Origin of the sequence: Solirubrobacter phytolaccae (assembly GCF_027587195.1) — a bacterium.
Taxonomy (GTDB): Bacteria; Actinomycetota; Thermoleophilia; order Solirubrobacterales; family Solirubrobacteraceae; genus Solirubrobacter; species Solirubrobacter phytolaccae.
In genome coordinates this window covers 1-106,956 of sequence record NZ_JAPDDP010000021.1, presented here as the reverse complement: position 1 = coordinate 106,956, position 106,956 = coordinate 1, and the positions used below count along the sequence as shown (strand labels likewise).

Genomic DNA, 106,956 nt, shown 5'->3' with positions numbered 1-106,956 from the left:
GTCGCCGCCCGCTGCGGCCGGCGCGCCCTCGCCGCACGGCGGCACCTCCGCGCCCGGCGCGCCCTCGGCCGGCGCGTCACCCACCGACGGTCGCCCACTCTTGCGCGGCCCCGCCATCCGCGAGGTCGCCGTCGCGCTGCTCGTCGCCGACGGTCGCGATGCGCTGCACTACAGGGCGTGGTTCGACCTCCTCACGCAGGCTGGGTATGACGTGGCCGGAAAGGACCCGCTGGCCGTGTTCCTGACGCAGATCACCCGCTCGCCCGCCGTCCGCAAGGGCGCTCGGCCCGGCGAGTACGCGCTCGACAAAGACGCCCGCGCCACGCACGAGACGCGCCTGCGCGCCCTCAACCAGCAGCTCGCGGCGCTGCCGTCGCAGACGACCGATCTGACCGAGCTGCGGTCCCGCCGCGCGCAGCTCACGGCCGAGATCGTCAAGGTCGAGAAGGCCCTGGAAGAGCTGCAAAAGGCCGCGGCATGAACATCCGCCCCGCCCGAGCCGCGGACGCCGAGCAGGTCGCCGCGATCTACAACCACGGCATCGACGAGCGCCAGGCGACGTTCGAGACGCGGGCCCGACGGCCCGCGGAGATCGAGGGCTGGCTCGAGGAGGGCCGACCGTTCCTGGTCGCCACCGAGGACGACCACACGACGGTCCTGGGGTTCGCGCGGGTCAGCCCGTACTCCGTCCGCCAGGCGTACGCGGGGGTCGCCGAGCACGCCGTCTACGTCGCGCCGGACGCGCGCGGCCGGGGCGTCGGCGTGCAGCTGCTCAACGCGCTGGCCACGGCGTCCGAGCAGGCCGGGTACTACAAGCTCACCTCGCGCGTGTTCACGACGAACACCGCCAGCCTCGCGCTGCACCGCAAAGCGGGGTTCACCGAGGTCGGCATCCAGCGCCGCCACGGGCGGCTCGACGGGGACTGGAAGGACACGATGCTCGTCGAGCGCCTGCTCGGCGACGCGGCCCGCCAATAACTACGATTGCCCGCCAGATGCCCTCCGCTCCGCCGCCGGCCGGCTCCAACCCCACCCGGACGCTCACGATCACCTTCGAGTCGGGCAGGCGGCTCGCGCCCGACGCGCTGCGCATCAACCCGGCGGGCGCGACGCTCGAGGTCGACGGCTACTTCCGCGAGCCGCTCAAGCTGACGCTCGGCCAGCTGCACCTGGGCATGATCGACCCCGGGCCGGCCAAGACCAAGGGGGAGAAGGGCCGCTTCGTGATCCTCAAGCGGCTCAGCGCCACGAGCGTCGTGCCGCAGGAGCAGGGCATCGAGGGCTGGCTGTGGACGAGCATCGGCGGCTCCGCGCTGACGCTCCTCGGCGACGAGGACGCCGCGCCCACGGGCGCGATCCTGTTCACCAAGCCGCTCACCCCGGAGCAGCTCAAGCCGACGATGGAGCCGAAGGCGTTCGCGGCGCTCGCCGCCCGCTCCCCGCTCGGCGTCCCCGCGATCCCGGGCATCCTGTTCCGCGCCGCCGAGCCCGCCAAGGCCGAGACCGCCTTCCGCGCCTACGGCCTCCTGCGCCCGCTGACCGACCGCGAGGTGCCGCCGACGATGCGGCGCTCGCTGCCGACCGATCGCCCCGCCGACCCGACCATCCAGGCGCCGGCATCCCGCAGCTCGTCGGTGGCCCCGCCCGGCTTCTGAGAAGCAGCCGAGCACCGGCTACTACCCTCCACGCCCAATGGAGCACGATCCCGGCACCTGCACCGCCTGTCGCGGCAGCGGCGAGTTGATCTCTGGCCTCGGCGGCGAGGAGCACCGCGTGCGCTGCCCGTGGTGTGACGGCACCGGGCGCTTCGACGCCACGCGCGACGCGCAGGCGCCCGCGCGCGAAGGCCACCCGGCCGACAGCTAAAGCGCCGACGTCCCCGGTCGATCTACCGGGGACATGTCGCGTCATCGCCTTCGCGCCGAGGACGGCTTCGGCCTCGTCGAGCTGCTCGTCGTCATCCTCATCATCGGGGTCCTGGTGGCGGTCGCGATCCCGTCGCTGCTCAACCAGCGCGGGAAGGCGCAGGACGCGAACGCGAAAGCGGCGGTCACCACGGCCGCCAAGGCGGCGACCGCGTACGGCACCGAGGCGGGCGCCTTCGACGACGTCAAGCCCGCCGACCTGGTCGACATCGAGAAGTCCCTGTCCAGCGCTCGCAACCTCACGGTCAGCGGCGCGGCGAAGACGTTCACGGTCCAGGTCGAATCGGTCGGGGGCGCCACGTTCTCCGTCTCCCGGGCGGCCGACGGCGTGCTGACGCGCGACTGCGCCCCCGCCGGCACCGGCGGCTGCCGCGCGGACGCCGACAGCGCCGGCAACCGCTGGTAGCTCGGGTCACGGCCCCACTCAACTCCGGTCCCGAATCGGTCGATGAAGGTCAGGATGACCCACCCTCGCAACCAGGACGGCTTCGCCCTCATCGAGGTGATCGTGTCCGCCGCGGTCCTGGCGATCATCGCGCTGGCCGTGCTGTCCGGCATCGACGGCGCCACCGCCTCCACGGCCCGTGAACGCGCCCGCGCCGTCGCCGCTTCGCTCGCGGAGCAGGACCAGGAGCGCATGCGCGGCTACCGGTTCGAGGAGCTCAGCAAGATCGCCTCGCCGGCCCCGGTGACGATCGACGGTGTGCAGTACACGATCACGTCCAAGGCGGAGTGGGTCGCCGACGACGGTGTCGTCGCGGACGAGACGTGCGGCGCCGCGGGCGCCAAGCAGTCCGAGTACCTGCGGATCACCTCGACGGTCGAGTCCGCGATGGTGGGTGCTCGCATCCCCAAGGTGAAGATGGAGTCCCTCGTCTCGCCGCCGGTCAGCGGCTCGCTCGTCGTCAAGCTCGAGGGCGGCGTGCCCGCGCGCATCCCGGCCGGCATCACGGTCACCGCGATCGCGAAGACCACCGGCCGCACGTACACCGCGGTCTCGAACTCGCAGGGCTGCGCCGTGTTCCGCACGATCGAGACCGGCGACTACACGATCCGCCTCAACACGCCGGGCTGGGTCGACAAGAAGCCCGCGCAGCTGTCCGAGAAGACCGCGACCGTCAACTCCGCGCTCATGAGCGTCATCACGATGCCCTACGACCGCGCGATCAACATGCGGGTGAGCGTCAAGACGCTCAAGCCGGGCGTTGCGTTCCCGAACGCGACGACCTACGACTCCAAGACGCTCTCCGTGGCCGACACGTCCGCGGACTCCCCGAACCTGAAGAAGTTCTCGCTCGCCTCGCCCGGCTCGACCCTCGACATCACCAACCAGTTCCCGTTCGGCACGGGGTACAGCTTCTTCACCGGCACCTGCCCGATCCAGAGCCCGGTCAAGACGGGCGACAAGGACTACTTCTCGCTCACCAACAAGAACGCGGTGATCCTGGGCGACCCGGACTCGCCCGTCAAGCCCCAGCTCGCGACCGTCTTCCAGCCGGCGCTGAACCTGCGCGTCCGCGCCAGCTCGACCAACGCGAGCCCGCCGACGTCGACCTTCGACGCCACCGGCATGCGCGTCTACGTCTATCTCCAGCCGATCAATGGCGAGGGCTGCGCGGAGCTGCAGGGCACCGAGCTGGCCATCAAGAACTGGCCGACGACGATCTGGACCACCAACCCGCTCAACGACACGAACCGCAACCGCAACTGGGTCTTCCAGGCCGGCACGAGCACCGAGTTCGATCCGGGACTGCCGTTCGGCACCTACGAGATCTGCCTGCGCGACGGCAACAAGTGGTGGGCGACGGCCGGCACGACCACCGGTTCGCCGGCCAACCCGCACTACGACAACACCAAGACGTCCCGCGCCACGATGGAGATCCCGCCGTCCGGCACGGCCACCAGCGCCTGGAAGGACTCGGCGGCGCAGGCCGGGTGCGGAACATGACCCGCCTCCGCTCAGAGCGCGGCTTCACCCTCCCGGAGCTGCTGGTCACGATGGCGATCGCGATGATCGTCTCGCTCGCGACGTTCACGCTGATCGAGGTCGTCATGAAGCGCTCGGGTGAGGTCGGCGTGCGCGTCGAGACCACGGCCACGGCGCGCACGGCGATGGACCAGATCACGCGCCAGCTGCGCTCGCAGGTGTGCGTGAAGACGAACACCTCGAGCGACGCTCGCTCGCTCGTGGCGGCTTCGCCGACCTCGCTGTCGGTGTACACCGACTTCACCAACGAGGCGCTCGTCAACGGCGCGCTGCCGGCCCCGGACCGGCGTCAGATCGCCTGGGCGGGCAACGTGTTCACCGAGTCGCTGACCAAGGGCACGCGCAACAAGACCACCAACGTCGTCGACTACGGCTCCGCGGCGCCGAGCGTCGTGCGCCCGTTCCTGCAGAACGTGGCGGCCACCGAGTTCGCCGGCGGCGACAAGACCAAGCCGATCTTCTTCCGCTACTACAAGTTTCCCGAGCCGGTCAACGGCGCGTCCACCGTGCCTCCCAACACCACGGCCAGCGTGGAGATCGCCGCCAACGCGAACCGCGCACTGACCGAGGCCGAGCTGCTCAGCGTGGCGAGGATCAGCGTCAGCTTCACCGTGCTGCCCCGCAAGGGCGGCCCCGCGACCGCCGCCACGACCCTCAAGAACGACGTCTACGTCCGCACGGCCGACCCGAACGCCCAGATCCCGAAGCCCACATGCCTGACCTACTGAAGCGCCTCGACGCCCGCGCCGAGCGCGGCTTCTCCATGTTCCTGGTGATCATGGCCATGTTCGTGACCATGATGTTCGTGGCGGCCGCGTTCGCCGCCGCCAACGGCGACCTGCCGGTGGCGGGGGTGGCGACCGAGCGCAAGTCCGACTACGCCGCCGCCGAAGCCGGGCTCGGCTACTACCTGAACCGCCTGCAGCAGGATCCCGACTACTGGACCAAGTGCGACACGGCGCCGCCGAACGCGACGGAGAAGAACCCGGTCAATCAGGTCAACAGCAATCCCCTCAACCTGCGCTGGCGCCAGGTCACGCCGGGGTCCAAGACCGACCTGGACCAGTACGCGATCGAGCTGCTGCCCGTGAGCCCCGCCACGACGTGCGACACGAAGAACCAGGCGACCTTCGTCGACCAGGCCACCGGCACGTTCAAGATCCGCGTCTCGGGCCGCACGAGCGACAAGGCCACGCGCATCCGCCAGATCATCGCGACCTTCCGCCGCGACAGCTTCCTCAACTTCGTCTACTTCACCAACTACGAGAACCGCGACCCGGCGGCCGAGTCCTCGGCGACCGAGCGCCAGCGGCAGTCGACGGCCTGCGCGAACAAGTACCGCTCCGAGCGCGCCGACGACAACTGCACCGAGATCCAGTTCGCGACGGGCGACGAGATCAACGGCCCGCTGCACACCAACGACGAGAGCGTGCTGGTCTGCGGCTCGCCGGTCTTCGGGCGCACCACCAACATGGACGGGAGCAGCCGCGACAAGACGGACGCCACCGAGGTCCGCGGCAACGCGCCGGGCTGGGTCTCCAAGTGCACCGGCAGCAACCCGACGATCAACAACGTCGCGAACGACAACAAGATCGTGTCCAAGGCGCGCATGCTGGCGCTGCCCGAGTCCAACAAGATGCTCATCGACGTCGCCAAGCTCAGCGCGAGCCTGTACACCGGCCTCACGTACATCCGGCTCACCGGCACGACGATGACGATCACCAACAACGGCTCGACGACGACCAAGAACTTCCCGACCAACGGCGTGCTCTACGTGCAGAACGACGTCACGTGCGAGGGGGAGACCCCGACCGCGGCCGACTACGCCAACGAGCCGGCCAGCTGCGGCAACGTCTACGTCAGCGGGACCTACGGGAAGTCGCTCACGATCGCGGCCGAGAACGACGTGATCATCACGCCGACGCAGGGCGCGTCGTCACCCGACATCACCGAGGTCGCGGGCACCGACGCGACGCTCGGCCTGATCGCGAACAACTTCGTCCGGGTCGCGCACCGCGTGGGCTCCAACTGCGGCGCCAACCAGTCGCCGGTCTACAACAACGTCACGATCCACGCCGCGATCCTCGCGCTCCAGCACTCGTTCATCGTCGACAACTACCAGTGCGGCGCGCGCATGGCGGACCTGACCGTGCGCGGCGCGATCGTGCAGAAGTACCGTGGCCCCGTCGGCACGAGCAGCCCGACCGGCTACATCAAGAACTACTGGTACGACGACCGGTTCCGCTACCGCTCCCCGCCGTACTTCCTCACGCCGGTCGCCGCCTCTTGGGACGTCGTGCGCCAGCACGAGGTCGTCAAGGGCAGCTAGCGCGGCCTCACCCGCTCAGCGAATCTCCAAGGTGCCTATCTGCCGGTTCTCGTCGACGAGGACCAGCGGGTAGGCACCGGTCGTTTCCGCCAGCAGGCGGAACTCCGCGGGCAGATCCTGCTCGAAGGGCTTGATCTCCAGATCGCCCAGCGCGACGCTCGCCGGCCCGCGCCCCTCCACGACGATCTCGACATCGTCGCCCAGCACCGCCTCGATCGTCTGCGGCGTGAGCGAGTCGTCGTCGGCGTTGAGCGTCGCGCTGACGTCGAACTCGTCGGGGTCGTCGACGGGCCCGCTCTGCGCGGCCGGAGGCGGGTCGGAATCGGACCGCGTCGGCGATCTGGGCGGCGAGACGGTGACCACGAGCACCATCAGGCCGACGATCGCGAGCACCAAGAGGGTCATCCGTCGGGTCAACACCCCATACGAGCTTAGTGGGGCTTAAGTCGCCTCATCCGGGTGCCGATAGAGGGATTAGCCAGTACCGAGGTGTCAAGGGCAAATCAGTCGTGAGGCTGAGGCGCAAAGCCATCGGGGCTCCAGCGGATCTGGAGCCGGCCGGGCTGCCACTTCCGGCAGAACGGGACCAAGGACCTGGCGAGTCAAAAGCCCTACAGGCCCAACGATCCCTTCAGGAGGGACAACCCACAATGCTTCACAAGCTTCGCGCGCGCATGCAGGACGAGAAGGGCTTCACGCTCATCGAGCTCCTCGTCGTCATCCTGATCATCGGCATCCTTGCCGCGATCGCCCTGCCCGCCTTCCTCAACCAGCGTGAGAAGGCTCAGGACTCCACCGCCAAGAGCGACGTCCGCACGGCCCAGACCGCCATGGAGACGTTCTACACGGACAATCAGACCTACGCCGGCGTCACCGCCACGGGCGCCACGGGCAGCCTCGAGTCGATCGAGCCGGCCCTCAAGAACGCCTACAAGCTCACGATCAAGAGCGGCGACGCCACCACCTACGAGATCTCGACCGAGTCCAAGGGCTCGAACAAGGTCGTCTTCTCGATCAAGAACACCGCCGGCACCGTCACGCGCACGTGCCTCCCGGTGGGCAAGGGCGGCTGCCCGGCCTCCGGTACCTGGTAGTCCCCAGCTCTAGCTGAAGTTCCTCCGCGAAGCGGGCCCTCGGGCCCGCTTCGTTCGTTTAACGCCACGCACCCTCAGGTCCAGGCTGTATCAAGTCTCACGGCGGGTATGACGATGAACAACCCGTGTTCCGTAAAAAGCGTTCCCCCCAGAGCAGCGTCGTCGGGCTCGAGCTCGACGCGGGTCATGTCGCGGCCGCCGAGGTCAGCGTCGATGGCACCCTCACGCTGACCCGTGGCGCGGTCGCCGAGCTTGCGCCCGGCGTGATCCGCGACGGCGAAGTCGCCGACCCCATCGCCCTGGCGGAGGCGCTCAAGACGCTCTTCGCCGAGAACGAGCTCCCCAAGCGGGTCCGGCTCGGCATCGCGCACCAGCGCATCGTGGTGCGCACGCTCGACCTCCCGACGGTGGTCGACGACCCGAAGGCGCTCACCGCCGCCGTCAAGGAGGCCGCGCCCGATCACATCCCGATGCCGATGGACGAGGCGGTCCTGGACTTCCAGTCGCTCGGCACGGTCGACACGCCGCTCGGCCCACGCACCCGCGTGGTCGTCGTCGCGGTCCGCAAGGAGATGGTCGAGCGCGTCGCCGCCGCCGTCGACGGCGCCGGCCTCGAGATCGAGGGCATCGACCTGTCCGCGTTCGGCATGGTCCGCGCGCTCGCGTCCGAGCACGAGGGCGCCGTGGTGTACATCAACGTCGCCGGGCTCACCAACGTCGCCGTCGCCAACAAGGACGGCTGCCTGTTCACGCGCGCGTCGTCCGGTGGGGTGGAGTCGATCGCCAGCGGGCTCGCCGAGCGCCGCGGGCTCACGATCGAGCACGCCCGCGCCTGGATGTCGCACGTCGGCCTGGTCTCACCGCTCGACGGCGTGGAGGGCGACATGGACCTCGTGTCGGCCACGCGCACGGCGCTGACCGACGGCGTGCGCGAGCTCGCCGACGGCATCCGCACGTCGCTGAACTTCTACCGCACCCAGGACGCGGCCGAGACCGTGGAGCTGGGGGTCGTCACCGGCCCGGCGATCGCGATCCCGGGCTTCGTCGAGACGCTCAGCGAGGCGCTGCGCCTGCCGCTGGAGGCACGCGTCGTCGAGCACGCCGACGCGACCGACGACGATGCCGGCCGTCTGACCGTCGCCGCGGGCCTTGCGGTCGCTGAACGCCCGTAGCACGCATCCGGCGCCCCTGTCCGCCACACTGCACGCCGCATGAGCGTCGGTGTGGCGGCGGCGGTGGCCGCGATCTTCGGAGCGATCGTCGGCTCCTTCCTGAACGTGGTGGCCTACCGGCTGCCCCGCAAGGAGTCCCTGCTCCACCCGCCCTCGCGCTGTCCCGAATGCGGGACGCCGATCAAGCCCTACGACAACGTGCCCGTGCTCGGGTGGCTGTGGCTGCGTGGCAAGTGCCGCGCGTGCGGCGCGAAGATCTCGCCGCGCTACCCCATCATCGAGGCGCTCACGGGCGTCCTGTGCGCGCTGTGCGTGGTCGTCTACGGCGCCGACTCCGACGTCTGGGCGCCGCTGCTGTTCGTGCTCCTGCTCGTCCCGATCACGCTGATCGACCTCGAGCACCACATCATCCCGAACGTGCTGGTGATCATCGGCGCGGTCGGCGCGCTCGCGCTGCTGATCGCGTTCGACAGCGACTCCCTCGTCGAGCACCTGATCGCCGCCGCCGCGGCGTTCGCCTTCTTCTTCTTGGCGGCCGTCGTCTACCCGGCCGGGATGGGCATGGGGGACGTCAAGCTCGCGGGCGTGATGGGGCTGTTCCTCGGACGTGCGGTGGCGCCCGCGATCTTCGCCGCGCTGATCGCCGGCACGATCATCGGCGGGGCGATCATCGCCCGCTACGGCATGGCCGAGGGGCGCAAGAAGGGCATCCCGTTCGGGCCGTGGCTGGCGTTCGGCAGCCTGGTGGGCCTGTTCGTCGGCGAGGACCTCGTCGACTGGTACCTCGACACCTTCACGTGACGCGGCGCCGGCCCTAGGGTTGGCACCCCACCTGGGTAAAGGCGGGTCTGCACGCTGCCGATAGTAGGAGCGTGAGAGCCGTCAACCTCCTTCCCCCCGACACGCGCGGCGCGTCCAAGTCTTCCGCCGAGCTTGCTGGCCCGGAGAACAAGGGCGGCGCCGGTGCGTTCGTCGTGCTCGGCGTGCTTGCCGCCTGCGTCGCAGGCGTTGCGGGCGTCGTCACGACCGACAACACCATCAAGCAGCGCAACGCTGACCTCGACGTCCTCGCGCAGCGCCAGCAGGCGATGCAGGCGCAGGTCACCAAGCTCAAGCCGTACGCCGACTTCGACGCGTCCGCCAAGGCCCGCGTGCAGACCGTCCGCGACATCGCCGGCTCTCGCTTCGACTGGGAGCAGGCGCTCCGCGACCTCTCGCGCGCCATCCCGCAGGACGTCACGCTGACCAACCTCAGCGGCAACATCGCGACCGACGCCGGCGGCGAGGGCGGCGCCCTGCGCAGCGCGATCTCCGCTCCGGCGATCACGGTCAAGGGCTGCGCCCCCGGGCAGACGCAGGTCGCCCGGCTGATGGCGCGGCTGCGCGACATCGACGGCGTCACGCGCGTCTCGCTCGCGAGCTCGGTGAACGAGCTCGTCGAGACCCGGAACGACAGCGCCGACGCCTCGCCGACGGACCTGCGCCTCGCGGCGCCGTGCGGCACGGGCGAGAACCCCACGTTCGAGGTCGTCATGTTCTTCGAGGGTGACGCCGCGAAGGTCGCCACGACGCCCGTCACCGCGACCGGCACGGTCAGCGAGACCCCGACCCCGACGCCGACCGCGACGCCCGAGGGCGGCGCGACGACCGACGGCAGCACGACCACGACCACGACGACCACCGACGGGGACTCGAAGTGAGCCGTACGTACAAGATCCTGCTCGTCCTCGTCGTGGCGGTCCTCGCCGGCGGCGGCTACTGGAAGCTCGCCCTGGCGCCCAAGCGCGCGCAGGCGGCCGAGCTCGAGGAACGCGTCAGCGTCGCCGAGGCCCAGCTCGCCCAGCAGCAGGCGCTCGTGAACACCTACCGCGGCGCCCAGAAGGACTACAAGGCCAACTACGAGACGGTCGTCCGGCTCGGCAAGGCCGTGCCGACCGACGACGACACGCGCTCGCTGCTCGTCCAGCTCGACACGTCCGCCAAGCGCGCGGGTGCCGACTTCGACGCGATCAACGTCAACGGCGGAGGCAGCACTCCCGTCGACGGCACGACCCCGGCCGCACCGGGCGCGATCAGCGCCGGCGCGTACTCCGCGATGCCGTTCAGCTTCGGGTTCACCGGCACGTTCGCCTCGCTGGGCGACTTCTTCGCCCGCCTGGAGCGGTTCGTCTCGCTCAAGGGCGACGCGATCGCCGTCAACGGCCGCCTGATCCGCGTGGAGAGCCTGACGCTCGCCCCGGCGGAGGACGGCTGGCCCGGCATGCAGGCCAACATCGGCGCGAGCGCCTACATCGTCCCCGAGACGGCTGACCCCGGCGCCGCCGGCACGACCGCCGCCGCCAACACGTCGACGACCACCACGACCACCACCACGACCGCCTCGGCGGGCGACGGCTCCAGCGGGAGCGAGGCCCGATGAACCTGATCACCGAAACCTGGCGCGGGCTGGTCCGGCGCAAGCTCTGGCCCGTCGCGCTGCTTCTGGTCGCCGCGCTCGTGGCCGTGCCGTTCACGCTCGCCAAGGAGCCCGAGGTCGAGCCGGTGCCCGCCAACGCGGTCGCCAACGCCGACGAGGGGCTCCCGGCCACGTACGTCACCGCCGCCGGTGACGCGGAGGCCGAGGGCGGCACCGACTCCACCGACAAGCGCCGCCGCACGCTCGGCGACGTGAAGGACCCGTTCGAGCCGGCTCCGCTCCCGAAGGCCAAGAAGAAGAAGAAGTCGACCAAGAAGAAGGCGACGTCCACGGCGAAGGACAGCGAGTCCTCGCCGAAGGACGACAGCACGTCCTCCGGCTCCGGGAGCACGGGCGGCGGCACCACGGCGCCGACCGCGCCCGTCGCGACGCCCACCCCGACCGCGACGCCGAACCCCAACCCGGCCAACTCGATCCGCGTCCGCTTCACCAAGGTGGCTGCGGACGGCGGGACCACGACCGAGGTCCCCGTCGCGACGGTCCGGCGCCTCGAGGTGCTCCCGGACGAGGAGCACCCGGTGCTCGCCTTCCGCGGCCTCGAGAACGGCGGCAAGGTCGCGAGCTTCGAGCTCACCGGCACCGTCACCGTCGAAGGCGACGGCGAGTGCGAGCCCACCCCCGAGGAGTGCACGTACCTCAAGCTGCGGGCCGGTGAGACCGCGTTCGTCACGGTCGCCGACAGCGGCAGCGAGGACACCGACGGGCAGTACCAGCTCGACCTCGTGAAGATCAACGCGAAGTCGAAGGCCTCGACCGCGTCGAAGAAGCTCAAGAAGGCCGACGAAGGCGCTCTGCGCACCTTCCAAGTCCTTCGCTAGACCCACCGGCGGGAGCCGATGAAGCGGACGGCGGGCCATCGTGCCCGCCGTCGCTCGTAGGATCTCCGGCGTGCCATTGCACGTCGTCACTGCCGGCGAGTCACACGGGCCGGGCCTCACCACCATCGTGGAGGGCCTGCCTGCGGGCCTGGAGCTCTCTCAGGAAGCGATCGACCGCGACCTCGCGCGACGCCAGCTCGGCCACGGCCGCGGCGGGCGGATGAAGATCGAGAAGGACGCCGCGTCCGTCACCGCCGGAGTACGCCACGGGCGCACGCTCGGCGGGCCGATCGCGCTGCAGGTCGCCAACCGCGACTACAAGAACTGGGAGGAGCGGATGAACCCGTGGCCCGTCGAAGCCGACGTGCCCGAGGTCCATCTTCCGCGTCCCGGTCACGCCGACTTGGCGGGCGTCCAGAAGTTCGGCTTCACGGACGTGCGCAATGTCCTGGAACGGGCAAGCGCCCGGGAGACCGCGGCGCGCGTCGCGGGCGGCGCGCTCGCCAAGGAGTTCCTGCGCGCGCTCGGCGTCACCGTCGTCTCGCACGTGACCCAGATCGGGACGGTGCAGGCGCCGGAGCGCTCGGACCTGCCGGTGCTGGCCGACTTCGACGCCGTCGACGAGTCGCCGGTGCGCTGCCTCGACGCCGAGGCGACCAAGGCGATGGTCAACGAGATCAACGTCCTGCGCAAGAAGAACGAGTCGATCGGCGGGATCTTCGAGGTCTACGCGTTCGGGCTCGTACCCGGCCTCGGCTCGCACGTGAGCTGGACCGAGCGCATGGACGGGCTCATCGCGGGGGCGCTCTTGAGCATCCAGGCCGCGAAGGGTGTCGGGCTCGGCGACGGGTTCGACCTCGCGGGCCGGCCCGGCTCGGAGGCGCACGACGAGATCTTCTACTCCGAGGAGCGCGGCTACTACCGCGAGACGAACCGGAGCGGCGGCATCGAGGGCGGCATGACCACCGGCGAGCCGCTGGTCGCGCGCGTGGCGATGAAGCCGATCCCGACGCTGACCAAGCCGCTGCGGTCGGTCGACATCGCCACCAAGGAGCCTTCGCAGGCGCTGCGCGAGCGCACCGACTCGTGCGTCGTGCCGGCCGCGGGCGTCGTGGGGGAGGCGATGCTGGCGATCGTGCTGGCGGGCGCCTACCGGGACAAGTTCGGCGGCGATCACATCGACGACGTGAAGGCCTCCGTCGCCGCCTACAGAGAGCGGATCGGGTGGAAAGTCAGGCCCTAGTCTTCATCGGCTTCATGGGCGCCGGGAAGACCACCGGCGCCCGCGCGGCGGCCGCCGCGCTCGGCGTGCGCGCGGTCGACACCGACCGCGAGCTCGAGCAACGCCTCGGCACCTCGATCGAGGACTACTTCGCCTCCCACGGCGAGCGGGCGTTCCGCGAGGCCGAGGAGGACGTGGTCGCGGAGGTGCTGGAGACGGTGCCGGCGCCGGTGATCTCGCTCGGCGGCGGGTCGATCGGGAGCGCGCGGGTGCGCGAGCTGCTCGCCCGCCACACGGTCGTGATGCTCGACGTCGACGAGGCGACGGCGTGGCGCCGCGCGGGCGGCAAGAAGCGCCCGCTGGCGCGTGACCGCGAGCGTTTCGCGGCGCTGCACGCCGAACGCGCGCCCCAGTACGAGGCGCTGGCGGACGCGGTGCTGCTGGACGGCGGCGCGGACACGATCCGCCGCGCCGCGGGTGCGCTGCGCCGGATCCCGCCGGGCGTGAAGGTCCTGTGGGCGGTCGCGGGCGAGCACAACTACCCGGTCTACGTGGGCGACGTGCTCGACGGCGCGTTCTGGCCGCTGCGGGGCCGTCGCTTCCTGCTGTCGGACGAGTCGGTCGCGCCGCTGTACGCGGGGCGGGTGCCGGACGCGCACGGCCCGTTCCTGATGCCCGCGGGCGAGGAGTCCAAGACGCTGACCACCGCGGAGGGCCTGCTGCGCGGGATGGCGACGGCCGGCATGGACCACGACGACCACGTGGCCGCCCTGGGCGGCGGCGTGGTGGGCGACGTGGCCGGCTTCTGCGCGGCGGTCTACCAGCGCGGCGTGGGCGTCGTGCAGGTGCCGACGACGCTGGTCGCCCAGGTCGACTCGGCCTACGGCGGCAAGACCGGCGTGGACCTGCCGGAGGGCAAGAACTACGTCGGCGCCTACCACCAGCCGCGCGCGGTGCTCTCCGACCCCCGGGTGCTGGAGACGCTCCCGCGTGAGGAGCTCGCCGCGGGTTGGGCCGAGGTCATCAAGACGGCGCTGATCGCCGGCGGGCCGCTGTGGGCGCGCGTGAAGCGCGGCGCGCAGCCCGTGGACCGCGATCTCGTGCTGGCGTGCGCGCGGACGAAGCTCGGCGTGGTGGCACGTGACGAGCGAGACGCCGGCCGCCGTCAGGTCCTGAACCTCGGGCACACCGTGGGGCACGCGATCGAGACCGCCACGGGCTACGCGCGCTACCGCCACGGCGAGGCCGTCGGGCTCGGGCTGCTGGCGGCGCTGACGCTGTCCGGGCAGGACCGCCTGCGAACGGACGTGTCCGAGCTGCTGGAGGAGCACGGCCTGCCGACTCGGCTGGACGCGGGCATCGACGAGGAGGCGATCCTGGTCGCCGTCCAGCGCGACAAGAAGCGGCGCGGCGGCCGCGTCGGGTTCGTGGTCGTGGACGCGCCGGGCGAGGTCCGCACCGGCGTGCCGATGGAAGAGGAAGCCGTGCGTGCGGCGGTCAAGGAGCTGCGATGAAAAGCCGGGTGCTCGTCATGCACGGGATCAACTTCAGCGCCCTCGACCGGCGCCCGGCCCAGCACTACGGCGGGCTGACCTACGCGCAGCTCGAGCAGCAGATCACGCGCTTCGGCCGTGAGCTGGACCTCTCGGTCAACTGCTTCCAGACCAACTACGAGGGTGCGTTCGTCGAGGAGCTGCACAAGGCCTCCGACTACGCGGACGGGCTGCTGCTGAACCCCGGGGCGTGGACGCACTACGCGTGGGCGATCCGTGATGCGGTCGAGATCGCCGGGCTGCCCGCGGTCGAGGTGCACCTGTCGGACGTCGACGCCCGCGAGCCGTTCCGGCACCTGTCGGTGCTCGAGGGCGTGCGGTTCGGGAAGGTCGCGGGCAAGGGCGTCGACGGCTACCGCGAGGGGCTGGAGCTGTTGAAGGGGGCGTGGGAAGCGTGAGCCGAGCCGATCGCGTTGCGGGCAAGCTGGAGGACGTCGACGCGCTGCTCGTCACCGAGCCCGCGAACCTGCGCTACGTCACGGGCTTCACCGGCTCGAACGGGTTCGCGCTGGTTGGGCGGGACGTGCGCCGGTTCGTCACCGACTTCCGCTACGTGGAGCAGGCCAAGCTCGAGGTGCCGGACTTCGACCGTGAGCTGGGGCCGCAGGAGCTGTACGCGGCGTTGAAGGGCTTCAGCGGGCGGCTGGGCTTCGACGACGCGGACCTGTCGGTCAAGCAGCACCGTCGGCTCGTCGAGCTGCTCCCGGACGTCGAGCTGGTGCCTTCGAGCGGTGTGGTCGAGGAGATCCGGGCCGTCAAGGAGCCGGGGGAGATCCTGCGCATCGCGGCGGCCGCGGCCTTGGTGGACGAGATCTACGGCTGGCTGCTCGAGTACGGGATCGTCGGCCGGACCGAGCGTGACGTCGCTGTGGCTCTGGAGCACGAGATGCGCGTGCGTGGCGCGTCAGGGCCGTCGTTCCCGTCGATCGTGGCGGCCGCCGAGCACGGCGCGCTGCCACACGCCCAGCCGCGCGAGGTGGAGATCCCGCGCGACACACTCGTCACCCTCGACATCGGCGCGGTGCTGGACGGCTACTGCTCGGACTGCACCCGGACGTGGGCGACGGGCGAGCTGAGCGACGCCCTGGCCGAGGCCTACGCGCTGGTGCTGCGCGCGCAGATCACCGCGCTGGACGCGGTGCGGCCCGGGCCGCTCGGGCGCGAGATCGACGCTGTGGCGCGCGACATCATCACCGCCGCCGGCCACGGCGACCACTTCGGGCACGGGCTCGGCCACGGTGTCGGCCTGGTCACGCACGAGGCGCCGCGGCTCGCCCGCTCGGGAGACACGCCGCTGGTGGCCGGCAACGTCGTGACCGTGGAGCCGGGCGTCTACCTGCCCGACGTGGGCGGCGTGCGGATCGAGGACCTCGTAGTGGTCACAGAGACCGGGCGCGACGTGCTTTCGCACACCTCTAAGGAACTACTCACCATCGATTAGGGTGGTCACCCCACCGACCGGCACTCAAGCGGGCCGTCCGGTCGGCCGATATCGAGGTCGATGGTACTTCGACCCCGCAACCGCCTCTTGCGCCGCGCCGTCGTCGTGGTCGCTCTCGGCGCGCTTGTCGTGCCCGCCACGGCGGACGCGGCGGCCAAGAAAAAGACGCCGGCGATCACGAAGGTGACGCCGAAGACCGCCTACGTGGGCACCAAGCTGGTGATCACCGGCAAGAACTTCAAGCGCGGAAAGGGCAAGAACAGCGTGCTGTTCCGCCGTGACGGCGGCAAGGCCCTGTTCGTCAAGGCCGACGTCAGCACGGCCAAGCGACTCACGGTCGTGGTGCCGAAGACCCTCGAGAAGTACATGGTCCAGAAGGGCGGCCAGCCGACCGCGACGCGCTTCCGCGTGCGCGTCCTTTCCGCCAAGCTGAGCCGGTCGTTCACGGCCGTCAAGTCGTCCCCGGTCATCGGGCCCGAGCAGGCGAAGACGTCCGACGTCTCCGACGGCGCCGGCGTCCCGACCACGCCGGACGGCGACTGCGACAGCGACGGCATCAAGAACGGGATCGATCCCGACGACGACAACGACCTGCTGGCCGACGGGCTCGAGCTCAACCTCAAGCTCGACCCCTGCTCCGGTGACACGGACCGCGACGGCGTCGAGGACGGCTTCGAGTACCAGTCGGCGATCGACCTCAACAACGACGACTACCAGTCGCCGAACACCGCGATCCCGCACCCCTACAAGTCGCCGTACCCGAACCCGCTGTTCGCGGACGCCGACAAGGACTACGACGGCGACGGCCTCCAGCTGGCCGACGAGTACAAGCTCTGGAAGTACACCTACGAGGTCAACCGCACGGCCACGCGGACGCTCGCGCCGCTGTCCTACAGCGACGGCGCGCAGTACTCCCAGTCCGTCCTCGCGGGCGGCAACGGTCGCCGCCAGCCGACGATGACCACGGCCGCGTACCTCCCGCCGCAGAACTTCCGTGCCTGGGCCGACACGTACGGCTACGGCACGGCGTGGATCTACAACGTCACGGGCCCGCACGTCGAGGTGCTCCGCGACCTCTACGACATGGACCGCGACGGCGCCGTCACCACCGCCCCGACGGGCGATCAGGAGCGCGCCGAGCGGACCTACTGGGACCTCGACTTCGACACGTACGTCTCCGACGACGAGCGTGACGAGGACGGCGACGGCCTCAACAACTACTACGAGGTCAGCGGCGGCCCCATGTCGCCCGAGTTCTGGAAGGGCTGCTACGCGAAGGAGGGCGAGTACCCGATCAAGTACGTCGGGACCAAGGCCTACGACGCCGACAGCGACGGCGACGGCATCCTCGACGGCGCCGACGACCAGGACTTCGACGACGTCCCGAACATCATGGAGCTCAGCCGCAACATGGCCGGCAACTGGCCGAAGGCGGGCGAGTGCGACCCCGGGGTGACCCCGTACGACCCGTCGATCCCGGTCAAGGCGCTCGTGAACCCGTTCAACCCGTGCCTGCCCGACATCCACTCGCGCACGTGCCAGCGCCACCCGGTGATCGGTGACCGGTACCCGCCGTTCGATCCCGAGTGGGAGCCGTTCGCGCTGAACTAAGCCGTGCTTTCGAGGGCCCGCTCCGTGCGGGCCCTCGTCATTTCGGCCTTGAGCTGTGGGGCGCCGTTGAGCGTCTGGAACACCACGCAGTAGCGCTCGGTGAGCTTGAGCAGGGTGGCGAGCTGCTCGTCGTCCGCGGGCGTGTCCACCTCGAAGCGCAGGCGGATGTCGCTGAACCCGACCGGCGCCTCCCGGTCGACGCCGAGCGTGCCGCGGAAGTCGAGGTCGCCCTCGGCGTACACGTGGCCCGCGGTGATCGGGACGTCGATCGCGGTGGCCACGGCCTGGAGCGTGACGCCGGCGCACGCGACGAGCGCCTCGAGCAGCATGTCGCCGCTGCAGAGGAGGCTGCCGTCGCCGCCGGTGAGCGGATGCAGGCCGGCCTGCGCGATCGCGCGCCCGGTCTCGACGTTGCAGCTGACGCCGTCGCCGACCGTGCCCTTCGCTTTGAGGGTGAGGAAGGCCTCGCTCGGGTCGTCCTTGTAGCGGCTCTTCAGCGGCGCCTGGAGCGCCCTCAGCTCGTCGCGGTTCATGGCCTCAGCGTAAGGGACCACGTCTGCGCGACGTGCTCGTGGCCGTAGGCGCGTTCGGGAGTTGCTTCGGTGAGCGTGAAGCCGGCGCGCTCGTACAGGCGGCGCGCGGGGTGCAGGTTGTCGTTGGTGTAGAGCGTGAGGGTGGCGTAGCCGCTGGCTCGCGCGTGCCGGATGACCGTGTCGACCAGCGTGTTGCCCACGCCCCGGCCGCGCGCCTTCGGCTCCACGAGGAGCGTGCGCAGCCTCGCGGTCGTGTCGTCGTGGTGGACGCAGAGGATCGCGCCGACCTTCGTGCCACCGATCTCAGCCACCCAGGCGCGGTCCGTGTCCGGGTTGAAGTCGGCGGCGATCTTGGCGACGAGCCGCTCGAAGCTCTGGTCGTAGCCGAACTCGCGGGCGTACAGCTCGCCGTGGCGCTGGACGAGCCAGCCGAGGTCGCCGGGCTCCAGGTCGCGGAGTGTCAGCGTCCCCTGGGGCTCGATCGCCGCCTTGAGGCTGCGCATCGCCTGGACGACCTCGTCCGCGTCGGGCAGCTCGTCGAGCACGGCCTGGAGCGTGTCGGCCGACTCCGCGTCCATCTGGGCGAAGCGCTCGGCGCCCGCCTCGGTGAGGGTCACGGTCTGCTTGCGGGCGTCCAGCGGGGATGTGGCCTTGCGCGCGAGGCCCTGCTCCTCCAGCTTCGAGATCACGCGGCTCAGCTGGCCCGGGTCGATCTCCAAGGCCTTGCGCAGCTCGGCGACCTCGGTCGTGCCCTGGCTGAGCTCGTACAGCACGCGGATCTCCGGCAGCGGGCGGGCGTAGCTTCCGCGGGTGAGGCCCATGCGCGCGGTGTAGAACCGGTTGAAGTCGCGCACGGCCTCGACGTGGTCGGTCGTGGCCATGCTTGACAGAGTCAACTATTTGCTTGACTCTGTCAACTGCTCTTGGTCTTCCCAGACCAGCTTCGCGCCGAGGTGGCCGGTGCGGATCGTGAAGCCGACGGCGCTCAGGGCGAAGATCACCGCCAGGACCTTGAGGGTGGTGGCGGCGGCTTTCTGCTTGATGTAGAGCAGGGCGACGAGGGCTGCGGTGAGGAACACCATGCAGAAGCGCACGGTCTCGCCGGCGCCCTCGTGGTCCTTCATCGTCGGGTTGCCTTCGAGACGCGGTTTGGTCTCCAGGAACGCTTCTCCGGCGCCCACCGTGAGCAGCGTCGCGGCGAGCGTGACCACCGCGAAGGTGGCGAGCGGGAGCCCGAGCCAGTGTGGTCTGGCGACGGCGATCAGCGTGGCGATCCCGAGGCACGGCACGAACACCACCGGCACGTGCAGGATCAGCGGGTGCGCCGGCAGGTCGAACAGCGTGGCGATCTGCACCGGCCAGAGCGCGAGGCTCAGCACGGCGGCGACGGCGATGACGGTCTTCCGGGTGCTCAGGTCCATGTGCGCAGGAGAGGCCAGACGATCCGCAGCACGCGGGTGAACGCGCCACGTTGCAGGCGGCTGGCAGTGTCGCACGCGGTGTGGCGGCACGAGTCGTCGGGCACGCCGAGCTTCGCGGCGGGCGCCCCGGCCCGTGCCAGCTCCCGGTGGTCGGAGTTGCCCTCGCCCTGCGGGTCCCGGGCGTACCGGACGCGCCCGTTCCCGGCGTCGAGGATGCGCTGCTCGACGGTCTCCCGCGGTGTGGGCGCGGTGCTGTGGAGCACGAACCGGCTGCCCCGCCCGACCTCGTCGAGGCTGAGCGCGAGCCGCACGTCCTTGAGCCGGTTGGTGCGTCTGAGCCGCTTGACGAGCGCTGACGCCCCGAGGTGGTCCGGCGTCTTTGTGTACGGCCGCTCCTCGGCCCCGGTCGCGACGAGCCACACGTCACACGCGGGCTCCGGCTCCGTGGCCAGGGCCCGTGCCAGCGCGACGAGCGTCCCGACCCCGGACGCGTTGTCGTCGGCCCCGTCCGCGGGCGGCACGCTGTCCGTGTGCGCCATCGCGATCACCAGGCAGTCGCCCGGCGCGTCCCTGATCCCGATCACGTTGCGCGACTGCCCCTTGTCGGGCACCCGGAACCGCTCGTACCCGACCCTGAGCCCGACCGTTCGGAACCGCGCGGCCACACGCTGGTGCGCACGTCGCTCGCTGACGCTCCCGGCCGGCCGCGGCCCTTGCCGGGCGAGGGACACGGCGAAGTTGTAGGCCTCGCTGCCGCTTGGCGCGCTTGCCGCCGCGGCCACGCAGCACGCGAGAAAAGTCGCGATCACGCGTGCAATCTGTCACACACCGGCGTCTACCGGGAGCTCACACGCGCCGAGCCGCCAGGGCCGTTGTTGAGATCCGCATAGACCGCCAGCAGGCCGCCGGTCACCGACGGCCCGAGCCCCGGCGGCTGCAGTCCGTCGAACCGGTTCGCCGCGGACACGTCGTCGATCAGCTCGGCGGGTCCGAACCGTCCGTCGGGACCGGTCACCGACGCGAACACCCCGAGTGGGTCGCCGTGCCCCTCGCCACCGGGCGACTCGCGCAGCCAGCTCACCGCGGCGCCCTCCCCGACGCGGACCAGCGACCCGATCGAACCGGACGCGTCGAGCACCTGCGGCGCGCCCCACGCACCCGACTGGTCCGCGATGCGCACGGTCGGCACGGACACGCCCGGTGTGGCGGGCACCGTCCAGGCGACGATCGGCCGCCCGGTGGCGTCGACCGTCGCCGCGATCGGCCCGCGCGGGTAGCCGACCAGGTTGCCCTCGGCCAGCGACACCGCCGCGCGTGGGCGGTTGGAGCCCACCGGGATGATCGCCGCGGCGGCGTCCACGTGGCCGGTCGGCCCTTCGGTGACGGGATAGGCGCGCCACGCGACGACCACGTTCCCGGGCTCGCCCGTGCCGACGACGATCTCCGTCGGCCGCCGCTGCCCGGCGGGCGGCGCCACAGACGCCTCGGCGGACATCCAGCCGGTCTTCACGTGGATCGCCCGCACCGCGAGGCGCCCATTGCGCGAATAGGCAACGACCGCCCGGCCGCCGGTGTCGATCCCGACGCCGACGATCGACTCGTCGTCGATGCCGGTCGTCGCGATCGTGCGGATGGCCGAGAAGCTCCCGCCGGCCGGTCGCCACGCGACCTGGATCTCGTCGGAACGGCCACGGACGATGTGGTGCCAGGCGGCGATCGCCGCGCCGTCCTCGTTGACTGCGAGCTGGGGTGCCCAGCGGATCGACCGCGGGCCGCCGATCTCCCGCACGCTCCCCAGCCGCTCCAGCCGCGCGTCCCCGATCCGGTAGCCGAGCTGCTTGCGCTCGAGGTTGGCGCGGTCGACGATCCGGGCGTCGAGCGTGAGCACCCGCGAGACCGCGTAGCGCGACGACGCGACCGCGGAGCGCGAGGTCCGCACGCGCAGCGTCTGCGTCCCGTTGAGCGCGACGAGCGTGCGGGAGTCCTCGCCACCGCGCCACCAAACGAGCTGTGGTGCGGCGAGGAACTTCCCGGCCGAGAGGTGGGGGAGGAGGCCGGCTTGGTCGAGCTCGTTCGCCTCCACGCGAGGAGGTAGCTGGGAAACCGGGATCGCGACGGGCGCCGACCACGGCGGCGCTGCCTCGGCCGGTGCGGCCACCACGAGCATGGCGACTGCGGCAGTAGCTACGCTCTTGAGCCGCACGCCGAGCTTGTCCGTGAGGGGCCGAATACCTTGATTTCGACTAACCAGTTTAAGAACGGAAACCATATCGAGGTCGAGGGGACCGTTTTTAAGATCCTCGAGTTCCAGCACGTCAAACCCGGAAAGGGCGGTGCGTTCGTCCGCACCAAGCTGCGCCGGGCGGCTGACGGGGCTGTTATCGATAGGACGTTCCGAGCGGGCGAGAAGTTTCGCCCAATCCACACCGAGGCTCGGAAGATGCAGTTCCTGTATGCCGACGGCACGGACGCGCACTTCATGGACGAGGAGACCTTCGAGCAGATCGCGCTCTCGGAGACCAGCGTTCAAGAGCCGCTGAAGTACGTCAAGCCGAACGAGTCCGTCGACATGCTCTACATCGACGGTGAGCCCGCCGACATCCAGCTCGGCGCGAGCGTGGAGCTCGAGGTCACGCACACCGAGCCCGGCGTGCGTGGCGACACCGCGTCCGGCGGCGGCAACAAGCCGGCGACGCTGGAGACCGGCGCGACCGTCAACGTCCCCCTGTTCGTGAACATCGGGGACCGAATCAAGGTCGACACCCGCTCGGGCTCGTACATGTCGCGTGCGTAGGTCGGAGCAGCGCCGCGCGGCGGTCTTCGCCCTTTATCAGCACGACCTGACCAAGCGCCCGCTCGACGACGTGTTCGAGCGGGAGGCCCTCCCGTTCACCCGGGCGCTGGCGCACGCCACGGCGGACTACGCGGAGGAGCTCGACGGACACATCGCCAAGCACGCGAAGAACTGGTCGCTGGACCGGATCGCGCCGCTGGAGAAGGCGATCCTGCGCACGGCGCTGCTCGAGATGCTCCACCCGGACGTCGTCGACGCCGACACGCCGATCCCGGCGGAGGGCGCGATCGACGAGGCCGTGGAGACCGCGAAGGCGTTCTGCGGGGCCGAGGCTCCGGGCTTCGTCAATGGCATTCTCGCCGCCGTCCTGCGCACTAGCATTCCCGACCCGAATGCCTCAGGACAGTCTTGAGCGTCTGATCGAGCGGCTCGAGCACGCGGCGGTGACGCTGCGTTCGGGTGAGCTGCCGACGGATCGCGCGGCCGCGCTCGTCGAGGAGTGCGCGCGCATGGCGGCCGAGGCGGGCTCGGAGCTGGACCGCCAGGTCCGTGCCGCCGACGTCCCGGTCGCTCCTGGCCAGATGGCGCTCGGGTAGTGGGCTTCCCGGACCACCTGCGCGCCGATATCGAGGGCTACCTCGAAGGGCTGCGCTTCAGCGACGAGCGCGACACGGACGGCCTCGAGGAGGCGATGCGCTACAGCCTCCTCGCGGGCGGCAAGCGCATCCGCCCGGTGCTTGCACTGGCGACCGCGCACGCCGTCGGGATGCCGACCGAGGACGTGCTCCCACTCGCCGGTGCGCTCGAGCTCATCCACACCTATTCGCTGATCCATGACGACCTGCCGGCGATGGACGACGACTCGCTTCGTCGCGGCCGGCCGACGTGCCATGTCGTCTACGGCGAGGGGATCGCGATCCTCGCGGGCGACGCGCTGTACGCCGAGGCGATGCGGCTCGTCCTCACGCAGCAGCACGGAGACCCGACCCGCGTGCTCGAGTGCGTCGCCGAGCTGGCGACCGCGTCGGGCGTCCGCGGGATGGTCGGCGGGCAGTACATCGACGTCCAGGGCCTGATCGAGAAGGGCGACGCGGAGCTGCGCCGGCTGCACGAGCTCAAGACCGGCCGACTGATCCGCGCGGCGATCGAATGCCCGATCCTGCTCGCCGACGATGTCACCCGCTCGACTACACTGGCTGACTTCCGTGCGTTCGCGTCAGAGCTCGGGGTCTTGTTCCAGATCGTCGACGACATCCTGGATGTGACGGGCACCGATGTGGCGCTCGGAAAGCCCCAGGGCAGCGACGAGCGCCACGGCAAGGTGACCTACGTGAGCCGGTACGGACTTGACGGGGCCCGGGCCATGGCCGAAGAATCGCATCGCAACGCACGCGCGGCGCTCGATCGGGCGGCTCCCGACACCGCCGACGAGCTGATTCAGATCACCGATTTCATCGCCACCCGGAGTTCATGACCTCACTGCTGTCCCGCATCGACCGCCCCCAGGACCTTCACGCTCTGTCGGAGGACGAGCTGCAGACGGTCGCGCAGGAGGTGCGGGAGCTCCTGATCGACACGGTCGGGGAGATCGGTGGCCACTTCGGCGCCAACTTGGGCACGTGTGAGATCGCGGTCGCGGTCCACTCGCTGCTGGACTCGCCGAAGGACAAGGTGCTGTGGGACGTCGGCCATCAGGCCTACCCGCACAAGATCCTCACCGGCCGTCGCGACCGGCTCGCGACCATCCGCCAGTACGGCGGCCTCGCCCCGTTCTGCGCGCGCTTCGAGTCCGAGCACGACATCATGGGCGCCGGCCACGCTTCGACCTCGATCGGCTACGCCGTCGGGATCAAGGAAGCGATGCTTCGCGGCGCGACCGAGGACGGCAAGGTCGTCGCGGTCATCGGCGACGGCTCGATGACGGGCGGTGTCGCGTTCGAGGCCGTCTCGCAGGCCGGTGGCCTGGGCACGCCGATGGTCGTCATCTTGAACGACAACGGCATGTCGATCTCGCCCAACGTGGGCGCGCTCTCGCGGTACATGAACCGCGTCCGGCTGGACCCGGGTCTGTGGGAGGCGCGCGAGGGCGTCGAGGAGAAGCTCACGCGGCTGCCGGCGGGCATCGGCGCGGCGTTCGAGCGCCTCGGGCCGCGTTTCAAGGAGTCCGTCAAGGCGTTCTGGGCGCCCGGCCTGTGGTGGGAAGAGCTCGACTGGGCCTACCTCGGCGTGATCGACGGCCACGACGTGCGCGCCATGCGCCGCGCGCTGAAGACCGCCTTCGAGGCCGAGCGGCCCGTCGTCATCCACTGCGCGACCGTCAAGGGCAAGGGCTTCGCGCCCGCCGAGGACGGCGGCCTGGAGGGCATGGAGAAGTGGCATGCCGCCAAGCCGAAGTCGATCTCGCAGCGCCGCCCCGCGCCGTCGCGGCCGTCCTCGACGCCCGCGCCGCCGCAGTACACGACGGTCTTCGGCGAGGCGCTCGTGCGCGAGTGCGAGCGCGACGAGCGCGTGATCGGCATCACCGCGGCGATGAACTCCGGCACCGGCCTCTCGATCCTGCAGAAGGCGATGCCCGACCGCTACTTCGACGTCGGCATCGCCGAGCAGCAGGGCGTGCTGTTCGCGGCCGGCGCGGCGCTGCAGGGCATGCGCCCGGTCGCCGCGATCTACTCGACGTTCCTGCAGCGCGCGTACGACCAGATCGTCCATGACGTCTGCCTCCAGAACCTGCCCGTCACGTTCTGCATGGACCGCGCCGGCCTGGTCGGCGACGACGGCCCGACGCACCACGGCGTGTTCGACATCGCCTACCTGCGCCCGCTGCCGAACATGACGCTCATGGCCCCGCGCGACGAGGCGATGCTCGTCCACATGCTCCACACGGCGCTGAAGATCGACGGCCCGTCCGCCCTGCGCTACCCGCGCGGCGTCGGCGTGGGCGTCGAGCTGCCGGAGTCGCCCGAACTGATCCCGGTCGGCACCGGCGAGATCCTGCGCTCCGGCGAGCGCGTGGCGCTGGTCGGCTACGGCACCGGTGTGCAGAAGGCCCTCGGCGCCGCCGAGCTGCTGGCTGAGCGCGGCCTGGACGTCACGGTCGCCGACGCCCGCTTCTGCAAGCCGCTGGACAAGCTCCTGCTCGCCTCTCTGGCCGAGTCGCACGACCTGCTCGTGACCGTCGAAGAGGGCGTCCTCCAGGGCGGCTTCGGCACCGCGGTCTGGGAGTCCTTCGCCGAGGAGGGCGCCGTCGCGCCCCGCCTCCTGCGCGTCGGCCTGCCCGACGAGTACGTCACCCACGGCGCCCCGGCACTGCTGCACGAGGAAGTCGGCTTCACCGCGGAGGCCATCGCCGCCCGCGTCGAGGCCGCCGTCCTCGACCGCCTCGGCGTCTAGGCCGCCCAGTCGGCACGCAGGCGCAACACGCCCGCGTGCTGGTCGCCCCACGCTGCGCCTGCCCCGCCGCGCCTACGCGCCGCGCCTGCCCGCCCCACCGCGCCGCGCCTGCCGCGCCCGTGCGTGTCCCCGCGGCGCTCCCCGCCGCGCCGTCGCCGTGGCGTTCCGCGCGCCCCGCGTGGGTCACCGCGGCGCGCTCGGGTAGCTCCGCGGCCCCGGGCCTGTCAAGGCGATCGCTGCGCGACGGCTTCGCCGCCCTTCGGGTCGGGCTTGACAGGCCCGGTGCCGCTGCGCTGACGTCCCGATGAGCCGGCTGCGCCGGAAAGCGCCCGCGCACACGGGCCAGCACGCCATTCCCACCCATACGCGAGTCATCCGTCACTTTGGGCCCCTACAGGGCCCCAACTGACGGAGCGCTTCCGTCATCCGTCACTTGACGCCCTCCACGGGCGTTAACTGACGGATCACGCACGAGCGCGCGGTCCGCGCTCGGGCGCAATCCGGCGCAGCCGCTCACCCGCACAAGAGCGCACCGGCCGCGACGGGTCAAGAAATTCCTGGAGCGGCCTCGAGCCCCGAAGCCGCTCGGGCATGAATTTCTTGACGCGACGCCCGACGGTGTGCTCCCCGAGCCACGCAACGCACACCGCGCGCCACCCGAGCTGAACGCCACGCCGCTGACGCGGCCCGCGGCGGTGGCGGCGCGCCTCAGTCCACCGTGATGACTCGGTGCGCGAGCTTCTTCGCGGTCAGGGCCGACGCCGCGGACGCGGACGCGGTCGCCGAGCAGCCGCCGAACCACTTGTCGCGCGCGCCGCGCCACCACTCGCCGGCACCGAGGGCCTCGTCGAGCGGCGAGTTCGCGCAGCGCGAGCGGTGCTTCTTGTTGCCGGCCATGTGGCCGAGCTCATGCAGGAGCACGCTCTCGAGGTCGATTTCGTCGAGCCCCGGGTAGCCCGGGCCTGCGCCCCAGTTCTCGCCGGCGCGGAGCGCCAGGTCCTGCTCGAACACCTGCCCGTTCCGCATGTAGTCCGTCTGGACGCCCAGGGTCCCGCTCGGCACGTCGGCGGAGAACCCGGCCACGCTGCGGCCGTCCTGCACGCCGGCCACGAGCTTCGTCGTCTTCCCGGGCTTGAGGCCCCAGCGCTTCGCGGTGTTGCGCGTCAAAGTCTTGAAGCGGTTCGCGCTCACGGTCGCCGGCAGGTTCGCCGTGGACAGCAGGAAGCCCCGCGAGCCCTTCTTGCCGAACTTGGGGTACAGCGAGCCGCGTCCACGCTCGGTCGCCGGCAACGTCACGGTCAGCTGCTGCACCGGCCCGATCGGCTGGGCGGTGGCGGGCGCGGCGGCGCCCTCGGTGGTGCCCGCACCGGTCGTGCCGTCCGTCGTGACGCTCTCGCCGGTCACGTACGCCTGCCAGAAGTACCGTCCGGGCCGCTGCCGCAGGATCGAGGCGTTCGGGACGCTCCAGACCTGCAGGTCCGCGAGCGCCTGGGTCGCGGGCTGATCCAGCCAGGTGCCCTCGGGCCCGGTCAGCAGGCCGGAGGCGTCCACGTGGTCATTGCCCGACACCCGCACGACGATGCTGCCCTCGGGCGCGTCGGTGCGTACGGCGAACGTCAGCGGCGCACCCCGCGCGATCGACGCGGACGGCGCTTCGTAGTTGAGCTCGTACGCCGAGGCGGAGGCCGGGAATGTGAGCAGGGCGAGACCCACAGCGGCGAGGACGGAACGCATCTCAGTACCCATCGGCCGCCCGCGAGACCGCCTTGAGTACCGTTTGTGCCCGTGCCTCGTGTCCGCCTGGACTCCCTGCTCGCGGAACGCGGCCTGTTCGAATCGCGAACCCGCGCAGCCGCCGCCGTCATCGCCGGTGATGTGCATCTCGGCTCAGGCCGCCGCCGCGCCGAGAAACCGGGCCAGCTCGTGGACCCCGAGGTCGAGATCGAGGTCAGCGGCCCGCCGCCGTTCGTCTCCCGCGGCGGCGTCAAGCTCGCCAACGCCCTCGACACACTCGGCCTGGCCGTCGCCGGCCGCAGCGCCCTCGACGTGGGCGCCTCCACCGGCGGGTTCACCGACTGCCTGCTCCAGCGCGGCACCACGCGCGTCATCGCGCTCGACGTCGCGTACGGCGAACTCGACTGGCGCATCCGCGAGGACGAACGCGTCACGGTGATCGAGCGCACGAACGCCCGCGCCATCACGCCCGACGACCTCCCGTACGCGCCCGACCTCGTCGTCATCGACGTCTCGTTCATCTCGCTGACCAAGGTGCTGCCCGCAGTCCTCGGCACCACCGCGCCGAGGTTCGACTGCCTCGCGATGGTCAAGCCCCAGTTCGAGGTCGGCAAGGAGCGCCTCGGCAAGGGCGGCGTGGTCCGCGACCTCGAACTGCGCCGGGAAGCCGTCCGCACGGTCGCGGCTTCCGTCGAGGTCGCCGTCATGGGCAGCGCGCCCTCTGCCCTCGCCGGCCCCTCCGGGAACAAGGAGACGTTCCTGTGGCTGGCCGAGCCGGGGCGCCCGGGTGCGGTCGAGGAAGTCGACGCCTGGTGACCGCCGCGGTCTTCACCCACCGCCGCCCCGGCGACACCCACGCCGCCGTCGACCTGCTGCTCGAGATCGCCCGCCGGCGGCGCGTGACGCTCCGCCTGACCCACGACGAAGCGGCCAAGCACAAGATCGAGGTCGCCCCCTTCATCGAGATCGTCGACGACCCGGGCGACGACATCGACCTCTGCATCGTCCTCGGCGGTGACGGCACGATCCTCACCGCCCTGCGCCGCTACGCCGGCACCGGCGTCCCGGTCTTCGCCGTCAACTACGGCGAGGTCGGCTTCCTCGCCACGATCGACCCTGACGGCCTCGCGGACGACTTCGAGCGCGCGTTCTCGGGCGAGTACGAGACGATCGAGCTGCCGACGATCTCGGTCGGCCGCCCGGACGGCACCTGGAGCGCCCTCAACGACATCTCCGTGCACCGCAAGGCGGGCCTGCGCGTGGCGGACCTCGCCTACGCACTCGCCGGAGAGGAGATCGGCCGGGTCCGCTGCGACGGCTTGGTCGTCGCCACGCCGCAGGGCTCCACGGGCTACAACCTCGCCAACGGCGGCCCGGTGCTCGCGTGGGGCGTGGAGGGATTCGTCGTCTCGTTCATCGCGCCGCACTCGCTGACGGCCCGCGCGCTCGTCGTCGCCCCCGGCGACGAGCTCACGATCAACAACGCCTCTCGCGAGGAGCCCGTCGAGGTGCACGTGGACGGGCGCCCCACGCTCGAGCTGCAGCCCGGCGAGGACATCCACGTCGCCTTCGGGCTCATGCACGGCACGCTCGCGCAGCTTCCGGGCGCGTCGTTCTACCACCGCCTGCGTGAGCGTTTCGGCCGCCTTGCGCGCTAGCCAGATCAGGACGAATCCCATGGCCGGCAGCATGGCCGAGAAATTGCAACGTGTCTGCGGAGAACTGTGCCGATTCTGCACCAATTCCGGCACAGAACACACGTTCCGTCCAGCGCCGCTGGTACACCCTCAGCGTGCTCCACGAACTCCGCGTCGAGAACCTCCTCCTGATCGAACGGGCCGAGCTGCGCCTCGGTCCGGGGTTGAACGTGCTCACGGGGGAGACGGGCGCGGGCAAGACCGTGCTCGCGCACGCGCTGGATCTGCTGCTCGGCGGCAAGCCCCGCTCGGGCATCGTGCGCCCCGGCGCCGCCGAGGCGTACGTGGAGGGGATCTTCTCGCTGCCTGACGAGTTGCGCGTGCTGCTCGGCGACCGGATCGCCGAGGACGCGGAAGAGCTCGTCCTGGCACGGCGCGTGAGCGCGGAAGGCCGCACGCGCGCGTACCTCGGCGGCCGGAGCGCCACCGCGGCCGACCTGCGCGAAGCGGGGACGGCGCTGCTGTCGTTCTACGGCCAGCACGAGAGCCGCAAGCTGATGCTGCACTCGGCCCAGCTGGAGATCCTGGACGGCTTCGCCGGCGCCGAGCAGGCGGATCGGCGCGACGCTTACCGCGAGACGTACGCGCGTGAGCGGGTCCTCAGCGAGCGCAAGCTGCTGCTGCAGGAGCGCGCGGGTGCGCGCGACCGCGAGCTGGACCTGCTCGAGTGGGAGCTCGGGGAGATCGAACGTGCGGAGCCGACCGCGGACGAGGAGGCGGCGCTCGAGGCCGAGCGCGGCCGCCTGCGGCACGTCGAGGCGCTCCGGGGCGCCGCGGCCATCGGCTCGGGCGCTCTCGGCGGGGACGACGAGGGCGGGGGCGGAGCGGCACTGGCGCTTGCAGCGGCCGCCCAGGCGATGGACGGCGCCGCGGGCGTCGACGACGAGCTGGACGCGCTCGGCGCCCGGGTGCGTGCGCTCGCGATCGAGGCCGAGGACCTGCTGCACGACCTGCACCGCTACGCGGAGGGCGTCGAGGCCGCGCCCGGGCGCCTGGACGAGGTCGAGGAGCGGATGGCGCTGCTCGAGCGCCTCAAGCGCAAGCACGGTGGCACGATCGAGGCGGTGCTCACCTACGCCGAGGAGTGCCGCACGCGGCGCGACGAGCTCGTGGGCGCCGAGGAGGCGATCGAAGAGGTCGAGACCGAGCTCGCGACGGTCCGGGCCGAGCTGGAGAAGCGTGGCCTCGCGCTGAGCGCGGCACGCGAGGCGGCCGGTGTCGCGCTGGCCGAGGCCGTGCGTGAGCGGCTTGGCGCGCTGGCGATGGAGGGTGCGGAGTTCACGGCGTCGCTGTCACCGCGCGCGTACGCGCCCAGTGGCGCGGACGAGGTGGACTTCCTGATCGCCCCGAACCCCGGCGTGCCCGCCGGGCCGCTGCGCGAGATCGCGTCCGGCGGCGAGCTCTCGCGCGTGATGCTCGCGCTGATGGGCGCCGCGGCGGAGGCCGGCCCGGCCACGCTCGTGTTCGACGAGGTGGACGCCGGCATCGGCGGTGTCACCGCGCGCGCCGTGGGTGAGCAGCTGCGTGAGCTGGCGGCCGGCCGTCAGGTGCTCTGCATCACGCACCTGCCGCAGATCGCGTCGCTGGCGGACCGCCACTTCACGATCGTCAAGGACACGTCGGGCGAGACCGCTCGCACGACGGTCACGGAGTTGCGCAAGGCCGAGGTGGTGGGCGAGCTCGTCCGCATGCTCGGTGCCGACAGCGAGGACGTGGCGGCCCGCCGACACGCGAAAGAGCTGCTCAAAGCCGCATGACCTGGTACCCGCCGATCGCCGCTCTATCCTCTCGGAGGCGACATAAGGAGATTTTCTGCAATGCCCGAACCTAGGCCACGAACCCGCTACATCTTTGTCACAGGGGGAGTGGTCTCTTCTCTTGGGAAGGGCATTGCTGCCGCCTCGATCGGTCGGCTGCTCGTCTCGCGCGGGCTGAAGGTCGCGATCCAGAAGTTCGACCCGTACATCAACGTCGACCCCGGCACGATGTCGCCGTTCCAGCACGGCGAGGTCTTCGTCACCGAGGACGGCGCGGAGACGGACCTGGATCTCGGCCACTACGAGCGCTACACCGACGCGAACGCGTCGCGTGCGTCGAACGTCACGGCGGGCGCGATCTACAACTCCGTCATCCGCAAGGAGCGCCGCGGGGACTACCTCGGTGGCACGGTGCAGGTCGTCCCGCACATCACGGACGAGATCAAGCACCGGATCCGGCTGATCGGCGAGACGCAGGACGTCGACGTCGTGATCACGGAGATCGGCGGCACGGTGGGCGACATCGAGTCGCTGCCGTTCCTGGAGGCCATCCGCCAGTTCCCGGTGGACGTCGGGCGGCGCAACACGATGTTCATCCATCTGACGCTGGTGCCGTACATCGGCCACGCGGGTGAGCTCAAGACGAAGCCGACGCAGCACTCGGTCAACGAGCTGCGCCGCATCGGCATCGCGCCGGACATGCTGATCTGCCGTTCCGAGGGCGGGCTGCCTCAGGACGTGCGCAAGAAGATCGCGCTGTTCGCGTCGCTGCCGCCCGAGGCCATCGTCTCCGGCCAGGACGTCGACAACATCTACAAGATCCCGCTCTACTATCGCAACGAGGGCGTGGACTCGTTCGTGCTCGAGCACTTCGGGCTCGAGACGGGGCCGCCGGAGCTGAGCGGTTGGGAGCGGCTGGTCAGCCAGGCCACCGTGGCCCAGGGCAGCCCGCCGGTCAAGATCGCGCTCGTCGGCAAGTACGTGGCGCTCGAGGATGCCTACCTGTCGGTGGTCGAGGCGTTGCGCCACTCGGGCTTCCAGCTCGGGCGGGGCATCGACATCGACTGGGTGGACTCGGAGACGCTGGACGACGGTGAGGTGCGCGCGCGGCTCGCGAACGCCGACGGCATCCTCATCCCGGGCGGCTTCGGCGTGCGCGGGATCGAGGGCAAGATCACGGCGGCGCGGATCGCCCGCGAGCAGAAGATCCCGTTCCTGGGCATCTGCCTGGGCATGCAGATGGCGGTCGCCGACTTCGCGCGCCACGTCGTCGGCATGGACGGAGCGAACTCGACGGAGTTCGACCCGGAGACCCCGTACCCCGTGATCGACCTGCTGCCCGAGCAGAAGGAAGTCTCGGACATGGGCGGCACGATGCGCCTGGGCGCCGACCCGATCAAGCTGCACGAGGGCACTCGGGCGCGCCAGATCTACGGCGAGGCCGTGATCTACGAGCGCCACCGCCATCGCTACGAGGTCAACAACTTCCTGCGCAAGCGCATCGAGGCCGCGGGCCTCGTGTGCTCGGGCACGTCGCCGGACGAGCGTCTGGTCGAGATCATCGAGATCCCCGACCACCCGTTCTACGTGGCGTCGCAGTACCACCCGGAGTTCAAGTCGCGTCCGGAACGCCCGGCGCCGCTGTTCCGGGACTTCGTCGCGGCGGCACTCGGCCGGGCGGAGGAGCTGCGCCCGCACGAGCTCGCCGCCGAGGAGCCGGCCGCCGCGCGGTGAGGCCGGCGAGCGAGGCCGAGAAGGCTCGCCTCAACGAGACGTTCGTAGACCTGTGCCGCATCCTCTCCCCGTCGGGGGAGGAGGCGGCCTGCGCCGAGCACGTCGAGCGGGCGCTGCGCGGCATGGGACTGCAGGTCGAGCGTGACGCGGCAGGCAACCTGCTGGCGCGCCTACGCGGCCGCGGCGAGCGGACGGTCCTGCTGTGCGCCCACCTGGACACGGTGCCGGCGCGCGCGCCGGTCGAGCCGGTGCTCGAAGACGGAGCCTGGGAGAACGCGAACGACGGCATCCTCGGCGCCGACAACAAGGCGGCCGTGGCGATGCTGGTCGAGCTCGCGCGGCGCTGCAGCGTCGAGGGCTCGCCCGTCGGCGTCGAGCTGCTGTTCACCGTGCAGGAGGAGATCGGGCTGCTCGGCGCGCAGGCGTTCGACAAGACGCAGCTCGAGGCCGACTTCGGCTACGTGTTCGACCATGCGACCGCGATCGGCGAGATCGTCACGGCTTCGCCGACGCTGTACCGGATCGAGGCCGAGTTCCTCGGCAAGTCCGCGCACGCGGGCATCCGCCCGGAGAGCGGGCACTCGGCGATCCTGGCGGCCGCCCACGCCGCGGCGCGCATGCCGCACGGGCGCATCGATGCCGAGACGACCGCCAACCTCGGCTACTTCCACGGCGGCGTCGAGTCCACCAACGTGGTCCCAGAGCGCGCCCGGTTGCTCGCCGAGGTGCGCTCGGTCGACCCGGACAAGGCCGAGGAGGTCCTGGCGGGCATCATCGACGCGCTCCACGACGGCGCGAGCCACGGTGACTGCGACGTGGACGTGATCACGTCCAAGCAGGTCATCGGCTACCGCCAGAAGCCGTCCGCGCCGGCAGTCGTCGCCGCCGAGGCCGCGTTGCGCGCCCACGGGTACGAGCCTAAGCGGATCGCCACCGGCGGCGCCTCGGACGCGAACGTCTTCGAGGCTGCGGGCATTCCCTGCGTGAACGTCGCCAACGGCACCGAGCACAACCACGAGCCGACCGAGCGGGTCACGCAGTACGCGCTCGAGGCCATGCTGGACATCGGACTGACGCTGCTCGAGGAGGCGGCCACCGCATGAGCTCAAACTTCGAGCGAATCGCCACCGAGAAGATCTTCGAGGGCAAGTTCTTCGACGTCGAACGCGGCACGTTCCGCCACGAGGACGGGAGCGAGGTCAAGCGCGAGAACGTCACGCACCCCGGTGCGGTGGGCGTGGTCGTGCTCGACGGCGACCAGCTGTGGTTCGTCCGCCAGCCGCGCGAGGCGGTCGGCATCCCGGACCTGCTGGAGATCGTCGCCGGCAAGCTCGACGTCGAAGGTGAGGACCCGCTGGAGTCCGCCAAGCGCGAGCTCGCGGAAGAGATCGGCAAGCAGGCGTCGGAGTGGGCGTCGCTCGGCTCGTTCTTCACCACGCCCGGCTTCACGAACGAGGAGATCCACCTCTTCCTCGCGCAGGGGATCAGCGACGTGGACGAGCGCCCGGAGGTCGAGGAGGACGAGCGCATCGACGTCGAGATCCGCCCGCTGAGCGACCTGGACGACGTGCTGGCCACGAACAAGGACTCCAAGACGCTCATCGCGCTCTTCCGTCTCAGGGACCGCCTGGGACGCTGATTGCAGCGGGAGGGGTCGCCGACGACGCCCCGAAACCGGGAGCGATGGCCGTCGCCGACGCTCCCCTTGCCACGCCTACCGACACGCAACCGTTCGAGCACCTGGTGCTCGACTTCCTCGCCTACCTCGAGTTCGAGCGCGGGCTCTCGCGCAACACGCTCGAGGCCTACCGTTCCGACCTGCTGCAGTTCGGCGTCTACCTGCACGGGCGCGACGCGCTGATCGTCACCCACTCGGACCTGGCGGGCTTTGTGTCCAGCCTCGCCGCCGGGGATGGCGAGAAGCCGCCCGTCGCGCCGGCCACGCTGCAGCGCAAGGTCGCCTGCCTGCGCTCGTTCTACCGGCACCTGCGTCGCCAGAGCCTGATCGAGGCCGACCCGACCGCGAACCTTCGCGCGCCCAAGCAGAGTCGCCGGCTCCCGCACGTGCTCAGCCGCGACGAGGTCGCCAAGCTGCTCGAGCAGCCCCGCGGTACCGAGCCGCCCGCGCTGCGCGACCGCGCGCTGCTGGAGCTGATGTACGCGTGCGGCCTGCGCGCGTCGGAGGCGATCGACCTGGATATGCAGGACCTCGACCTCGAGATCGGCATCCTGCGCGCCCGCGGCAAGGGCTCCAAGGAGCGGATCGTGCCCGTCGGCTCCGCGGCCACGCGCGCGGTCAACGCGTACCTGGGCAAGGGGCGCGGACGGCTCGTCGGCGACCGGCTCGAGTCGCGGCTGTTCGTCAACCACCGCGGCAGCGGCCTCACCCGCCAAGGGCTCTACAAGATCGTCCAGCGGCACGCGGCCACGGCCGGGCTCGCGGACAAGATGAGCCCGCACACGCTGCGTCACACGTTCGCGACGCACCTGCTCGCGGGCGGCTGCGACCTGCGCAGCCTGCAGGAGATGCTCGGGCACGCCGACATCGCCACCACGCAGCTCTACACGCACCTCTCCGCGGACCGCCTGAAGGACGTCTACTTCGACGCCCACCCGCGGGCCAAGATGCGCTGACTGGCAAACTGCTGCCCGTGAACAAACGGGCCTTCGTCATCGTGATCGACGCGTGCGGCGCCGGGGCGCTCCCCGACGCCGGGGACTACGGCGACGAGGGGACGAACACCCTCCAGCACCTCTCGGAGGCCGCCGGAGGCCTCGACCTGCCGGCCCTGCAGGGGCTCGGTCTCGGTGACATCCTGCCGCTCGTCGGCGTGACCCCGTCACCGAACCCCGTGCTCCACGGCCGCCTGCACCCGCTCGGGCCGGGCAAGGACACGATCACCGGTCACTGGGAGCTGATGGGCGTCGTCACCCCGAAGCCGCTGCGCACCTACCCGGACGGCTTCCCGCCGGAGATCATCGACCAGATCCGTGACGCGACCGGGCGTGGGGTGCTCTGCAACCGGCCCTACAGCGGGACGGGCGTGATCGAGGACTTCGGCGAGCGCCACCTCGCCAGCGGTGACCTGATCGTCTACACGTCCGCGGACTCGGTCCTGCAGATCGCGGCGCACGTGGACGAGGTCCCACCCGCCGAGCTGTACGCGGCTTGCGCGGCGGCGCGCGAGATCATGACCGGCGAGCACGCCGTCGGCCGGGTGATCGCGCGGCCGTTCCGGGGCGAGCCCGGCGCCTTCGAGCGCACGGACGGCCGCAAGGACCTCGCGCTCCCGCCGCCCGGTCGGTCCTACATGCAGGAGCTCCAGTCCGCGGGGCAGACGGTGCACACCGTCGGGAAGATCGGGCAGGTGTTCGACAGCGTCGGCGTCGACGTCCAGCACAAGGGCGCGACCAACGCCGCGGCGATGACGGTGACGGCCGAGCTGATCGACACGCTCGACGGTGGGTTCGTGTTCACCAACCTCGTCGAGACCGACCAGGTCTATGGCCACCGCAACGACGTGCCCGGCTATCACCGCGCGCTGCAGGCGATCGACGCCGAGGTCGGGGCGTGGCTGCCGCGGCTGGACCCGGAGCGTGACCTGCTGATCATCACCGCCGACCACGGGTGCGATCCCACGACCCCCGGGACCGACCACACCCGCGAGCACGTGCCGCTGCTCGCCCGCTTCACCAGGAACGGCGGCAAGCGCCACGATGGTCCGTTTGCTGACGTCGGCGCATCGGTGCTGAAGTGGCTGACGGGCCGGGACGCGCCGCTTCCGGGCACCCCGTTCGTCTAAACCACCGAACTCGCGTCCGTTGTCGCGTCTGAACTCGCGAAGACTCGGGAACTCACTCACCGTGCGTTCACTGCTTGACACTTCGCGCTTGGCGGCAGTGGCCGCCACGACGCTCCTGATCGCGGCCTGCGGAGGCGACGGCGAGACCGCCTCCATGCAGCCGGCCAAGCAGACGTCGAACAAGGCGTCCGGCGAGAACAAGCGCAAGCCCGCCGCCGCCAAGCCGCCCAGCGACTCCGAGCTGCTCAACAAGATGCTCACGGAGCGCGCCTACGCGATCCACACGGGCGACGAGGCCGCGTTCCTGAAGACGTCGACCGGCGCGCAGGTCGCCAAGGACAAGCGCGCGATCTCGGCGGCGAAGCTGCTGCCGCTCAACGACGTCAAGATCGAGGCCGGCGGCACCGAGATCGACGGGGACAAGGGCACGCTGCGCGTCCACATGGCCTACCGGTTCGACGGCGTCGGCGAGTGGTACTGGAAGACCTCCCGCATGTCGGTCGAGAAGACCGAAGACGGCTGGAAGGTCGCGAAGGACCGCCCGTCGTCGGGCACGCTCGCGCCCTGGGAGCACACGCGCTACAAGGCGCGGACGAGCAAGCACTTCCTCGCGCTCGCGCCGGCGACCATGAAGGTCGGCAAGCTGATGCGCGACCTCGAGAAGGGCCGCACCACCATGCGCCGCGGCCTGAAGGGCGTCAAGCTGCCCGACCGCGTGCTGGTGATCGTCAACCGCAACAGCAACGACACGAAGGCGCTGACGAAGGACTACAAGACGCTGAGCGCGGTGGTCGCGATCGCCGAGGCGCAGGTGTCGACCGACGGTCCGGCCCGCAAGGTCTCCGAGGTCAGCGGCAACCGCGTGTTCGTGCTCTGGCGCTCGTACGGCAACCGTCCGCCGAAGGCCCGTCAGCGCGTGATCGCCCATGAGCTCGCCCACGTCGCGCTCGTCAAGCGCACCGGCGGCCGGGTCCCGGTGTGGCTGTCCGAGGGCACCGCGATGTACGCCTCAGGTGACACGAACCGTGCGTCGGACGCGGGCGCGTTGCTCAGCGGCGGCGTGCTGCGGGACTCGTCCAAGCAGAAGCCGGCCGAGCGGGCGCTGTCCCTGTCGCGGCTCGCCAAGCCCAACTCGATGAACCGCATGTCCTCGATCTCGATCTCGTTCGCGTACTCGTACTCGGCGGCGGCGGCCTACGCGATCGCCAACAAGTACGGGCAGGGCGCGCTGCTGCGCCTGCACGCGGCGTTCAACAACGAGAAGATCAAGGGCAAGCCGGGGCGCGCGCTGACCAACAAGGTCTTCAAGAAGGTGCTCAAGAAGTCGCTGAGCCAGGTGGAGGCCGAGGTCGAGGCCTACGCCCGCACCAAGAGCCCGTTCTAGTCTGCTCGGGCGATATGCCCGAGCTCCCCGAAGTCGAGACGATCCGCGGCCATCTGGCGCCCCACGTGGAAGGGCGCGTGCTGGAGACGGTGGAGGTGCTCGACGAGCGCTGGTCGCGGCCGCTCGCTCCCGCTGAGCTGGAGGCCGCGGTCCAGGGCCGGCGCGTGGAGAAGCTCGGCCGGCGCGGCAAGTACCTGGTGTGGGAGCTCGAGGACGACGTCTTCCTGCTCATGCACCTGCGGATGACCGGGACGTTGCTGCTGAATCCCGAGCCGCTCTCGCGACACCCGCGCGTGCGGTTCGAGCTCGGCGACCAGGTGCTGGTCTTCGACGATCCGCGGCGATTCGGCACCGGCGAGCTCGCGCTCGGCCCGGAGGCGCTGGCGGCGTTCTTCGACGCCCGGCTCGGGGTGGAGCCGCTGGAGCGCCTGTTCACGGCGGACCATCTGCACGCGCTGGCGAAGACGTCGCGCGCGCCGGTGAAGGCGTTCCTGCTCGACCAGAAGCGCGTGGCCGGTGTCGGGAACATCTACGCCGACGAGGCGTTGTTCCGCGCGCGGGTGCATCCGCTGCGGCCGGCGAACACGCTCACCCGCGCCCAGTGCGCGGCGATCCGCGACGGCGTCGTGGAAGCTCTGATGCTGGGGCTCGAGTCCAAGGGCGCCACGATCGACGACTTCCGCGACCCGTACGGCGTCAGCGGGACCTTCCAGGACAAGATGCTCGTGCACACCCGTGAGGGCGAGCCGTGCCCGAACTGCGGGAGCACGGTGCGCAAGCTGCGGGTGGCGGGGCGCGGGACCTACGTGTGCGAGCGCTGCCAGCGCCGCCCGCGGGTCAAATAGTCCGCAGGTACTCGGGGCCTTCGGCGGTCTCGACGATCGCGAAGCCGAACGACTCGGGCTCGATGTCGTCGCGGCGACCGAACGTGCGCACGGCGTCGCGGAGCGTGGGCGGCGCGCCCGCGGCCACCACGTCGAACACCTCGCCCGGCTCCTCGCCGAGGCGGCGCGCGCAGTGGTGGTACGGCGCGAGCGTGAGCATCAGCTCGCGCGGGTCACGCAGGTACTCGTCCTCGCCGTCGAGCAGCCGGTTGAGCAGCTCGACGGTCAGCGCGCCGGGGTTGCCGGAACGCAGGACGCGGGTGGGCCCGGCAAGCCGTTTCAAGCGGTGGGGACGAACTCCGACAGCTTGCCGGCCTTGTCGAAGGCGACGAGCTCCTGATAGCCGCCGATCGACGCGCCGTCGATTACGACCTGGGGGAACGTCATCATGCCCGTCAGACGCACGAGCTCCGCACGACCCTCGGGGTCCTTGGCGAGGTTGATCTCCTCATAGGGGACGCCGCGCTTGGCCAGGAGGGCCTTCGCGACGCGGCAGTAGCCGCAGGGCTCGGTCGTGTAGACGGTGATCTGGCTCATGGCTTCAGAAAGTATAGTGCGATAACCGGATCGGTAAAAACCGAAGGAATCGTCCTCCGCTCGATCCGTTTCGGCGAAGCGGACCGCATCCTCCACCTGTATACCCCGGAGCGGGGTCGAGTGAGCGTGATCGCGAAAGGTGTGCGCAAGGCGAAGTCCCGCTTCGGTGGTCGCTTGGAGCCGTACTTCCGCCTGGACCTCGTGCTCTATCAGGGCCGGAGCGACCTGATGACGATCACCTCGGTGGAGACGATCGCCGCCCATCACCGGCTGCGCGAGGCGCTCGCCCCGCTGGACGGCGCGGCCCGCGCCTGCGAGGCCGTGGCACGGATCTTCGACGACGGCGAGCCGAACCCCGGCGTCTACCACCTGCTCGCGAACGAGCTCACGCTGCTCGACCGCGAGCCGGCGCGCGCGGGCCGCGCGAACTCGCTCGCGTTCCGGCTGAAGCTGCTCCTGGCCGCGGGCTTCGCACCGCACCTGGCGGGCTGCGCGTCGTGCGGGGAGAACGAGCACCTCGTCGGGTTCTCCGGCGCGGCCGGCGGCGTGGTCTGCGGTGCCTGCGAGGCGAGCTCGTTCCCGCTCGACGAGGAGGCGCACGCGTTCATGGTCGCCGCGCTCGGGCGGCCACTGGCCGAGACGCCGGACGCGCCACCGCTCGCGCTCGCCCAGGCCGAGCGGGCGATCACCGACACCCTGGAACACCACGCGCACCTGCGCCTACGGCCGGTGGGCGCGCGTTAGCCGAGCGCCGCGACGAGCCGGCGTGCGGCGGGTGACGGACGTCCCACGGGCCAGAGCACGAACAGCGGGAGCGTGAAGCCGCCTTCGATCGGCAGGCAGACGACGCCCGGTGGGATCGCGGTGCCCTCGGGCATCAAGTAGGCGGCGTGCTCGGCGACGAGCTCGGTCAGGATCACACCCGTCCCGGTGATGCGCGCCTCGACGGGCACGGCACCCGGCACGCGCGCGAGCAGCAGGTCGGTGAAAGGCGTCCCCGGCGGGCTGGGAACGAGCAGGCGCTCGCCGGCGAGGTCGGCCAGGGCGACCGCCTCCTGCGCGGCGAGCCGGTGCGTGGCGGGCAGGCAGCAGACCATCGTCGACGGGCGCAGCTCCTGCGTGCTGATGGTGTCGTCTTCGAGCCCGCGCGCCCGGGTGAGCGCGATGTCGATGTCTCCGGCGCGCAGCAGCGTGCGCAGCTGCCCGGGGCGGACCTCGTGGAAGGCTACGGCGACCCGGGCGGAGTCCGCGCGCAGGGTGCGGGCGGCGTCGGTCCGGTCCGTGAGGCCGATGGCCGGCGAGACCCCGATCCGGATCGTCCCCGACAAGCCCGCTTCGATGTCCCGCACTTCCGCGAAGGCGACTTCGGCCCGCGCCAGCAGATCGCGGGCCGACGCGAGCAGCGTGGCGCCCGCGGGTGTGAGCCGCATCTCGCGCGTGGTCCGCTCCAGCAGCACGACCCCCAGCTCCTCCTCGAGCGCCCGCACGGCCTTCGACGCCGCCTGCTGGCTGAGTCCGAGCTCCTCGGCCGCCCGCGTGAAGCTCAGCGCCTCCGCGACCGCCGCGAACGTGCGCAGCTGGGCCAGCTCAGGCATTCACCACCGCCGGTGGGAGCTTCACACCCACGCGTTGTTGGGAAATCCGGGCCAACGAGGGCATCATGGCAGTCAGTCCTTCCCTCCGACCACGAGGTTCCAGATGACTCCTTCCGTCCCCACCGGCGCGTCGGCCCCTGCCCGCGTCGCGATCGTCACCGGCGGCTCCCGCGGCATCGGCCGAGCCGTCGTCTCCCGGCTCGCCGCCGACGGCTACAAGGTGGTCGTCGGCTACGCCGGCAACGCCGACGAGGCCGAGGCCGCCGCCCGCGAGGCGGGCGACGCGATCGCCGTCCAGGCCGACGTCGCCGACGAGACCGCCGTCGCCGCGCTGTTCGACGCGGCCGAGACGACGTTCGGCGGAGTGGACGTCGTCGTCCACGCCGCCGGCCGGATGACGCTCTCGCCCGTCGCCGAGCTCGACCTCGACGAGCTGGACGCGCTGCACCGCACGAACATCCGCGGCAGCTTCGTCATCGCGCAGCAGGCGGTGCGGCGGCTGCGTGAAGGCGGCGCGCTGATCACGTTCTCGAGCTCCGTGATCGCGCTCGCGTTCCCAGGCTACGCCGCGTACGCCGCCAGCAAGGGCGCCGTCGAGGCGATGACCCTCGTGCTGGCGCGCGAGCTGCGCGGCCGCGACGTGACGGCCAACACGGTCGCGCCCGGGCCCACCGCCACGGCGCTGTTCCTCGACGGCAAGGACGAGGAGACGATCGACCGGCTCGCGAAGCAGCCGCCGCTCGAGCGCCTGGGCAAGCCCGAGGACATCGCCGGCGTCGTCGCGTTCCTGGCAAGCCCTGAGGGTCATTGGGTCAACGGCCAGGTCGTCCGCGCCAACGGCGGGATCGTCTGATGGACATCCTCGTCACCGGCGCGTCGAGCGGGTTCGGCGCCCTGACCGTGCGCGCGCTGGCCGCACGCGGGCACACCGTCGTCGCGGGCATGCGTGATCTCCAGGGCCGCAACGCGTCCGCCGCGGCCGCGCTGGCGGACGAGCCCGGCGACCTGCGGGCAGTCGACCTCGACGTCACCGACCAGGCGTCCGTCGACGCGGCCGTCGACGGGATCGGACACCTCGACGCCGTGGTCCACAACGCCGGCCACATGGTGATGGGGCCGGCCGAGGCGTTCCTCCCGGAGCAGCTGGCCGAGCTCTACGACGTGAACGTCCTCGGCACCCAGCGGGTGAACCGCGCCGCCCTTCCGCGTCTGCGGGAGCAGGGCAGCGGTCTGCTCGTCTGGGTCGGCAGCTCGAGCACCCGCGGCGGCTGCCCTCCGTTCCTGGCTCCGTACTTCGCGGCGAAGGCGGCCATGGACGCGCTCGCGGTCAGCTACGCGGGCGAGCTGATCCGCTACGGGATCGACACGACGATCGTCGTCCCGGGCGCCTACACGTCCGGGACCAACCACTTCGCGCACGCCGGCACACCCGCCGACGCGCCGCGCGCGGCGGCCTACGACTCCCGCTACGCGGGCTTCATGGACGAGCTCGCGCCCCGACTGGCGAGCCTGACGCCCAGCGACGCCGATCCCGGTGCGGTCGCGGAGGAGATCGCACGCGTCGTCGACCTGCCCTCCGGCGAGCGGCCCCTGCGCACGCACGTGGACCCGACTCGCGACGGCAGCGAGGTCGTCTCGGCCGTCGCCGACCGCCTCCGGGTCGAGTTCTTCCGCCGCGCCGGAATCGCCGATCTCCTCCCCGCCAACGCAGCGCTGTAGACAGGAGCACCGATCATGCCCTTCGCGAACTTCAAGGTGCCGGCCGGCACGCTCACGGCCGAGCAGAAGCACACGATCGTCACCCGCGTCACCGACCTGTACGCGGATCTGTACGGCGACCGCGCACGCGCGAACACGATGGTCCTCGTCGAGGAGGTGACCGACGGCGGGTGGGGCATCGGCGGCGGCGTCCTCACCCTCGCCGACCTCACCGAGCACTAGGGCCCACATTCGCGGCATGTGCGAACACGCGTGCCCGCTGGCACGTTTGTCCGGCCTTGCCATATAGGCTCCGCGCCGATGAGTCGGTTCCGTGTTGTGCTTGCCCTGCTGGCCACCGGGGTGGCCGCCACTGCCGTTCCCACCGCCGCCGATGCGGCGGTGCGGACCTTCCGCTCGCCCTCCGGCAACCTCGGCTGCCAGTTCTACTCCGATGTGGACGTGTCGCGCCAGGTCCGGTGTGAGTGGAAGGGCGGCAACGACCGGGCGATGGTGCTCGACGAGACCCGCAAGGGCAAGCGGATCAAGATCACCGACACCGTGTTCGACCCGAAGGCCAAAGTGCTGGCCTACGGCAAGAGCACGACCTTCGGGCGCCTGAAGTGCACATCGCGCGAGTCCGGCATCACGTGCAAGAGCCTGCGCTCCAAGCACGGGTTCACCGTCTCCGTCCAGAAACAGCGGGTGTTCTGAGCCATGGCCGACGAGCAGCAGTGGGTCTACGACTTCGCCGAGGGCTCGAAGGACATGCGGGAGCTGCTCGGCGGCAAGGGCGCGAACGTCGCCGAGATGACGCGCGTGCTCGGCGCGGACCGCGTGCCGGCGGGCTTCACGATCACGACCGAGGCGTGCGTCGCCTACATGGAGGCCGGCCAGGACGAGCCCGCCGGGATGGCCGACCAGGTCGCCGCGGCGCTCGAGCGCCTGCAGGAGCACACCGGCAAGCAGCTCGGCGACGACGACGATCCGCTGCTCGTCTCCGTCCGCTCCGGCGCCCGCGAGTCCATGCCCGGGATGCTGGACACGGTCCTGAACCTGGGCATGAACGACACGTCGGTGGAAGGGCTCGCGAAGGCCACCGACAACGAGCGCTTCGCGTGGGACTCCTACCGCCGCTTCGTGCAGATGTTCGGCAACGTCAGCCGCGGCATCGACGGTGAGGTGTTCGAGCAGGCGATCGCGGAGGTCAAGGCCGACCGCGGGGTGGAGGAGGACACCGACCTCGACACGGCCGCGCTGAAGGAGCTGACGGAGCGCTTCAAGACGCTCTACTCCGAGCACACCGAGGAGGACTTCCCGCAGGACCCGAAGGAGCAGCTGCGGCTCGCGATCCGCGCGGTGTTCGACTCCTGGACCGGCGACCGCGCGAAGGAGTACCGCCGCATCAACCGCATCCCCGACGACTGGGGCACGGCGGTCAACGTCCAGCAGATGGTCTTCGGCAACAAGGGCGACACGTCGGGCTCCGGGGTCGCGTTCAGCCGCGACGAGGTGACGGGCGCGCCCGAGCCGTCCGGCGACTTCCTGCCGAACGCGCAGGGCGAGGACGTCGTCTCCGGCGCCCGCACACCGCGTGACATCGCCGAGATGGAGGACTGGCTGCCCGACGCCTACGCGCAGCTGATGGACATCCTCCGCACACTCGAGCAGCACTACGGCGACATGCAGGACACCGAGTTCACGGTGGAGGAGGGGCAGCTCTACATGCTCCAGACGCGCGACGCCAAGCGGCCGGCGCAGGCCGCGGTGCGCTTCGCCCGCGACGCCGTCGACGAAGGGCTCCTGGAGCGGGACCAGGCCCTGATGACCGTCGACGCGGAGATGCTGACCGCCCTGCTGGTGAAGACGTTCGACCCCAACGCGGACTACGAGGTGATCACCACCGGCGTGCCCGCCGCGCCCGGCGGCGCCAAGGGCGAGGTCGTCTTCACGGCGCGCGACGCGATCGACGCCGCCGCCGAGGGCCGCGACGTCGTGCTCGTCCGCCCGGACACCAACGCCAACGACGTCGGCGGCTTCCACGCCGCCAAGGGCATCCTCACCAGCCTGGGCGGGAAGGCCAGCCACGCCGCGCTCGTCGCCCGTGGCATGGGCGTGCCGTGCGTCACGGCCGCCTCCGAGCTGAAGATCAGCCTCGAGGACAAGTGCATCCGCGTCGGCGACCGCACGATCGCCGAAGGCGACTTCATCGCCATCAACGGCACCAACGGCGAGGTCACGCTCGACGACGTGCCGCTCGTGGACCCGGCCGAGGACCCGGCCTTCGACGAGATCCTCAAGGCCTTCGAGACCGTGCTGGGCTGGGCCGACGACACGCGCCGGCTTGGCGTGCGGACCAATGCCGACACGCCGGCCGACGCGAAGAAGGCGCGCGAGCTGGGCGCGGAGGGCATCGGGCTGTGCCGGACCGAGCACATGTTCATGGCCGAGGACCGCCAGCCGAAGATGCGGCGGATGATCATGGCCAACACGCGCTCGGCCCGCAAAGACGCGCTCGCGCTGCTGCTGCCGCTGCAGCAGGAGGATTTCGAAGGGCTCTTCGCGGCGATGAAGGGCCTGCCGGTGACGATCCGGCTGCTGGACCCGCCGCTGCACGAGTTCCTCCCGGACCTGCCGGACCTTGCGGCGCAGGTGGAGCGTGCGCGGATCGAGTGCACGGACGATCTGGACGAGCTCGAGGAGCTGTTGGAGACGACCGAGCGCATCTCGGAGGAGAACCCGATGCTGGGCACGCGCGGGTGCCGGCTCGGGATCCTCTACCCCGAGATCTACGAGATGCAGGTCCACGCCATCCTGCGGGCGGCGAAGGCGATGGACGTGCCGCCGCACCCCGAGATCATGATCCCGCTCGTCGACTACGAGCACGAGCTCGAGATCATGCGCGAGCTCGTGGTCCGGGTCGGAGACGACGAAGGGCTGCATGAGGGAGAGGACTACACGGTCGGGACCATGATCGAGCTCCCCCGCGCGTGTTTTGTTGCAGATCGCATCGCAAAATTTGCAGACTTCTTCTCTTTCGGCACAAATGACCTGACTCAGACGGCGCTCGGGTTCTCCCGCGACGACGTCGAGTCCAAGTTCGTGCCGGTCTACATGGAGCGCAAGATCATCGAGCGCTCGCCGTTCGAGACGATCGACAAGCCGGGCGTCGGCTGGCTCGTGCGGCTCGCGGCGTGGGTCGGGCGGGAGGCCAAGCCGGACCTCAAGCTCGGCATCTGCGGCGAGCACGGGGGCGATCCCGATTCGATCGAGTTCTTCCACATGGCGGGGCTCGACTACGTCTCGTGCTCGCCGTTCCGCGTCCCGATCGCGCGGGTGGCGGCCGCGCAGGCGGCGATCATCCATGCCAACGATCGGTCATGGGCTGACGCGTAATCGCAAAGAGTTCGTGCCGACTTTGCGCAATCGTCCGGTGCCATCCACGGAGCCGGTCAGAATGGAGGCGTGAGCGCCCCGACCGTCAGCGACTTCGCCTCCGCCCAGCAGGCTCGGGAGGCCGCGTGGCTGTCGCCACTGGCCACGTTGTCGTATCCGGCGCGGCGCCGGCGCGAGGAGGAAGACAGCGGGGTGCGCACGCCGTTCCAGCGCGACCGCGACCGGATCGTGCACTCCAAGCCGTTCCGCCGGCTCAAGCACAAGACGCAGGTGTTCGTCTCGCCCGAGGGCGATCACTTCCGCACGCGGCTCACGCACACGCTTGAGGTCACGGGCATCAGCCGCACCGTCGCGCGGGCGCTGCGGCTCAACGAGGACTTGACGGAGGCGATCGGGCTCGGGCACGACGTCGGGCATCCGCCGTTCGGGCACATCGGGGAGGACGTGCTGGACCGCGCCGGGCGTGAGCGCTTCGGCCGCGGGTTCCGCCACAATGAGCACTCGCTGCGGGTCGTGGACGTGCTCGAGGACCTCAACCTGACCGATCCGGTGCGGGATGGGATCCTGCGCCACTCGTCCGGCGCCGGCGAGCCCGCCACGCTCGAGGGCAAGATCGTCCGGCTCGTGGACCGGATCGCGTACATCAACCACGACATCGACGACGCGCTGCGAGCGGGCGTGCTGGCGGTGGAGGACCTGCCCGCGCGCGAGATCGCCATCCTCGGCCCGACCGGCCCGGCGCGGATCGACACGCTCGTCAACGACCTCGTCGAGCACTCGGAGGCCGCGGGGGACATCGCGCAGGGGGAGGAGATCGGGCGCGCGATGTACGCCCTGCGCTCGTTCATGTTCGAGCGCGTGTACCTCGGGCCGACCCAGCGCGCGCAGGCCGCTCGGGTCGAGCGGGTGCTGCGCGGACTCTTCGACTGGTACTGCGAGCACCCGGACGAGCTGCCGCCGGGGGAGATGCCGGACCGTGTGATCGACTACTTGGCAGGGATGACCGACCGGTTCGCCATTCGTGCCTGGAGCGAGCGCTTCGTTCCGCAGGGCCTGGCGGCCTGATGGCGCGGTACACCGACGAGTCACGCGAACGGGTCCGCGACGCCGTGGACTTCGCCGAGGTCGTCGGCGCGCGCACGGAGCTCCGGCGGTCGGGCATCGCGCGCTTGGAAGGGCTGTGCCCGTTCCACGACGAGCGCTCGCCGTCCTTCGGCATCAACCCGACGGAGAAGGTCTACTACTGCTTCGGCTGCGGCGCCGGCGGTGACGTCTTCAAGTTCGTGATGGCCACGGAGAACCTGTCCTTCGGTGAGGCGCTGGAGTCGTTGGCCGAGCGCTATCGCGTGCCGCTGGAGCGCGAGTCCGAGGACCCGCGGGAGGCCGAGCGCCGGCAGAAGCGCGACCGGTTGCTGGCGCTGCTCGAGCGCACGGCCGCGTACTACGTGCGCGTGTTGTGGGAGTCGCCCGAGGCGGAGGACGCGCGGGCGTACCTGCAGTCGCGTGGGCTCCAGGAGGGCGCGCTGCGGGCGTTCCGCGTGGGGTTCGCTCCGGACACGTGGGATCGCGTCGTGCTCGGGTCGCGGCGGGCGGGCTACGGCGAGGGCGAGCTGGTGGCCGCGGGGCTGGCCTCGCGCTCTTCGCGCGGCACGCTGATCGACCGCTTCCGCGGGCGGATCACGTTCCCGCTGGCCGACGAGCGCGGGCGCGTGCTGGGCTTCGGCGCGCGGGCGATGAAGCCCGACGACAAGCCCAAGTACCTCAACACGTCCGAGAACGACCTGTTCCACAAGGGGCGGATCGTCTACGGGGCGGACCTGGCCCGCGCGGCGGCGGCCAAGGCGGGGCGCGTGGTGCTCGTCGAGGGCTACACGGACGTGATCGCCTTGCATCAGGCGGGCGTGCCCGAGGTCGTGGCGCAGATGGGTACGGCGTTGACGGACGCGCAGGTGGACGCGATCGCGCGGCTCGCGCCCAAGGCCTTGTTCTGCCAGGACCCGGACCGGGCGGGGCAGGAGTCGGTGGCCAAGGGCATCGCGTCGCTGCGGACCCACAACAAGGGGCGCTCCACCCGGGCGGTCGAGTTCAAGATCGTGCGCCTGCCGCTGGGCGAGGATCCCGCGGACGTCGTCCAGAAGTCGGGCGCCGACGAGATGCGCGCGCTGCTGGAGAAGGCGATCCCGATCGAGCGGTTCGAGGTCGAACGGGCCCTCGAGCAGCGCGACGCGAGCACGGACGAGATGCTCGCGGCCGTCAAGCCGATCATCGCGTCGATGCGGCCCACGATCTTGCGCGATCAGCTCGTGGAGCTGATCGCGAACAAGTTCTCGATGACGTCGAACATGGTCAACGAGCTCCTGCAGGCGCCGGCGACCCAGCAGCCGCCGTTCACGGCCCGCTCCCGCGGCGAGATGCGCGGGCGCGGCGAGCCGGGAAGGGGCGGCAACCCGCCGCGGTCCGGCTGGACGCGCGGGGGCGGACAGCCGCCCCAGGGGCGTCTCCAGGGAGGGCCCGCGCCTCAGGGTGCTCAGGGCGGGCCAGCGCCGGCACAGCACGGTGGCAGCGGTGGACAGGCCACGCCCCCGCACGCGGGGGCCGACCAGCGGGGCGGCGGACAGGCGCCGACGAACCAGCGGGGTGCTGGGCAGCCTCCGGCCGACCAGGGGGCCGGCGGACAGGGCTCGGCGAACCAATCGGGCGGTGGGCAGCCTCCGGCCGACCAGCGGGGCGGGGGACATCCGCCGGTCGACCATCCGGCCGGCGGGCACGATCCTGCGAACCCGGGCGCGGCTGGGCAGCACGCGCCGTCCGGCGCACACGGGCCGTCGGTGCCGGGGCAACCTGGCGCGGCACCCACGGAGGGCGACGCGCACGGGACGCGTCCGACCGGCGCGTCGGCGCTCCCGGGGGCATCGGTGCCGGAGAATCCGGTCTCGGACGGCCCGCCTCCGCCGGAGTGGGACGGCTTCTCCGGCGACGACGACTACGACCCGGGTGCGTTCGGCGCTCCCGGGGAGTGGGCCGACGCTCCGGCCGCGGACCCCGGGCCGGTCGGTCCGCCGCCCGGTGCGTGGGAGCCGCAGCCTCAGGCGACGGGCTGGACTCCGCAACCGCCGGCGCAGCAACAGGGCTGGCAGCGCGAGTGGCAGCCGCGTGGCGGGGGCGGCGGTGGTCGGCGCGACCAGCGCGGCGGCGGTCGGGGCAACTACCGTGGCGGCGGTGGGCGTGACCGCGATCGCTATCGCCGTGACGAGCCGCCGCCCGAGCCGAACGATCCACACGCCGCGATCGCGCGGCGCGAGCGTCACGAGCACGCGTTCCTGGCGTTCTGCATCGCGCTGCCCGAGGAGGGCGAGAAGCGCCTCGCGACCTTCGACGTCGACGACTACTTCTCCGCGCCTGCGACGCGTCACGCCGCCGCGTACCTGCGCGGCCGGCTGCGCTCTCCCACGGCGCACCTGCCGACGGGTGACGAGAACCTCGCACGCGTCATCGCGAAGCTCGTGGTGGACTCCGGCATGCTCGACGCGACGTCCGCGAAGTTCGAGCTCGAGGCGCTGCAGCTCGAGCTGCACCGGATCGAGCGGCGCATCTCGAACGCCCGGGTGAGCGGTGCGACGGGCGTGACCGAGCTCGCCGTGGAACGCGAGCGCGTGCTGACCGAGATCCGCTCCCGCCTCGCCTGAGCTTCCCGTCGATCCGAGCGCGAGAGCGTCGCGTCGTCGCGCCAGGGAGCGGCCCGTTCCCTGGCGGCGGCAAGGGTCGAAGCGGCCAAGTGCGTCCTGCTCCGCGCCGAAGTCGAGAGCGGAACCACGCAACTGCCGTCGCGGTTACTACTATGTGGGCCGCAGCTGCTTGAGCGGCTGTTCGGTCGGGGGTAGCTCAACGGCAGAGCATTCGGCTGTTAACCGAAGGGTTGTGGGTTCGAATCCCACCCCCCGAGCTTGAAAGAGGTCCGCATCGCGAGATGCGGGCCTCTTTTGCGTTCTGGCGCCGATTCGACCTACTACTCCGCAAGGAGTTGGCACATCTGTACGGGAGCCGACGTTAGTTTGCAGGCCTAAACGGCTAAAGAGCACACATTGTCAGGGGATGGGACGTCCCTCGCGCAGCAGTTCGCGCGAAGCCCGTTCCGCAAGTGATGTGTGGGAGGTAGGAATGCGAAAGCAGGCCATTGCGGCACTGCTCACGTTGGGATGTGTCGGCATCCCGGCGGCAGCTCAGGCCCAGGAAACGCCAGCGCCGACGCCGACGCCCCAGCCCGGGGCGGAGAAGTTCGAGAAGGTCACGCTGAACGACTTTCCGGGCGAGCCGATGAACCTCGCGGTGCTGCCGGACGGCCGCGTGCTGCACACGGCGCGCACCGGCGAGGTTCGAATCCACGACCCGAAGTCCGGGCGCAACGTGCTCGCGGTGCGGTTCGAGGTGTACTCGCACGACGAGGAAGGACTGCAGAGCGTCGCGATCAACCCGCGGACGTTCGCGAAGGACAAGTGGGTGTACGCGTACTACTCGCCGCCGCAGAACACGCCGGCGGACAACCCGGCGACGCCGGGCTTCAACGAGGGTGACGCGCCGGATGACGGGCCGCTCGCGACGTTCCAGCCGTTCAAGGGCGTGATCCGCCTGTCGCGGTTCAAGCTCAAGGGCAGCCGGATCGACGTCGGGACCGAGCAGAAGATCATCGACGTGCCGGTCGACCGTGGCCAGTGCTGCCACGTGGGCGGCAACATCGAGTTCGACAACGCGGGCAACCTGTACCTGTCGACCGGTGACGACACGAACCCGTTCTTCTCGGACGGCTACTCGCCGCTGGACGACTCGCCGAACCGCAACCCGGTGTTCGACGCTCGCCGCAGCGCGGGCAACACGAACGACCTGCGCGGCAAGATCCTGCGGATCACGCCGAAGACGGGCAAGCCGGGCTACACGGTGCCGAAGGGCAACCTGTTCCCCAAGGGCAAGGCCAAGACCAAGCCCGAGATCTTCGCGATGGGCCTGCGCAACCCGTACCGCTTCGGGATCGATCCCAAGTCGGGCACGCTCTACGTCGGCGACTACTCGCCGGACGCCGAGAAGCCCGATCCCGCGCGCGGCCCCGCCGGCCACGGGCGCTGGATCATCATCAAGGAAGCGGCCAACTATGGCTGGCCGTACTGCGTGACGCCGACGCTGACGTACAACGACTTCGACTTCGCCACGAAGACCTCGGGCCTGAAGTTCGACTGCAAGGCCGGGCCGACCAACGACTCGGCGTACAACACGGGCCTCACCAAGCTGCCGCCGGTCGCGCGCCCGGACATCTGGTACTCGTACGTCCTCTCGCCGCACTTCCCGCAGCTCGAGGTCAAGGGCCCGGAGGGCAACGGCGGCATCGCCCCGATGGGCGGCCCGGCGTACGAGCCGATCAAGGGCAACAAGTCCGTGTTCCGCTTCCCGAACTCGTACGCGGGCAAGCCGCTCTTCTACGAGTGGACGCGCGACTACATCAAGATGATCGAGCTCAACAAGGTCGGTCGCGTGGACGAGATCGACGGCTTCGCGCCGTTCGTCGACAACCCGATGGACGTCGAGTGGGGCCCTGACGGCTCGCTCTACGTGCTCGAGTACGGCGACGGCTACTTCGCCGAGAACCCGGACGCGCAGCTGTCGAAGATCAACTACGTGCGCGGCAACCGCTCGCCCGTGGTGAAGGTCGCAGCCAGCGTCCACGGCGGCCGTGCGCCGCTCGCGGTCCAGTTCAGCTCGGTCGGCACCACCGACCCGGACGGTGACAAGCTCACGTACGCGTGGGACTTCGACGCCGACGGCAAGGTCGACAGCAGCGCGCCGAACCCGGGCTACACGTACACCAAGAACGGCGAGTACCGCGCGACGGTCAAGGTGACCGACCAGACCAAGCGCACCGCGTCCGCGGACGTGCGCATCCTGGTCGGCAACCAGGAGCCGGTCCTGGAGCTCGTCACCACCCCCAAGGCGAACGACCCGGCCGCGCCGTTCCAGTTCGGCCAGACGATCACCTACGAGGTCAAGGTGACCGACGACGCGGTCGTCGACTGCACGAAGGTCACCGTGGCGTACATCCTCGGCCACGAGCGCCACGGCCACCCGCAGTCCTCGAGCGTCGGCTGCACGGGCCAGATCACGGTTCCGCTCGACGCCGGCCACGCGGGCGCGGCGAACCTGAGCGCGATCCTCGGCGCGTCCTACACCGACGCGGGCGCCGACGGGCAGCCGGGCCTGACCGGCACCACCCAGGTGCAGTTCACGCCGCCGGCTCCCCCGCACGGCGGGAACTAGCCGTCGCGACGGTCGCGGCCCAGCGCTCCAGCTGGGCCGCGGCCTCCGCGGGCCCGGGATGCATCCGCGTCCAGCGCGCGAGCTCGCCCGCCCGCGCACGCAACCCGCGTGAGCGCAGCGCCCGCCGCACGGCCAACCGGACGCCCCAGGGCGTCAGGAAACGCGGCGCGAGCCGCACACCGACGCCCGCCCAGTCCACGCGGGCCGCCGTCTCGGCCATGTCCCCGGCGGCCGGGCAGATCAAGACCGGCACGCCGCTCGCCAGGGCCCGCGCGACCGTCCCGTGCCCGCCGTGGCAGATCACGAGGTCGCAGCGCGGCATCGTCTCGGCGTAGGACATCCACGGCACGAGCACCGCGTTCGCGGGAGCGTCCCGCGGCTCGCTGATCGCGATCACGCGCACCGGCTCGTCCGCGAGCCCGTCCAACACCGCGCGCAGCAGCGACCCCGACGGGTCCTGCGACGTCGAGGTCGCGACGAGCACCACGGGTCCGTCACCGGGAGGCGGTGCCACGCAAGGCCCGCCCGGCTCCCACAGCATTGGCCCGACCACCCGCGTCCACGACGGCCACGCCCGCGGGTACTCGAGCTGCGGGAACGTCCCGATCATCGTCAACCCGCGCGAGAGCCCGGTGTGGACATAGCTCAAGGGCGGCAACCCCAGCCGTGCCCGGCAGTCGTTGTACTCCGCACGCCCCTGCTCGAGCCCGACGGCCACCAGCCGGTCGGTGCGCGTCCACACGGCCCGGCCCAACCGGGTCCGCGGCAGCCGCGCGCCGATCGAGAACGGCGGGAACCCGGGCGGGAGGTACGGGAAGACGTGGGGGACGAGCGTGGCCACGGGGACGCCCTCGAGCTCGCAGGCCAGGACCGGCGCCGCAGTGAGGATGTCGGAAACCGCCACGTCGGGCGCGAACGACTGCACGAACGACCGCGTGGTGAGCGCCGCCCGCGCCGCCGCCTCGTAGGGCTTCAGCGGCACTTCCCGCGTCGGGAAGACCTGGTACTCGGGGGCCGCCGCGAACGTCATCCCCGCCGCCTCCGCGGGCTCGCGCCAGCGCTCCCACGTCTCGATCCCCACCTCGTGCCCGCGCGCGACCAGCTCGGTCCCGAGGGCGAGCACCGGGAACGCGTGCCCCGGGTCCCCGAACGCCCCGAGCAGCACCCTCACGGCAGATCCCGCGCGTAGCCGACCATCTGCAGGCCGACCCACGGGTGCCACTCGGTCCGGCCGTCCCGCTCCCAGCCCCGCGCCTGGTAGAAGCTCTCCGCGGGCGCGCCGTCCGGCGTCCACAGGATCTCGCTGATGTACCCGCGGATGACCATCTCGGCCTCCGCACGGGAGAGCAGCATCCCCGCGAGGCCTTCACGCCAGCGCGAGGGATGCGTGAACACGAGCCCGACGTGCGCGACGTCCGCGGCCACGTCGGACGGCCGGAACGCGACGGTGGCGACGAGCCGGCCGTCCTCGTCGAACGCGCCCTCGATCCACGAGGTCGGCTGCAGGTACTTGTTCGCCCACCCGGTCGGCGCGATCGGCACCGTCCAGCCCTTGGGCGTCCACTCCAGATACGTCTCGTCGCAGGCGCGCGCGAGGTCCGTCAATGCGTCCAGGTCCGCGCCGCCGAGGGCCCGGACGTTCACTCGACCAGCTCGGCGACCGCGCGCAGCTGCGCGACGCGTTCCTCGAAGCTCCAGGCCATGGGGGAGACCATCAGCGTGCCGACCCCGGACTCGCGGTACACGCGCAGGCGCTCCCGCACGACGTCGGCCGGCCCGACGAGCGCGACGGTGTCGATCAGCTCGCCCGGCAGGGACGCGGCCGCCTCGTCCTTCTTGCCCGCCAGGTACAGCTCCTGGACCGTGTCCGCGGCCTCCTCGAAGCCGTAGCGGCGGATCAGCGCGTTGTAGAAGTTCTGCTTGCGCGAGCCCATCCCGCCCGTGTAGAGCGCGACGTAGTGGCGCATCGCGTCGCGCGCGCGCTCCAGGTCTTCGCTGACCATCACGGTGACGGTGGGGACGATGTCGAAGTCCGCGAAGCTCTTGCCGCCACCCGCCGCGGCGAAGCCCTCCTCGAGCAGCGGCCGGAACTCGCCGACGTGCTCGGGGGAGAAGAGCGTCGGCAGCCAGCCGTCGGCGATCTCGGCGGCGAGCGTCGTGTTCTTCGGCCCGATCGCGGCGATGTAGATCGGGATCCGCTCCTGGACAGGCGCGATCGTCAGCTTCAGCGCCTTCCCGGGCCCGTCCGGCAAAGGCAGCTGCAGCGTCTCACCGTCATAGACGACGCGCTCGCGCCGCAACGCCAGCCGGACCACGTCCACGTACTCGCGCGTGCGCTGCAGCTGACGCGCGAACCGCTGCCCGTGCCAGCCCTCGGCCACCTGCGGCCCGCTGGAGCCGATCCCGAGCAGCATGCGACCGTCGCTGAGCTGATCGATCGTCGCCGCGGTCATGGCCGTCATCGCGGCGCTGCGCCCGGGCATCTGGAAGATCGCGGAGCCGAGCTTGATCGTGCTCGTGGCCTGCGCGAGCCAGGCGAGGATGGTCGCGGCGTCCGACCCGTAGGCCTCGGCCGTCCAGACGCTGTCGTAGCCGAGCCGTTCGGCCTCCAGCACCAGCTCCAGCTGCTGCTGGGCCGTGAGCCCGAGACCCCAATATCCGATGTGCAACCCCAGCTTCACAGCTGGGCAAGCTATCAGCGGGCTGCGCCGATCCGGTCCACCAGCCGCAGCAGGTGGAGCGGCGAGAACGGCTTGGTGAGGAAGAGGTCCGCGCCGGCCTCCTGCGCGCCGCGTTCGACCACGTCACCCGAGTCGCCGGTGAGCATCACGATCGTCGCGCTCGCCGTCACCGGGTCGCTGCGCAGCCGCCGGCACGTCTCGATCCCGTTCAGCCGCGGCATGTCCACGTCCAGGAAGACGATCTCCGGGCGCGCGAGCATCGCCCGCTCGACCGCCTCGAGCCCGTCGCCCGCCTCCTGCAGCCGGTAGCCCGAGATGTCCTCGAGCGTGGTGGCGATCAGCTTGCGGATCATCGGATCGTCGTCGACGATCAGGATCGTCCGCGTCACAGCGCACCCCGCAGCCGCGCGAACTGCTCGTCCGGGATCTTGTCGAACGCGTCTACTACCTGCGGGTCGAACTGGGTGCCGGAGAACTTGCGGATCTCTACGCGCGCGTCCGGCCAGCTCGACGCGGGCCGGTACGGGCGGTCCGTCGTGAGCGCGTCCAGCGTGTCCGCCACCGAGAACACGCGCGCGGCGAGCGGGATCTCCTCACCCGCGAGGCCGTCCGGGTAGCCGGTGCCGTCCCAGCGCTCGTGGTGGTGGCGGACGACGAGCTTGCCCTCGCCGAGGAAGTCGACGTCGCGCAGGATCTCCGCCCCGACGACGGGGTGCTGGGCGATCAGCGCGTACTCCTCCTCGGTGAGCTTGCTGGTCTTGAACAGGATCGCGTCCGGCACGGCCACCTTGCCGATGTCGTGCAGCAGGAAGCCGAACTCGATCTGCGGCGACTCCTCGAGGCTGAGCCCGACCGCGCGGGCGAGCTCCATCCCGTAGGCCGTCACCCGCTCGGCGTGCTTGCCCGTGTACGCGTCGCGCGCCTCCACGGCGTTCGACAGCGCGCGCACGGTCGCCCTGTAGGAGCGACGAAGCTCCTGCGCGCGGGCGCGCTCCTGCTTGAACACCTCGCGCAGATCCGCCGCGTAGCGTTCCAGCTGACGCTGTCGGGACGCGGCCTGCTGCTCCGTGCGCTCAAGGCGTGCACGGAGGAGAGGAACGGTCTCCTCTTCAGTACCGGCGCTCAAATCTCCACCATCGGGGCCCGCCAACGCTCGAACTAGCCTACTGAGCGCTGAAACGCAGCGGCGTGAGGGATCTTGCTGTCATCGACACACATACGCATCTGGTGGCTCTCCGTGGCCGTCCTGCTCGTGGTTGTGACCGCGCTGCTGATGCGCGAGCGGATTGTCGAGATCGACGTGAGTGAGACCGCCGCACGGGTCGAGAAGTTACGCGGCTTGCGCTTCGAGGACGCTCCTGTGGCCTTTCGGGTCAGCCAGGAGACTGCTTCCTCCGGCGTCTGGTCGGTGCCGGAAGCGCAACGCGCGATGCTCGAGCTGCTCGATCTGGTCGCTCCAGGCGAGTCCCTGGAGGACGACGGCGGAGTCTGGGGCGCCGCCGTGCACGGCGAGAACTACATCGTCATCGCGGACGACGGGCCGCGGCTCGGGCCGCTCTACGAGTCGATCGTCGCGCACGAGCTGACGCACACGCTCGAGGATCAGCACTTCGGCGCCTACGAGACGGAGGAGATGAGCGACGACGCCGCGACGGCCACCGCCGCGCTGACCGAGGGGACCGCGATGCTGGTCGAGCGCGACTACGCCGACCGCTACCTCGGCGGCAAGCGGCCGGACGACGGCGACTGGTCCGACGGCTGGCTGGGGCGCGAGTACCGGTTCGTGTACGAGGAGGGCGAGCGGTTCGTCGCCGCGCTGCGTGACCAGGGCGGCTGGCCGATGGTGGACCGGGCGCTGGCGTCACGGCCGCCGGAGAGCAGCGAGCAGGTGCTGCACCCGGAGAAGTGGCGCGCGGGCGAGGAGCCGCTGCCCACCGAGACGCCGCTCGTGAACCTCGGCCCGGGCTGGAAGCGCGTGGACCGGGACGTCTGGGGCGAGTGGCGGACGCGCGCGATCGTCGGCCCACGACTCGCGACCGGGTGGGGCGGGGACCAGTTCGAGCTCTGGCGCCGCGGCGACGAGCACACGCTGGTGATGACCTGGGAGTGGGACACCGAGAGCGGAGCCCGCGCGCTCGCCGACGGGCTGCGGGCCCGGCCGTTCATGCGGCGGCCGGGCGCCCAGTTGCGGCACGCGGGCGCCCGGGTGAACTTGGTCTTGGCGCCGTCCGACGCCGTCGCCGCGCGCGTGAGCTAGCGCCAGCGGTGCTTCGGACGGTCCGGCCGGTCCGGTGGCGTCAGGTTGACGACGTCGTCGATCCGCTCGTCCAGGTCGGCCGCGATCTTGTCGCGCTGCGCCTGGGTGAGATGCCCGTCCTTGACGGCCTGGTCGAGCCGCTCGGTCGTCTTCGCCTTCAGCGCGGCCTTGAGCCCTTCGACCGTCTTGCCGCTGGTCGCCTTGGCGATGTCGGCGAGTGACTTGCCGTCCCGGAGCTGCTCGCGCAGCTGCTCCTGCGTGAGCCCGAGGTACTCGGCCGCGCCCTCGGCGCCGCCGAACCCGAACCCGAACCCGCGCGCGCCGGGACCGCCGCCCGGGCCACCCGGTCCAGGTCCGCCGCGTCCGCCCGGCGCCTTCGGGCCGTGCCCGCCGACGATCGGACCGAGCCCGGGGAGCAGCGGCGCACCGGAGCTCAGGCGCTGCTTGGCCGCGTCACCCTGCTCCTTCGTCAGCTTCCCGGCGGCGACCGCCGCGTCGATCCGCGCCTCAGCCGCGCCCTTGAGCGCCGTGTCGAGCTGATCGCGCGTGACATTGAGCCGCTTGGCGACGTCGTCCAGGAACGCCTTCTGCTCGGCGGCCCGGTCGGCCTGCTTCGGCGCCACGGACCCGGACTGGCCGGCGGCGTACGCCCCGCCGCTCCCGGCGAGGACCGCAAGCCCGGCCGCCCCGGCGACCAGCTTGCGCTTTGCGGAGATGGGCATGAGTGAAACTTGAGCACGCCTCCGTCAGAGGAACGTAAGAACGGGGGTAGGCTTTCGCGCCGCGTTCTCACACGCGGGCCGGTAGCTCAGCGGTTAGAGCAGCGGACTCATAATCCGACGCGCGCAGGTTCGATTCCTGCCCGGCCCATCGTCAGTGCACGTGCGGCAGACCGAGCTAGGAACGGGTGAGCCGCTCGTCTTCGATGTCAGGCGCACGCTCGTAGGCCATCATCACGACCTCGTGTCGCGCCTGCGTCGGTGCATCTCGGGCTCGGCACGAAGTCCTGATGGCCTCGAGTTCGTCGTACGCGCCGCGGAGCAGCTCCGCTACGGCTGACCGGCCCTCGTCGTCGAGCAGGAGCGGGCTGCGCGTGAGATGTGCGTCGGCGTCGTCGAAGCTCCCTCCGGCAGCGGCCTGTCGTACCTCGCCGTTGATCAGCTGCAAGAGCCCGAGCGTGAGGCTCCGGCGCATCTCGATCGGAAGCGACTCCCACTCGAATCCGTCGATCTCCGGTGCGATCGTCGCGCGGTACAGGCGGGTGTTCGCGCCGCGTCGTCGTTCTGTGCCGACCAGCTCGGCGTAGCCGTGCCTGACGAGCATTCCGGTGTGGTAGGCGACGCTGTTGACCGGCTCCCCGAGCCGGCGGGCCACGTCACTCGGGCTCACGGGTCCGCTGAGATACTCGAAGAGGAGTCGGTGGCGGAGCGGATGGCTCAACGCGCGTCCGAGAGCGCCAGACATTGCTGAATGGTCGCAGATCACTGATTGGGACCGCCCGTCCGCGACGCGGACGGGCGGTCAGGCGTCGTCAAGAGCCCTTCCACAGGCCGGACTCGTTGATGACCGGATGGTTGATCGCATCGAGGATCACCGTTTCACCCCCTCTCGTGGTTCGCGGACGACGTGTCCTCGGAGCCTGCCGCGGCGAACGCCGAAGACGTAGGGTGATTGGATCACCTGGGCGGACGCGCTACGAGCCCGAACTCTGTCCGTGATCCGCCCGCATCTGAGCAGGCCCCGGTCATGTCGCACCCGCTCTGCGGCGCACGCCGTCGACGCCGCCGCTACCACTCACGGACCCGCGAGCGCGGCCTGGCACTCGGCGGAGATGCCCTGGAGCTGCTCGCGGACGCCGGCGACCTGCTCGCTCACGTTCCCGCCCGAGAACAGCGAGCCGAGGGCGGACAGGTAAGCCTTGCCGCAGTCGGCGGCGATCTTGGCCTTGGCGTCGGCGGCCTGGACCTTCGCCTGGGCCTCGTCGAGGCGCGCCTGGGCGCGGTCGGTGGCGTCCGCGGCGGTGTCGGCGACCACGGTCGCGGCGGCCTGCGCGTCCTCCTGGGCCTGGGTGACGGTCTGCTGGGCGGTCTCGATCTCCTGCTGGGTGGCGTCGACGTCGGCCTGGGCGGTCCCGATCTGCTGCATGAGCGTGTCGAAGCCGGCCTTGAGCGCGGCCGCGACGGTGCCGCCCGACTGCTCGGCCTCGTCGACCTGGGTCTGGAGCGCGGTGACGTCGGCCTGGGTGCTCTCGAGGTCCGAGTCGAGGGAGAGGGCCCAGACGAGCAGGCCCGCGGCGACGACCAGCAGCACGGCGCTGATCCAGATCCACGGGTTGCGGCGCTTCGGCGACGGCGTCGCGGTGGGCGTCGCGGCCGGCTGCGGTTGGGTGGTCGACATGTTCCCGAGGCTGCTCCGCCGGCGCGGGATGCGCCTCACCCGGATCGGATGATGCCCCGCCGGGACCCCGGGGCGATGCTCGGATTCCCGTCTGAGAAGGAGGAACCGGTGACCGAGGAAGCGCTCGAGGAAATGGGCCCGATCGACTACGTCGTGCTCGAATGGCCGGGCCGGCAGCCGAAGGGCGAGGTCGTGCCGTTGCTGATCGACCTCGTCGAGCGCGGGATCATCCGCGTGCTCGACGTCGCGCTGATGATCAAGGCCGAGAACGGCACCGTCGCGGCCGTCGACTTCGGCGCGGACAATGGCGGCAGCGGCGGCTTCGAGGCGTTCGACGGCGCGTCGTCCGGCCTGATCACGCAGGAGGACCTCGAAGAGGCCGCCGAAGCGCTGGCGCCCGGGACCTCCGCCGCCGTGCTCGTGTGGGAGAACCGCTGGGCCGCCCCGGTGGCGGTCGCGCTGCGGCGCTCCGGCGGCCAACTCGCCGCGAGCGGGCGCATCCACATCCAGGCGCTGCTTGCCGCGCTCGAGGAGACCGAGCTCGCCAGCCCGTCGGCGAGCTGAGAGCTAGAGGAGACACGCATGCCCGGACTGCTTCGCGGGATCGCCCGCACCGCCGCCGTCGCCGGCACGGCGACCGCCGTCAGCAACCGCGTCTCACGCCGCCAGGCGAACCGCTGGGCGAGCCAGGGGTCCTATCCGCCGCAGTACGCGGAGGAACCGCCGGCCGCGCCGCCGCCGTCGGCCCCGCCGGTCGACACGGTCGCGCAGCTGCGGGAGCTGGCCAAGCTCCGCGACGACGGGATCCTCACCGACGAGGAGTTCGCCGCCGAGAAGCGCAAGGTGCTGGGCTGAGGCTGTAGGCGATGGTCGGATCTCGAATCACCGACGCGGCGCTGCGCCCGGCGCGCGCGAGCTGGGCGTTCGCCCTCCGGACCGAGCGCGACACGCGCCGGCGCGTGATCGACGGCGGCGGGCGCGTGACGCTCGTGTGCGTCGACACCGCCCTCGGCTCGCCGTACGCGCACCAGGCCGTGACGCGGATTGTCGATAGCGCGCTGGCCGAGCACGTGGTCGCCCGGGCCCTGGACCGCCTGGACGAGGAGCACGCCGCGCAGCAGGTGGCGGACCGGCTGCTGGCCGGCGGCGTGGTCGAGCGACTCGCCGAGCGGGTGCTCGAAGGGCCCGAGCTCGAGCGCATCGTCGAGCAGGCGCTCGCGAGCCCGGGAGCCGCGCGGATGATCGCGCGCGTGGTCGAGAGCGACGTCGTCGAGACCGCCACGATGGGGCTCGTCGAGGACATCGTCGGGCGACTGCGCGAGAGCCGCGCGCTGTGGACGTTGATCGACGACATCGCGCAGAGCCCGGCCGTCCTGGACGCGATCGCCCAGCAGAGCGCCGGCCTCGCCGACCAGGTGGGCGACGAGCTGCGCGAGCGCTCGCGCAACGCCGACGAACGGCTCGAGCGGGCCGCGTGGCGGCTGTTCCACCGCCGGCCCGCGGGCGAAGGAGCGCCATCGACGACGGGCACCGCGTGAACGTCCCGCCCGAGCCCGGGCCGCCGGTGCCGAGCTACGCCGGCCTGGCGACCCGGACGCTGGCGTTCGCGGTCGACGCGCTGGTGATCAACCTCGTCGCGTGGCTCGTGGGCGCGATCGTCGCGCTCGGCCTGTCCCTGCTGACGGTCCCGGACGGGGTGCGGACGATCATCGCCGCCGTCGCGGCCGGCGTGGCGCTGCTCTGGACGGCCGCGTACTTCGTGTTCTTCTGGTCGGGCAACGGGCAGACGCCCGGCAACCGGCTGCTCGGGATCACGGTCCGCGAGGCACGCTCGGGCGAGCCGCTGCGGGTCCGGCGCGCGGCGCTGCGCATGCTCGCGCTGCCGCTCTCGGCCCTCCCGCTGTGCGCCGGGTTCCTGACGATCCTCGTGGACGGCCGGCGGCGCGCGCTGCACGACCGGATCGCCCGGACCGTCGTGGTCTACGTTCCCGCCCGGGCTCCGGCGCCCCCGCGGCGCACCCCGGTGGTGGCGCACGAGACCCACGCGAAGGTATGACCGGCCTCCTGCTGGCGACCGTGACCGCGTCGGTCGCCGTGCAGGTGCCGTGCCGCCGGGCGCGGTCCAGCAGATCGTCGTCAGTAGCCGGAGCGGTCGATCGGCAGCCGCTCGCGCTCGCGCCGGAGGTCGGCCTGGGCCAGGTAGACCTGCTCCGCGCTCTCGGGCGCGGCGCGACGTGTGAGCCAGTAGGCGAGCGAGCCGAGCACGGGGAAGCAGACGATGCACGCCACCCAGGCCGTGATCGCCCAGCCGCCGTAGTCGCGGCCGAACAGGTCGACGATGGAGAGGGCCGCGAGGACGATCAGGAACGGCGTGACGATGATCAGGAACTCGGTCACAGCGTGAGGTTCCGCAGCTGGAACCCGCGCACGATGTCCGTGACGCCGCGCAGCAGCGCCCAGATGCCGGCGACGACGAGCAGCGTGTAGGCCTTCTCGATGAAGAACTGGCCGGCGGTCCAGAAGGCCACGATCATCATCAGCACCCCGGCGATCAGGCTCAGCCACCACAGCGGGTTGCCGGCCTGGACGAGGAACGCCTCGACCGTCCACCAGACGCCGACGAGCAGGAACAGGAAGCCGAGCATGTCGGCGAGGCCCGCGAACGTGGCCTCGGGGTTGACGAAGCACAGGATCCCGGCGATCAGCATCAGCACGCCGAAGACGATCGAGAGCCACCGCAGGTGGTCGGCGACCGCGGCCTGGAGAAAGCTCGTCATGCCGGCGAAGACGAACATGCAGCCGATGATCACGCCGACGGTGGACACGGAGGCCGCGTCGAACTGGAGGATCACGAGGGCGGCGACGATCCAGACCACGCCGGTCATCAGCCACAGCCACCAGAGGTTCTGGGCCTGGAGTTCGAGCGCCTGCGACTGGCCGCCGAGGGCGGCGTCGCCGGCGTGGGGGGAGACGGTCGAGCTCACTCGGGTCGCTCCTTGAAGTGGGTGGTGAACGAGGTCATCGTTCCGCCGCGGCGGGGTGGGCGCACGGGCGCGCGCCAGCCGCTCGACGTGGTGTGCGCACCCGTCCACGACGGGTGTGGCTTCACCCGAATCAGGCGATGCCCACGGGCCGGCGCGGACCTAGCGTCGGGGCATGGAGACATTGGACCACACCCATCGCAGCCCGGTGATCGCGGCGTTCTCGCCCGACACCGGTGCGCGCGAGCCCGTCGAGTTCGGCGTGGCGGCGAGCCGCGTGACGGGTGCGCCGCTCGTGGTCGTCGTCGTGGTCGACACGGGCTCGCTGCACGTGCACTTCGGCGCCGACGAGGCGCCGACGCTTCCGGGCTCGATCGCCGAGTCCGTCCGCCATCTCGAGCACGACCTCGAGCGGCGCGGCATCGTCGCCGAGATCCGTCCCTTCGAGGACTCCACCGCGGCGCGCGGCCTGGCCCGGGCGATCGACGAGTGCTCGCCGGAGCTGGTCGTCGTCGGCTCCACGAGCCGCGCTCCCCGGGGCGCGATGCTCCTCGGCACGACGGCCGAGCGCGTCATCCACGTCAGCGAGAGCCCGGTCGCGGTGGTCCCGAACGGCTACGTGCGGCCCGACGGCGGCGTCGCGACGATCGGGGTCGCGCTGCCCACGCAACCGGAGTCCGACGAGGTCCTGCGTGTGGCCGGCTCGCTGGCGCGCACCGGCGGCGCGAAGCTGCGCGTGCTCACCGTGATCGATCCGCGGCACGCGCAGGAGGAGGCGCACGGCCTGCTCGCCGAGCAGCACCACGAGGTCGGCACCGAGGCGCAGACCGCCGCGCGCATGCGGTTCACGATCGAGGCCAACGCCCGCGCCCGGCTGACCGAGCTGGCGGGAGGCGTGGACGCCGAGATCGACGTGATGATCGACGAGCCGGTCCGCGCGCTCGTCGCCGCGTCCGCGCACCTGGACCTGTTGGTCATGGGCTCACGCGGCCTGGGCCCGCGCCGGGCGGTCGTGCTCGGCAGCGTCTCCCGCCGCGTCGTCGACCGCGCCGCGTGCCCGGTGATCGTGATCCCGCGCGGCAGCGAGGCCAAGGCGGAGGAGCTGCTCGCGGACGCCGACGCGCACGCCCCGAGCGCCACGTGACGTGGGTGGACCCCGGCCCGCCCGCCCGGGGGACGGCGGACGGGCCGGAGGTCAGTGGTGCGCGAGCCGCTCCTCGTGGGGCCCGCGCGCCTGCTCGTCGCGCCGCACGCTGCGCTTCCACAGCGCGTCGAGCACGACGGCGAGCCCGGCCAGCGCGATGATCGCCACGAACGTCGCCGGGTCGTTGCGCAGCGTGTCGGCCACGAAGAAGCCGAGCACGACCACCGCCACGACGATCGCGGTGACGGCGATCACCGGGTTCGCGCCCGTGTCCGCGCGCCGCCGCCACCCGGCGAGCGCGACGAGGACGAACACGCAGAGCGCGATCGCGCTGCCGAGCGAGGCGATCGCCGACAGGTCGACGAGGTTGGCCACGAGCAGGATGAGCGCGGCGGTGAGCAGCAGGCCGATGTGCGCGCCGCCCTTGGTCGCGCGCCCGAACACGGTCGGGAACTGGCCGACCGAGGCCAGCATCCGGGTCAGGCCGCCGGACGCGTACAGCGTGGCGTTGACCGAGGACGTCGTGGCCAGGATCGCCGCGAGCGCCATCATCGTGAAGCCCGCGTCACCGAGCGCGGGGCGCGCGGCCTCGGCGATCGCCGTCTCACCGTGGCGGACGACGTCGTCGACGGGCAGCGTGCCGAACACGCCGAACGCGATCAGGACGTACAGGCCGCCGGTCACGGCCAGCGCGGTGTACATCGCCCGCGGGAGCCCGCGCGCCGGATCGCGCAGGTCGCCCGCCGAGAACGTAATCACGCTGAAGCCCATGAACGCGAAGAACGTCAGCGCGACGCTGGCGACGACGTCGGCGAGCGGGGGATAGCCGCTGAACGCGAGCAGGCCCCAGTCCACGTCGGGGAGCGTGACCGCGATGAAGACCGCGAACACGCACAGCTCGACGATCACGATCGCCGACATGTAGCCCAGCCACTAGGCGATCCCGACCAGCCGGCCGTTGCCGAAGCCTTCGATCAGGTAGGCGATCAGGCCGCCGGAGGACGGGAAGCGCACGCCGAGCTTGACGCCGTGTAGCCGAGCAGGCCCGCGACGATCCCGGCCAGCAGGAACGACATCCACACCGCGGCACCGGCCACCGCGCCGGCCTCGCCGAGCAGGGCGAAGATGCCGGCGCCCACCATCGAGCCGACGCCGAGGAAGATCGCGCCGCGGACGCTCATGCCAGCGCCAGGTCGGCCCGCTCGGACGCGACCGGGTCGGGACGACGCAGCATGCGCATCCCGTTCACGAACCCGAGCAGCGCGGCGAGCAACGGGATCAAGAGCGCGACCTGGAGCGCGAGCGGCCGCGCGTCGTGGTTGATCGCGAGCATCTCCTCCTGGATCTCCGGCGGCTGCCCGCGCAGCTGCGCCTGCAGTTGGGTGTCGCTGAGCACCTGCGCGTCGTCCTGCAGCGCCTGCGCCACCTGCGTCTTGGCGGCGGGCGGCAGCACGGAGCTGTCGTCGGCCATGCGCGTGAAGGTGAGCGAGAGCGTGGCCAGCAGGATCGCGCCGGCGAACGCGAGCCCGAACGACAGGCCGAACGAGCCGGCCGCGGAGTTCACCCCGGCGGCCTCGCTCACGCGCTCGTCGGAGACAGGGGAGAGCGTGTAGTTGTTCAGCTGGGAGAGCAAGAGCCCGAGCCCGGCGCCGGCGACGATCAGTGGCACGACGAGCGCCCAGCCCGATTCCGCGCGCGGCACCACCGGCAGCAGCGCCACCACCCCGAGCAGCAGCAGCGCCCAGCCGCCGCGGATGACCGCCGCCGGCCGCCGGCCGCCCGTCCGCCGACCCGCCAGCAGCGCTGCGGCGAACATCGTCAGCGACAGCGGCGCGATCGTCAGCCCGGTCTCGAGCGCGTTGTACTCGAGCACCATCTGCAGGAAGATCGGCAGCGCGATCATCATCCCGCCGAGCGCGATGTTCTGCAGCATCTGCGAGCCGATCCCGAGCCGGAAGCGGTCCTCGCGGAACAGGTCGGGATCGATCAGCGTGGGGCGGCCCGCGCGGCGGCGGCGCACGAGCCAGCGCGCGAGCGAGACGAGGGCGACGAGCCCGACCGCGATCAGCACGCCGACGTACTCCCCGCCCTCCTGCCAGACGAGGATGCCGACGATCACGCCGCCCATCCCGACCGCCGACAGCACCGCGCCGACGCCATCCACCCTGCGCGGCCCGGTGTACGGCACGTCACCGATCAGCCGCAGGTTCAGGAGCACCACCACGATCACGACGGCCTCCAGCGCGAAGCCGACGCGCCACGACAGCGTCGTCGTCAGCAGCCCGCCGAGCAGCGGCCCGACGGCGGCGGCGATCCCCGAGGCCGCGCCGACGAGCGCGTAGGCCTTCTTCTGCGCAGCGCCCTGGAAGTTGCCGTGGATCAGCGCCTGCATCGAGGGCAGCAGCAGCGAAGCGCCGAGGCCGCCGATCACGGCCCAGAAGACGATGATCGCCGTCAGCCCCTGCGCGAACGTCATCGCCACGGCGCCGGTCGCGTAGCCGAGCAGGCCGAGCACGAACGCGCGCTTGCGGCCGAACAGGTCGGCCACCTTGCTCCCGATCAGGATGAACGCGGCCGACACGAGCGCCTCGAGCGCGATCGCGCCCTGGACACCGCTGACGGTCGTGTCGAGGTCCTCGACCACGCTCGCGATCGACACGTTCATCAGCGATGTGTCGACCACGAGCACGAACATCGCCGCCGCCAGCAGCAGCGCGAGCCGGTTGCTGCCCTGAGCCTGCTCAGCCATGGCGGCGCGCCATGAGCTTCTTCAGCTCGGACGCCGCGACCACGACCAGGCCGGCGCCGATGCAGATCAGCCACTGGTTGCCGGTCAGCTCGACCGTGTCCAGGACCCGGTGCAGGAACCCGAGCTCGGTCGCGAGGATGATCGCGACCACCGACAGCAGTGACGCCTTCAGGAACGTGCGGTCGTCGAAGGTGTCCAGGCTGAAGATCGACTTGCGCTCGTCACGCGCCGTGAACGAGAACGTGAGGTTGGCGATCGCGAACGTCGTCAGCGCCATCGTGCGCGCGACGTCCTCGCCGTGCTCGTGCTCGGCCCACGCGGCCACGGCCAGCGTCGCGGCGCCCATCACGAGGCCGGCGACGACGAACCAGCGCGTGTCGGCGCGACGCAGGATCGGCTGCTCGGGCTTGCGTGGGCGGCGCTTCATCAGCCCGTCCGCGGGCTCCCCGTAGCCGAGCCCGACCGCCTGGAAGATCTGCGTGGTGAAGTTCACCCACAGCGTCTGCATCGGCAGGAACGGGACGCCGGAGACGATGTTCAGGATGCTCGCGCCGAGGAAGGTGACGATCATCCCCGCCAGCGCGCCCATCTGGAAGCGGATGTACTTGACGAGGTTGTCGTAGAGCCGCCGGCCGAGCTCGACCGCCTTGACGATCGTCGCGAAGTTGTCGTCGGTGAGGATCATCGCCGCGGCCTCCTTGGAGACCTCGGTGCCGGTGATGCCCATCGCGATCCCGATGTCGGCGCGCTTGAGCGCCGGGGCGTCATTGACGCCGTCGCCGGTCATGCCGACGACGTGGCCGTTGCGCTTGAGGATGTCCACGAGCCGGACCTTCTGCTCGGGGGTGACGCGCGCGATCACGCCGATGTCGTCGATCTCGGCGTCGGCCTGCTCCTCGCTGAGCTCGGCGAACTGGGCGCCGGAGATCGCGCGGCCGCGGATGCCGAGCTCGCGTGCGATCGCCTGCGCGGTGACGGCGTGGTCGCCCGTGATCATGCGCACCTGGATCCCGGCCGAGTGCGCGAGCGCGATCGCGTCCTTGGCCGCGGGGCGCGGCGGGTCGACGATGCCGACGAGCGCCAGCAGCGTCAGCCCGTCCATCAGCGTCAGCAGGTCGGCGGCCGGGTCGAAGCTCGCCGGCTCGAAGTCCTTGCGCGCGGTGGCCATCACGCGCAGGCCCTGCGACGCCAGGCGCTCGTTCTCGGCGAGATACCGCTGCCGGAAGTCGGCGTCGACGCCGACGCGGGCGAGGTTCGGGTCCAGGTGCCAGGCGGCGCGGGCGAGCAGCTGGTCGGGCGCGCCCTTGACGAAGCAGCGCACCACGGGCCGCCCGTCCTCGTCCGCCATCCGGTGGAACGTGGCCATCAGCTTGTAGGCGGTGTCGAACGGCAGCTCGGCCACGCGCGGGTACTTCGCGCGCGTCATCTCCAGGTCCAGCCCGCCCTTCTCGGCGAGCACCACGAGCGCGCCCTCCGTGGGGTCGCCGATCATCTCGCCGGTGTCGGTGAGGACGGCGTCGCAGGCCAGCGCGAGCGGGAGCATGAATGCCTCGAGGTCGATCTCGGGCTCCCCGGCGACGTGCTTGATCTGGCCCTCGGTCGAGTAGCCCGTGCCGGACACGCGGTAGCGGCGCCCGGGCAGCGTGAGCTCGACCGCGGTCATCTGGTTGAGCGTCAGCGTCCCGGTCTTGTCCGAGCAGATCGCCGAGGTCGCGCCGAGCGTCTCGGTCGAGCGTAGGCGCTTCATGATCGCGTTGGCGTCGGCGAGCAGGCGCGTGCCGCGCGCGAGGATCGTCGTGACCACGGCGGGCAGGCCGGTCGGGATGGCGGCGATCGCGAACGCGACGGCCACCGTGAAGACCTCGGTGAAGCTCTGCCCGCGGATCATGTTCAGCACGACGGACGCCACGAGCGCGAGCCCGGCGATCGTCACGAGCTGCTTGGTCAGCTTCTCCAGCTGCACCGTCAGCGGCGACTTGGACTCGTCCTGGCGCTGGAGCATCCCGGAGATGTGGCCGACCTCGGTCGCCATCCCGGTCGACGTGACCACGAACTCGCCGGAGCCACGCGTGACGTTCGTGTTCATGTAGACCATGTCCGTGCGGTCGCCGAGCGCGGCGTCCGGCGCGGCGACGGACTCGACGCCCTTGGACACCGGCAGGCTCTCGCCCGTCAGCGCCGACTCGGCGACCTCCAGCGTGGCCGCGCCCAGCAGCCGGCCGTCGGCGGGCACGACGTCGCCCGCCTCGATCTCGACCACGTCGCCCGGCACGAGCTGCTCGGCCGGCAGCTGCGCGAGCTTGCCGTCGCGGCGCACGCGCGCCTTGACGATCATCATCTTCGCCAGCGCGGCCACGGCCGCCGCCGCCTTGCCCTCCTGGCTGAGGCCGAGCACGGCGTTCAGCAGCGTCAGCAGCAGGATCATGATCCCGGTCCCGGGCTGCTTGACGGGGTAGATCGAGATGACGCCCGCGGCCAGCAGGACGAGCTGCATCGGGTCGCGGTACTGGCGCAGGAAGGCGTGCCAGCGCGGCTCGGTCTTCGCCACGGCGAACTTGTTCGCGCCGTAGCGCTCGAGCCGGGCGCCCGCCTCCTCGGTCGTCAGGCCCCGCTCGGGCTCGACGTGCAGCTCGTGCACGGCGCCCTCGCGCGTCAGCGCGTGCCAGGTCGGGACTTCGGTCGCGGTGGGCAGCGGCGCGGTCGTGGTCGCCATCTCGTTCCCTTCAGGCCTCGGGGCGCGCAGTCAGGCCGTGACGGGCTCGCCGAGCACGGCGCGCAGGTGTTCCTCGTCCTCCGTGCTGAGCGAGGTCTGGATGACCTCCCCGCCGAACGGGCGCAGGCGGTCGAGCAGCTTGTCCGGCGCTTCGGCGCGCCCGAGCGCGATCAGCGCCGCGCCGCCGGGCACGAGCTTGGAGCCGAGCGTCTTCATGAAGGTGTCGTCGACGCCGACGTCGGAGACCTTGCCGGCCACCGCTCCCGACGCGGCGCCGATCGCCATCCCGAACACGGGCACGAGGAACAGCAGGCCGATCAGGCCGCCCCACAGCGCGCCGCCGGCCGCGCCCGCGCCCGCCGTGCTCATCGCCTGGTGCAACTTGATCTTGCCGTCGGCGCGGTGCTCGACGATGACCGCGTCCTCGAGGGCGACCAGATGCTCCTTGGTCGCCTGCACGAGCTCCGCGCGCACCTGCTCCGCCGTCGCCATGTCGGGATAGGCGATCGCCACGAGGTTGCCCATGCTGCTCAGCTCCTTCGGTCGGTCGGCAGCGGACCACCCGCGCCGGAACGCCCGGATCGTCACCTCGGGGCGGCCACCGCGCCTCACCCGGATCGGATGATGCCCCCGCGCGGCCGCCGCCGGATGCTCCGGGGCATGACCAAGACGCAGACAAGGGTGCCGCCGGCCGAGGCCTCCTCCGCCGGCGCGGCGTGGACCGGCTGGGTCGTGTTCGCCTCGATCATGCTGGCGGTGGTGGGCCTGATCAACCTCGTCCAGGGGTTCGCGGCGCTGTTCAGCGAGGACTACTTCGTCATCCAGAGCGGCAACGAGCTGCTGGTCGGCGACTTCGAGACGTGGGGCATCGTGATGCTGATCTGGGGTGGGGCCCAGGTCGCGGCCGGCATGGGGCTCAACACCGGACACGGCTGGGCGCGCGTGCTCGCGGTCACCGTCGCCTGCGTGAGCATCCTCGTGCAGATCGCCTTCCTCGCGGCGTTCCCGATCTGGTCGCTGACGATCATCGCGCTCGACGTGATCGTCATCTACGCGCTCACGGCACGCTGGGAGGAAGCGCGCGCCGAGTTGTAGCTATCCGTCGGCGAGCGCCTTGCGCAGGTGCTCGGCCTGCTCCGGGGAGAGCTCGGAGCGCAGCATCACGACCTCCGGGCCGGCGAGGCGAACCGCCACCTCGTCGGCCGAGGCGCGCCCGGTCAGCACGAAGATCGCCGACGTGCCGGGCGTGACGTGGTCGCGGATGCGCTTGACGAAGTCGTCGGCGACGCCGAAGTCCTCCAGCGTCCCGGCGACCGCCCCGGCGGCGGCGCCGAACGCCGGGCCGGCCAGCGGCGTGAGGAACACCAGGCCCAGGAGCATGCCCCAGAACCCGCCCCACATCTGACCGGGCGCGCTGATGGCGCCGAGCTCGCGGGTCGCGGGCGTGCGCCGGCCGCGCGGCCAGGCGACCAGCGCCGCGTCGGTCACGCTGACCTGACCGTCCTCGACGAGCTCGCGGAGCTCCCCGAGCGCCAGCGCCGCGTCCTCCGGGCCGGGAAAGGCCCACACCGTCAACGTGTTCATGTGTCGCCGACCAAGCCGGCCTGGCGGCCGCGCTCGACCGCGTCCGAGCGACACGACACGTCGAGCTTGCGGTACACGGCCAGCGCCTGCGTCTTGACCGTGTTGGTGGAGACGTGCAGGCGCTCGCCGATCTCCCGGAACGACAGGTGGCTCGGGAGCAGCCGCAGGATCCGCAGCTCGGCGTTGGTCAGCGCGGGGCCGTCGCCCGTGGCGCTCTCCGCGAACGCGTCCGCACGTTCCCAGCCGTCGTGGATCCACCGCGAGAACCCGTCCGCCTCCCCGCCCGTGGGGGCCAGCCGCGCCGCGCGCGCCAGCAGCCGACGCGCCGTCGGGCCGTCGCTGAGGCGGATCGCGGCGCGGGCGAGCCAGACGTGGGCCTCGCACACGAGCCACGGCGGGAAGTCGGCGCGCGACGCCAGCAGCCGGTCGGCTTCTCCAGCGTCGTGCCGGGCCTGCGCGATCTCGCCGCGGTGGGCGGCGACGACGGCGGAGGTCGCGGCCACGAACGCGTGGATCGCCTCCGGTCCGGTGGGCGGGAGCGTCGTGCGGGCCTCGAGCGCGTGATGGGCGGCCTCGTCCCAGTCCTCGATCTCCGCCGCGACCAGCGCGAGCTGCGCATGCGCGGTGGCCGCGACCGTCGCGACGTGACCGGTCGCGCGGCCCGCGGCCTCGTCGAGGCACACGACCGCGCCTTCGACATCCCCGTCCAGGTGCGCGGCGATCCCGAGGATCAGGAGCGCGAGCGCATGCCAGGGGCTGTCCGCGGGCAGCAGCGCACGGGCGTGGGCGGCGTCCTGCGCGGCCGCCGCGAGGCCGGACGGAGCGAGGCACGCGCGCAGCAGCGCGACCGCCGCGTGGCCGCCGGCGAGCCGGTCCGTCTGCAGCCGGTGCTCGGCGACGGCGACCGCGGCGCACGCCGCCCGGCGCCGGCCCGTGAGCAGGTGGTGGACCGTTGCGGTCAAGGCGAGGCCCGCGTCGTCGGACACGGCGGAGCCCCGGACGGCGCCGAGCCATTCGCCGAGCGGCTCGACGCGTCCGTTCGCCGCCAGCCGCGGCGCGTGCGCCCAGGCGATGCGTCCGGCGAGCCGCGTGTCACCGCAGGCGACGGCGTGGCGGATGGCGAGGCTCGGCTCGCGCTCGCGCGTGAACCAGCGCGCCGCGCGGCGGTGCAGCACGCCCACCCGCTCCGGCTCGTGGACGCAGAGCTCGGCCCGGAGCATCTGCGCGAGCAGCGGGTTCCAGCGGAAGGCGAGGTCCGTGCGGTCCAGCGGCTCGATCGGGACGCCGGAGCGCGCGAGCCGCTCCAGCGTCGCGCCGGAGCCGTGCCCGTCGAGGACGGCGTCGCAGGCGCCCGCGGTCAGCCGGCCGATGATCGAGGTCCGCCGCACGAAGGCGCGCTCGACCGGGGTGAGCGGGGCGAGCACCTCGTCGCGCAGCAGCTCGGCGACCGCGCGGTCGGCGCCGCCGAAGGCCATGATCGCCGCGTCCTGATCCGTGGCTCCGGCGACCGCCGCCGTGGCCAGGTCGACCATCACGGGCCAGCCGCCGGTGCGGGCGAGCAGCCGTCCGAGCCGGTGGCGATCCAGCCGCAGTCCGGCCGTCTCGACGAGCCGCGCGGCTTCGAGCGGGGTGAGCGCGAGCTCCGGGGCTCCGAGCTCGAGCAGCAGCCGCCGCGCGCGCAGCCGCCCGAGCGCACCGGGCGGGCGTGCACGCGACGCGAGGACCAACCGGCTGCCGCGGGGAAGCCGGCAGGCCGTGTTGAGCAGCGCCTGCGTGCGCGCGGGGGAGGTCAGGCGCGTGTCGTCGACGACGACGACCTGGGCCGCCGGCGAGCGGATGACGCCCTCGAGCCGGCGCTGCACCGCGTCCACCGCGTGGTCGCCGGGGCACGCGAGCCAGGTGAACGGACGTGGGTCCCGCGCCGCCCACTCCTCGAGCAGCGTCGTCTTGCCGTAGCCCGCCGGGGCGACGACGAGGACGATCGGCGCGTCGGTCGTGGTCAGCTGACGCACCAGCCGCGTGCGCGGCACCGCACTCGCCGGTAACCCGGCGGCGGGGAGGGCGAGCGGCTCGACCAGGGTCAGCGTGGAGGCGGACACGGCTCCAGCAGCATCCGTCCAGCTGCCCCCGACGGCCAAGGGCGCTCGCCCGCCGACCGGCACGGGCGTAGGCACCACCTCCGCCGGTGTGGTGGGCCGATTCGACCGGATCGCGGCCAAGGTTGACGAAACGCGGCAACGCGCCAACTGGCGTGTAGGGTCCGGCCCATGCCGATCCGGGTGGTGCTCGGCGAGGACAACCTGCTGGTTCGCGAGGGTGTCAAGCAACTGCTCGACATCGATCCCGACGTCGAGGTCGTCGCCGCGGTGGGGGATCTCGAGTCGCTGCGCGAGGCGTGCGACCGCGAGCGCCCGGATGTCGTCGTCACGGACATCCGGATGCCGCCGACGAACACCGACGAGGGCATCCGCCTCGCCGCCGAGCTGCGCGAGCGGTTCCCGGAGACGGGGGTGGTCGTGCTCAGTCAGTACGCCGACCCGATCTACGCGCTGGCGCTACTGGACGGCGGCTCGGCCCGCCGGGCCTACCTGCTGAAGGAGCGTGTGCACAACCGGGCGGAGCTGACGGCCGCGATCCACGCGGTCGCCGCCGGTGGTTCGCTGGTGGACGCGAAGATCGTGGACGCGCTGGTGGCGGCCCGCAGCCAGGCAGAGCGGTCGCCGCTGAACGAGCTCACGGTACGCGAGCGCGAGGTGCTGGTCGAGATCGCGCGCGGCAAGAGCAACATGGCGATCGCGGAGGAGCTGTTCCTGACCAAGCGCGCGGTCGAGAAGCACATCAACGCGATCTTTCTGAAGCTCGGCCTCGCGAACGCCGAGGACGTCAGCAAGCGCGTCAAGGCGGCGCTCATGCTCCTGTCGGAGTCGGGCAGCGTGAGCCGCGTCCCGTAGCGTCAGCGGCGCCGGTGCGCGACCCAGAGGCCGTGCAGCAGGCGCGGCGTCAACCAGTGCTTGCAGATCACGGCCGCGGCGCCGCAGCCACGAGCGACGCGCGACAACGACGCCTGGTCCAGCGTCGACGCGAGCACGACGACCCGCGTCGGGTCGCCGGCCAGCAGCCGCGTCGCGACGGCGACGCCGTCGATCCCCGGCATGCGGACGTCGACGAGGACGAGATCGGGGTCGGTCTCGCGTACGAGCCGCAGCGCGGACTCGCCGTCCGCCGAGGTGCCGACGAGCTCGAACCCGGGCGTCGAGGCGATCAGCGCCGCGGCCGTCGCCCGGAACGCGGGCAGGTCGTCGACGGCGACGACCCGGACGGGCGGCTGCGCTTCGGAGCTGGCCATGGCTGCGAGCAGCGTCCCGGGTGCCGGCGGCCCGGGCAAGGAGGCCTGCACGGCAGGCGCCTGATGCACGCACGAAGGAGCTTCCCCGAGTGGCGAGATCATCCGCCGCGGGCGAGGCGGCGTCGTCCCGCCCAGCGGGACCGTTCATCCCATGGGTTCGATCGCCTCGGGCGAGACGTGAGGTGAGCGCGCTGCTGCCGGCCGAGCGCGGTCCGGCGCCGACGACATCGACCCTGCATCGCCGTCTCGCGGCGACGATCGGGCTCATCGGCGCGGCGGTCTGCGCGGTGTCGGTGACGTTCATCGTGCGCTCCGTCCCGGCGGACGAGGCGGTCGGGCGCGGGACGATCGAGCTGCTGGTGATCTCCGTGCCGATCGCGGCGGGCCTGTACGCGATCCAGGTGCCGGAGAACGTGCGCTTCGGCCTCGCGCTGATCGCCACCGGCTTCGCGTGGTCGCTGACGGCGCTCGGCGAGTCCGAGGCCAGCCTCCCCTACAGCGTCGGCCGCGTCGCGGCGTGGCTCGTGTTCCCGAGCCTGATCTTCCTGATGACGGCCTTCCCCTCGGGACGGGTCACGCGCGGGGTCGACCGCACGCTGTTCCGCGCGTTGAACGGGCTGCTCGTGCTCGGCTACATCGGATCGGCCCTCTTCGTCGAGCACTACCCCGAGCACACGCCGTGGGCGACGTGCCTCCAGGACTGCCCGCCGAACGCGTTCCTGGTGCTGGACAGCGAACCGGCGTTCATGGAGTCCGTCGTGCAGCCGCTGCGCGAGCTGTTCGCGATCCTGCTGTTCGCCGCGGTGGTCGGGTCGATGGCGTGGCGCTGGCGGGCCGCGACGCCGCTGCGGCGGCGCACCCTGCTGCCGGTGCTGCTGGCGAGCGGCGCGTCCGTCGGGCTGCTGGCGGCGTTCCTTGTGGTGCGCCGCTCCGATCCCTCCGCACCGGCGGTCGAGACGCTCGGGCTCCTGTGGGGGCTGTGCGTCGCCGGGCTGGCCGCGGCGTTCTGGGTCGGTCTCGTGCGCCGGCGGCTGCTGGTCGGGGACGTGCTCGCGCGGCTGACCGGCCAGCTGAGCGACGGGGTGGACGCCGGCCGCCTGCGCGACGTGCTGCGGACGGCGCTGTGCGATCCGACGCTCGACGTGCTGGTCGCCGACGGTCCGGTCCGCTGGCTCGACAGCTGCGGTCGTCGCGTGGGACGGCTTCCGGTGGCGGCCGGGCGCGAGCTGACGATCATCCGTGACGACAGCGGCGTGTCGGTCGTCGCGCTCGTCCACGCTCCCGGGCTCCGTGGGGACGAGGAGCTCCTGGGCGCGATCAGCGGCATCGTGCGCGAGGCCGTCCGCCATCACGAGGTCACGACCCGGCTCGCGGCGACGTTGCGCCAGCTCGAGCAGTCGCGCCGCCGGATCGCCGAGGCGGCCGACCTGGAGCGCGCCCGGATCGAACGTGACCTCCACGACGGCGCCCAGCAGCGGCTGATGATGCTGCGGATCCGGCTCTCGCTCGCCGAAGAGCTCCTGCGCACCGATCCCGTGGGCGGTGCCGACGCGCTGCACGAGCTCGGCACGGAGGCCGAGCGCACGCTCGAAGAGCTCCGGGCGCTCGCGCACGGCGTCTATCCACCGATCCTCAGCGACCGTGGGCTCGAGGAGGCGCTGCGCAGCCTCGCGGCGGACGTGACCGTCCCGCTGCACCTGCAGACGATCGGGCTGACCCGGCAGCCGATGGAGATCGAGACCGCCGTGTACTTCACGTGCCTGGAGGCGGTGCAGAACGCGATCAAGCACGCGCCGACGGCCACCGCGGTGTGGGTGCAGCTCGAGCAGCGCCGGACGCTGGCGCTCGAGGTGCGCGACGACGGCCCCGGGTTCAGGCTGCCGGTGGAGTCGCTGGACGGCACGCTGCGCTCGTGCAGCGGGCTGCGCAACATGCGCGATCGGCTCGAGGCCGTCGGCGGGTCGCTGAGCATCGACAGCGCGCCCGGACGCGGCACGCGCATCATCGGGCTCGTGCCGCTCGACGCGCACGCGTCGGTCTAGCTCAGGGCGCGAACCGGTCCGCGATCAGGCCGTGCCGCAGCGCGCGGTCGCTCACGGTCAGCGCTTCGGCGCCGAGCACGTCGAGCACGGTCTGGACGATGCAGGCGCCGGCCAGGATGACCTCGGCGCGGGCGGGCTGGAGGCCGACGATCGACCGGCGCTCCTGCGCGTTCATCCGGCGGAGGCGTTCGATCTGGGCGGCGATGTCCGCGCGGCGCAGGACGCTGCCCTGGACGGCGTCGGGGTCGTAGGACGCGAGCGCGAGCTCGATCGCGACCAAGTTCGTCACCGCGCCACCCATGCCGATCACCGCGGGCGCCGCGGGGCGGCCGGCGAGCCGCTCCAGATCACCCGCGACCGCGACGCACGCCGCCGCGACGACGTCCCGCGACACCGCCTCGTCCAGGTCGAAGCGCTCGGTCAACCGCACCGAGCCGACGTCGACGCTGAACTGCTCCGCGACGTGGCCACCGGCACCGATCGTGAACTGCGAGCTCCCGCCGCCGGTGTCGAAGACCACGAGCGACTGCCGGCCGAGGCCGAGCCCTTCCGTCGCGGCCAGGAACGCGAGCCGCGCCTCCTCCTCGCCGGGGATCACCTCCACGATCACGCCGCTGGCGGCGTGCACCGACGCCATCAGCTCGGACGTGTTGGGCGCGAGCCGCAGCCCCGCGGTGCCGACGGCGGCGATCTCCGTCGCGCCGAGCGCCCGCGCCGCCTCGGCGAGCTCGGTGATCGCGTCGGTCGTGCGGCGGATCGGCTCCGCACCCAGCCGACCGGACTCGTGCAGGCCCTCACCGAGCCGCGTCACCTCCGCGCGGTCCGCGAGCGCGTGCCACTCGCCATCCGCGGAGCGCTCCGCGACGTGGAGCTTGACCGAGTTCGTGCCGACGTCGATCACCGCGTACCGGTGCGCGCCGACGCCGAGCAGCGCCTTGATCCCGCGCGCGACCGACACGTTCCGGCGTCCGGCGAGGCCGAGCTTGCGCACCGCCGCGATCACGCGCCGCGGGTCCTCGCCCTCGATCACGATCGTGCGCGTCGAGTGCTCACCGACGCGAAGCTCGCTCAGCTCGGCCAGGCAGCCGTCAAGCCGATAGTGGGCCCGCCGCTTGTGGACCGGCGCCGCGAGCGCGAGCCGGGCGAGGTCGGCGAGCGCGTACGCGGGCGGACCGGGCGGGGGAGCCGGGGCGTGGAGCGCCTGCAGCACCGACCGCACGTCGGTCGGGGCGAGCGGGAACGCCGCCTTCATCACCGGCCGCCACTGCTCGAGCCCGTCCGCGTTGACGCCCTCGAGCTGCTTGACGTCCATCAGCGCGTCGCGCACCTTCACCGACGCGTCGCTCTCCGGCGAGAGCAGGTACAGCTCGTCCGTCTCGTGCACCCGCTCCGGCGTCCGCGCGGTGAGTGCGGCCTCGGCGGCGCCGAAGCGCTCCCCGAAGCTGCGCCACTCCCAGCGCGGGACGATCTCCGCCGGCACCGCCATCACGCCGCCGGAACCGGCTCGCCGAGCGCGTCGCGCACGCGGGCCTCGTCCTCGCGGCTCAGCGAGGTCTGGATCACCTCACCGCCGTAGCGCCCGATCCGCTCGAGCACGCGCTCGGGCGCCCCGGCGCGGCCGAGCACGATCACCGCCGCGCCGCCCGGCCCGAGCTTCGCGCCGAGCTGCTTGACGAACTGGTCGTCCACGCCGATGTCCGTGACCTTGCCGGCGGCCGCGCCGGTCGCGGCGCCGAGCGCCATCCCGATCACGGGCGCGAGGAACAGCAGCCCGATCAGGCCACCCCAGAGCGCGCCGCCCGCCGCGCCGGCCCCGGTCAGGCTCGCTCCCTGCCGCAGCTTGACCTTCCCGTCACCCCGGTGCTCAACGACCACCAGGTCCTCGAGCGCCAGCAGGTTCTCCTTCGTGGCCTGCACCAACTCCGTCCGCACCGCGTCCGCGGTGGCGACGTCGGGATAGGCGATGGCGACCAGGGTGCTCATGACGTGGCTCCTCCTCGCTGGCTGATCCCCTCCAACCCAACCGCGTCCGCGGGCGCCCTGCATCACCCGATCCGCATGATCTACGGGCGCAGCGACTCGACGTGGCCCTCGGCAACTCGTGGCCGGCCATCGGTGCGGTTGCAGTTTGCGGGACGCTGGACACTTGCCCAGCGTGGACTTCGAAGACCTCTACCGGACGACCTATCCGCGGGTGCTGGCCTATGCCCGTTCGATGGCGTCGCGCGAGGACGCCGATGACGCCGTAGCCGAGGCCTACGCGATCGCCTGGCGCCGCAAGCGGGACATTCCCCGCGGCGCCGAGCTGGGCTGGCTGATCGGCGTCACGCGCCGCGTTCTGGCCAACACCCGCCGCAGCGGCCGCCGCGCCGGGGCGTTGCACGCGCTGCTGGACCTGCAACCGAAGGTGGTCGGCATCGACCCGGCCGACCGCATTGACGACGGCGAGCTGCGTGAAGCGCTGCTCACGCTCTCGCCGCTCGATCGAGAGGCGGTCGTGCTCACCGCGTGGTTCGACCTCTCGAGCGCGGACGCCGCCCGCGCGCTCGGGATCACCCCGGCGGCGTTCCGCATGCGCTCGGCGCGAGCCCGTCGTCGGCTGCGCGCCGCCCTCACCCCGACTGCGAGCAAGGAGCAACCCCGATGGGAAACCCTGTGATCGAGCACCGCCTGCGCGCGAGCCGTCCGGAGGCCGCGGACGTCGACGAGGACGCGTTCGACGCGGATCTCTTGGCGCAGGTCATGCGTCTTCCTGAAACGCCCTCCCGGTCTGTCGGCCGCCGTGTGGTCATCCCCGTCGCCACTGCGGGAGCGACGCTGGCCGCTGCGGCGACGGTGATGTTCGCGGGTGGCCCGGGCGACCTCGGTGGGCCGTCCTCGGCGGTCGCGATCGAGCAGGCGCTGCGCTGGTTCAGCCCGCCGGACGGCACCGTCCTGCACGTGCGCAGCGTCGAGACGCAGGACGGGCGCACGACGACGCGCGAGAGCTGGCAGGACGCGGACACGCCGACGAACAGCCGCGAGATCCTCGACGGCCCGATCCGCTACGAGACCGCGGGCGACGGCCTGTACGACCCGACGACCGACACGATCTACAAGGCCCCCAAGCCGGCGACCAAGGACGACCCCGTGGAGTCGATCGTCGGCGACCCGGTCGTCAAGAAGGTCCGGTTCGGGCTCACGGAGCAGTTCCTGACGGTCACGGGCCGCGGCCGCCACAACGGGCAAGACGCGTGGGAGATCGCCCTGAAGCCGGACGCCGGACGTCCCGTCTGGAAGGTGTGGGTCTCGGCCGAGGACGGCAAGCCGCTCGAGCTGAGCGACCCCGGCCGCGACGCCGGCGAGGCACCGTCCTCGATCCGCTGGGAGACCTACGAGGTGCTCGAAGGCGACGCCGCCGCACGACTGACGACGCTCGAGGGCGCACACCCGACCGCGACGGTCGTTCGCGATCGCGCACGGGTCGAGGCCGCGTTCGAGCGCGTCTATGGGGCCAAGGACGGGCGCAAGAAGTAGCGCCGGCCCTTACGCGACGACGGAGATCTTCCCGCGCTTGTGGGTGCCGAGCGCGCCGAGTGCCTCGCCGAGCTCGTCGAACGCGAACGAGCGGGCGAGCGGGACCTGCAGTCCGTGCTCGTCGATGGCGCGGGCGAGCCGGGCGGGGGCCTCGGGGTCCGAGACGGCCATCACGTTGATCTCGGCGGCGCCGAGCGCGGACACGGTCTTGGCGCCGTCGCGCAGCCCGGGTGCGTTCGCGGCGAGCTGCTCGGGCGAGTAGGAGATGAGGTCGATGAGCGCGTCGGCCTGCGGCGCGGACCCGCGTTCGGGCACTTCGCTTGCTCCGAGCGCCTCGAGGTAGTCGCGGTCGTCCGCGTTGGCGGGAGCGATCACGGTCGCGCCCGCGCGTGCGGCGAGCTGGACGGCGAAGGCGCCGACGCCGCCGGTGGCGCCAAGGATGAGCACGCGCTCGCCGCCGGTCAGCGCGAGCGCCTCGACGGAGAGCAGCGCCGTGATGCCGGCCAGCGGCGCGGCGCCCGCCTCGGTCAGGCTGAGGGACGCGGGCTTGGGGGCGAAGAACGGGCTGAGCGTGATCCGCTCGGCCCACGCGCCCGCTCCGACCGCAGGGTCGGCGTGGGGGACGAACCCGAACACTTCTTCGCCGGTGTCCTCGACGACACCGGCGAAGTCCCGGCCGAGGACAACGGGGAAGGCGTAGTCCGCCATCCCGCGCAGCATGCCGCCGGCGATCGCGGCGTCGACGGGGTTGACCGAGCTCGCATGCAGGCGCACGATGCGCTCGCCGGTGGGGTTGGGGAGGTCGGTGCGGATTCCGGGCGCGGTGTCGAACGCGTCGAGGGTGAAGGCCTTCATGTGAGCGTCTCCAGGAAGTTGCCGACCTTGACCTCGAAGTCGGTGCGGGCGGCGTAGAGGTCGTAGAGCGCGGCGGCCGCGGTGTCGGCGTCGTCGCCCTGCATGAACATGTCGATCGCGAGATGCCCGACGTACGTGTCCGGCGCCAGCGCGAGGTGCAGCGTCTTCGCGTAGGCGCGCAGCGCGGCCATGGCGATGCCCACGTTGGCCGTCATCGGCACGGGCGTGATCGACGACGCGGCGGTGGTGAACAGCAGGGCACCACCGGGCCGCAGCTCCGTCGCGTTGACGGCGGCGATGGCGCCGAGGACCTGGTGCTGGAACGGCGCGAGGACGGCCTCCGGCGTGAGGTCCTTCGGCTCCACGAGCCCGAACGTCGGGGTGGGGCTGTACTCGAGCACGTCGATCGGGCCGATCGAGTGCAGGGCGGCGGCGAGGCCTTCGTGGTCGGTGACGTCGGCGGCGACCTTGCGGGCGTCGAAGTCGAGCTTGGACGGGTCCCGCGAGATCAAGACGATCTCGAAGCCCGCGGTGGCGAAGCGCCGCGCCAGCGACAGGCCGAGGCCCGGTCCGGCGCCGACGATGGCAAGCGTCTTGGACATACGTCAATCGTAGAGCATCCTCCATGATCTACGACCTACAATGAAGCTGTGAGCATCCTCGAGGAGCACGAGAGCAGTCCCGGCCTGCTGCTCGCCCTGCTCGGCTACGACGCGATGCGCCGACTGCGCGCCGCTCACGACGCGCACGGCCTCAAGCCGCGTCAGTTCCAGATCCTCGGCCTGCTCGAGCACGGCGGGCTCAGCCAACGCGAGCTCAACGACCGCATGGGCCTCGACCCCAGCCTCGTGGTCGCGCTGCTCAACCCGCTGGAGGCGGACGGCTTCGTCAGCCGCGAGCGCGACCCGGCTGACCGCCGGCGCCATACGGTGAGCCTCACGCCGGCGGGCGCCACGCTGCTGGTTGCCGCCGGCGAGGCTCAGCGTGCGGTCGAGGACGACCTGTTCGCGGCGCTGGACACGCAGCAGCGGGAACAGCTGCGAGCGCTCCTCCTCGCGCTCAACCAGCCGGCATCCGACTGCGCGTAGCCCGCGTCCCGCGTCCCGCGCTTCAGCTCGTGACGAGCTGTCGCTGCGCCAGCCGCTGCAGCACGGTGACGGCGGCGTCGACGACCTGCGGGTCGAACTGGGTGCCCGAGCAGCGCCGGAGCTCGACGATGGCTTCCGCTGGGGTGCGGCCACGGCGGTACGAGCGGTCGGTGACGATGGCGTCGTAGGTGTCGCAGACGGCCACGATGCGAGCGGCGAGCGGGATCTGCTCTCCGGCGAGGCGGTCGGGGTAGCCGTTGCCGTCGTAGCGCTCGTGGCTGGAGCGGACGATGGTGGCGACCTCGGAAAGGCCGGGAGCGGCGGCGATGATGCGCTCGCCGATGATCGTGTGCTGGCGCATGTACTCCCACTCGGCCTCGTCGAGCGCGCGCGGGGCGTGCAGGATCGCGTCGGGGATCGCGATCTTGCCGATGTCGTGCAGGGCGGCCGCCCGGCGCAGGGCGAGCAGGTCCGTGGGAGCGAGCCCGAGCTCTTCGCCGACGGCTCCCGCGAGGTCGGCCACGTCGTCGACGTGCTCGCGCAGCTCACCGTCGTGCTCGGCGGCGACGCACAGCAGCACGTGGTGCACGGCCTCGTCCACCGTCCGCCGGCCACGTCCCTTGTCCGCGTACATGCGCTGGTCGCAGAGGCGCAGCGCGTCCGCGGCGTCGCCGACGTCCGTCGGGATGGCGACGGCGCCCGCGGAGCAGCTGATGCTGAAGCGCTCGCCCCGCTCGCTGAGCGCGTCCTTGGCCCGCGCGACCAGGACGCGGTCGGGAACGGGTTCGTGCGAGAGCACGCAGAACTCGTCGCCGCCGAGGCGGTAGGCGCTTGCCGCCGGGCCCATGGTGGCGGCGAGGTTGCGTCCGAGCCGCACCAGGAGCGCGTCCCCGGCCGGGTGTCCGAAGCTGTCGTTGTAGGCCTTGAAGCCGTCGAGGTCGAACGTGGCCAGGACCGCGCCGCGGTCCGGTCCGGCGTCCTCGACCGCACGCTCGAGGTCGAGGATGAGCGCGCGGCGGTTGCCGAGACCGGTCAGCGCGTCGGTCAGCGCGTCGTGCTCACTGGCGCGAAGCGTCTGCAGGTTCTCGCGGAACGTCAGGGCGAAGCGGACGACGGCGACGACGATCGTGCCGCAGGCCAGCCAGACCGCCACATGGTTGAGCACGACGTAGTGATCGACCACCAGCACGCCCAGCGCGACGAGCGTGAAGGTCGCCGGCAGGACGAGCAGGCCGCCGCGAAGGCGGCGCGCGTCGAGCCGCTGGGCCGGGAGGCAGGCGGCCAGGCCGATCAGCAGGTAGGCGGCCGGCCAGGTCAGGTCGAGCAGGGTGTAGTCGCGGTACGTGCCCAGCGCGGCCTGGTAGAGGTAGATCACGTCCGCGACGGCCCAGGTCGCGAACGCCGCGCCGAGCAGCAGCCACGAGGCACCCGCGCGGCGTCCCGTCATCGCGGTCACCGCGATCACGAAGGCGAGGAGGCTCAGATCGCCGAGCGGATAGGCGAGGTTGGTCGCGACCGTCGAGAGCGTTCCCTCGGTGCTGGCGACCACCCCGAACACGAGTGCCGCTCCGACCGCGGCGACCGCCAGGCCACAGAGCAGCCCGTCGAGGAACAGCACCGACGACACGCGGCCGGCGCGAGCACGCAGCAGCAGCACGAGCGCCGCGTACGTGGCGGGGAAGATGCTCAGGTAGCCCGCGTCGGCCCACGAGGGGTACGGCGGCGAGGCGAGTCCCTGGAGCGCCGCGAGGTAGTAGATGTCGCCCGCGGCGTAGCCGAACAGCCCGACCGTCAACACGGCCCACGCCGTCCGCTCGGTCCCGCGCGAGGCCCGCACCCGGAGCGCGCACACGGCGATCACGAGGAACTCGACCGCGTTGTAGGCCTTGTCCCACCACCAGGGGAACACAGGTGGGATCACGCCGGCCACGCGCAGCAGCACTGCGGCGAGGCTCAACCCGGCGGCGACCAGCAACCACGTCTGAAGGCGCGACGCGCAGAACAGCTTCACTACCAAGCAATCGACACGCGGTGCTCCGGCTTGAGCTGGGCGGGGCGCGTCTGGCGTGTACGCACAACTTGGGAGGCCCCGCCGAAGCGGGGCCTCCACGTCACGCAGGCGTTACGGCGTCGTCGTGGACAAGGTGAACGTCAGCGTCCTGCTGTACGTGCCCGTGCGCAGCGGTTCGTTGGCCGCGATGTGCTGCTTGAACGCGATCGTCACCGGGTCGTTGGAGATCGGCGCCGTCCAGCGGGACTTGGTGAACGAGACCTGCAACGGCTCGCGGAGCGAGAACGCGCCGTTCGTCAGCCGGCCCGGGTCCGACACCGACAAGGTGGCGTCGCCGGCGGTCGAGATGACCTTGGCGTCCGTGCTGGCGTCGTAGGTGCGGTCCACGCCGGGGACGAACGCGGGGAACGTCGCCGGCGCGCCGAGTGAGAGCGAGAGCGTCGCCGGGACCGTGCCGCCGACCGGGAGGTCGGTGCTCGTGCCCTGCAGGAAGGTCACGTCACCGGAGGCCACGTCGTAGACCTGGTAGCCGTTCTCGTAGCGGAGGTGCTTCGCGTCGCCGCTGCCGGTGGCGACGAACGTCTGCGCCGCGCTCTTGGCGGGGACGTAGACGGTGGCGGTCGTGTTGGCGGGGACCGTGACGTCGTAGCGGGTGATCCCGGTGGCGTTGCGGCGCCACTCGCTGCGGGCCGTGCCCTGCGGGGTGGTGTAGTGGCCCTTGGCGTGGGTGAGGTCGCCGACCGGGGTCGGCTTGAACACGAGGTCGCGGTAGGCGATCGAGCTCGCCGACTGCTTGATGCCGGCCACGCCGGTGTGGAACCACTCCTCGATCTGGAGCAGGATCACGTGGTTCTGGGAGTCGCCGAGGGTCCAGCGCTCGGGCATGGTGGTCATGCCGTTCGGGTGCGCGGCGGTGGGCTGCAGCAGGAAGCCGTAGCCGGGCCGCGTGTTCTCCTGCATCACGTCCCACAGCACGTCCGACCGGCCGCCCTCCATGAGTGACCGGACGACCGGGCCGAGGCCGACGTGGCCGGCGCTGAAGTGCGGGCCACCGCCGAACGGCGCGTAGGCGTAGATGTTGTCGACGAGCGCCTGCAGGATCTGCGGGCGGTCGGCCTCAGGGGCGAGGCCGGCGTCGAGCGCGATCGCCTGCGCGGCCTGGGTCGCGCCGGCGGTCCCGGCGTTGCCGGCCGCGGTGTACCGCTTCAAGGCGGTGTTGTAGAAGCGGGCGTTGTAGGCGGTCTTGATGCTGGCCGCGAGCTCGCCGTAGCGGGCGGCGTCCTGGGTGCGGCCGATCAGGGTCGCCATCTCGGACATGTACTTGGCGGACAGGTAGTAGCCCCAGGTGCCGAACATCTGCTGGGAGGTCTGCTCGTTGGAGACCCAGTCGGCGAGCAGGGCGGTGACGATGTACGCGTCCGCGCCGGTGCCGGCCTTGCGGCGCGCGACGAAGTCCATGTACGTGTTCATCTGCTCCCAGAACTCACGCATGGTCTGCGTGTCGCCGTAGAGCTTGTGCAGCAGCCACGGGACCTGCACGATCGACGAGCCCCAGTTGATCTCGTCGCCGAACTGGCCCGAGTAGCCCCAGTCGTAGACGGGCGTCTTCAGCGCGACGTTGCCCGCGTCAGGACCCTGCTTGGACTGGCCCTCGACGAGCTGGACCTGCATGTTGCGCAGGTAGGCGGCGTAGTCGAAGTTGACGTTGAGCGAGCCGATCGGCTGGACGTAGTCGGCGCCGTAGGGCAGCTTCTCGCGGCCCGGGCAGTCCGTGAACGTCGACATCTGGTTGCTCTCGATCGAGTGCACCGACATGTCGTGCAGGCGGTTGATGCGCGCGTTGTCGGTCTCGACGTCACCGGCCTTCGGGACGTCGGCGAACAGCTGCAGGCCACGGACCAGATCGGTCGTGGGGGTGAAGCCCGCCGGGAGACCGGTCACCTGCAGGTACTGCATCGCGAAGTAGTTGAACTTCGGATGCCAGGTCTCGCCGCCGGCCGCACCGCGCGTGGTGTAGGTGGCGAAGATGTCCGAGCCGCGGCCACCGACGCCGATCGACGCCTGATTGACGGTGCCGTTGGCGTTCAGCGTCTCGGCGGGCAGCGCCTTGACCACCGTGCCGGCCGGGAACCCCGCGGGGAGGCGGAGCTCGGGCCAGCCCGCAAAGTTCTGGCCGAGGTCGAAGACCCACACGCCCGGCTGCGGGTTGGTGACGCTCACCGGCGTCCAGGTCCGCTGCACCTTCACCGGCTCGGCGCGCCGGGCGGCGAGCTTGGTGGTGAGGTTGGGCGCGGGGACCAGACCCGCGCTGCGCCACTCGACGGCGCTGCCGTCACGGCGCGTGGCCGACGCGCTCAGATCGCTCGCGTCGGCGAGCTCCCGGCGGGCGTCGTAGTCCGTGCCGCCGAACCAGTGGTCGGTGACCGCCGGGCCGAACGCGGCCTGCCAGTCGCGGTTGGTGACGATCGTCTGCGTGGAGCCGTCGGTGAACGTGATCTCGAGCCGTCCGATCAGGCGCGGCGTGACCTGCGCGCCGGCGCTCGCGTCGAGGTTGGCGATCGGGTTGCCCGAACCGGTCACGAGCGAGCCCGCGGCGTGCGCGCTCGAGAGCGCCGGCGTGAACGTGATGCCCGTGCCCGGCGTGGTGACCGCCGTGCCGGTCGCGTAGGCGCGGTCCAGCGCCGAGACCGTGAGGCCGGAGCCGGAGTTCACGACCGTCGCGTTCTGCGCGTGCGCGGCGCCGAGGGCGGGCGTGAAGGACACGCCGGTGCCGTCGTAGCGCACCGCGGCGCCGTTGGCCGCGGCGGCGGCGAGCGGCTCGGCCAGCGTGAGGCCGGTGCCGGCGGCGCCCTGCGTGCCGACGGCCGTGACGCGCGCCGTCTGGCCGCCGATGGTGATCGTGCTGTCGGGGACGAGGCCGGTGACGCTGGCGACGCGCACGTTGGTCGCGCCGGCGTCCGCCGCGGCGGCGAGCGTCGTCGCCCGGCCCTGCGTGCCGACGTCGGTCACCGTGCGGGTCTCGCCGTCGATCGCGAGCGTGTTGCCCGCGACGATGCCGGTGATGGCCGCGAGCTTGACGTTGGTCGCGCCCGCCGCAACGGGGGAGAAGAGCGTGGTCTGCGAGCGGGCGGTACCGACCGCCGTGACGGTCGCCGTGCCGCCACCGTCGAAGCGGAGCGTGTCCCCGACGCCCAGGCCGGTGACGCTGGTGACCTTGACGTTGGTGTCGCCCGCGGCGGCCGGGAACGCGAGCGCGGTGCTCGACGGCGCCGTGCCGATCGACGTGATCGTGCGCGACTCGAAGCGCTCGCCACCGTCACCGGTGTCGACGTTGATCGCGCCGCCGACGTAGTAGCTCGCGACGCTGGAGACGCGCACGTTGGTCGCGCCGGCGGGCGCGGCGTCCAGCAGTGTGCCGCTGCCGACCGCGGAGCTGCTCCACCACGCGAACGAGTTCGTGCGCGCGACGCCGGGCGCCGGGTTGGCCATCTTGACGTTGTGCGCGGTGCCCTGGCCGAGCTCGACGCCGAGCGTGTTGGCCCCGCTGCGGAGCTTGCTCGTGACGTCGTAGGTGCGGTACTCGGCCGACAGCTGGTAGTTCGAGTAGCCCGGCGCGAGCACCTCGTCGGTCAGCGCGGCGCCGTTGAGCTTGGCGTCGAACAGCCCGAGCCCGCTGATGTGCAGGCGTGCGCTCTGGACGCTCTTGTCGAGCGTGAAGCCACGGGCGAAGATCGGCAGCGGCTGCTGGGTCGTGCGGCCGGCGAGCTCGATCCACTTCGCCGAGCCCCAGTCCGACTGGTCGAGCAGCCCGGTCTCGAAGCTCGCGAGCGAGCTCCACGCGGACGCCTCACCGTTCGCGTCCCAGACGCGCACCTGCCACACGGCGGGCTGGCGCGAGGGCAGCGGAGCGCCGCCGTACTCGATGTCGTTGACCTCGTCGGAGGCCACCTTGCCCGACTGCCACAGGTACGGGCCCGACGCGAGCCGCGCCTCGGACGTGGCCACGCGGATCTCGTAGGCGGACTGCTGGGCCGCGCGCCCCGCGCCGCTGAGCTTCCAGCTGAAGTCAGGCGTGCTGTCGCCGATGCCGAGCGGTTGGGACAGGCGACCCGTCTTGAGCTCGCTCGTGCTCAGCGCCGGAGCGGCCACTGCCGTCGAGGTCCACAACCCCGCCGATGCTACGGCAGCCAACGCGACACCGCGACGGATCCTCCTGGACCGTCGAGGTCGGTGCTTGGTGACCATTTTCTCTCCTCACTTGGAACAACAGACCGATATCGATCAGCAAGCGACTCTAAGTCGGCCTCTCATGCCTCGCGCCGGGGAAAAGCCCTAGTGCTTCGGACCTAGGGATCCCGGCACCCAGGGTTTGTGGCGCTGGAACCCTTGGTCGGCCGCTCCGGTTCCCCGGCGCGAACCTCCAGAAGCGTTCTGTACAACCGCGTTAGGGCTGCTTTGGTCGAGTCGAGGGCCAGGCGTAGGTGACTCGACCGCAGTCGAACACAACGCGAGGAGAGAGATCGTGAGGAGAGCACGCATCGCGTGGCTGTCGCTCGGGCTGACCGCGCTGGCGGCGGCGCCGGCGTTCGCGCAAGGACCGGTCGAGCTGTCGAGCTCGCCCGTGCCCGAGAACCAGAGCTGGAAGAGCTACGTGGTCGGCACGGGTGAGGCGACCGCGAAGCCCGTCCGCATCAACGCCACGAGCGGCGACGTGACCAACGCCGAAGGGCTCGTCGACCCGTCGAAAGGGCCGGCGAAGCTGACCTACTCGGGGACCGGGCCGGCGCCGGTCATCATCCTCGACTACGGCCGCGAGGTCGGCGGCCTCCCGTTCTTCGTCTCGAGCGCCGTCGCTCCCTCCGGCACCACGACCTCCGTCACGCTGCGCGCCGCCTACAGCGAAGCGCGCGAGTTCCTGTGGACGCCCGGCGCGACGACGCTGTTCTCGCCCGCCGCCGCCGGGGACCGCACCCTCAAGGTCGCGAGCACGGCCAACTTCGTGGTCGGCGACACGCTCACGCTCGGCGGCGCGAGCGTGAAGATCACCGAGGTCGGCACCCAGGGCCGGGCGACGACGCTGTCGACCGCCGCGGCCGCGGGCGCCACCAACCTTCGCGTGGCCAGCGTCACGGGCCTGATCCCCAACACCGCGATCACCGTCGGCGGGCAGACCGTGCAGGTGACGGCCGTCGGCACGCAGGGCGCCAACGGCACCGGGCTGACGCTCGCCGCGCCGCTCCCGGAAGCCGCCGCCGCCGGCGCCGCGGTCCGCTACGACGGCACCGGCATCACCCTCGACACGCCGCTCACCGCCGCGCAGGCCGCCGGCGCGAACGTGCGCTCCACGCCCGGCGCGATCACGGGCGACCGCGTCGGCTTCAACGGCGTCGGCATGTCCGGCAGCCGCGCGGAGAACTTCACGATCGCGGCGCCCGGGCGCGTCGGCAACGCGGCCAACCTGATGCAGGGCGGCCAGCGCTTCCAGACGGTGTCGCTGACGACGCCGGGCACACTCGAGCTGAGCAGCGTCGGCATCGACTTCCGCCACCCGAACTCCGGCGCGGCCGACTACCAGGGCAACTTCCTCTCGAGCGACAGCAAGCTCAACAAGCTCTGGTACCAGGGCGCCTACACCAACGACACGAACTCCGTGCCGATCGGTGCCGTGCCGGGGCAGACGATCCCGGTGATCCTCGACGGCGCCAAGCGCGACCGCCGCCCGTGGAGCGGTGATCTGGACCTGCAGAACCGGACCTCGGCGACCAGCATCGGCATCGGCGCCAAGGGCACGGACTACATCAAGGGCACGCTGCACGCGTTCGGCGGCACGCAGGGCGCCGACGGGCGGATCTTCGGCCACATCCAGAACTGGACGATCTGGCCCCCGAGCGGCGGCTTCTACTCCACGAGCTACTCGATGTACCACGTGCTCAGCGTCGCCGGCTACTACCACTACACAGCCGACCTGGACTTCGTGCGCGCGCAGTACGAGATCATCCGGCGCCAGCTTGCGTACAACCGCTCGCTGGTCGACCCGAACCTCGGCCTGCTGATCACCAACGCGGGCGGCGACGGCCGCGACTGGGACTTCTACGACGGCGGCAAGCCCGGCGCGGTGACCGCCTACAACGCCATCTACTACAAGGCGCTGACCGACGCCGCCTACCTCGCGCGCGAGCTCGGCAACGAGGCGGACGCGGTGCTGTGGTCCGGCCAGGCCGCGGACGTCAAGGCCCGGCTCAACGCCACGCTGTTCGACGCGACGCGCGGCGTCTACAAGCTCGCCGACCGCAACAACGGCGCCACCTCGGGCAACGCGATCCCGCAGGACGCCAACTCCGAAGCGGTGATGTGGGACATCGCGCCCGAGAGCGCCCGCGCGGGCATCCTCAGCTGGCTGCGCAGCAACCTCTGGGGCACGTTCGGCCCACAGCCGTACTCGCCCGAGGCCAACTACTCGACGGTCATCAGCCCGTTCGTGACCGGCAAGGAGGTCGACGCGCGCTTCCACGCGGGAGACACCAAGGGCGCGATCGACCTGATCCACCTGATGTGGGACCAGATGACCGACGAGAACGGGCCGTACTACACCGGCACGGTGTGGGAGAAGCTCAACCAGGACGGCACGGACGTCGACGCCAACGCGAGCCTCGCGCACGGCTGGGGTAGCGGGCCGGTCTCCAGCCTGAGCCACTACGTCGCGGGTGCGCGGCCGGTCGCGGCGGGCTACAAGACGTGGATCGTCGATCCGCAGCCGGGTGAGCTCGCCTGGGCGCAGGCCACGCTCCCGACCCCGTTCGGCGGCCTGTCCTCTCGCTGGGTGCGGGGCGACGGCACGTTCAAGCTGACGGTCGCGGCGCCGGCGGGCACGTCGGGCACGGTCCGGGTGCCGCTGCTCGGGCGCTCGCGCACGATCGCCGTGGACGGCGCGGTGGTGTGGCAGGACGGCCGCTCGGTCGGCGGCTTCGCCGGCACGCAGCGTGACGGCGCGGTCGAGTTCACCGGCGTCACGGGCACGCACACGTTCGCGTTCGGCACCGTCACGGCGGACACGCCGGGCACGGTCGGCGGCACCGTGCCGGCGACGCTGGCGCTGACGCTCGGCACGCCCGCGACGTTCCCGCCGTTCGTCCCCGGCGTGGCCAGCGACTACACGGCGACCACCGACGCGAAGGTGCTCTCGACGGCCGGCGACGCGACGCTCAGCGTCTCCGACCCCGGCCACCTGACCAACGGCGCGTTCTCGCTGCCGCAGCCGCTGCGGGTGGCGTTCTCGAAGTCGACCTGGACGGCACCCGTGTCCAACGACCCGGTGACGATCACCTTCCGGCAGGCGATCGGCGCCAACGACCCGCTCCGCACCGGGACGTACAGCCGGACGCTGACGTTCACGCTGAGCACGACGACGCCGTAGGACGACGATGATCGCCGAAGCGCGCAGAGAGCAGATCCGCGAGATGCTGATGGAGGACGGAGCCGTCACCGTCGGCCAGCTCCAGGCGCGCTTCGGCGTGTCGCCGATGACCGCGCGGCGGGACCTCGTGCTGCTGGAGGAGCGGGGCACCGCCCGCCGGACGCACGGTGGCGCGGTCCTGCCGTCGATCGCGGCGCCCGAGAACTCCTTCTCGCAGCGGGTGACCGTCGCGGCCACCGCCAAGCTGCGGCTCGCGGACGCGGCGTTCGCCACGCTGGTGCCGGGGGAGACGGTGTTCCTGGACTCGTCCTCGACGGCGTACTTCCTGGCGCGCCGGATCGCGGAGACCGGCTTCGACGTCCGGGTGCTCACCAACAGCGGCCCGGCGATGCAGGTGCTGGCGAGCTCCGAGCACGACGTGCCGCTGTCGGTCATCGGCGGCACGCACCGGCGCCTGACCGGCTCGTTCGTCGGACCCTCCGCGGTGCGGATGATCCGCGAGCACTTCGTCGACCGCCTGTTCTTCAGCGTCACGGGCCTCGCCGCGACGGGCACGTTGACCGACGCGGACGACCTCGAGGCCGCGGTCAAGCAGGCGATGCTCGAGCAGGCGGCGGACGCGACGCTGCTGGTCGACGAGTCCAAGCTCGGCACGCACGGCCGCCACGCGATCGCCTCCCTGCGGCGTGTGTCGCTCGTGCTGACGGAGGTCGACGACCCACGGCTGCATGCGGACGGCGTGACGGTCCGCACGGTGTGAGCTATTCCTTGCAGCGTGCAGACGGTGCAGGCCTTCGTGGGCCGGGAGCTTGAGATGGCCGCGCTCGGCGAGGTGTTCGCCGACGCGGCCGACGGCACCCCGCAGGTCGTGCTGATCGAGGGGGAGGCGGGGATCGGCAAGACGACGCTGGTCGAGCGCTTCCTCGAGCGCTGCGGCGAGGACCGGATCCTGCGCGCGAGCGGGGAGGAGACCGAGCGCGGCGTCAGCTTCGCGATCGTCGACCAGCTGATGCGGTCGGCGGGTGCCGGCACGGTCGACGTGCTGGGCGCCGGGGATCACCTGACGGTGGGGCTGGAGCTCATCGAGCTGCTCGGCGCGAGTGACGGCGGTCGCCGGACGGTGGTCGTGATCGACGATGCGCACCTCGCCGACGAGGCCTCCGTGCGCGCGCTGCTGTTCTGCGCGCGCCGTCTGAGCGAGAGCGCGACGCTGTTCGTGCTGGTGGTGCGCGGCTCGGCCGCGGTGGCGCTGCCGGAAGGTTGGCTCAAGCTCGCCGACGAGTCCGTGCTCCGGCCGCGGCCGTTGCTCGCCGACGACGCGCGCTCCTTGGCGGAGGAAACGGGCGTGGCGCTGACCGCCGGCGCCGCCGAGCGGCTGGTCGAGCACACGGGCGGCAATCCGCTCCATCTGCGGGCCGTGCTGCGCGAGCTGCCGGCCACGGGCAGCTGGCTGCACGACGATCGGTCGCTGCCGGTGCCGCGCCGGTACGCGCAGCTGGTCGACGTGCAGCTGCGCCGCTTCCCCGACGACGTCGTGGCCCTGCTGCACACGCTCGCGGTGCTCGGCGTCCGCGCCCAGCTGCACGCGGTGCTCGAGTTGGCCGAGCTCGCCGACCCGCTGCCGACGATCGACCGTGCCGTGGACACCGGCCTGGTCGCGGTGGCCGAACGGGAGGACGGCACGTGGCTCGTCTTCACGCATCCGCTCACGCGTGCGGCCGTCCACGAGGCGATGCCGCACGCCCGGCGCGAGCAGCTGCACCGCGCGGCCGCCGAGCTCGCCCCGTCGGCCGAGGCGGCCCTGCACCACCGCGTGGAGGCGACGGCCGGCGCGGACGACGCGCTGCTCGCCGAGCTCGAAGCCGCGGCCCGTGCATACAGCGCGCGCGGGGCGTGGGCGGGGGCGATCCGCGCGCTGCTCGCCGCCCGGCGGGTCGCCACCGACCCGTCCGATCGGGAACGGCTGACGCTCGACGCCATCGAGACCCTCATGTACTCGGGCGACGGCGGCGCCGCGCGTCGGCTGGCCGATCACTCGGAGCTCCCGGACAGCGTGCGCCGGGACACCGTCTGGGCCTACCTCGCGATGTTCGCCGGCGACCTCGACGTGGCCGAGCAGCGGCTCGACCGAGCGTGGGCGGCGCGCGGCGAGGACCCGCGGCTCGCGGCGACGATCGCGCAGCGCCGCGCGTTCCTGGCCAGCTCGCGGTTGCGTGGGGAGGAAGCCATCGAGTGGGCCGAGCGCGCGATCGCGATGCTCCCGGGGGATCCGGGGACGGCGATGCTCGCCACGCCGTCGCTCGCGAACGGCCTCGCGTTCGCGGGGCGGATCGACGAGGCGCACGCGACGCTCGACCGCTGGCTCATGGACCGTGACGCCCCGGCGCCCGGCAGTGGCTACGTGCTCCTCACGCTGAAGGCACGGCTGCTCGAGGCGCAGGGGGAGATCCGGTCGGCTGAGGACCTGTTCGCCCGCGCGTCCGACGTCGGCCTGAAGGAAGGCCTGCTCGTCGTCGCCGGCATGGCGCTCGCGGGCCACACGCGCGTGCAGTTCCTGGCCGGCGCGTGGGACGACGCCGTCGTCTCCGCCCAGCGCGCGGTGGCGGTCGCGACCGAGTCCGAGGACCGTTGGGTGCTCGCCCAGGCGCAGTGGGCGGCGTCGCTGGTGGCGACGGCGCGCGGGGACCTCGAGAGCGTGCAGCGCCTCGCGGCGGTGGTCGTGGCCGAGCGCGCCGAGTTCGAACGCCACACGGCGCTGCAAGCCCTGTTCGCCGCGCAGGTCGCCGCCGCGCAGGAGCGTCCGGCGGACGTCCTCGAGCACCTGCGCCCGGTGGTCGCGCTGCAGGCCGACTTCACGGTGCTGCCCTGGCAGCACCTACATGCGCACGCGCTGGTCGACCTCGAGCGCCTCGACGAAGCGTCGGCGTTCATCGACGAGGCCGCCGCGCTGGCGACGGCTCGGCGGTACCCGTTGCTCGCGGCCCGTCTGCTGCACGCTCGAGCGCGGGTCGCGATCGCACGCCACGGGGACGGGGCCACGGAGGCGTTCGAGGCGGCGCGCGAGCTGCTCGAGTCGCTCGAGATGCCGTACGAGCGCGCCATCGTCGCGCTCGCCCACGCGCAACTGCTGCGGCGCGAAGGCCGGCGGCGCGTCGCCTCGGAGTTGCTGCTCGAGGCGCGGAAGACGTTCACCGCGCTCTCCGCGCAACCCGCGCTCCGGCGGTGCGAGCAGGAGCTGACCGCGTGCGGCCTGCGCCCCGCGGTGCGGTCGACCCGCGACTACGCGCGCCTCACGCCGCAGGAGACCGCCGTCACGCGCCTCGTCGTCGCCGGCATGACCAACCGCGAGGTCGCCAAGGAGCTGATGCTGAGCGCGAAGACGGTCGAGTTCCACCTGCGCAACGTCTACCTCAAGCTCGGCGTGCGCTCGCGCACCGAGCTGCGCGGGCGCGCGCGAGGCAACGACATCCAGCTCTGAGGGGCACCAACAGGGCCCCTCAGCAAGCGCTCATAAAGGGTAGGGCGTGCCCGATGAAGATGAGTCGTCGAGACGTGCTGCAACGGCTGGCGGTCGCCGTGCCCGCGGTCGCCGTGGGTGGCGCGCTGCCGCCGTCGGCCGCGGCTGCCGAAGGTGACGGGTTCGGCCCGTTGGTGATCCGGGATCAGGGCGGCTTCGCGGTCGGGGGCAGCGTGGTGACCACGCCCGGCACGTTCGATCCGCGGCGTCCCACCAACCCGGCGGGGCAGACGCTGCACGGCGACCACGCGCGCGTCTTCTACCAAGTGCCCGACCGTCCCCGCGCGCTTCCGCTGGTGCTGTGGCACGGCTTCAAGGAGTCCGGCACGTCGTGGGGGATGACCCCGGACGGGCGCGAGGGCTTCCAGACCCTCTTCCTGCGCCGTCGGTTCGCGGTGTACACGCTCGACCAACCGCGTCGCGGCGCGGCCGGCCGGACGACCCAGCGCGCGACGGTTGACATCGCCACCGACGAGCAGTGGTTCTACAACCAGTTCCGCCTCGGGCTGTGGCCGAACCTCTATCCCGGCGTGCAGTTCCCCGACGATCCGCAGGCGCTCGAGCAGTTCTTCCGGCAGATGGTCCCCGACACCGGGCCGATCGACGGGAACCTCCTCAGGGACGGCGTCTCCGCCGTGTTCGACCGCATCGGCCGCGGCATCCTCATGACCCACTCGCAGGCCTGCGGCTTCGGCTGGCGCACGGCGATGGTCAACCCCCGGGTCAAGGGGGTCGTCGCCCTCGAGCCGGGCAGCGGGTTCGTGTTCCCGGAGGGTGAGGTCCCGCCGCCGATGCCCAGCTCCGCCGGCACCCTGAACGGCGAGGCGGTGTCCCTGGCCAACTTCCGGCGGCTGACGCGGATCCCGATCGCCGTCTACTACGGCGACAACATCCCCACCGAGCCGACCGACATCGCGGGCCGCGACAACTGGCGGGTGCGACTCGCGATGGCGCGCCTGTGGGTCGACGCGATCAACCGGCACGGCGGCGACGCGACGCTCGTGCACCTGCCCGCGGTCGGCATCCGCGGCAACACGCACTTCCTCTTCTCGGACCTCAACAACGAGCGGATCGCCCGCCACATCGCAAGCTTCCTCGCGCGCAAAGGCCTGAGCTGAGCGGCGTGTCAGGCGCGGGGCGTGGCGTCCGTCGCGGGCGTCGCCGTCCAGCTGGCCAGCAGGTCGAGCGCCTGCTGGGAGGCCGACCCCGGTTCGGCGGTGTAGAGCGCCACGCGCAGGCCGTCGTCGGCGTCGGCGTCGACGGTCATCGTCTCGTAGCTGAGCGTCAGCTCGCCCACGACGGGGTGGTGCATGCGCTTCGTGCCGGTGCGGTGGAAGCGGACGTTGTGGGCGGCCCAGCGGACGCGGAACGCGTCGCTGCGCGTCGACAGCTCGCCGATCAGGTCCTGGAGGTTGCGGTCGTGCGGGTTGCGCCCGGCCTGCGAGCGCAGCGTCGCGACGAGCTCGGACGCGAGCCGGTCCCAGTCGGGATAGAAGTCGGGCGCCGCCGGATCCAGGAACGTGAACCGCGCGCTGTTGGCGGGCTGCTCCGGGCTCTCGAAGACGGGCGCGTATAGCGCCCGGCCGAGCGCGTTGGCGGCCAGCAGATCACCGCGGACGTTGCCCACGATCGCCGCCGCCTCGATCTGGTCGAGCAGCCGCTGCACGATGGGACGGACCAGCGTCTTGGGCGCACGCGCGCGGCTCGGCGAGACGACACCGACGCGTCCCGCGGCCCGCGCGAGGTCGAACAGGTGCGTCCGCTCGGCGTCGTCGAGCTGGAGGGCGCGGGCCAGTGCCTCGAGCACGAGGTCCGAGACGCCCGTCACCTGGCCGCGTTCCAGGCGCCGGTAGTACTCCGCGCTGACCCCGGCGAGCGACGCGACCTCCTCGCGGCGCAGACCCGGCACCCGTCGCGTGCCGTAGCTCGGCAGCCCGGCCTGCTCGGGAGTGATCTTCGCGCGGCGTGAAGTGAGGAACTCGGCGATGTCGGTGGCGGGGTTCACGGTCTGACCTCTCGGTTGCTCCCCCCGACGGTAGACCTCCCGTGCCGCGCGTGGGGGGTCCTGATGGGGCCCCTGAGAATGCCGCGCGGGTGGGCAGAGTCGGTATGGACATGCACGACGCGAACTCGATCGACCGACGATCCTTCCTCCGCATCGCCGCCGTGGGGGCCGCCGGTGCCACGCTGACGGCCTGCGGCGCGGACGCCGTGAGCGAAGCGCGCGAGCGGCGGAGCATCCTGCTGGCGTACTTCTCCCGCCCGGGGGAGAACTACCACTTCGGCGGCCGGCGGAACCTGAAGGTCGGGAACACCGAGGTGCTGGCCCGCACCATCCGGCAACGGCTCGGCTGCGACGTGTACCGGATCCGCGAGGTGGACCGCTACCCGACGGACTACGAGGAGACCGTCCGGCGCAACGTCGAAGAGCAGGACGCGGACGCCCGGCCGGCGATCGTGCGGCCGCCGGCGTCGATCGCGCGCTACGACGTGATCATCCTCGCGAGCCCGATCTGGAACGTCCGCGCGCCGATGATCATGTCGACGTTCGCGGAGCGCTACGACTTCTCGGGCAAGACCGTCTACCCCGTGACCACACACGCGATGAGCGAGCTCGGCACGACGCCCGAGGTGTACGAGGAGGCCTGCAAGGGCGCGCGCATCGGCACCGGGCTCGCCGTGCAGGGCGAGCGGGTGCGGCAAGCGCGCGAGGAAGTCGACGCGTGGCTGCGTCGCACGCGTCTGCGCCGTTGAGGACTCAATGGGTACTGGAGAAGGACATGAGCACTGAATCCCCCGTCGCCGTCATCACCGGCGCCTCGTCCGGCATCGGTGAGGCCACGGCCCGCGCGCTGGCCGCCGACGGCTACCGCGTCGCCCTGCTGGCCCGCCGCGCGGACCGCCTCCAGGCGCTGGCCGACGAGCTCGGCGGCGCCGCGCTCGCGATCGAGGCCGACGTGACCCGACGCGACTCGCTGGTCGCCGCCGCCGAACGGGTCCAGGACACGTTCGGTCGCGTCGACGTGCTGGTCAACAACGCCGGCGTGATGCTGCTCGGCCCGTTCTCGTCCGAGCAACGCGCGGACTACCGCCAGATGATCGAGGTCAACCTGCTCGGCGCGATCACCGCCACCGAGGTCTTCCTCGAGCCGCTGCGTGCGGACGGCGGCGGTGACCTGATCAACATCTCCTCGGTCGCCGGCCGCACGGCGCGCCCGACGAACGGCGTCTACGCCGCCACCAAGTGGGGGATCAACGGCTGGTCGGAGTCGCTGCGCCAGGAGCTGCAGCCCGACGTGCGGGTCACCGTGATCGAACCGGGCGCGGTCGGCACCGAGCTCACCGATCACATCACGCACGCGGCCACGAAGGAGGCCACCGAGGCGTTCGTCAAGGATCTCGCGATCCGCCCGGAGGACGTCGCCGAGATCATCGCCTTCGCCGTGACCCGGCCGCGCCGCATGACGCTCAACGAGATCCTCGTCCGTCCGACCGCGCAGGCCGGTTGATGGCGTCGGTCCGTGACGGCCGCGCGCTCGTGGCGCTGGCGCTCACGGGCGCCACGCTCGCCACGGGCTGCGGCAGCGACGCGCCGCCCGGCGACGGTGCACAGCCGACCGCGACGGCGACGGCGACGGCGACGGCCCAGCGTCCGCGCGCGGAGGCCGGCACCACCTACCGGGACGGCGACTACGAGGCCAAGGGGTGGTACGGCGGCCTGCCGTCGAACATCGACGTCGCCCTCACGCTCCGCGACAACCGCGTGACCGACGTCGAGGTCACGGCGAACGCCACCAACGCCACGTCACGCGACTACCAGGAGCGCTTCGCGGAGGCCGTCCCCGACGCGGTGGTCGGCAAGCGCCTGGACGAGGTGCGCGTCTCCCGGCTGGCCGGGTCCAGCGGGACCCCGGACGGCTTCAACCAGGCGATCGAGCGCATCAAGGACCAGGCCGCTTCGTGACGTCCGGCGGGCTGCTCGAGCTCGACGCCATCGGCACCCGCTGGCAGATCGAGACCGCGCGGCCGCTGAGCCCCGCGCCGCGGGCTCGGATCCAGGACGTCATCGAGGACTACGACCGCACCTGGTCGCGGTTCCGGCCGGACTCGCTCGTCACCGAGATCGCCGCGGCGCCGGCGGGTGGGCGCTTCGAGCTGCCGCGGCACGCCGTCGCGCTGCTCGACCTCTACGACCGCCTGCACGAGCTGACCGACGGGGCGCTCGACCCGCTGGTCGGCCGTGACCTCGAGCTCCTGGGCTACGACGCGACGTACTCCCTGCGTGCCGCTCCGCTCCCGGACCGAGTCCGAGCTCACGAGCGACGCGCCCGCTGGCCGGACGTCCGGCGCCGGGGCCGCACGATCACCACCGATCGCCCCGTGCTGATCGACGTCGGCGCGGCGGGCAAGGGACAGCTCGTCGATCTCGTCGCCCAGGTGCTGGAGGACGAGGGGGTCGAGGCGTTCGTCGTCGACGCCGGCGGGGACCTCCGCCAGCGGGGGGACGCGCCGATCCGCGTCGGGCTCGAGCACCCGCTCGACGCCTTGCGTGTCGTCGGCACGGTCGACCTGCACGACCGGGCGTTGTGCGCGTCCGCCGCCAACCGCCGCGCGTGGGGGCCCGGCCTGCACCACGTGCTCGACGCACGCACCGGCACGTGCGTCGACCGGGTGCTCGCGACGTGGGTGATCGCCGAGACCGCGATGCTCGCCGACGGCCTCGCCACGGCGCTCTTCCTGACCGAGCCGGACCGCCTCCAGCCGGCGTTCGGCTTCTCGTTCGTGCGGATGCGGCCCGACGGACTCGAGACGTCCGACGGCTTCGAGGGCGAGACCTTCGCCTAGCGGTCGTTCGGGGCCGCGACCCAGCTCGCCAGCAGCTGCAGCGCGTCTTCGCTCCTGGAGCCGGGAGCGGTCGTGTAGAGCGCGAGCCGCAGCCCGTCGTCGGCGTCCAGGGTGAGCGTCTCGTAGCTGAGCTGCACCTCACCGACGACCGGGTGCATCAGGCGCTTGCTGCCCGTGCGATGGAAGCGGACGTCGTGCGCCGCCCATCGGACGCGGAACGCCTCGCTCCGCTCGGACAACTCGCGGACGAGGTCCTGGAGGCTGCGGTCGTGCGGGTGCTGCCCGGCCTTGGATCGCAGCGACGCGACGAGGCCGGTCGCGAGGTGATCCCAGTCCGGGAAGAACTCGGTCGCCATGGGGTCGAGGAACGTGAACCGCGCGGTGTTGGCCGGCTGCTCCGAGCTCTCGAACATCGGCGCGTACAGCGCCCGCCCCAACGCGTTGGCCGCCAGCAGGTCGCCCGGGCGGTTGTCGACGATCGCGGGCGCCTCGATCTGGTCGAGGAACCGGTGCACGATCGGACGCACGCGGGCGTTGGCCGACCCGACGCCCCGGGCCGCGACCGGGTTCGCGGCGCGGGCGAGGTTGAAGAGGTGCGTCTGCTCGGCCTCGTCGAGCTGGAGCGCGCGGGCGAGCGCCTCGAGCACGAGCTCGGAGACGCCCGCGACCTGCCCGCGCTCCAGGCGCCGGTAGTAGTCCGCGCTGACGCCGGCCAGCGAGGCGACTTCTTCACGGCGCAACCCGGGAACCCGCCGGTCACCGCGGTTCGGCAGGCCGGCCTGCTCCGGCGTGACCCGCGCGCGGCGGCTGGCCAGGAACTCGGCGATGTCGTTGGTGGCGTTCACGGTCATCGCGACCGTAAAGCGTTCTTGGCGCATCTGAGGGGCCCTGTCAGTACCCCTTTCACAGGACCCCTCACGGGCCGGTTGCCCGCGGGCATAGTGGTCCGACACCGGCGACGATGACGATGACCGCTTCGACAGAACGAACCGTGGACGAGCGCGTCCGCACCCGCGTGCGCCTGCTCGACGCGGTCCTTCGCCATCCCGAGTGCAGCCGCGCCGAGCTCGTCTCCGTGCTCGGCCTGTCGCGCCAGACGGTGACCAACGTCGTGGCCGAGGCCGAAGAGGCCGGGCTCGTCGTGCAGCGGCCGCAGCTGGAGAGCGAGGGGCCGCTGATCGGCCGCCCTCCGTTGCGCATCTCGCTCGCGCCCGACGCCGCCTTCGCGATCGGGCTCGACATCGGCCGGGACCAGGTCCGCAGCGCCGTCTGCGACCTCCAGGGCCGGGTGCTGTCGCTCCAGGCCGAGCCGACCGATCTCACCGCGCTGCCGTTCGAGACCTTCGACCGCGCCTGCGAGCTCGCGCACGCCGCACTGCGCGACGCCGACGTTCCGGCCGCCCGCGTGATGGGCGTCGGAGTCGGGCTGCCCGCCCCGATCGACGCCCGCACCGGCACCGTGCACGCGCGCGACTTCCTGCCGGCCTGGCGCGGCATCCAGCCGGTCGCCGAGCTGCGCAAGCGCCTGCAGATGTCGATCCGCCTCACGAACGACGCGAACGCCGGCGCGGTCGGCGAGCGCCTGTTCGGGGCAGCCCGCAGGATCTCCGATGCGCTGTACATCCGCCTGTCCGCGGGTATCGGCGTCGGGCTGATCCTCGACGGGCTTCCGTACGCCGGCGTGGCCGGCATCGCCGGAGAGCTCGGCCACACGCGGGTGGCGGAGACGGACCACATCTGCCGGTGCGGCAACCGTGGCTGCCTCGAGCTGGTCGCCAGCTCCGTCGTCGTCGCGGAGCGGTTCAGCCGCAGCCATGGTGAGCGGGTCTCGGTGACGGAGCTGATCGAGCTGGCCCGCGTCGGGGACCGCAGCGCGCGGCGGGCGATCATCGACGCCGCCGACGCGGTCGGCCGCACCCTCGCCGGCGCCGTCAACCTCCTCAACCCGCAGCGCGTGATCGTCGGCGGCGACCTCGCGGCGGCGGGCGACATCCTCATCGAGCCGCTGCGCTCAGCGGTGGCGCGGGGCGCCGTCGCCCCGGCCGTCGACACCGTGGAGATCGTCGTCGGCGAGCTCGGAGAGCGGGCCGAGGTGCTCGGCGCCGCCGCGATGCAGCTCGAGCGGGCGCCGGCGGTCCTGGCCGCACGCATGTGAGCTTCGGGTCGAGCACCCGGAAGAGGTTGCTCGTCGGCCCGTGCCTGTCAACAACCCCAGGCGCGGTCCGCGCGAGCGACCGGTGCTTCGTAGGCCGTCGCCCGACCCTCATCGGGCGGCGGCCGACGAGCCCGTCGTACCTGCCCTAGGCGCGGCGCGGCGGCGCTTCCACTCCCGTGGCCGCGAGCACCGGCGGCGGGAGCCGGGCGCCCTGGATGGTGATGGCGTCGAGAGCCGCGGTGAGCTCCTTCAGCTCCTCGCGGCCGAACGTGACCTCCTCGGCGCCGAGGTTCTCCAGCAGGTGCGAGAGGCGCGTGCTGGTGGGAATGGGCACGACCCACGGCTGCCGGGTGCGCAACCAGGCCAGGGAGAGCTGCGCGGGCGTGACGCCCTTGCGCACCGACCAGTCCAGGATCAGCTGCACCAACGGCATGTTGGCGGCCATGTTCTCCTGCGCATGGCGCGGGACCGAGGCCCGGAAGTCACCCTCGGCGAAGCGGGTGTACGGGTTGATCGTGCCGGTCGTGAACCCGTAGGCGAGCGGCGCCCAACACACGAAGCCGATGCCGAGCTCCCGGCACAGCGGCAGGATCTGCCGCTCGGGTTCCCGGTAGGCCATCGAGTACTCGTTCTGGATCGCGGCCAGCGGCTGGACGGCGTGCGCGCGGCGCACGGTCTGCGGCCCGGGTTCGCTGAGGCCCCAATGCAGCACCTTGCCCGCCCGGATCAGCTCCTTCATCAGGTCCGCCACGTCCTCGATCGGAACGGCCGGGTCCACACGATGCTGGTAGAGCAGATCGATCCGGTCCGTCCGCAGCCGCTTGAGCATCCCGTCGACCGCGCGCCGGACGTGGGCGGGACGGCTGTTGAGCCCCTCGCCGCGCCGGCCGGTGACCGGGTCGATCTCGAAGCCGAACTTGGTGGCGATCACGACGTCGTCGCGCACGCCGCGCAGGCCGTCGCCGAGGATCCGCTCGCCCTCGAACGGCCCGTAGGCCTCCGCGGTGTCGAAGAACGTGACGCCTTGATCGACGGCGGTCCGCACCAGGGCGACCATGTCCTTGCGGCTGCTCACGGGGCCGTACAGGTTGCCCGGCATGGTCTGCGTGCCCAGTCCGATCCCGGAGACCCTGAGGCGGCCGAGGCGACGGCGCTCGGTCAGCGTGGTGGCGGCCCGGCTCGCGCCGGCGGCCTTGCGGCTGTCGGCCACGAGCAACGGGACGGCGGCGAGTCCCGCGGCGCCTTGCAGGAACCCGCGGCGGCTCTGCCCGGTCGTGTCGACGCTCATCCTCGCTGCTCCTGTCTCGTGGCCGAGCGACTCACGCGCGGCGCGCGGCCGTACTCACGGTCGGTGACGTGCTCGCCCCAGGTCGCCGTGCTGCCGGACGCGTCGGCGCCGACCACCGCGAAGTGGGTCATGAAGTTGTTCGGCGCGGCACCGTGCCAGTGGTCCTCGCCGGGCTCGAAGAACACGACGTCGCCGGGGCGGATCACCTTGATCGGACCGCCGCGGCGCTGGCAGAGTCCGACGCCTTCGATGACGACGAGCGTCTGCCCGAGCGGATGCGTGTGCCAGGCCGTGCGCGCGCCCGGCGCGAAGCGCACGTTCGACGCCGCGACGTTCGATCCCGCCGAGGGCTCGACGAACCGGTCGATGTAGGCGTCGCCGGTGAACCGCTCGCGCGCTCCCGGCTCGGTGCGGATCTTGCCGCTGCGCGTGATGCGCATCGCCGTGGCTTCGCCCGCCAACGGCCCCAGCAGGGCCGGGGCGGCCACGGCGCCGCCGGCCATGCCCAACCGGCGAAGTGCGCCGCGGCGGTTGAAGGTTCTCACCTTCGGCTCATTTCCCATCTGCCGGGCCTACCCCGGTGGCTCGCGGACCGGGGGGCCCTGTCGTTGCCCCCCAGCTAGCGGCCGAGGCTCACGGTGAGCAGCTCGCCGAGCGCGGTTTGGAGTGCGCGGCCGTCGAGCGGGCGGGCCTCGATCGCGGCGATGCCGGCCCCGTACTCCTGGGACGGCCCGGGGTAGAGGATCGCGGCGGAGACGACGACACGCTCGTCATCCCCGTCGCGGATCGCGTCCCGGTAGGCGTGCATGGTGTCGATGTCCTCCTTCTTGGGCATCGACCTCTTGGACGTCGCGAGCTTGTACTTCGGGTCGAAGATCCAGACGGAGCGGCCTGCCGCCGTGGTCATCTCGATCGACACGTCGGGACGCTGGGAGAAGCTGAGCGATCGGAGCGGCGTCGTCGTCCGGCTGTAGGTTCGCTGCGGCACGACCTCCAGTCGCGTCCCGTCGGTCGCCCGGACGAGCGTGACGCACGCCCGGCCGTTGCCGAGCACGTGCACCCACGCCTCGTTCGCGCGGCGCGACACCAGGTCGTGCCGCTCGACCCGGTAGCCGAGCGTGGGCGCGACCTCGAGCAGCGCCGCGATGACGATGAGGGTTCCCCACGTCTCGTAGAGCTTGGGGATGTCGGTCAGGTCGACCTGCATCTCCGCGTGGGCGAGCCGGGCGACGAACCCCTTCTGCAGCTGCGCGAGGCCCTCGAACGCGTCGCGGTAGTACCGGCGCTCGAGCAGCGTCGGCGTCGCGGTGGTCGGCGGCCCGCTCAGCGCCGTGACCTGCTCCAGGAACCGGGCCTGGCGCACGCGCTGGGCGAGACCGGCGGCCAGCTCCAGCAAGTCGGCGAGGACGGTCGGCGCGCGGCGGCGTCGTGCCTCCTTGATGACGGCCTGCAGCCGCCGCTCGACGAGCCCGCACAGGAACAGGATCACGCGGTTCTCGTAGGTGTCGACGGTCGCGTGGTCGAGCGGCTCGGGCAGGATCTCAGGGACCGGCCAGCTGCCGTCGGGGTTCGGTGTCGCACGCCGGTAGGCCTGATGCAGCCGGACGTGGTCGACGCGGCGGACACTGCGAGCGGCACGCCAGTTCGAGCGCTTGGCCAGCGCGGAGTGCGGGTTGCTCTTGAGCGCCTCCAGCACCTCGAACAACCCGGCACGGGTGCCCTCGCCGAGGCAGGCCCGACGCAGGCGGAGCACCTCCTCGGCGAACGTCGCACCACGTTCGGCGAGGACATCGACGCCGACGTTCGCGCCGAGCCGCTGCAGGGAGACCGCGATGTTCGCCGGGAGCCGGCGCTCGAGGTCGTCGATCAGCGCGTCGTGGTCGGCCGCCGTCAGCTTGGACGGGGTCACGGTCACCGGCGCGTGGTCGGTCCAGCCCGGACCGTTGAGCTCGAGCAGGTAGAACCCCGCGCCGAGACGCGGCCACTTCGCGTGGACGACGGTGCGGTCACCGACGAGGGACGCGGACAGCTCCAGCGGCTGCCCGTTGGCGTGAACGGTCACGCTCGCGAGCTCCGACAGCTCGATGTCCAGCACCACCGCGGCCCGTTCCCACTCGACCGGCGCGGGGAGCGGCGCGCCGCGCCGATCGGCGAACGACCACCTAGAAGTAGGAGGTGACACCGTGCTGCTCGAAGCGGGTGAGCATCTGCCGGGCTTTCGTCGCCGTCTCGGGCAGCGCCTCGTCCAACGAGACGAGCGACAGGAGCGCCGGCCCGACCAGCGGGCTGGCGCCCCTGACCTTCGGCAGCACCTTCTGGAGCACCTGCTCGTCGAGAGCCTCCTCCCACGCCACGCCGACCGCATCCGCCTCGTCGACATAGCTCCCGATCTCGTCGAGCACGCGGAACGCGAACGGCGCGACGTTCACGAGCGACCTCCAGACGTCGACGAGGATCGTCTGGTACGGGCGGCCTTCGAGATGTTCGTAGATGTCCTGCTCACGTGCCTCGATCTCGATCAGCTGCGCGCGATCGAGCACCTTGTCGGCGAAGCCGTTCGTCGTCTCGTCCATGTTCACCGTGCCGATGAACACGAAGTTCCGCGTCAGCTTGACCTCGACCGACGGCGCCAGCTCGAGCGTCGCCGTGCCCGTCCGGGCCCGCACCTCCATCGCCGACAGGAACTTGGCGAAGTAGAACTCGACCCGCGCGAGGTTCATCTCGTCCAGCACCACGTGGAACGGCCGCGGCTTGCGGCGCTCGGCGACCGCACGGTCGTGCTCCTCGGTGGCCTGGAGCAGGAACCCGCTGAACGCGGTGTGCCGATAGGCGTTCTGAAACGGGTCCCAGAAGCCCAGCAGATCCTCGTTCGACGACCAGTTCGGCGCGACCGGCACGACGAGATGCTCGGCGTCGATCGCGTCCGCGTACGCCTCGGCCAACCAGGTCTTCCCGGTGCCGCTCATGCCGGTCAGCACCACGAGTCCGCGTGTCTTGGTGCTGAGGTGGTAGCGGCTGATGATCCGCGGGGAGAGCCGCAGCCCGGACGCGCTGATCGTGTCCGCGATCACGTCGAGTGGTCGCTCGGTCCATGGCGCGCGCGGGGGAGCGGGTGGCGGCGACGGAGCCGGCGGTTCATCCGGGGTGTCGGTGGGCGCGGCCCAGGTGTTCCATTCCGGGTCGTCGGGCACCGACGGCTGGTCCTCGGCCTCGGCGCGCTCCCCACGCTCATCCGGTTCCGGGACGGACGCGACGCTTGCCGAGCTGACGCGCTGCGCGGCGACGCGCTCGGTCGCCTCTTCGATCTCGGACTCGGAGAGGCCGCTTCCCGATCGCACGGTGATCTGCTGCGCCTCACCCGTGCCGACGTCCCGCGCCGACACCTGCACGATGCCGTTGGCGTCGATCTCGAAGCCGACCTCGATCTGCGGGATGCCGCGCGGCGCGGGCGGGATGCCTCCCAGCTGGAACTTGCCGAGCGACTTGTTGTAGGTCGCCATCTCGCGCTCGCCCTGCAGGATGTGGATCTCGACGGTGTGCTGGTTGTCCTCGGCGGTGGAGAAGACCTCGGACTTGCGGGTCGGGACCGTCGTGTTGCGCTCGATGAGCTTGGTCATCACGCCGCCCTTGGTCTCGATGCCGAGGGTGAGCGGCGTGACGTCCAGCATCAGCACGTCCTTGACCTCGCCGCCGAGCACGCCGGCCTGGATCGCGGCGCCGACGGCCACGACCTCGTCCGAGTTCACGCCGCGTTGCGGCTCCTTGCCCGTGAGCTCGGTGACCTTCTCGCGGACGGCGGGCATGCGCGTCATGCCGCCGACCATGACCACGCGGTCGATCTCCTTGACGCCCTTGTCCTTGGCGTCGTCCAGGGCCTGCTGGACCGGGCCGACGACGCGCTCGATCAGGCGGCCGGCGAGCTCGTTGAGCTTGGCGCGCGTGAGGCGCACGTCCAGGTGCTTGGAGCCGGAAGCGTCGTTGATGATGAACGGCAGGTTGATCTGCGCCTCGCGGGCGGAGGACAGCTCGATCTTGGCCTTCTCGGACGCCTCGTACAGGCGCTGGAGGGCCATCTTGTCGGCGGTCAG

The 106,956-nt window shown here is 71.7% G+C and carries 104 protein-coding genes, 2 tRNA genes, 1 pseudogene and 1 riboswitch; of the genes and pseudogenes, 66 read left to right on the top strand and 41 right to left on the bottom strand.

Going from position 1 to position 106,956, the window contains the following annotated elements; translation table 11 throughout:
- From OJ997_RS14080 to OJ997_RS14045, 8 genes are all read left to right on the top strand, one after another.
- Positions 1-481 (top strand): prefoldin domain-containing protein (locus tag OJ997_RS14080; protein ID WP_270025747.1); only part of this gene is annotated, 481 nt, incomplete at its 5' end.
- Positions 478-978: an arsinothricin resistance N-acetyltransferase ArsN1 family A gene (locus tag OJ997_RS14075; RefSeq protein ID WP_270025746.1), complete on the top strand. Its 501-nt coding sequence runs from the start codon at positions 478-480 to the stop codon at positions 976-978. The genes OJ997_RS14080 and OJ997_RS14075, both read left to right, overlap by 4 nt.
- 17 nt (positions 979-995) lie before the next feature.
- A complete protein-coding gene (locus OJ997_RS14070) occupies positions 996-1,655 on the top strand; it encodes a hypothetical protein (protein WP_270025745.1) in 660 nt (219 codons plus the stop codon).
- Positions 1,656-1,692: 37 nt separating this feature from the next.
- Positions 1,693-1,866, top strand: a complete 174-nt coding sequence (locus OJ997_RS14065; protein WP_270025744.1) for a hypothetical protein — start codon at positions 1,693-1,695, stop codon at positions 1,864-1,866.
- Between the two features lie 33 nt (positions 1,867-1,899).
- Positions 1,900-2,331 (top strand): type IV pilin protein, encoded by a 432-nt coding sequence (locus OJ997_RS14060; protein WP_270025743.1) that lies wholly within the window; start codon positions 1,900-1,902, stop codon positions 2,329-2,331.
- A gap of 54 nt (positions 2,332-2,385) precedes the next feature.
- Complete coding sequence (locus tag OJ997_RS14055; protein WP_270025742.1) at positions 2,386-3,873, top strand: carboxypeptidase-like regulatory domain-containing protein; 1,488 nt, start codon at positions 2,386-2,388, stop codon at positions 3,871-3,873.
- A complete protein-coding gene (locus OJ997_RS14050; RefSeq protein WP_270025741.1) occupies positions 3,870-4,640 on the top strand; it encodes a PulJ/GspJ family protein in 771 nt (256 codons plus the stop codon). The genes OJ997_RS14055 and OJ997_RS14050 overlap by 4 nt, the downstream gene beginning before the upstream one ends.
- The gene (locus OJ997_RS14045; protein ID WP_270025740.1) at positions 4,625-6,241 is read left to right on the top strand and encodes a hypothetical protein; all 1,617 of its coding nucleotides are present in this window, start codon (positions 4,625-4,627) and stop codon (positions 6,239-6,241) included. Before OJ997_RS14050 ends, OJ997_RS14045 begins: the two co-directional genes overlap by 16 nt.
- Positions 6,242-6,256: 15 nt before the next feature.
- Here the strand turns inward: OJ997_RS14045 and OJ997_RS14040 are convergent, their stop codons facing one another.
- Positions 6,257-6,634 carry a hypothetical protein gene (locus OJ997_RS14040; protein WP_270025739.1) on the bottom strand — a complete coding sequence of 126 codons (378 nt, stop codon included), beginning with the start codon at positions 6,632-6,634 and terminating at the stop codon, positions 6,257-6,259.
- Positions 6,635-6,728: 94 nt separating this feature from the next.
- Positions 6,729-6,812: riboswitch (cyclic di-GMP riboswitch) on the top strand.
- Positions 6,813-6,891: 79 nt separating this feature from the next.
- On the opposite strand from OJ997_RS14040, the gene OJ997_RS14030 reads away from it, so the two are divergent.
- From OJ997_RS14030 to OJ997_RS13980, 11 genes are all read left to right on the top strand, one after another.
- Positions 6,892-7,335, top strand: coding sequence for a type IV pilin protein (locus OJ997_RS14030; RefSeq protein ID WP_372517894.1), 444 nt, complete (start codon positions 6,892-6,894; stop codon positions 7,333-7,335).
- 125 nt (positions 7,336-7,460) lie between these two features.
- Positions 7,461-8,507: a pilus assembly protein PilM gene (gene pilM, locus OJ997_RS14025; protein ID WP_270025738.1), complete on the top strand. Its 1,047-nt coding sequence runs from the start codon at positions 7,461-7,463 to the stop codon at positions 8,505-8,507.
- A 39-nt stretch (positions 8,508-8,546) separates the two neighbouring features.
- The gene (locus OJ997_RS14020; RefSeq protein WP_270025737.1) at positions 8,547-9,308 is read left to right on the top strand and encodes a prepilin peptidase; all 762 of its coding nucleotides are present in this window, start codon (positions 8,547-8,549) and stop codon (positions 9,306-9,308) included.
- A gap of 71 nt (positions 9,309-9,379) precedes the next feature.
- Positions 9,380-10,207, top strand: a complete 828-nt coding sequence (locus OJ997_RS14015; RefSeq protein ID WP_270025736.1) for a PilN domain-containing protein — start codon at positions 9,380-9,382, stop codon at positions 10,205-10,207.
- A complete protein-coding gene (locus tag OJ997_RS14010; RefSeq protein ID WP_270025735.1) occupies positions 10,204-10,926 on the top strand; it encodes a type 4a pilus biogenesis protein PilO in 723 nt (240 codons plus the stop codon). The genes OJ997_RS14015 and OJ997_RS14010 overlap by 4 nt, the downstream gene beginning before the upstream one ends.
- Complete coding sequence (locus OJ997_RS14005; RefSeq protein WP_270025734.1) at positions 10,923-11,801, top strand: hypothetical protein; 879 nt, start codon at positions 10,923-10,925, stop codon at positions 11,799-11,801. Before OJ997_RS14010 ends, OJ997_RS14005 begins: the two co-directional genes overlap by 4 nt.
- A gap of 70 nt (positions 11,802-11,871) precedes the next feature.
- Positions 11,872-13,044: a chorismate synthase gene (aroC, locus tag OJ997_RS14000; protein ID WP_270025733.1), complete on the top strand. Its 1,173-nt coding sequence runs from the start codon at positions 11,872-11,874 to the stop codon at positions 13,042-13,044.
- Positions 13,045-13,058: 14 nt separating this feature from the next.
- On the top strand, positions 13,059-14,537 hold the full coding sequence (locus OJ997_RS13995; protein WP_270025732.1) for a bifunctional shikimate kinase/3-dehydroquinate synthase: 1,479 nt from the start codon (positions 13,059-13,061) through the stop codon (positions 14,535-14,537).
- A gap of 17 nt (positions 14,538-14,554) precedes the next feature.
- Positions 14,555-14,974, top strand: a complete 420-nt coding sequence (locus tag OJ997_RS13990; protein ID WP_372517896.1) for a type II 3-dehydroquinate dehydratase — start codon at positions 14,555-14,557, stop codon at positions 14,972-14,974.
- Positions 14,971-16,017, top strand: coding sequence for a M24 family metallopeptidase (locus OJ997_RS13985; protein WP_270025730.1), 1,047 nt, complete (start codon positions 14,971-14,973; stop codon positions 16,015-16,017). Before OJ997_RS13990 ends, OJ997_RS13985 begins: the two co-directional genes overlap by 4 nt.
- 87 nt (positions 16,018-16,104) lie before the next feature.
- Positions 16,105-17,628, top strand: coding sequence for an IPT/TIG domain-containing protein (locus OJ997_RS13980; RefSeq protein ID WP_270025729.1), 1,524 nt, complete (start codon positions 16,105-16,107; stop codon positions 17,626-17,628).
- Here OJ997_RS13980 and OJ997_RS13975 read toward each other — a convergent pair.
- The 5 genes from OJ997_RS13975 to OJ997_RS13955 are packed head-to-tail and all read right to left on the bottom strand — an operon-like array spanning position 17,625 to position 21,749.
- Positions 17,625-18,161, bottom strand: a complete 537-nt coding sequence (locus OJ997_RS13975; protein ID WP_270025728.1) for an OsmC family protein — start codon at positions 18,159-18,161, stop codon at positions 17,625-17,627. The two genes, OJ997_RS13980 and OJ997_RS13975, sit on opposite strands and share 4 nt — an antisense overlap.
- Complete coding sequence (locus OJ997_RS13970; protein WP_270025727.1) at positions 18,158-19,042, bottom strand: bifunctional helix-turn-helix transcriptional regulator/GNAT family N-acetyltransferase; 885 nt, start codon at positions 19,040-19,042, stop codon at positions 18,158-18,160. The genes OJ997_RS13975 and OJ997_RS13970 overlap by 4 nt, the downstream gene beginning before the upstream one ends.
- Positions 19,043-19,057: 15 nt before the next feature.
- Entirely contained in the window at positions 19,058-19,582 is a 525-nt protein-coding gene (locus OJ997_RS13965; RefSeq protein ID WP_270025726.1) for a DUF2231 domain-containing protein, read from the bottom strand.
- Positions 19,573-20,391: a M28 family metallopeptidase gene (locus OJ997_RS13960; protein WP_270025725.1), complete on the bottom strand. Its 819-nt coding sequence runs from the start codon at positions 20,389-20,391 to the stop codon at positions 19,573-19,575. Before OJ997_RS13960 ends, OJ997_RS13965 begins: the two co-directional genes overlap by 10 nt.
- Before the next feature lie 26 nt (positions 20,392-20,417).
- Complete coding sequence (locus tag OJ997_RS13955) at positions 20,418-21,749, bottom strand: hypothetical protein (RefSeq protein WP_270025724.1); 1,332 nt, start codon at positions 21,747-21,749, stop codon at positions 20,418-20,420.
- A 66-nt stretch (positions 21,750-21,815) separates the two neighbouring features.
- Here OJ997_RS13955 and efp point away from each other — a divergent pair, with 66 nt between their 5' ends.
- The 5 genes from efp to dxs are packed head-to-tail and all read left to right on the top strand — an operon-like array spanning position 21,816 to position 25,766.
- Complete coding sequence (efp, locus tag OJ997_RS13950) at positions 21,816-22,376, top strand: elongation factor P (RefSeq protein WP_270025723.1); 561 nt, start codon at positions 21,816-21,818, stop codon at positions 22,374-22,376.
- Positions 22,369-22,788, top strand: coding sequence for a transcription antitermination protein NusB (gene nusB, locus OJ997_RS13945; protein ID WP_270025722.1), 420 nt, complete (start codon positions 22,369-22,371; stop codon positions 22,786-22,788). The genes efp and nusB overlap by 8 nt, the downstream gene beginning before the upstream one ends.
- On the top strand, positions 22,769-22,972 hold the full coding sequence (locus OJ997_RS13940) for a hypothetical protein (protein ID WP_270025721.1): 204 nt from the start codon (positions 22,769-22,771) through the stop codon (positions 22,970-22,972). Before nusB ends, OJ997_RS13940 begins: the two co-directional genes overlap by 20 nt.
- Complete coding sequence (locus OJ997_RS13935) at positions 22,972-23,850, top strand: polyprenyl synthetase family protein (RefSeq protein ID WP_270025720.1); 879 nt, start codon at positions 22,972-22,974, stop codon at positions 23,848-23,850. The genes OJ997_RS13940 and OJ997_RS13935 overlap by 1 nt, the downstream gene beginning before the upstream one ends.
- A complete protein-coding gene (gene dxs / locus OJ997_RS13930; protein ID WP_270025719.1) occupies positions 23,847-25,766 on the top strand; it encodes a 1-deoxy-D-xylulose-5-phosphate synthase in 1,920 nt (639 codons plus the stop codon). The genes OJ997_RS13935 and dxs overlap by 4 nt, the downstream gene beginning before the upstream one ends.
- A 708-nt stretch (positions 25,767-26,474) precedes the next feature.
- Here the strand turns inward: dxs and OJ997_RS13925 are convergent.
- Positions 26,475-27,500, bottom strand: a complete 1,026-nt coding sequence (locus OJ997_RS13925) for a hypothetical protein (protein WP_270025718.1) — start codon at positions 27,498-27,500, stop codon at positions 26,475-26,477.
- Positions 27,501-27,551: 51 nt separating this feature from the next.
- On the opposite strand from OJ997_RS13925, the gene OJ997_RS13920 reads away from it, so the two are divergent.
- From OJ997_RS13920 to mutM, 10 genes are all read left to right on the top strand, one after another.
- Complete coding sequence (locus OJ997_RS13920; protein ID WP_270025717.1) at positions 27,552-28,316, top strand: TlyA family RNA methyltransferase; 765 nt, start codon at positions 27,552-27,554, stop codon at positions 28,314-28,316.
- A complete protein-coding gene (locus tag OJ997_RS13915) occupies positions 28,313-29,158 on the top strand; it encodes an NAD(+)/NADH kinase (RefSeq protein WP_270025716.1) in 846 nt (281 codons plus the stop codon). The genes OJ997_RS13920 and OJ997_RS13915 overlap by 4 nt, the downstream gene beginning before the upstream one ends.
- 134 nt (positions 29,159-29,292) lie before the next feature.
- Positions 29,293-30,954 (top strand): DNA repair protein RecN, encoded by a 1,662-nt coding sequence (recN, locus tag OJ997_RS13910; RefSeq protein ID WP_270025715.1) that lies wholly within the window; start codon positions 29,293-29,295, stop codon positions 30,952-30,954.
- Positions 30,955-31,014: 60 nt separating this feature from the next.
- Positions 31,015-32,688 (top strand): CTP synthase, encoded by a 1,674-nt coding sequence (gene pyrG / locus OJ997_RS13905; RefSeq protein WP_270025714.1) that lies wholly within the window; start codon positions 31,015-31,017, stop codon positions 32,686-32,688.
- The gene (locus tag OJ997_RS13900; protein WP_270025713.1) at positions 32,685-33,791 is read left to right on the top strand and encodes a M20/M25/M40 family metallo-hydrolase; all 1,107 of its coding nucleotides are present in this window, start codon (positions 32,685-32,687) and stop codon (positions 33,789-33,791) included. The genes pyrG and OJ997_RS13900 overlap by 4 nt, the downstream gene beginning before the upstream one ends.
- Positions 33,788-34,327, top strand: coding sequence for an NUDIX hydrolase (locus OJ997_RS13895; RefSeq protein ID WP_270025712.1), 540 nt, complete (start codon positions 33,788-33,790; stop codon positions 34,325-34,327). The genes OJ997_RS13900 and OJ997_RS13895 overlap by 4 nt, the downstream gene beginning before the upstream one ends.
- Positions 34,328-34,371: 44 nt before the next feature.
- Complete coding sequence (xerD, locus tag OJ997_RS13890) at positions 34,372-35,322, top strand: site-specific tyrosine recombinase XerD (protein WP_270025711.1); 951 nt, start codon at positions 34,372-34,374, stop codon at positions 35,320-35,322.
- A 17-nt stretch (positions 35,323-35,339) separates the two neighbouring features.
- Positions 35,340-36,491, top strand: a complete 1,152-nt coding sequence (locus OJ997_RS13885; RefSeq protein ID WP_270025710.1) for a phosphopentomutase — start codon at positions 35,340-35,342, stop codon at positions 36,489-36,491.
- 88 nt (positions 36,492-36,579) lie between these two features.
- Positions 36,580-37,875 carry a gluzincin family metallopeptidase gene (locus tag OJ997_RS13880; protein WP_270025709.1) on the top strand — a complete coding sequence of 432 codons (1,296 nt, stop codon included), beginning with the start codon at positions 36,580-36,582 and terminating at the stop codon, positions 37,873-37,875.
- Positions 37,876-37,889: 14 nt separating this feature from the next.
- The gene (gene mutM, locus OJ997_RS13875) at positions 37,890-38,720 is read left to right on the top strand and encodes a bifunctional DNA-formamidopyrimidine glycosylase/DNA-(apurinic or apyrimidinic site) lyase (protein ID WP_270025708.1); all 831 of its coding nucleotides are present in this window, start codon (positions 37,890-37,892) and stop codon (positions 38,718-38,720) included.
- Here the strand turns inward: mutM and OJ997_RS13870 are convergent.
- The gene (locus OJ997_RS13870) at positions 38,713-39,042 is read right to left on the bottom strand and encodes a hypothetical protein (RefSeq protein WP_270025707.1); all 330 of its coding nucleotides are present in this window, start codon (positions 39,040-39,042) and stop codon (positions 38,713-38,715) included. The genes mutM and OJ997_RS13870 overlap by 8 nt on opposite strands.
- On the bottom strand, positions 39,039-39,296 hold the full coding sequence (locus OJ997_RS13865; RefSeq protein ID WP_270025706.1) for a glutaredoxin domain-containing protein: 258 nt from the start codon (positions 39,294-39,296) through the stop codon (positions 39,039-39,041). Before OJ997_RS13865 ends, OJ997_RS13870 begins: the two co-directional genes overlap by 4 nt.
- Here OJ997_RS13865 and recO point away from each other — a divergent pair.
- Positions 39,210-40,040, top strand: coding sequence for a DNA repair protein RecO (gene recO, locus OJ997_RS13860; protein ID WP_308213573.1), 831 nt, complete (start codon positions 39,210-39,212; stop codon positions 40,038-40,040). The genes OJ997_RS13865 and recO overlap by 87 nt on opposite strands.
- Here recO and OJ997_RS13855 read toward each other — a convergent pair.
- Entirely contained in the window at positions 40,037-40,891 is an 855-nt protein-coding gene (locus OJ997_RS13855) for a LysR family transcriptional regulator (protein ID WP_270025705.1), read from the bottom strand. The genes recO and OJ997_RS13855 overlap by 4 nt on opposite strands.
- A 103-nt stretch (positions 40,892-40,994) precedes the next feature.
- On the opposite strand from OJ997_RS13855, the gene OJ997_RS13850 reads away from it, so the two are divergent.
- The 9 genes from OJ997_RS13850 (at position 40,995) to OJ997_RS13810 (ending at position 52,285) form a co-directional block, all read left to right on the top strand.
- Positions 40,995-41,744, top strand: coding sequence for an SDR family oxidoreductase (locus OJ997_RS13850; protein ID WP_270025704.1), 750 nt, complete (start codon positions 40,995-40,997; stop codon positions 41,742-41,744).
- The gene (locus tag OJ997_RS13845) at positions 41,744-42,610 is read left to right on the top strand and encodes an SDR family NAD(P)-dependent oxidoreductase (RefSeq protein WP_270025703.1); all 867 of its coding nucleotides are present in this window, start codon (positions 41,744-41,746) and stop codon (positions 42,608-42,610) included. Before OJ997_RS13850 ends, OJ997_RS13845 begins: the two co-directional genes overlap by 1 nt.
- Before the next feature lie 15 nt (positions 42,611-42,625).
- The gene (locus OJ997_RS13840; protein WP_270025702.1) at positions 42,626-42,832 is read left to right on the top strand and encodes a tautomerase family protein; all 207 of its coding nucleotides are present in this window, start codon (positions 42,626-42,628) and stop codon (positions 42,830-42,832) included.
- 78 nt (positions 42,833-42,910) lie between these two features.
- A complete protein-coding gene (locus OJ997_RS13835) occupies positions 42,911-43,303 on the top strand; it encodes a DUF6636 domain-containing protein (protein WP_270025701.1) in 393 nt (130 codons plus the stop codon).
- Positions 43,304-43,306: 3 nt separating this feature from the next.
- Positions 43,307-45,985: a pyruvate, phosphate dikinase gene (ppdK, locus tag OJ997_RS13830; RefSeq protein ID WP_270025700.1), complete on the top strand. Its 2,679-nt coding sequence runs from the start codon at positions 43,307-43,309 to the stop codon at positions 45,983-45,985.
- A 69-nt stretch (positions 45,986-46,054) separates the two neighbouring features.
- Positions 46,055-47,050 carry a deoxyguanosinetriphosphate triphosphohydrolase gene (locus OJ997_RS13825; RefSeq protein WP_270025699.1) on the top strand — a complete coding sequence of 332 codons (996 nt, stop codon included), beginning with the start codon at positions 46,055-46,057 and terminating at the stop codon, positions 47,048-47,050.
- Positions 47,050-49,671, top strand: a complete 2,622-nt coding sequence (dnaG, locus tag OJ997_RS13820) for a DNA primase (protein ID WP_270025698.1) — start codon at positions 47,050-47,052, stop codon at positions 49,669-49,671. The genes OJ997_RS13825 and dnaG overlap by 1 nt, the downstream gene beginning before the upstream one ends.
- A 185-nt stretch (positions 49,672-49,856) precedes the next feature.
- Positions 49,857-49,928 (top strand) — tRNA-Asn (locus tag OJ997_RS13815).
- A gap of 215 nt (positions 49,929-50,143) precedes the next feature.
- Complete coding sequence (locus OJ997_RS13810; RefSeq protein ID WP_270025697.1) at positions 50,144-52,285, top strand: PQQ-dependent sugar dehydrogenase; 2,142 nt, start codon at positions 50,144-50,146, stop codon at positions 52,283-52,285.
- Here the strand turns inward: OJ997_RS13810 and OJ997_RS13805 are convergent.
- From OJ997_RS13805 to OJ997_RS13785, 5 genes are read right to left on the bottom strand one after another with little or no spacing between them, the layout of a single operon-like run.
- Positions 52,251-53,456 (bottom strand): glycosyltransferase, encoded by a 1,206-nt coding sequence (locus OJ997_RS13805; protein WP_270025696.1) that lies wholly within the window; start codon positions 53,454-53,456, stop codon positions 52,251-52,253. The genes OJ997_RS13810 and OJ997_RS13805 overlap by 35 nt on opposite strands.
- Positions 53,453-53,929, bottom strand: a complete 477-nt coding sequence (locus OJ997_RS13800) for a GNAT family N-acetyltransferase (protein ID WP_270025695.1) — start codon at positions 53,927-53,929, stop codon at positions 53,453-53,455. The genes OJ997_RS13805 and OJ997_RS13800 overlap by 4 nt, the downstream gene beginning before the upstream one ends.
- The gene (locus OJ997_RS13795) at positions 53,926-54,966 is read right to left on the bottom strand and encodes an LLM class F420-dependent oxidoreductase (RefSeq protein WP_270025694.1); all 1,041 of its coding nucleotides are present in this window, start codon (positions 54,964-54,966) and stop codon (positions 53,926-53,928) included. The genes OJ997_RS13800 and OJ997_RS13795 overlap by 4 nt, the downstream gene beginning before the upstream one ends.
- 14 nt (positions 54,967-54,980) lie before the next feature.
- The gene (locus tag OJ997_RS13790; protein WP_270025693.1) at positions 54,981-55,355 is read right to left on the bottom strand and encodes a response regulator; all 375 of its coding nucleotides are present in this window, start codon (positions 55,353-55,355) and stop codon (positions 54,981-54,983) included.
- On the bottom strand, positions 55,352-56,092 hold the full coding sequence (locus OJ997_RS13785; RefSeq protein ID WP_270025692.1) for an HD-GYP domain-containing protein: 741 nt from the start codon (positions 56,090-56,092) through the stop codon (positions 55,352-55,354). The genes OJ997_RS13790 and OJ997_RS13785 overlap by 4 nt, the downstream gene beginning before the upstream one ends.
- A gap of 111 nt (positions 56,093-56,203) precedes the next feature.
- Here OJ997_RS13785 and OJ997_RS13780 point away from each other — a divergent pair, with 111 nt between their 5' ends.
- Positions 56,204-57,223, top strand: coding sequence for a hypothetical protein (locus OJ997_RS13780; RefSeq protein ID WP_270025691.1), 1,020 nt, complete (start codon positions 56,204-56,206; stop codon positions 57,221-57,223).
- Here OJ997_RS13780 and OJ997_RS13775 read toward each other — a convergent pair.
- Positions 57,220-57,945 carry a hypothetical protein gene (locus OJ997_RS13775; RefSeq protein WP_270025690.1) on the bottom strand — a complete coding sequence of 242 codons (726 nt, stop codon included), beginning with the start codon at positions 57,943-57,945 and terminating at the stop codon, positions 57,220-57,222. The two genes, OJ997_RS13780 and OJ997_RS13775, sit on opposite strands and share 4 nt — an antisense overlap.
- A 75-nt stretch (positions 57,946-58,020) precedes the next feature.
- Between OJ997_RS13775 and OJ997_RS13770 the strand changes: the two genes are divergently transcribed.
- Positions 58,021-58,093: transfer RNA gene (locus OJ997_RS13770), tRNA-Ile, on the top strand.
- A 27-nt stretch (positions 58,094-58,120) separates the two neighbouring features.
- On the opposite strand, the gene OJ997_RS13765 is transcribed toward OJ997_RS13770, so the two are convergent.
- Positions 58,121-58,597: a hypothetical protein gene (locus tag OJ997_RS13765; RefSeq protein WP_270025689.1), complete on the bottom strand. Its 477-nt coding sequence runs from the start codon at positions 58,595-58,597 to the stop codon at positions 58,121-58,123.
- A 420-nt stretch (positions 58,598-59,017) separates the two neighbouring features.
- Positions 59,018-59,620 (bottom strand): hypothetical protein, encoded by a 603-nt coding sequence (locus tag OJ997_RS13760; RefSeq protein WP_270025688.1) that lies wholly within the window; start codon positions 59,618-59,620, stop codon positions 59,018-59,020.
- 108 nt (positions 59,621-59,728) lie between these two features.
- On the opposite strand from OJ997_RS13760, the gene OJ997_RS13755 reads away from it, so the two are divergent.
- From OJ997_RS13755 to OJ997_RS13740, 4 genes are read left to right on the top strand one after another with little or no spacing between them, the layout of a single operon-like run.
- Positions 59,729-60,184 (top strand): DUF6325 family protein, encoded by a 456-nt coding sequence (locus OJ997_RS13755; protein WP_270025687.1) that lies wholly within the window; start codon positions 59,729-59,731, stop codon positions 60,182-60,184.
- A gap of 18 nt (positions 60,185-60,202) precedes the next feature.
- Positions 60,203-60,475 carry an SHOCT domain-containing protein gene (locus OJ997_RS13750; RefSeq protein WP_270025686.1) on the top strand — a complete coding sequence of 91 codons (273 nt, stop codon included), beginning with the start codon at positions 60,203-60,205 and terminating at the stop codon, positions 60,473-60,475.
- A gap of 11 nt (positions 60,476-60,486) precedes the next feature.
- Complete coding sequence (locus tag OJ997_RS13745) at positions 60,487-61,158, top strand: hypothetical protein (protein WP_270025685.1); 672 nt, start codon at positions 60,487-60,489, stop codon at positions 61,156-61,158.
- Positions 61,155-61,676 carry an RDD family protein gene (locus OJ997_RS13740; protein WP_270025684.1) on the top strand — a complete coding sequence of 174 codons (522 nt, stop codon included), beginning with the start codon at positions 61,155-61,157 and terminating at the stop codon, positions 61,674-61,676. Before OJ997_RS13745 ends, OJ997_RS13740 begins: the two co-directional genes overlap by 4 nt.
- An 80-nt stretch (positions 61,677-61,756) precedes the next feature.
- Here the strand turns inward: OJ997_RS13740 and OJ997_RS13735 are convergent, their stop codons facing one another.
- Together OJ997_RS13735 and OJ997_RS13730 are read right to left on the bottom strand one after the other, a co-directional pair.
- Positions 61,757-62,017 (bottom strand): PLDc N-terminal domain-containing protein, encoded by a 261-nt coding sequence (locus OJ997_RS13735; RefSeq protein WP_270025683.1) that lies wholly within the window; start codon positions 62,015-62,017, stop codon positions 61,757-61,759.
- Positions 62,014-62,604: an HdeD family acid-resistance protein gene (locus OJ997_RS13730; protein WP_270025682.1), complete on the bottom strand. Its 591-nt coding sequence runs from the start codon at positions 62,602-62,604 to the stop codon at positions 62,014-62,016. The genes OJ997_RS13735 and OJ997_RS13730 overlap by 4 nt, the downstream gene beginning before the upstream one ends.
- Positions 62,605-62,776: 172 nt before the next feature.
- Here OJ997_RS13730 and OJ997_RS13725 point away from each other — a divergent pair, with 172 nt between their 5' ends.
- The gene (locus OJ997_RS13725; RefSeq protein WP_270025681.1) at positions 62,777-63,745 is read left to right on the top strand and encodes a universal stress protein; all 969 of its coding nucleotides are present in this window, start codon (positions 62,777-62,779) and stop codon (positions 63,743-63,745) included.
- A 51-nt stretch (positions 63,746-63,796) separates the two neighbouring features.
- Here OJ997_RS13725 and OJ997_RS13720 read toward each other — a convergent pair whose 3' ends face one another.
- The 5 genes from OJ997_RS13720 to OJ997_RS37560 form a co-directional block, all read right to left on the bottom strand.
- Positions 63,797-64,666: an APC family permease gene (locus tag OJ997_RS13720; protein ID WP_270025680.1), complete on the bottom strand. Its 870-nt coding sequence runs from the start codon at positions 64,664-64,666 to the stop codon at positions 63,797-63,799.
- 65 nt (positions 64,667-64,731) lie between these two features.
- Positions 64,732-64,926, bottom strand: coding sequence for a hypothetical protein (locus OJ997_RS13715; protein ID WP_270025679.1), 195 nt, complete (start codon positions 64,924-64,926; stop codon positions 64,732-64,734).
- Positions 64,923-66,494, bottom strand: coding sequence for an MFS transporter (locus OJ997_RS13710; RefSeq protein WP_270025678.1), 1,572 nt, complete (start codon positions 66,492-66,494; stop codon positions 64,923-64,925). Before OJ997_RS13710 ends, OJ997_RS13715 begins: the two co-directional genes overlap by 4 nt.
- Entirely contained in the window at positions 66,487-69,207 is a 2,721-nt protein-coding gene (locus OJ997_RS13705) for a cation-translocating P-type ATPase (RefSeq protein WP_270025677.1), read from the bottom strand. Before OJ997_RS13705 ends, OJ997_RS13710 begins: the two co-directional genes overlap by 8 nt.
- 30 nt (positions 69,208-69,237) lie before the next feature.
- On the bottom strand, positions 69,238-69,819 hold the full coding sequence (locus OJ997_RS37560) for a DUF1269 domain-containing protein (RefSeq protein WP_270025676.1): 582 nt from the start codon (positions 69,817-69,819) through the stop codon (positions 69,238-69,240).
- Between the two features lie 48 nt (positions 69,820-69,867).
- On the opposite strand from OJ997_RS37560, the gene OJ997_RS13695 reads away from it, so the two are divergent.
- Positions 69,868-70,302, top strand: coding sequence for a DUF7144 family membrane protein (locus tag OJ997_RS13695; RefSeq protein ID WP_270025675.1), 435 nt, complete (start codon positions 69,868-69,870; stop codon positions 70,300-70,302).
- Here OJ997_RS13695 and OJ997_RS13690 read toward each other — a convergent pair whose 3' ends face one another.
- Positions 70,303-70,791, bottom strand: a complete 489-nt coding sequence (locus OJ997_RS13690; protein WP_270025674.1) for a DUF1269 domain-containing protein — start codon at positions 70,789-70,791, stop codon at positions 70,303-70,305.
- Positions 70,788-72,890 (bottom strand): helix-turn-helix transcriptional regulator, encoded by a 2,103-nt coding sequence (locus OJ997_RS37555; RefSeq protein WP_270025673.1) that lies wholly within the window; start codon positions 72,888-72,890, stop codon positions 70,788-70,790. Before OJ997_RS37555 ends, OJ997_RS13690 begins: the two co-directional genes overlap by 4 nt.
- Before the next feature lie 168 nt (positions 72,891-73,058).
- Here OJ997_RS37555 and OJ997_RS13680 point away from each other — a divergent pair, with 168 nt between their 5' ends.
- The gene (locus OJ997_RS13680; protein ID WP_270025672.1) at positions 73,059-73,742 is read left to right on the top strand and encodes a response regulator transcription factor; all 684 of its coding nucleotides are present in this window, start codon (positions 73,059-73,061) and stop codon (positions 73,740-73,742) included.
- A gap of 2 nt (positions 73,743-73,744) precedes the next feature.
- On the opposite strand, the gene OJ997_RS13675 is transcribed toward OJ997_RS13680, so the two are convergent.
- Positions 73,745-74,137 (bottom strand): response regulator, encoded by a 393-nt coding sequence (locus OJ997_RS13675; protein WP_270025671.1) that lies wholly within the window; start codon positions 74,135-74,137, stop codon positions 73,745-73,747.
- Between the two features lie 182 nt (positions 74,138-74,319).
- On the opposite strand from OJ997_RS13675, the gene OJ997_RS13670 reads away from it, so the two are divergent.
- Positions 74,320-76,179: an ATP-binding protein gene (locus tag OJ997_RS13670; protein ID WP_270025670.1), complete on the top strand. Its 1,860-nt coding sequence runs from the start codon at positions 74,320-74,322 to the stop codon at positions 76,177-76,179.
- 1 nt (position 76,180) lies between these two features.
- Here OJ997_RS13670 and OJ997_RS13665 read toward each other — a convergent pair whose 3' ends face one another.
- Positions 76,181-77,665 carry a Ppx/GppA phosphatase family protein gene (locus OJ997_RS13665; protein ID WP_270025669.1) on the bottom strand — a complete coding sequence of 495 codons (1,485 nt, stop codon included), beginning with the start codon at positions 77,663-77,665 and terminating at the stop codon, positions 76,181-76,183.
- The gene (locus tag OJ997_RS13660) at positions 77,665-78,162 is read right to left on the bottom strand and encodes a DUF1269 domain-containing protein (RefSeq protein WP_270025668.1); all 498 of its coding nucleotides are present in this window, start codon (positions 78,160-78,162) and stop codon (positions 77,665-77,667) included. Before OJ997_RS13660 ends, OJ997_RS13665 begins: the two co-directional genes overlap by 1 nt.
- Before the next feature lie 172 nt (positions 78,163-78,334).
- Between OJ997_RS13660 and OJ997_RS13655 the strand changes: the two genes are divergently transcribed.
- Positions 78,335-78,838 (top strand): RNA polymerase sigma factor, encoded by a 504-nt coding sequence (locus OJ997_RS13655; protein WP_270025667.1) that lies wholly within the window; start codon positions 78,335-78,337, stop codon positions 78,836-78,838.
- On the top strand, positions 78,823-79,695 hold the full coding sequence (locus OJ997_RS13650; RefSeq protein ID WP_270025666.1) for a hypothetical protein: 873 nt from the start codon (positions 78,823-78,825) through the stop codon (positions 79,693-79,695). The genes OJ997_RS13655 and OJ997_RS13650 overlap by 16 nt, the downstream gene beginning before the upstream one ends.
- Positions 79,696-79,704: 9 nt before the next feature.
- Here the strand turns inward: OJ997_RS13650 and OJ997_RS13645 are convergent, their stop codons facing one another.
- On the bottom strand, positions 79,705-80,550 hold the full coding sequence (locus tag OJ997_RS13645; RefSeq protein WP_270025665.1) for an NADP-dependent oxidoreductase: 846 nt from the start codon (positions 80,548-80,550) through the stop codon (positions 79,705-79,707).
- Positions 80,547-81,152, bottom strand: a complete 606-nt coding sequence (locus OJ997_RS13640; protein WP_270025663.1) for an SDR family NAD(P)-dependent oxidoreductase — start codon at positions 81,150-81,152, stop codon at positions 80,547-80,549. Before OJ997_RS13640 ends, OJ997_RS13645 begins: the two co-directional genes overlap by 4 nt.
- Before the next feature lie 48 nt (positions 81,153-81,200).
- On the opposite strand from OJ997_RS13640, the gene OJ997_RS13635 reads away from it, so the two are divergent.
- Positions 81,201-81,638, top strand: coding sequence for a MarR family winged helix-turn-helix transcriptional regulator (locus OJ997_RS13635; RefSeq protein WP_270025662.1), 438 nt, complete (start codon positions 81,201-81,203; stop codon positions 81,636-81,638).
- A gap of 22 nt (positions 81,639-81,660) precedes the next feature.
- Here the strand turns inward: OJ997_RS13635 and OJ997_RS13630 are convergent, their stop codons facing one another.
- Both OJ997_RS13630 and OJ997_RS13625 read right to left on the bottom strand, forming a co-directional pair.
- Complete coding sequence (locus OJ997_RS13630) at positions 81,661-83,649, bottom strand: diguanylate cyclase (protein WP_270025661.1); 1,989 nt, start codon at positions 83,647-83,649, stop codon at positions 81,661-81,663.
- A gap of 111 nt (positions 83,650-83,760) precedes the next feature.
- Positions 83,761-87,816 (bottom strand): family 78 glycoside hydrolase catalytic domain, encoded by a 4,056-nt coding sequence (locus OJ997_RS13625; RefSeq protein WP_270025660.1) that lies wholly within the window; start codon positions 87,814-87,816, stop codon positions 83,761-83,763.
- A 355-nt stretch (positions 87,817-88,171) separates the two neighbouring features.
- Here OJ997_RS13625 and OJ997_RS13620 point away from each other — a divergent pair, with 355 nt between their 5' ends.
- From OJ997_RS13620 to OJ997_RS13605, 4 genes are read left to right on the top strand one after another with little or no spacing between them, the layout of a single operon-like run.
- Positions 88,172-91,063 carry an alpha-L-rhamnosidase C-terminal domain-containing protein gene (locus OJ997_RS13620; protein ID WP_270025659.1) on the top strand — a complete coding sequence of 964 codons (2,892 nt, stop codon included), beginning with the start codon at positions 88,172-88,174 and terminating at the stop codon, positions 91,061-91,063.
- Between the two features lie 7 nt (positions 91,064-91,070).
- Positions 91,071-91,823 (top strand): DeoR/GlpR family DNA-binding transcription regulator, encoded by a 753-nt coding sequence (locus tag OJ997_RS13615; protein WP_270025658.1) that lies wholly within the window; start codon positions 91,071-91,073, stop codon positions 91,821-91,823.
- A gap of 36 nt (positions 91,824-91,859) precedes the next feature.
- Positions 91,860-94,541, top strand: a complete 2,682-nt coding sequence (locus OJ997_RS37550) for a helix-turn-helix transcriptional regulator (protein WP_270025657.1) — start codon at positions 91,860-91,862, stop codon at positions 94,539-94,541.
- Between the two features lie 53 nt (positions 94,542-94,594).
- Complete coding sequence (locus tag OJ997_RS13605; protein ID WP_270025656.1) at positions 94,595-95,698, top strand: alpha/beta hydrolase; 1,104 nt, start codon at positions 94,595-94,597, stop codon at positions 95,696-95,698.
- Positions 95,699-95,706: 8 nt separating this feature from the next.
- Here the strand turns inward: OJ997_RS13605 and OJ997_RS37545 are convergent, their stop codons facing one another.
- Positions 95,707-96,585 carry a helix-turn-helix transcriptional regulator gene (locus tag OJ997_RS37545; protein ID WP_270025655.1) on the bottom strand — a complete coding sequence of 293 codons (879 nt, stop codon included), beginning with the start codon at positions 96,583-96,585 and terminating at the stop codon, positions 95,707-95,709.
- Positions 96,586-96,674: 89 nt separating this feature from the next.
- Here OJ997_RS37545 and OJ997_RS13595 point away from each other — a divergent pair, with 89 nt between their 5' ends.
- The 4 genes from OJ997_RS13595 to OJ997_RS13580 are packed head-to-tail and all read left to right on the top strand — an operon-like array spanning position 96,675 to position 99,425.
- A complete protein-coding gene (locus OJ997_RS13595) occupies positions 96,675-97,334 on the top strand; it encodes a flavodoxin (RefSeq protein WP_270025654.1) in 660 nt (219 codons plus the stop codon).
- A 26-nt stretch (positions 97,335-97,360) separates the two neighbouring features.
- Positions 97,361-98,089 (top strand): SDR family oxidoreductase, encoded by a 729-nt coding sequence (locus OJ997_RS13590; RefSeq protein WP_270025653.1) that lies wholly within the window; start codon positions 97,361-97,363, stop codon positions 98,087-98,089.
- Complete coding sequence (locus OJ997_RS13585) at positions 98,089-98,544, top strand: hypothetical protein (protein WP_270025652.1); 456 nt, start codon at positions 98,089-98,091, stop codon at positions 98,542-98,544. The genes OJ997_RS13590 and OJ997_RS13585 overlap by 1 nt, the downstream gene beginning before the upstream one ends.
- Positions 98,541-99,425: an FAD:protein FMN transferase gene (locus tag OJ997_RS13580; RefSeq protein ID WP_270025651.1), complete on the top strand. Its 885-nt coding sequence runs from the start codon at positions 98,541-98,543 to the stop codon at positions 99,423-99,425. Before OJ997_RS13585 ends, OJ997_RS13580 begins: the two co-directional genes overlap by 4 nt.
- Here OJ997_RS13580 and OJ997_RS13575 read toward each other — a convergent pair.
- Entirely contained in the window at positions 99,422-100,270 is an 849-nt protein-coding gene (locus OJ997_RS13575; protein ID WP_270025650.1) for a helix-turn-helix transcriptional regulator, read from the bottom strand. The two genes, OJ997_RS13580 and OJ997_RS13575, sit on opposite strands and share 4 nt — an antisense overlap.
- A gap of 146 nt (positions 100,271-100,416) precedes the next feature.
- On the opposite strand from OJ997_RS13575, the gene OJ997_RS13570 reads away from it, so the two are divergent.
- Entirely contained in the window at positions 100,417-101,580 is a 1,164-nt protein-coding gene (locus tag OJ997_RS13570) for an ROK family transcriptional regulator (protein WP_270025649.1), read from the top strand.
- Between the two features lie 145 nt (positions 101,581-101,725).
- On the opposite strand, the gene OJ997_RS13565 is transcribed toward OJ997_RS13570, so the two are convergent.
- From OJ997_RS13565 to OJ997_RS38095, 5 genes and pseudogenes are all read right to left on the bottom strand, one after another.
- On the bottom strand, positions 101,726-102,868 hold the full coding sequence (locus OJ997_RS13565; RefSeq protein WP_270025648.1) for an aldo/keto reductase: 1,143 nt from the start codon (positions 102,866-102,868) through the stop codon (positions 101,726-101,728).
- The gene (locus OJ997_RS13560) at positions 102,865-103,413 is read right to left on the bottom strand and encodes a (R)-mandelonitrile lyase (RefSeq protein WP_270025647.1); all 549 of its coding nucleotides are present in this window, start codon (positions 103,411-103,413) and stop codon (positions 102,865-102,867) included. Before OJ997_RS13560 ends, OJ997_RS13565 begins: the two co-directional genes overlap by 4 nt.
- Before the next feature lie 74 nt (positions 103,414-103,487).
- Complete coding sequence (locus OJ997_RS13555; RefSeq protein WP_270025646.1) at positions 103,488-105,050, bottom strand: DUF2357 domain-containing protein; 1,563 nt, start codon at positions 105,048-105,050, stop codon at positions 103,488-103,490.
- Complete coding sequence (locus tag OJ997_RS38100) at positions 105,031-105,846, bottom strand: DUF8727 domain-containing protein (protein WP_372517895.1); 816 nt, start codon at positions 105,844-105,846, stop codon at positions 105,031-105,033. Before OJ997_RS38100 ends, OJ997_RS13555 begins: the two co-directional genes overlap by 20 nt.
- A 321-nt stretch (positions 105,847-106,167) precedes the next feature.
- Positions 106,168-106,956 (bottom strand): annotated as a pseudogene (locus OJ997_RS38095) (Hsp70 family protein); the annotation flags it as partial.

Excerpts from the sequence above, each read along its gene's own strand:
- OJ997_RS13690 (WP_270025674.1), bottom strand. The coding sequence starts at position 70,791 with ATGAACACGTTGACGGTGTGGGCCTTTCCCGGCCCGGAGGACGCGGCG.
- OJ997_RS14055 (WP_270025742.1), top strand. The coding sequence starts at position 2,386 with ATGACCCACCCTCGCAACCAGGACGGCTTCGCCCTCATCGAGGTGATC.
- OJ997_RS13605 (WP_270025656.1), top strand. The coding sequence starts at position 94,595 with ATGAAGATGAGTCGTCGAGACGTGCTGCAACGGCTGGCGGTCGCCGTG.
- OJ997_RS13565 (WP_270025648.1), bottom strand. The coding sequence starts at position 102,868 with ATGAGCGTCGACACGACCGGGCAGAGCCGCCGCGGGTTCCTGCAAGGC.
- OJ997_RS13720 (WP_270025680.1), bottom strand. The coding sequence starts at position 64,666 with ATGTCGGCGATCGTGATCGTCGAGCTGTGCGTGTTCGCGGTCTTCATC.
- OJ997_RS13615 (WP_270025658.1), top strand. The coding sequence starts at position 91,071 with ATGATCGCCGAAGCGCGCAGAGAGCAGATCCGCGAGATGCTGATGGAG.
- OJ997_RS13650 (WP_270025666.1), top strand. The coding sequence starts at position 78,823 with ATGGGAAACCCTGTGATCGAGCACCGCCTGCGCGCGAGCCGTCCGGAG.
- OJ997_RS13760 (WP_270025688.1), bottom strand. The coding sequence starts at position 59,620 with ATGTCGACCACCCAACCGCAGCCGGCCGCGACGCCCACCGCGACGCCG.
- OJ997_RS14060 (WP_270025743.1), top strand. The coding sequence starts at position 1,900 with ATGTCGCGTCATCGCCTTCGCGCCGAGGACGGCTTCGGCCTCGTCGAG.
- OJ997_RS13850 (WP_270025704.1), top strand. The coding sequence starts at position 40,995 with ATGACTCCTTCCGTCCCCACCGGCGCGTCGGCCCCTGCCCGCGTCGCG.
- ppdK (WP_270025700.1), top strand. The coding sequence starts at position 43,307 with ATGGCCGACGAGCAGCAGTGGGTCTACGACTTCGCCGAGGGCTCGAAG.
- OJ997_RS13855 (WP_270025705.1), bottom strand. The coding sequence starts at position 40,891 with ATGCCTGAGCTGGCCCAGCTGCGCACGTTCGCGGCGGTCGCGGAGGCG.
- xerD (WP_270025711.1), top strand. The coding sequence starts at position 34,372 with ATGGCCGTCGCCGACGCTCCCCTTGCCACGCCTACCGACACGCAACCG.
- OJ997_RS13585 (WP_270025652.1), top strand. The coding sequence starts at position 98,089 with ATGGCGTCGGTCCGTGACGGCCGCGCGCTCGTGGCGCTGGCGCTCACG.
- OJ997_RS13990 (WP_372517896.1), top strand. The coding sequence starts at position 14,555 with ATGCACGGGATCAACTTCAGCGCCCTCGACCGGCGCCCGGCCCAGCAC.
- OJ997_RS13995 (WP_270025732.1), top strand. The coding sequence starts at position 13,059 with ATGGGCGCCGGGAAGACCACCGGCGCCCGCGCGGCGGCCGCCGCGCTC.
- OJ997_RS13640 (WP_270025663.1), bottom strand. The coding sequence starts at position 81,152 with ATGTCCAAGACGCTTGCCATCGTCGGCGCCGGACCGGGCCTCGGCCTG.
- OJ997_RS13590 (WP_270025653.1), top strand. The coding sequence starts at position 97,361 with ATGAGCACTGAATCCCCCGTCGCCGTCATCACCGGCGCCTCGTCCGGC.
- OJ997_RS13710 (WP_270025678.1), bottom strand. The coding sequence starts at position 66,494 with ATGGCTGAGCAGGCTCAGGGCAGCAACCGGCTCGCGCTGCTGCTGGCG.
- OJ997_RS13725 (WP_270025681.1), top strand. The coding sequence starts at position 62,777 with ATGGAGACATTGGACCACACCCATCGCAGCCCGGTGATCGCGGCGTTC.
- OJ997_RS14020 (WP_270025737.1), top strand. The coding sequence starts at position 8,547 with ATGAGCGTCGGTGTGGCGGCGGCGGTGGCCGCGATCTTCGGAGCGATC.
- OJ997_RS14070 (WP_270025745.1), top strand. The coding sequence starts at position 996 with ATGCCCTCCGCTCCGCCGCCGGCCGGCTCCAACCCCACCCGGACGCTC.
- OJ997_RS13845 (WP_270025703.1), top strand. The coding sequence starts at position 41,744 with ATGGACATCCTCGTCACCGGCGCGTCGAGCGGGTTCGGCGCCCTGACC.
- OJ997_RS13955 (WP_270025724.1), bottom strand. The coding sequence starts at position 21,749 with ATGCTCGTGGTGGCCGCACCGGCCGAGGCAGCGCCGCCGTGGTCGGCG.
- OJ997_RS13675 (WP_270025671.1), bottom strand. The coding sequence starts at position 74,137 with ATGGCCAGCTCCGAAGCGCAGCCGCCCGTCCGGGTCGTCGCCGTCGAC.
- OJ997_RS14045 (WP_270025740.1), top strand. The coding sequence starts at position 4,625 with ATGCCTGACCTACTGAAGCGCCTCGACGCCCGCGCCGAGCGCGGCTTC.
- OJ997_RS13865 (WP_270025706.1), bottom strand. The coding sequence starts at position 39,296 with ATGAGCCAGATCACCGTCTACACGACCGAGCCCTGCGGCTACTGCCGC.
- dnaG (WP_270025698.1), top strand. The coding sequence starts at position 47,050 with ATGGCGCGGTACACCGACGAGTCACGCGAACGGGTCCGCGACGCCGTG.
- OJ997_RS13975 (WP_270025728.1), bottom strand. The coding sequence starts at position 18,161 with ATGAACCGCGACGAGCTGAGGGCGCTCCAGGCGCCGCTGAAGAGCCGC.
- OJ997_RS13925 (WP_270025718.1), bottom strand. The coding sequence starts at position 27,500 with ATGCGTTCCGTCCTCGCCGCTGTGGGTCTCGCCCTGCTCACATTCCCG.
- OJ997_RS13840 (WP_270025702.1), top strand. The coding sequence starts at position 42,626 with ATGCCCTTCGCGAACTTCAAGGTGCCGGCCGGCACGCTCACGGCCGAG.
- mutM (WP_270025708.1), top strand. The coding sequence starts at position 37,890 with ATGCCCGAGCTCCCCGAAGTCGAGACGATCCGCGGCCATCTGGCGCCC.
- OJ997_RS14065 (WP_270025744.1), top strand. The coding sequence starts at position 1,693 with ATGGAGCACGATCCCGGCACCTGCACCGCCTGTCGCGGCAGCGGCGAG.
- OJ997_RS13745 (WP_270025685.1), top strand. The coding sequence starts at position 60,487 with ATGGTCGGATCTCGAATCACCGACGCGGCGCTGCGCCCGGCGCGCGCG.
- OJ997_RS13695 (WP_270025675.1), top strand. The coding sequence starts at position 69,868 with ATGACCAAGACGCAGACAAGGGTGCCGCCGGCCGAGGCCTCCTCCGCC.
- OJ997_RS13895 (WP_270025712.1), top strand. The coding sequence starts at position 33,788 with ATGAGCTCAAACTTCGAGCGAATCGCCACCGAGAAGATCTTCGAGGGC.
- OJ997_RS13715 (WP_270025679.1), bottom strand. The coding sequence starts at position 64,926 with ATGAGCGTCCGCGGCGCGATCTTCCTCGGCGTCGGCTCGATGGTGGGC.
- OJ997_RS13775 (WP_270025690.1), bottom strand. The coding sequence starts at position 57,945 with ATGCCCATCTCCGCAAAGCGCAAGCTGGTCGCCGGGGCGGCCGGGCTT.
- OJ997_RS13835 (WP_270025701.1), top strand. The coding sequence starts at position 42,911 with ATGAGTCGGTTCCGTGTTGTGCTTGCCCTGCTGGCCACCGGGGTGGCC.
- OJ997_RS14075 (WP_270025746.1), top strand. The coding sequence starts at position 478 with ATGAACATCCGCCCCGCCCGAGCCGCGGACGCCGAGCAGGTCGCCGCG.
- OJ997_RS13965 (WP_270025726.1), bottom strand. The coding sequence starts at position 19,582 with ATGGACCTGAGCACCCGGAAGACCGTCATCGCCGTCGCCGCCGTGCTG.
- OJ997_RS13810 (WP_270025697.1), top strand. The coding sequence starts at position 50,144 with ATGCGAAAGCAGGCCATTGCGGCACTGCTCACGTTGGGATGTGTCGGC.
- OJ997_RS14030 (WP_372517894.1), top strand. The coding sequence starts at position 6,892 with ATGCTTCACAAGCTTCGCGCGCGCATGCAGGACGAGAAGGGCTTCACG.
- OJ997_RS13680 (WP_270025672.1), top strand. The coding sequence starts at position 73,059 with ATGCCGATCCGGGTGGTGCTCGGCGAGGACAACCTGCTGGTTCGCGAG.
- OJ997_RS14005 (WP_270025734.1), top strand. The coding sequence starts at position 10,923 with ATGAACCTGATCACCGAAACCTGGCGCGGGCTGGTCCGGCGCAAGCTC.
- OJ997_RS13940 (WP_270025721.1), top strand. The coding sequence starts at position 22,769 with ATGCCTCAGGACAGTCTTGAGCGTCTGATCGAGCGGCTCGAGCACGCG.
- OJ997_RS13665 (WP_270025669.1), bottom strand. The coding sequence starts at position 77,665 with ATGGCGGTGCCGGCGGAGATCGTCCCGCGCTGGGAGTGGCGCAGCTTC.
- OJ997_RS13705 (WP_270025677.1), bottom strand. The coding sequence starts at position 69,207 with ATGGCGACCACGACCGCGCCGCTGCCCACCGCGACCGAAGTCCCGACC.
- OJ997_RS13970 (WP_270025727.1), bottom strand. The coding sequence starts at position 19,042 with ATGGCCACGACCGACCACGTCGAGGCCGTGCGCGACTTCAACCGGTTC.
- OJ997_RS13645 (WP_270025665.1), bottom strand. The coding sequence starts at position 80,550 with ATGAAGGCCTTCACCCTCGACGCGTTCGACACCGCGCCCGGAATCCGC.
- dxs (WP_270025719.1), top strand. The coding sequence starts at position 23,847 with ATGACCTCACTGCTGTCCCGCATCGACCGCCCCCAGGACCTTCACGCT.
- OJ997_RS13660 (WP_270025668.1), bottom strand. The coding sequence starts at position 78,162 with ATGAGCACCCTGGTCGCCATCGCCTATCCCGACGTCGCCACCGCGGAC.
- OJ997_RS14050 (WP_270025741.1), top strand. The coding sequence starts at position 3,870 with ATGACCCGCCTCCGCTCAGAGCGCGGCTTCACCCTCCCGGAGCTGCTG.
- pyrG (WP_270025714.1), top strand. The coding sequence starts at position 31,015 with ATGCCCGAACCTAGGCCACGAACCCGCTACATCTTTGTCACAGGGGGA.
- OJ997_RS13750 (WP_270025686.1), top strand. The coding sequence starts at position 60,203 with ATGCCCGGACTGCTTCGCGGGATCGCCCGCACCGCCGCCGTCGCCGGC.